The sequence below is a fragment of the Mesorhizobium sp. M0698 genome, assembly GCF_040320455.1.
Lineage (GTDB): Bacteria > Pseudomonadota > Alphaproteobacteria > Rhizobiales > Rhizobiaceae > Mesorhizobium.
In genome coordinates this window covers 57672-146860 of record NZ_JAMYPQ010000016.1, presented here as the reverse complement: position 1 = coordinate 146860, position 89189 = coordinate 57672, and the positions used below count along the sequence as shown (strand labels likewise).

Here is an 89189-nt window from a genome sequence, read left to right as displayed (position 1 = left end):
CGGTTGCCTTGATCTCGACCAGCACCTCGCCATCACGGGGACCTTCGAGGTCGACCTCCATGATCTCCAGCGGCTTTCCGGCGGCAACGGCGACAGCGGCGCGCGTTTTCATCAGGCAGTTCTCCCAAGACGAACCATAGAGTTTCACATTCCGCCATTGCTGCGGATGAGACCGCAACACGCTCATTCATCGCCGTATCCCCGCGAAAAGGAATAGGACTAAAGCAGACACGTAAGTCCACTTGCAGGGCTTTGATAAATCTTGTGGCGTCCGCTAAGCTCATTGTGGGCACCTTGAATTCGCGCTGGTCCGGGAACAATCGGACTTTAGTGCAAGAATGGGCAGTTTTATCGATGACGAGCGCGGTGCCAGGCACTCTCGCGGCCTTTTTGTGCTTTTTTTTCCAGACCGCCAACGTTACAGGCGTGATGGCCCAGGAAGTGACGGGCAAGCAACCGGTCGCAGCCGACAGGCCGGAAAGAAAGATAACCGAAATCAGAATAGGTTATTTGCGGGCCTACGCGCCGCAACTGGCGCTTTCCCTACTGGACCTGCCGCCACGCGACGAAGGTGTCGCCGGCGCCAATGTGGCGATCGGCGACAACAACACGACAGGAAAGTTCCTCAGCCAGAAATTCAGCCTCGACATAGTCGAGGTCAAGCCGGACTCCGACGCGGTTCAGGCGTTCAACGATCTGATTGCCAAAGGTGACCGCTATGTTGTCGCTGACCTCTCGGCCAGGCAATTGCTGTCGATCGCCGACATCGCCCGCGACAAGGGCGTTCTGGTCTTCAATGTCGGTGCCACTGACGACAGCCTGCGCGAGGAAGACTGCCGCATAAATATTTTCCATGTGGCGCCGACACGAAGCATGCTGGCTGACGCGCTGGCGCAGTATCTCGTGGTAAAGAAATGGCCGAATTGGGTGCTGCTCTATGGTTCGCATGAGCGGGATCATCTCTATGCGGCCGCGTTGCGCCGCGCGGCGGCTCGCTTCGGCGGTCAGATCGTCGCCGAGAAGGAGTTCAAAGACACTGGCACGGCGCGCCGCACCGACACCGGCGCCACGCAGATACAGCAGCAGATTTCCGTGTTCACGCAGGATCTGCCGGAGCATGACGTGGTGCTTGTCGCCGATGAGAGCGAGGTGTTCGGAACCTATGTGCCCTACCGCACCTGGACACCGCGGCTGGTCGCTGGCACGGCCGGTCTTGTCGCATCGTCCTGGCATCCCGCGAGCGAGCAATGGGGTGGCATTCAAATGCAAAGCCGTTTCCTGAGGACGACCGGCCGGCGAATGCTGTCCAAGGATATGTCGGCCTGGACGGCGGTGCGGGCGGTGGGCGAAGCCAGCACACGGACCAATGGCGACGATCCGAAGAAGATCAGCGACTACATCCGCTCGGACGATTTCTCGGTCGCCGCCTTCAAAGGACAGAAGCTGACCTTCCGCAAGTGGAACCATCAGCTTCGCCAGCCAATCCTGCTCGGCGACACCAAATCCGTGGTCTCGACATCGCCACAGGAGGGTTATCTTCACCAAATCTCCGAGCTCGATACGCTCGGCGTCGATCAGCCGGAAACGAAATGCGTCCTTAAGTAGAACCAATCGGGAGGAATTTTCGTGCAGAGACGAGCTTGCGCACTCGCCATTCTCGGCTTCATGGCCAATCCGGCGTGGGCTTACACCATTTATGTCTCCAACGAGAAAGACAATACGATAACGGTCGTCGACACGGCGACGATGCAAGTGGTGAAGACCGTCGAAGTCGGCCAGAGGCCGCGCGGTATCACCATCTCGCATGACGGCAAGTTCATCTATTTGTGCGCCAGCGATGACGATACGATCGAAATCATCGATACCGCGACGCTGCAGATCGTTGGCACGCTGCCATCGGGCCCCGATCCCGAACTGTTCGTGCTTTCGCCCGACGGCAAGACGCTCTACGTCGCCAACGAGGACGACAATCTCGTCACCGCGATCAATGTCGAGAGCAAGCAGGTCATGACCGAGATTCCTGTTGGGGTGGAGCCTGAAGGCATGGCCGTCAGTCCCGATGGCAAAACCATGGTCAACACCTCCGAAACCACCAGCATGGCGCATTTCATCGATACCGACAGCCATGAGGTGACCGACAACGTCCTGGTCGACACGCGTCCGCGCTTTGCGCAATTCAAGCCCGACGGATCACAGATCTGGGTCAGTGCCGAAATCGGCGGTACCGTCAGCGTCATCGACAGTCTCAAACGCGAGGTGGTGAAGAAGATCCAGTTCGCGATTGCGGGACTGCGGCCCGAAACCATCCAGCCGGTCGGCATCGCAATCAGCGCGGACGGCAAGAAAGCCTATGTCGCGCTCGGCCCAGCGAACCACGTCGCCGTCATCAACACCGAAACCTACGAGGTGGAAAAATACATCCTGGTCGGCCAGCGCGTCTGGCATCTCGACTTCACCCCCGATCAGAAGACGCTGATCACCACCAACGGCAATTCCAACGACATCACCTTCATCGACACGGCGACGGACGAGCCGGTTCAATCGGTTACGGTGGGCCAGCAGCCTTGGGGCGTGGCCATATCGCCCCACTAGACCGCAGCAATGATCAGGGAGGCCGACGTGATGACTATTTGCCGCGGGGATGTTGCAAGTGCACTAGATAACCAGCGCGCCCCGAAGGAGCCAGCGGCATGCAGCATGTGAGGACAAGCGGAGCTGGAGAGGAGGTGGCAGCGCTCGAGGTTGCCGGCATCAGCCATTCCTATGGTCCGAAGCGAGCGCTCCAGGACGTCTCATTCTCGATCGCGCCGGGAACTTTCACCGTTCTGCTCGGCCTCAATGGGGCCGGCAAGACAACTTTGTTCTCACTGATCAGCCATCTTTACGGCACCCGCCGCGGATCGATCCGCATCTTCGGCCATGACGTCAGCCGCGCTTCGGGCGAAGCGCTCAGGCGTGTCGGCATCGTATTCCAGGCACGCACGCTCGACCTCGACCTCAGCGTCCACCAGAACCTCTCCTACCACGCCTCGCTGCATGGCATTGGCGGACACCAAGCCCGGCAGCGCATTGCCGCGCTGCTCGATACAGTCAACATGCAGGGCCGTCAGCATGACAAGGCACGCAGTCTTTCCGGCGGCCAAATGCGGCGCATCGAGATCGCGCGGGCGCTGCTCCACCGCCCTTCCCTGCTGCTGCTCGACGAGGCGACGGTCGGTCTCGACATCCAGTCGCGTGCGGGCATTTTGGCCACCATTCGCAAACTCGTCGAAACCGAGGGCATCGGTGTGCTGTGGGCGACGCATCTGATCGATGAGGTCGAAGACGGCGACCATGTCGTCGTGCTGCGGCAGGGCGACCTGGTTGCCAAGGGTAAGGTGGCCGATGTCGTTGCGACGAGCGGTGCCAGTTCGATCCGCGACGCCTTTTCCAGGCTCAACCGCAACGAAACAAGCGGCATCGCGGAGATGTCGCCATGAGCGCTCCCGCAATGCCCGCAAAAGTCGCCGCCCTCACGCCGGTGAAGTTCGAACAGTTTGGGCTCCACCACTACCTCGTTTGCCTCAAAGGGATCGTCGTGCGGGAGTGCCTGCGCTTCCTGCATCAGCGCGAGCGCTTTATATCCTCGCTGGTTCGGCCGCTCGTCTGGCTGTTCATTTTTGCCGCCGGATTCCGGCAGGTGCTCGGCGTATCGATCATCCCGCCCTACAAGACCTACGTGCTCTACGAGGTCTACATCACGCCGGGCCTGTGCGGCATGATTCTGCTGTTTTCGGGCATGCAGTCTTCGCTGTCGATGGTCTATGACCGCGAAATGGGCAACATGCGTACCCTGCTGGTCAGCCCCTTCCCGCGTTGGTTCCTGCTGATGTCGAAGATGCTCGCCGGTGTCGCCGTGTCGATCGCGCAGGTTTACGCGTTCCTGATCGTTGCCTGGTTCTGGGGCGTCAAGGCGCCGCCGCTTGGCTATCTCACAGTGCTGCCGGCGCTGTTCCTGTCAGGCATGATGCTGTGCGCGCTAGGCATGCTTCTGTCCTCAATGATCAAGCAGCTCGAAAACTTCGCTGGCATCATGAACTTCGTCATCTTTCCCGGCTATTTCGCTTCTCCGGCACTCTATCCCTTGTGGCGTATCCAGGAGGCTAGCCCCCTGCTCTACAAAATCTGCCTCGCCAATCCATTTACTTACGCCGTCGAACTGATCCGCTTCGCCTTCTACGGCCAGGTTGACTGGCTGTCGCTGGGCGTCGTTGCCGGCTGCACGCTGCTGTTCCTTGCCGCCGCCATCATCGCCTACGACCCTTCGCGCGGCCTGATGACCCGCAAACAGGACACGGGAGGAAATGCCTGATGGCGCGAATGATCCATGTTCGCGGTCTGGCTCTGGTCGCCATGCTCGCGCCGGGCGTCAACGCCATGGCGGCCAACCCCGATCCAGACTGGCCCTGCATGCAGCGCAAGGTGCCGCAACTCTCGCTCGGCCAGATCTGGAGCGGACCGAACCTTCCTTCAGCCGCGAAGGACTGGTCGAAGGACCCCACCATCTCCGCCCTGATCGAGGAAGTGGCAGCTCGCCGGATGCCGATTGCGGAAGCTCAAAAGAAGATCAGGGATTTCGCGGCCTCCTTGCCGGCCGAGCAACTTGCACCCAAAATGGCGATGATGGTGCAAGGCATGTTCGACCACCTGGACGCCGAGCGCTCGCAGGTGATCTCCAGCATTTCCCGCTACGCCCACAAGCAGCTCGAAATGGCCGCCGCGTTGCGCAAGGAAGCGTCCGATGTCGATGCATTGCAGGCAACGCCGGATGAAGATCCCGAAGAGATCGATCGGCGAACCGAACAGCTGAAATTCGCAACGCGAATTTTCGATGAACGCGTCCAATCACTGACCTACGTCTGTGAAGTGCCGACGATAATCGAGCAGCGGCTTTATCAATTGTCCAAGGCCGTCTCGGAAACGCTCGCCGCGAAGAAATAGAACCTCATTCGATCTTCGCGGCGGATATCACAATCCACGGCCGGGCAGCACGCGCCAGCGCTGAACGAAATAACCGGGATGCGTCTCGATCCACTGGGCTACCAGCGATTGCGCCTGCATGAAGGCGGTCCCGGGATTCATCGCCAGGCCATCCACCATCTGTTCGCGTTGTTCACAGGTCTGCGGCACATCCGTCAGGCAGACCATCATAACGAGCGTGTAGAGCATTACCCTTGTCCCCTTCGATTCCCGAACCCCATGCCCGGGAGTTTCCGTGATACCGACCAGTCTGCAGGGATTGCACATACGGATCACTTACGGGTGTGAAAGGAACGTGGCCCCCGCTCTTTCGCGCCGCAACATAACATACCGCTAATCTAACGCCAACGACCGCAGGGCGTTCTCCAGAGCAATCGCGTCAGGTTGCGCCGCGCCAATGTGGTCCCGATGTTTCCAGCGTCGATGATTCCGATCTTCACGGGTGTTCGTCGATGTCATTAAACCGGGAGCCCGAGTTGCTTTCGCAGGCTTTTGTCGAATGCGGATGCGGGGACGAAACGGCGCAGGAAACTGACCTGGCGCGCCATTTTTCCAGCCGCATAGCGCCCCTTCGGAGCGGGATCGGTCGCAGCCACCAAAACAGTCCTGGCCACCACTTCCGGCGCATCGCCTTTTTCCATCGCTTTCCGCACAGCTGCATTCATGCCGGCGCGCGCAGAGTCATAGATGTCAAGCAACTGATCCGGCCTGGCGAGATTTTCTTCAAATGAGGTGCGGGTATAGGCGGGCTCCACCAGCACGACGCGAATTCCGAAAGTACGCAGTTCGTGGTCGAGCGATTCGGAGTAGCCCTCAACGGCATGCTTGGTCGACGAATAAAGCGCGAAATAGGGAGCTGGAATGAACCCCTGCACCGAGCTCAAATTGACGATTCTGCCCTTGCCTTGGCGGCGCATTGTCGGCAACACCGCTTTGGTTACTCGCATAACGCCAAAGACGTTCACGTCAAACAACGACTTGGCCTGGGCCATCGAGGACTCCTCCGCGCCACCAAGCAGGCCAACGCCGGCATTATTGACAAGCAGGTCGATACGCCCGGTCTCGGCCAGCACGTCCTGGACAAGTTTCGCCACGGACGTGTCATCGGTCACGTCACAGGCCAGCATGGTAACGCCATCGGATCGGTCGACGACTGCGCGACGGCTGGTTCCGAACACGCGAAAGCCCGCGTTCTGCAGGGCTTTGGCCGTTGTGTGCCCGATACCGCTGGATGCCCCCGTCACCAGGGCGACGCCTAGATTGGTCTTGTTCATGGAGGTCACTTCTTTCTTAGTTTCGGATTGGCGTGGGAGAAGCACGACAGGTCGCAGCGAAAGGCGTCAATCATGAGCGCCTCCGGTACTCGCGCCGGCCAGATCATCCGTCCAGCGCCGGAACAGCGCGCTGGCATTAACGCCTCCGAAGCCGAAGCCGTTGGCGATTGCATAGCCCATCGCCATCGGCCGGGCCCGGTTTGCGACGAAGTCGATCCCGTCGCCGGCCGGATCGGGAGCGCTCAGATTGAGGGTCGGCGGTGCGATCTGATCCCTGAGCGCCAGGATTGCGAAGATTGCTCCGAGCCCGCCGGCGGCTCCGAGCAGGTGTCCGGTCGCCGATTTCGTTGCACTGACAGCTATCGCGAAATCGCGCCCGAACACGCTCTTGATCGCTTCGATCTCACCCAGGTCGCCCACCGGCGTGGAGGTCGCATGGGCATTGAGATGACGAACCTCGCGGGGCGAAATCCCTGCTTGGGCGATTGCGATCTCCATGGCCCGGCGCGCACCGTCGCCGTCCTCGGGACCGGAGGTGACGTGATGAGCATCCGCCGTCGTGCCGTAGCCGACAAGCTCGGCCAGCGGTCTTGCGCCGCGCGCCAGCGCATGGCTCAATTCCTCGATGACCAGCATGCCGGCTCCTTCGCCCATGACGAAGCCGTCCCGCGACTTGTCGAACGGTCGGGAGGCCTCATCAGGACGGTGATTAAAGGACGTCGAAAGCGAGCGTGCCGCGGCAAACCCACCGAGGCTGACAAGATTCATGCATGCTTCCGTCCCGCCGCACACGGCAATATCGGCCTCGTTGGCGCGGATTAGGCGAGCCGCATCGCCGATCGCCTGAATGCCGGCCGCGCACGCCGTCACGGGTGCACCGAGCGGACCTTTGAAGCCATAGCGGATCGAGACGTGGCCTGCCGCGAGGTTCACCAGGAAGGACGGCACCGTAAAAGGTGATAGACGGCGGACGCCGCGCCGGTCGACCGTGCGCACCGCCTCGGTTATGGCCGGGAACCCGCCGACGCCCGAGGCGATGATCGTGGCGGTGCGCAAGCGATCCGCTTCCGAGACGGGGGCCCATCTTGCTTGGGCGAGCGCCTCTTGTGCCGCGGCCAGCGCAAAGAGAATGAACCGGTCTACCTTGCGCTGATCCTTCGGCGGAAGGATGGTTTCCGGATCGAAACCAGCGTCCGGATCTTCTTCTGTGGAGGGCACCACCCCGCCGACCTTCGCCGGCAGGTCGCACACCACATCATCCGCAAGCCTCCGGATGCCCGAGCGGCCGGCCAGGAGACGCGACCAGGACGTTTCAACATCGGCAGCAAGGGGCGTAACCGCTCCCATGCCCGTAACAACAATCCGTCGCATCTATTTTCCTGTCAGTTTGGGCGCGCCGCAGGCGCCGCGACGCCGTTCAAGTGCCGGCTGATTCACGAACTTGATTGGCCGCCGCATCCAGAAAGGCCTGCGCGAGGTCAGGATCGTTGATGACGCGCGATAACATCAGCGCACCGACCATCGTCGAGAGAATTGCCATGGCCCTGCCGTCGAACTCCCCGTCACTGGTCTCAGCAATGAAACGGCCGAGGATCTCGAGATGCTCCTTGATCCCGGCTTCGAACGGCGCTTTCACGTCCTTGCCCTGTCTGGCGGCATCCGAGCCGAGCGCCACGATCGGGCAGCCGTCCATCTTTTCTCCGCGATGGTCCATACTGAGGTAGAACGCGATCACCGCGCCAAGCGGATCATCAGGGTTTGCCGCAGTCGCGGCCGACCATCGACGGGTGGCGCTCTCCATCGCCCGCCTGGACGCCTGCGCCGCCAGGTCGTCCTTGGATGCGAACTGCTTGTAAAACGCGCCTTGGGTCAGTCCGGCACCCTTCATCAGATCCTTAAGGCCGATACCATCAAAGCCGCGCTCCCGAAAAAGGCGGCTTGCCACGTTGATTACGGTTTCTCGGTTTTCCGCTGCCTGAGTACGACTTACGCGCATTGTTGACCTCTTTTTTAGATTGCGTTCGTAATCTATAGCCTATATAGAGTTCGAACGCAATCTAAAAAGGAGATACGAAATGATCCGCAAAACCTTGAGCGCATCGCTCCTGGCCGCGCTGTTTCTTGCGGCCCCGGCTTTTGCCGGGGAGGCCACCATCGGACGCCCGATCGAGGGCGGCAGCCTGCACGAGGGACACCTTGACATGGTGGTCTACTACGTCCCGGTCGACGGCGACCTCCTGGAGGTCACCGCCACCTTCGCGCTGAAGACCGGGGGCGATCCGCTGCGCGTCGTCATGGGCCTCGCCGACGACGACTCCGTGGCATTTTCCATGCCGGGCCACCAGGACTCGCTCTACGCGTTCTCAAGGTCCGGAGATGAGGTGACGGTCTCGACCGAGACTGACATGCATCTGCGAGCCGACGCGACAATACGCTGAGCCGAAGTTCAGACCGCAGCCGGCGTGCTGCTGGCCGTGGGCTCTCGCGTCCGCTCGGCTCGCCACACGGTGCCTCGATCACGCCATCGAATAAGTTTGGGGAGAGGTCAAATGCTATACAGTTATTTTGTCGAGAAATCGATCCGAGAGAGCTTCGACCACGTCAACAACCATCGCTGGGATGAGGCGGTGAAGGCACTCGCGCTGCATGTCCATCACCGCGTTTCCGGCGCCCACGCGCTTGGTGGTGAGCGCCACGACAAAGAAGCCATGCGCCGCTGGTTTGAGCGCCTCGGCCGCGTCCTGCCCAATCTCCATCTCACGGTCAACCACATCTGGGTGAAGGGCTGGCCGTGGCATACCACCGTGTTTGCCCATTGGGACGGTACCGCAACGCTGCTCAATGGCGACGCGTCGTACGTCAACCGTGGTCTCCACGTGTTCACCCTGCGGTGGGGCAGAGTCTATGCACTTGAGGAATTTTACGATTCACAAGCAGCGGCCCGCGGTCTTGCCGCCCAAGCGGCAGCTGGCCTCGAAGAAGCTGTCGCCGAACCAATTGTAGGCTAGCAGACGCTCAGTCAGAGCCCACCCGTTCCGTACGCGGGGGCGCTACCGCGTGGGCCAGCGCTTGGAGGGCGGTCGCCTCGGCTCCGCAAATGCGTGCCACCAGCGATGCCTCCCTATCCTCGGCTCGTGGACGTCGGTCTGGAGATCACAGCCGATCAGCCGCTGATACACACCATCGTTTATCTGAAGCGTTTATCTGAAGCGTTTGCCTGGACCGCGCGCCCTAACTCGCGCGACCTCTACTGTTCAGTTCCTCGTGCGGATAGAGCTTGCCGAACAGTGGCAGGTACATCGCGCCCTTGCGCATCAGAAAATCGTGGAAGGTCGCCATCGCCGGCGAGATCGCGTGATCGCTGCGCATCACCGAAAACCATTGCCGGCGGATCGGCATGCCGACGACGTCGAGGATGACCAGCCGGCCGGCTTCGGTTTCGGCAGCGATGGTGTGGGCAGAGATGAACGCGATGCCGAGCCCGGCCATCACCGCCTGCTTGATGGTCTCGTTCGAGCCCATCTCGACGCCCAGATCGTCGATGCGGCCAGGCACGTCGCTCAAAAATATTTCCAGCGAGATGCGCGTTCCGGAGCCGGGCTCGCGAATGAGGAAATGCTCCTCGGCGATCCGCTCCTTGGAAATGTCGCGTGCCGACGCCAGCGGGTGGTCGGGCGGTGCGATGATGACCAGCGGGTGATCGCCGAAGACCGAGGCACGCACCGGGACTTCCTTCGCCGGGCGTCCCATCAGCGCGATATCGATGTCGTGGTTCTTCAGATTATCGATCGTCTCGGCGCGGTTGCCGATGGCAAGGCGCATGTCGATATCGGGATGTTCCTTCATGAAGGCGGCCATCAGCCGCGGTGCGAAATATTTGGCCGTGGAAACGACGCCGAGCCGCAAGCTGCCGGCGCGCACGCCCTTGATCGCATCCATCTTGTCTTCGAGCAGACGAAGCCGCTCCTCGATGGCCTGTGCCGTCTCGACGAAGGCCAGACCTGCGGCAGTGGGACGCATGCCGTCCGACGTCCGGTCGAACAAGGCCAGCTGGAACTCTTCCTCAACTTGCCGCAACTGAATCGTCACCGCTGGAGGAGACAGGCCTAACACTTTGGCCGCGCTGACGATTTTTCCGTGGCTAATGATTGCCTGAACGGTCTTGAACTGCTTGAGCGTGAGGTTTCTCATATGGCATACTAAAATTTTTTTACTGCCTGAGTAAAGTTATTGAATTTTACTTATCCAGCGTCGTTTGTTCTCCTTTCCCAATCCGGCCGACCCGAGGAGAGGCGGCTGGATCGGGAGGTTACGATGCCAGCGGCAACGCTCGACGCTTTTCTGAACTCCTATCTTGGCGAGCCGGACGAACTGCGCTCCGCCGTCGTAGCGACCATCCGTCAGCTGACGCAGGCGGCCACCACGATCCGCAACACCATCAATCAAGGGGTGCTCGGCACGGCCTTTGCCGGAACCCGCGGCGCCAATGCTGACGGCGACATCCAGAAGGATCTCGATGTCTTCGCCGATGATATCTTTCTCGACGCCATGCGCCACGCTCCGGTCGCGCTCTACGCTTCCGAGGAACTGGAGCAGCCGGTGCTGCTCGACAGGCAAGCGCCTCTTGCCATCGCCATCGACCCGCTCGACGGCTCATCCAACATCGACACCAACGTGTCGATCGGAACGGTCTTCTCGCTCCTCCCTGCAATTGGCGCGCCGGATGGGAATCCGGCCGCCTCGTTTTTGCAGGCAGGCGTGAACCAGCTGGGTGCCGGTTTCTTCATCTACGGCCCGCAGCTGGCGCTGGTTCTGTCGCTCGGCAGCGGCACCCATGTCTTCGTTCTCTCGACCAGGCTCGGCACCTTCGTCCAGGCCTATGAGAGCCGGGTCATCCCCCAGCGTACCCAGGAGTTCGCCATCAACGCCGCCAACTACCGGCATTGGGACGAGGCGGTGCGGCTCTACATCGACGACTGCCTTGAAGGCACCGAAGGCCCACGTGAGAAGGACTTCAACATGCGCTGGATCGCCTCCCTGGTCGCGGACTGTTACCGCATATTGATGCGCGGCGGCGTGTTCCTGTATCCAGGCGACAAGCGCAAGACTTACCGCCAGGGGCGACTTCGCCTCGTCTATGAGGCAAACCCGATCGCTTATCTCGTCGAACAGGCGGGCGGTGCGGCCACCGATACGATCACCCGCATCCTCGAAATCGAACCCGAGAGCCTGCACCAGCGCGTGCCCATGGTTTTCGGATCGGCGCGGGAAGTCGCGCGCATCACCCGCTACCACACCGAGCCGAGTGCCATCGGCGAGCGCGCGCCGCTGTTCAGCCGCCGCGGCCTTTTCAGGGCCTGAAGACCATGTCGGCAAAGCACCCCATCATTACCATCACCGGGTCGTCGGGCGCAGGCACCACCTCTGTCAAGCGCATCTTCGAACTGATCTTCCGGCGCGAGAACATTGGCGCCGCCTTCATCGAAGGCGATGCTTTCCATCGCTACGACCGCGCCACGATGAAGGCGAAGGTGGCCGAGGAGGAAAAGGCGGGCAATCCGAACTTCACCCACTTCCATGCCGAGGCCAATGAACTGGCAATCCTCGAAGAGGTATTCGAGGAATATGGCCGCCGCGGAACCGGAAAGACCCGCACATACATCCATGATGAGGACGAGGAGAAGCAGTACGGCACGCCGCCGGGACATTTCACCGAATGGCGCGAATTTCCGCCGAGCGACCTGCTCTTCTACGAGGGCCTGCATGGCTGCGTCGTCACCGACAAGATCAACCTGGCCAGGCACGCGGATCTCAAGATCGGCGTGGTGCCGGTCATAAATCTCGAATGGATCCAGAAGATCCATCGCGACCGGGCAACGCGCGGCTATTCCACCGAGGCGGTGATGGACGTGATCCTGCGCCGTATGCCGGACTATGTCCGCTACATCGTCCCGCAGTTTTCGCAGACCGCCATCAACTTCCAGCGCGTGCCGATCGTCGACACGTCCAATCCATTCATCGCGCGCTGGATTCCGACGCCCGACGAATCGATGCTGGTTATCCGCTTCGCCAATCCCCGCGGCATCGATTTCCCGTACCTGCTTTCGATGATCCACGACTCGTTCATGTCGCGGCCGAATTCCATAGTGGTGCCCGGCAACAAGCTCGACCTTGCCATGCAGCTGATCCTGACGCCGCTCATCCTGCAATTGATCGAACGCAAGAACCGTGTGTCGTGAGGAGGACGCCATGAACAGCCAGGCAGCAGCACTGAAGCCCGTCGCCGCCGTCTCGGAGCGCGACATGGCCAACGCCATTCGCGCACTGGCGATGGACAGCGTCCAAAAGGCCAATTCCGGTCATCCGGGCATGCCGATGGGCATGGCCGATGTCGCGACGGTGCTGTTCAGCCGCTTCATCAATATCGATCCGTCGGCGCCCAACTGGCCCGATCGTGACCGCTTCGTGCTCTCAGCCGGGCACGGCTCGATGCTGCAGTATGCGCTGCATTACCTGCTAGGCTTTGAAGACATGCCTATCGAAGAATTGCAGCGGTTTCGCCAGCTGGGCAGCCGAACCGCCGGACATCCGGAATATGGCCATGCGCTTGGCATCGAGACGACGACCGGCCCGCTTGGACAAGGCATTTCGACCGCTGTCGGCATGGCGCTGGCGGAGCGCATGCTTGCGGCCCGCCACGGCGCCGATCTCGTCGACCATTTCACCTACGCGATCGCCGGCGACGGCTGCCTGCAGGAAGGCATCAGCCACGAGGCGATCGATCTTGCCGGTCACCTGAAGCTCTCCCGGCTGATCGTCTTTTGGGACGACAATGCGATCTCGATCGACGGGCCCACTTCTCTGTCGACATCGATGGACCAGCCGGAGCGGTTCAAAGCCGCTGGATGGCATGTCCAGTCGGTGAACGGCCACGACACCGAAAACGTTGCGGCGGCAATCGAAGCGGCGCAGCAATCGGACCAGCCGTCTCTGATCGCCTGCCGCACGGTGATCGGCAAGGGAGCGCCCAATCTGGGTGGTTCGGAAAAGACGCATGGCGCGCCGCTGGGCGATGCGGAGATCGCCGCGACGCGCGAAAACATCGGCTGGGCCTTCGCGCCGTTCGAGGTGCCGGACGATATCCTTTTCGCCTGGCGCGAGATTGCCGGCCGCGGTCAAGCGGCACGCCGCGCCTGGGAGCAGCGGCTTGCCGCCTCACCACGGCGGCAGGCCTTCGAGAGCGCGGTCGCCGGCGCCCTGCCCGAGGCGGTCTTCGAAGCACTCGGCGCTTTCCGCAAAGAGCATGTCGGGAAGGCGACCAAGGTTGCAACGCGAAAAGCCTCGGAAATGGCACTCGCTGCGATCAATGGCGCAACCGAACTGACCGTCGGCGGCTCCGCCGATCTGACGCATTCGAACCTGACGATCACCAAGGGTATGAACCGCATCGCGCCGGGCGACTACGCCGGCCGCTACATCCACTATGGAATCCGCGAGCACGGCATGGCCGCAGCCATGAACGGCATCGCACTGCATGGCGGCTTCGTGCCTTATGGCGGCACGTTCCTGTGCTTCGCCGACTACGCGCGCGGCGCGATGCGGCTCTCGGCGCTCATGGGCCAGCGCGTCATCTATGTGATGACGCATGATTCCATTGGTCTCGGCGAGGACGGCCCGACCCACCAGCCGGTCGAGCACCTGGCGATGCTGCGGGCGACGCCAAACCTCAACGTCTTCCGTCCGGCCGACATCATCGAAACGGCGGAATGCTGGGAACTGGCACTGAGAAGCGAGAAGCGGCCGAGCGTGCTGGTGCTCTCGCGCCAGAACCTGCCGATGCTGCGCCAAGCACCTAGAGGCGAGCCACACAGCGACGAGAACCGGTCGAGCCGGGGCGCCTACATCCTGCGCGAGCCAGCCGGGCACCGCGCGGTGACGCTGATCGCCACCGGCTCGGAGGTCGAAATCGCGGCTGCCGCCGCCCTACGGCTGGAGACCGAGCACGGCGTCGCCGCCGCGGTTGTTTCGATGCCGTGCTGGGAGCTTTTCGAGGAACAGGATGCGGACTTCCGCAAGGCCGTCCTCGGCCTGGCGCCGCGCATCGCCATCGAAGCCGCAGCACGGCTCGGCTGGGACCGCTGGATCGGCGACACCGGCGCTTTCGTCGGCATGGCTGGTTTCGGCGCCAGCGCCCCTGCCCCGGATCTCTACCGGCATTTCGACATCACGCCCGAAGCCGTCGCGGCAGCGGCGCTGAAGCTCACCATTTAGGAGAAACCGACAATGGCCCGCATCACCCTTCGCCAGCTTCTCGACCATGCCGCCGAGCACGGCTACGGAGTGCCGGCATTCAACATCAACAACATGGAACAGGGCCTCGCCATCATGGAGGCCGCCAGGGTCTGCGATGCGCCGGTCATCATCCAGGCCTCGCGCGGCGCCCGTTCCTATGCCAATGACATCATGCTGGCCAAGATGATGGAGGCGTTGACCGAAATCCATCCGGCCATTCCGCTCTGCATCCATCAGGATCACGGCAACAACGAGGCCACCTGCCTGTCGGCGATCCGCCACGGCTTCACCTCGGTGATGATGGACGGGTCATTGATGGCGGACGCCAAGACGCCGGCGAGCTACGATTACAACGTCGCCATCACCGAACGTGTCGCACGCATGGCGCATTGGGTCGGCGCTTCGGTCGAAGGCGAGCTCGGCGTGCTCGGCTCGCTGGAAACCGGCCAGGGCGAGGCCGAGGACGGGCACGGCGCCGAAGGTGCGCTTTCCCATGACCAGCTTTTGACCGATCCCGATCAGGCGGTCGACTTCGTGACCGCCACCCGGGTCGACGCGCTGGCGATCGCCTGCGGTACCTCGCACGGCGCCTATAAATTCAGCCGCAAGCCTGACGGCGGTATCCTGGCCATGCAGGTGATCGAGGCGATTCACGAAAAGCTGCCCAACACGCATCTGGTCATGCACGGGTCTTCCTCCGTGCCGCAGGAACTGCAGGACATCATCAACAACTATGGCGGCGAGATGCCCCAGACCTTTGGCGTCCCGGTCGAGGAAATCGAGCGCGGCATCCGCTACGGCGTGCGCAAGGTCAACATCGACACCGATTGCCGAATGGCCATGGCCGGGCAGTTCCGGCGCGTTGCGACGGAGGACCCGCGCGAATTCGATCCGCGTAAATTCCTGAAACCCGCCATGGACGCCCTGCGCGACCTTTGCCGCGATCGCTTCGAACGCTTCGGCACCGCAGGCCACGCGTCGAGGATCAGGGTGATCGCCATGGATGAGATGGCGAAACGTTACGCCGCAGGAAAGCTCGACCCCCAAATCGCAACCGCGAAAGCCGCCTGAGCGGCAAACAGGAGACCTGCCATGAACAAGATCGACATGCCCTCAGCAGGCACGCTCAAGGAAGGCAAGGAACGCTACAGGTCGGGCGTCATCCCCTACAAGAAGATGGGCTACTGGGAGCCGGACTACCGGCCCAAGGAGACCGACCTGATCGCCATGTTTCGGATCACGCCGCAGCCCGGCGTCGACCACGAGGAGGCGGCCGCCGCCATCGCCGGTGAATCCTCTACCGCGACATGGACCGTGGTGTGGACCGACAGGCTGACCGCCTGCGAGCTCTACCGCGCCAAGGCATTCAAATCCGAGCCGGTGCCGAACACAGGTCCAGGCACCAGGATCGAGCAACAGTACTTCGCCTATATCGCCTACGACCTCGACCTGTTCGAGCCCGGCTCCATCGCCAACCTGACTGCATCGATCATCGGCAACGTGTTCGGCTTCAAGGCCGTCAAGGCCTTGCGGCTCGAGGACATGCGCGTCCCGGTGGCTTACCTCAAGACCTTCCAGGGCCCGGCGACCGGCATCGTGGTGGAACGCGAGCGGCTCGACAAGTTCGGCCGGCCGCTGCTCGGCGCGACGACGAAGCCGAAGCTTGGCCTGTCCGGCCGCAACTACGGCCGCGTCGTCTACGAGGCGCTGAAGGGTGGCCTCGACTTCGTCAAGGACGACGAGAACATCAACTCACAGCCCTTCATGCATTGGCGCGACCGTTTCCTCTACTGCATGGAGGCAGTGAACAAAGCGTCGGCCGCCACCGGCGAAGTCAAGGGCCATTATCTCAACGTCACCGCCGGCACGATGGAGGACATGTACGAGCGCGCCGAATTTGCAAAACAGCTTGGCTCCTGCATCGTCATGATCGACCTCGTCATTGGCTACACGGCGATCCAGTCGATGGCCAAGTGGGCACGTCGCAACGACATGATCCTGCACCTCCACCGGGCCGGCAACTCGACCTATTCGCGCCAGAAGAACCACGGCATGAATTTTCGCGTCATCTGCAAATGGATGCGGATGGCCGGCGTCGATCACATCCATGCCGGCACGGTGGTCGGCAAGCTGGAAGGCGACCCGCTTATGATCAAGGGGTTTTATGACACGCTGCGCGAGGAGCGCACGCCGCAGAACCTCGAAACCGGGCTGTTCTTCGATCAGGACTGGGCCTCGCTCAACAAGGTGATGCCCGTCGCCTCCGGTGGCATCCATGCCGGCCAGATGCACCAGTTGATCCATTATCTCGGCGAGGACGTCATCCTGCAGTTCGGCGGCGGCACGATCGGCCATCCGGACGGCATCCAGGCCGGCGCGACGGCCAATCGCGTCGCGTTGGAGGCGATGATCCTCGCCCGCAACGAGGGCCGCGACTATCTGCGCGAAGGGACCAAAATCCTCGAACAGGCGGCCAGATGGTGCACGCCGCTCAAGGCGGCCCTGGAGACGTGGAAGGACGTCACCTTCAACTACGAATCGACCGACACGGCCGACTTTGTGCCAACCGCAACGCCGAGCTTCTAGACGAAAGGAACCGTCGCCATGATGACCAATCCCGGAAACAAGGTCACGCAGGGACAGTTTTCGTTCTTGCCCGAGCTAACCGATGAGCAGATTTCGGCGCAGATCAAATACGCACTGAAAAACCACTGGGCGGTCAGCGTCGAGTACACGGACGATCCACATCCGCGAAACACCTATTGGGAAATGTACGGCAACCCGATGTTCGACCTGAGGGACCCGGCGGGCATCCTGCTTGAAGTCAACAATTGCCGGAAAGCTATGCCCAACATGTATGTCCGGGTCACCGCCTTCGATTCGACCAAGGGCTGGGAAGCACCGCGCATGTCATTCATCGTCAACCGGCCACCCAATGAACCTGGGTTCCGGCTGCTGCGCCAAGAGCGTGACGGCCGCAGTCAGGGTTATTCGATCGTGCCTTATGCGACCGACAGGCCCGAAGGCGAACGGAGCTAGGCGAACCATGCTGGACGCGATAGCAAAGAGCGCTGCCGCGCAGGGCGAATCGGTTGATCTACAGGCCGAGTTCGAGGCGTCCAACATCGACGAGGTGATGGACAAGCTCGACCGCGAACTCGTCGGCCTGAAGCCCATCAAGAACCGCATCCGCGAGATCGCCGCGCTGCTCCTAGTCGACCGGCTTCGCCGCAAGTTCGGGCTGATCTCTGGCGCACCAACGCTGCACATGAACTTTACGGGAAATCCCGGTACCGGAAAGACCACCGTGGCGCTCAGAATGGCCGAAATCCTGCATCGTCTTGGCTATGTCCGCGAAGGGCACATGGTCACGGTGACGCGCGACGATCTCGTCGGCCAGTATGTGGGCCACACCGCGCCCAAAACCCGCGAAGTGATCAAGCGCGCCATGGGCGGGGTGCTTTTCATCGACGAGGCCTACTATCTCTACAAGCCCGACAACGAACGCGACTACGGCCAGGAATCGATCGAAATCCTGCTGCAATGCATGGAAAACAACCGTGACGATCTGGTTGTGATTCTTGCCGGCTACAAGGACAAGATGGACCGCTTCTTCGACAGCAATCCCGGCATGCGCTCGCGCATCGCCCATCACCTCGATTTTCCGGACTACGGCGTCAGCGAACTCAAATCAATCGCCGAGATCATGCTGGCGGAACAGAATTACCGTCTCAGCGAAGCGGCGGCCAAGGCGCTCGAAGAGTATCTCCCGATCCGCATGCGGCTGCCGCATTTCTCCAACGCCCGCTCCGTTCGCAATAGCCTCGACCGGGCGCGGCTTCGCCAGGCCAGCCGGCTTTTCGCATCGCGCGACCGGGCGTTGACGAAAATCGATCTTATCACCATCGAGGAATCCGATATTCGCGGCAGCCGCGTGTTCGCGGAAGGTAAGCTCGAAGGCGAACCGGAGACGAAGGCGCGCTGACAAGATGACAACGGTTGGTGTGCAGCGACCGGAAAAAACGGACGACAGAATGGGAGCCGACGACCATGGATACCAAAACAATCATCGCGCCCTCGGTGCTTTCCGCGGACTTCTCGCGGCTCGGCGACGAGGTCGAAGCGGTCGTCCGGGCGGGTGCCGATTGGATCCATCTCGATGTGATGGATGGCCATTTCGTGCCCAACATCACCTTCGGTCCGCCGGTGATCAAGGCGATCCGTAATCGAACGGACAAGGTCTTCGACTGCCACCTGATGATCGCGCCGGCCGACGCCTATCTCGGCGCCTTCGCCGATGCCGGCTGCGACATCATTACGGTGCATGCCGAGGCCGGGCCGCATCTCGACCGATCGCTGCAGGCAATCAAGAATCTCGGCAAGAAAGCCGGCGTGTCGCTGAACCCGTCGACGCCGGAAAGCGTCATCGAGTATGTGCTCGACCGGCTCGATCTTGTGCTTCTGATGACGGTCAACCCAGGCTTCGGCGGCCAGGCTTTCATTCCGGCGGTCGTCGACAAGGTCAGGCGGGTCAAGGCGCTGATCGGCAACCGCCCGATCGACATCGAGATCGACGGCGGCGTCACGCCCGAGACCGCTCCGTTGGTCACCGCGGCCGGCGCCAATGTGCTGGTCGCCGGCTCGGCCATCTTTAGGGGTGGCACCGAGGCGGCCTATCGCGCCAATATCGGCGCCATCAGACAGGCGGCCGACGGGGCGATCCGGAAAGCCGCGTAAACCGCTTCATCGGCAAGCATTTTCATCGGAGGAAATCTTGGCGGCAATCCCACCTGTCTGCGACTTCGGCTGGCAAGCCATCGATGCCGTTTTGCCCGGCGTCGACGGCAAATCGCATTCGATCTTCAGCCACGCCGGTCCGAACGGGCTGGTGGTGGCCTTCATCTGCAATCACTGCCCCTATGTGAAGGCGGTGATTTCACGCATCGTGCGCGATGCCAACGACCTCAAGACCGAAGGCATCGGCTTTGTCGCGATCAACTCCAACGATGCCGACGCCTACCCGGATGATTCCTTCGACAACATGAAGCTTTTCGCCAGGACGAACGGCTTCACTTTCCCCTACCTCCACGACGAGCGCCAGACGGTAGCGCGTGCCTATGGAGCCGTTTGCACCCCGGATTTCTTCGGGCTCAACAGCGAGCTGACGCTGCAATACCGCGGCCGGCTGGACGCGTCCCGACGCGACGCCGGGCCGCCCGGACTGAGACGCGACCTGTTCGAGGCGATGAAGCAGGTTGCCCGAACCGGCGACGGACCGCTTGACCAGATCGCTTCGATCGGCTGTTCGATCAAGTGGAAGGATGCTGCATGAACGTCGGCGCAGGCAGGCCGTTTCGCTCGCCCAAGGCGATCCTGTTCGACCTCGACGGCACACTGGTCGATTCGGCACCTGATATAGCGGCCGCCGTCAACGAATTGCTGGCCGGCCACGATCTGCCGCCGCTGCGGCTGGATCAGGTCAAGGCCATGATCGGCGGCGGCATCAGGAAACTGGTCGAACGCGCCTTCGCGGCTCCCGGCACGCCGCTCCTCGGCAGCGCGCTCGATGAGGCCAACCGCGTCATGGCGCCGATCTATCGCAGGCATCTGACCGGCCGCACGAGGCTGATGCCTGGCGTCAGGGAGGTTCTCACGCACTTGCATTTGAGCGGAATAGCCATGGCCGTGGTGACCAACAAGCCGCAGTTGGCGGCGCGCGAAATCCTGCTGCATTTTCGGCTGACGGAATATCTCGGCGCGATCGTCGGCGGAGACGCGGTGACATCATTGAAACCGGCGCCAGACGCGCTGTTGCTGGCGCTCGACCTGCTTCAGGTCGAACCTCGTGACACGCTGATGGTCGGAGACAGCAGCGCCGACGTGGCCGCCGCCCGCGCCGCCGGCATGGCAGTCATTCTGCTGCGTGGCGGATACAGCCAAATTCCCGTTGAAGAGCTTGGCGCCGACCTCGTTTGCGACAGCCTGTTCGATCTGCCGTCCGCGATGCAGAGGCTGCAAGACGCTGCGTGACCCCATGCGCAAAGCCGAGCCAACGCCGAGCGCAGTCCAACGGCCGGCAGTACCGCGTTATTTTGAGAATTGTTTCAGATAAGCAATGACGTTGGCGATGTCCTCGTCTTTCTTGAGGCCGACAAACGCCATCTTGGTTCCTTTGACCATCGCCCTGGGATCGCGAAGGTAGGTCGTCAGCGTGGCCTCATCCCATTTAACGCCGGATTTGCCGGCCTCGGCCATGGCCTTGGAATAGCTGAACCCCGGATGCGTCCCGGCCGTTCGGCCGATGACGCCGTTCAAGGACGGGCCGACCTTGTTCTGGTCCTTGTCTGCGACGTGGCAGACCTTGCATTTGGCGAAGACCTTCTCACCCGCCGCGGCATCCTGTGCCTGAGACTGGGTCGTGACAAAGGTGGCGACGGACACGGCGGCGAAAAAAGCGACTGCGCGCATGGCATTTCCTCATTGATCGTGTGAGTGCCCGGGACACTTTACGCGTGTCGATGCCTTGATCGCCGGCATTCGTTTTAAAGCGGGAGAGCGAACCATTCGTCCTTCCTCCCCGGACTGGCAGCACCTGCACACCTCGAAAAGCTAGACTGCCGATGAGGGAAGTCAATCGTACAAAGGTCCTGTTTCGTTTCCCGACTGCGCGAAGAGAAGTGTGTAGCGACACGCGGTCCACATCATTGACGCCTGTTGGCCGAACGCGTAGCCTCACTCCAACCGGTTTGCTGTTTGGGCACCTTCAGGAATCCGCGCAACTCCAAAGCACGAACTCTGGAGAGTTCGCCGCGCAGGCGATGATAAGTGCCAAATGGACATGGTCGATCTCATATTAACGGTGTGCCTTAGCGCCAATCCGGGCAATTGCCGAGATGAACATCTCTATTTCGAGAGCCGCGGCTCTCTGTTCCAATGCATGTTCCTGGCGCCCGCCGAGATCGCAAAATGGTCTCAGGAACATCCGAGTCTCAAGGTCGTGCGCTGGAAATGTGCCGTTCCGAGCAAGGAACGAGCGATTTGATCGACATTCCTGGTTCGTCGACGACCCTGAAAGAGGAGACGCCATGATGATTTCGCGGCGCACGACGCTGCGCTTGGCGGCTCTGGGGGCCATCCTCGCCTCAAAGCCGGTTGCCGTCTTTGCGGCCGCTAAGGTCCGAATTGGTGTCCTGAAGTTCGGCACCGTGAGCTGGGAACTCGATACGTTGAAACGCCACAAGCTCGACGAGGCCAACAGGATCGATCTGGAAATTGTCTACTTCGCCGGGGAGGATGCGACCAACGTCGCGCTGCTGGCCGGCGCGATCGACATGATCGTGACCGACTGGCTGTGGGTCTCGCGCCAGCGCTCCGAGGGCGGCGACCTTACATTGGCCCCTTATTCGACCGCCGTGGGGGCAATCATGGTGAAGGAGGAATCGCCGATCCGGACGCTCGCCGACCTCAAGGAAAAGAAAATCGGTGTCGCCGGCGGCCCGCTCGACAAGAGTTGGCTACTGGTCCAGGCGCTGGCCAGACGCGATCACGGCCTCGACCTGCCGACAGCCTGTGACGTCGTCTTTGGCGCGCCGCCGCTGATTTCTGAAAAGGCGATGCAAGGCGAACTCGATGCCGTGCTCAATTTCTGGCATTTCTGCGCCCGGCTCGAGGCCAATGGCTTTCGTCGGTTGATCGGTGCGGATGACGCGACGAAAGCGCTTGGTGCCTCGGGCCCCGTGTCGGCACTCGGCTACGTCTTCCACGACCAATGGGCGCGCGACAATCCGGATGCCGCCCGGGGCTTCGTCAAGGCATCCAAGCAGGCCAAGGACTTGCTGGCCAGATCCGATGATGAATGGCTGCGCCTGGCGCCACTCATTCGCGCAGAAGGCAAGGAGCTGGAAAAACTGCGCGACCGCTATCGCCAGGGCATCCCAAGACGGCCGGTCGCCGAAGAAGCGGTCGATGCGGGCAAACTCTATCACGTGCTGGCCGCGATAGGCGGCGAGAAGCTGGTTGGCGGGGCGCCCGAGATGGCGCCCGGCACGTTCTGGCCGGAACTCGCGAAATGACCGCAACGGAAGACAAGTCGGGTCGATCGGAGTTTGCGACGCCGCTGACGCCAGCGCTGACGGTAACGGTTTCCCTGATTGGACTTTGCCTGCTGTGGGGCCTCGCGGCCAATCTGTGGCAAAGCCGTGCTTTCCCCCCACCAGGGCAGGTCTGTCAGGTACTGCTCAGGGAAGCGGCGAGCGGTGATCTTTTTTATCATCTTGGCGCGACGCTCGGACGGGTTGCTGCGGCGTACGTCGTCGCAATGATTATCGGCTCGGTCATCGGCGTCATCCTCGGGAGCTACCGCGGTGCGGACCGGTTCTTCAGTCCGTGGGTGGTCCTGTTTCTCAACATTCCCGCGCTGGTGGTCATCGTGCTCGCCTATATCTGGTTCGGCCTCAACGAGGCGGCGGCGATTGGTGCAGTTGCCGTGAACAAGATCCCGAATGTCGTGGTGACGATGCGCGAAGGCGCCAGGGCGTTTGATCCGCGTTATGCCGAAATGGCCGCCGTCTACCGCTTCGCCCCACTCGAGCGCATCCGCCATGTCCTGCTGCCGCAACTGCAGCCCTATTTTGCCGCGGCCTCGCGGTCCGGCATCGCCCTCATATGGAAGATCGTCCTGGTGGTCGAACTGCTCGGCCGCTCCAATGGCGTCGGTTTCCAGATCTATCTTTATTTCCAGCTCTTCGACGTCGCCGCCATTCTTGCCTACACGTTGGCTTTCGTGGCGGTGATGCTTGTCATCGAACTTCTCCTGGTGCAGCCCATTGAACGACATGCAACCCGTTGGCGCCGCCGTCCCGCTTAGGGTCGACATCGCCGAAAAGACCTTCAGGTCCGCGCAAGGTGTGTCGATCACGGCGCTTCAGGGTCTGTCCTTCGAGGTCCGGCCGGGCGAATTCGCTTGCCTGTTTGGGCCGTCGGGCTGCGGCAAGACCACGACGTTGCGCATCCTGCTTGGACTGGACAAAGACTTTTCCGGCTCTTTCCAACTGCCGCAAGGCGGCTCGAACCGCATCGCCGCCGTGTTCCAGGAGCCTACTTTGCTGCCATGGCGGACGGTGGAGCAGAATGTCAGGCTGGCGCTGCCGAAAAGCCTAAGAGCGAAGAGTCTCGACGAGCTGTTTGACACTCTCGGCCTCGCCGGCATGCGCTCGCTCTATCCGGCGGAGCTTTCGCTCGGCCTTGCGCGCAGGGCAGCGCTTGCCAGGGCCTTCGCCACCGAACCGGCGGTACTTTTCCTGGACGAACCCTTTGCCTCCCTCGACGAACAGACCGCCGAGCGGCTTCGGCAATTGCTTTTGACCATCTGGTCAGCGCGGCCTACAACCGCCTTGATGGTAACGCACAATCTGCGCGAGGCACTAATGCTGTCGGACCGCATCATCGTGCTTGAGCAGCGCCCAGCCCACGTGCTCGGCATGTTCGACGTAAGACTGCCGCGACAACATCGCAATCCACAGGTGATGAGCGACCTTTTGCGGTCATTCCAGCAAAAATTTCCGGGTGTGGCCTGATCGCCTTACGGCTCGAATGCGGATTGCAAGGTATTTCGCAGCCAATGGCCAATAGAAACAGCGAGACTGTGAGGCGCACGGCCACGCGTGCCTGTTCCGCCTGACTAAAAGCAACGTACGTCGGCTTCAGCCTGCGCGCGTTTCAGTTCCGCGCGCGCCGCCTTCGCTGGCGCGCTTTCGCGAAACAACCCTGCGGCCTCCCCTGTCGTCAGCGACATGCTTTTGAAGGTCTCCGCCCTCTCATAGTGATCGTAAGGAAGGATCGAGGCGATAACATCGATCGAGCAGGAACAGCTTTCAAGCGCCTGACGTGTCTGGCCATTTGTTTGCATGCAGCCGAGCACGTAGTCGGCAATCGTTGCCGTCGGGTAGTCTCCCGTGGCGTTGGCCGAGTTCGCAAAGGCCAGCGTGGTCGCAAAGGCCACCGGCAAGGTGAGAGATCCAACAGACCTTATCATGAGGAACCTCCAGTTGGCCTGGACACCATGCATCCAGACGGGATCATCGCTCCAATTGGCGACGTGCCGCAAAGCCAGTCAAGCTCCCATGGCTTGCGTATAGGACCAAAGGAGGAATGCCCTATCGACCGACAAGAGCCCGCTTCATGACCCGCTGCGCACCCTCCTTCATACGTTCATTTCATGCTTCGCTCACTATCGGCAACCAGCGAGACGCCCGCATACTTACTCGTAGGTGCCCCGCAGAATATATCGAAATAAAGTCAAATGTGTATCACCTCAAGAATACGGGAACAATATGTTTGCTATATATATCGCGGCTGGCGGTCATCCTCTTATTAGTTTTTCACGCGGCGCTTATTTTAATTGTTTCTAAATATTGCATCGCAGCATATCGATATTGCAGCGCAGCGACCCATTGTAGGTTTTTGCTTGCCTGGCCTTTTACGATGACATAGCTTTTTCCTGTTTCCGGCTTCAAGAGCGCCACCGTCATCAGGGAGCGGCGGCAGTCTTTCGAAGACCAAGGGGGGCGGGCGGTAACGGTGCCCTCTGCTTCGGGGTAGGTCGTGACAGCTGCCGGAAAATAACTTCCCAACATGAATTGCTTGGGCAAGCCCTTGTGAGGGCTTGACGGTCGATTCTTCACTGCGAACCCGGGAGGATTTTGGATGCGTGTACTTGCGAAAACTACCTACATTCTGACGACCGCGGCGTTTTTATCGCTCGGCGCTGCCTATACGGCTTCGGCCAATGAAGACCTTGCAAAGCTCGCATCGGATGCGAAGAACTGGGCGATGCAGACGGGTGACTACGCCAACACCCGCTATTCCAAACTCAACCAGATCACTGCCGACAATGTGAAGAACCTGCAGGTCAAATGGAGCTTTTCCACCGGCGTGCTGCGCGGTCACGAAGGCGGGCCGCTGGTCATCGGCGACGTGATGTATGTCCACACGCCTTTCCCAAACAACGTCTATGCTCTGGACCTCAAGAATGACGGCAAGATCCTGTGGAAATACGAGCCCAAGCAGGACACGAACGTCATTCCGATCATGTGCTGCGACACGGTCAATCGCGGTGTTGCCTATGGCGACGGCAAGATCATTCTCAACCAGGCCGACACCACCGTCGTCGCGCTCGATGCCAAGACCGGCAAGGTCGTCTGGTCTGTCAAGAACGGAGACCAGACCGACGGCGGAAAGGGCGAATCCGGCACGTCGGCACCCGTAGTCATCAAGGACAAGGTGCTCGTGGGCGTCTCCGGTGCTGAATTCGGTGTTCGCGGCTGGCTGGCCGCCTACAATCTGAAAGACGGCAAGCTCGCCTGGAAAGCCTATTCGGAAGGTCCTGATGCAGACACCCTTCTCGATCCCGAGAAGACGACCCATCTCGGCAAGCCTGTCGGAAAGGATTCCGGCACGAACACCTGGGAAGGCGAACAGTGGAAGACGGGCGGCGGCACGACATGGGGATGGTATTCCTATGATCCCAAGCTGAACCTGGTCTATTACGGCACCGGCAATCCCTCGACCTGGAACCCGGTCCAGCGCCCAGGCGACAATCGCTGGTCCATGACAATCATGGCTCGCGATGCGGATACCGGTGTTGCCAAATGGCTCTACCAAATGACCCCGCATGATGAGTGGGACTATGACGGCATCAACGAGATGATTCTCGTCGATGGCATGGAGGTCAACGGCGCCAAGCACGACGTGCTGGTGCATTTCGACCGCAACGGCTTTGCCTACACAATGGATCGAGCCACCGGCGAACTTCTCGTCGCCAAGAAATACGATCCGGCAGTGAACTGGGCGACGGAAGTCAACATGGATCCCAAGAGCGACCAGTATGGCCGCCCGCAGGTCGTCGCCAAGTATTCGACCCAGCAGAACGGCGAAGACACCAACTCGACCGGTATCTGCCCGGCCGCGCTTGGAACCAAGGACCAGCAGCCGGCTGCCTACTCGCCCAAGACCGGGTTGTTCTACGTGCCGACCAACCATGTCTGCATGGACTATGAGCCTTACAAAGTGAGCTACACCGCCGGTCAGCCCTATGTGGGCGCCACCGTGTCGATGTATGCGGCGCCTGGCGGTGACGGCAACATGGGCAACTTCATTGCCTGGGATGCAGCCAAGGGTGAGATCGTCTGGTCGAAGCCCGAGCAGTTCTCGGTGTGGTCGGGCGCATTGGCGACAGATGGCGACGTCGTCTTCTACGGTACCCTCGAAGGCTACATCAAGGCGGTCGATAAGGACGGCAAGGAACTTTACAAGTTCAAGACCCCGTCCGGCATCATCGGCAACATCACGACCTATGAGCATGACGGCAAGCAGTACGTCGCCGTTCTGTCCGGCGTCGGTGGATGGGCCGGTATCGGTCTGGCAGGTGGCCTGCTTTCGCCCGATAACGCCGCTGCCTGGCATGGCGCCGTCGATCAGGGCCGTGCGCAGGGCGACGAGACCGCGGTCGTTGGAACCGCTGGTCTGGGTGCCGTCGGCGGTTACGCGGCACTTGCCGACTATACGACGCTGGGCGGCCAGCTCACCGTCTTCGGCCTCCCGGACTAATAACCGGGAAGAGCCTTACGGCTAGGTTCGATAACGAGAGCCCGGGTCACCCCGAAGCCGGGAACCGGGCTCTCGATTGCGCCGCGCACCCAACTCCGATCAATGCCGCTGCACGACGGCAGCCAGGGTTTCTGGCAAACGAAGGAAGAGCCTGAATGATCGTTCGCATTGCAGTTTCCGCTCTCGCCCTGGTCCTGCTGCCTCTGGCCAGCTCAAGTCTGGTACGGGCCGAAGACAGCATGGAGAAAGCCAAGGCGGTGAAGCAAGAAGGAGGCAAATATTTAGATGCGGACGGAAATCCGACCTACAAGATCGAAAACGGAACCGTCGATTGGTACACCTTCAGCGGGTACCGCCGGTATCATTCAGATTGCCATGTCTGTCACGGACAGGACGCCACAGGTTCGAGCTATGCGCCTGCCCTGGCTAATAGCCTGAAGAACATGGATTACGCCACGTTCCTGTCGATCGTCGCCGAGGGCCGCAAGAATGTCGGCGGCGGCAAGGAAAACGTCATGCCTGCCTTTGGCGACAACAAGAACGTCTATTGTTACCTGGACGATCTCTATGTCTATCTGCGCGCGCGCGCCGATGGCGCGGCACCCCGCGGCAGGCCGCCCAAGCACGAAAACAAGGCTCAGGCAGCCAAGGATGCCGAAGCATCCTGCATGGGTGGATGATATGACCGGCTGCACTGCATCGAAGCTGCGCGTCGTTCTGCCGATCCTCGGCGCGCTCGCCTTGCTGCCGTCGAATGTTCTGGCGCAAAATGCCGGGCTTGGCGCTGCGGGCGAACTGGTCGATCCCGACATTCTGCGCGTCTGCGCCGATCCCTCGAACATGCCCTTTACCGACAAGAACGGCCAAGGCTTCGAAAACAAGCTGGCTGAACTGGTTGCCAAGAAGACGGGTCGGAAATCAGTCGCTTACACGTGGTTTCCCACTGTCACCGGCTTTGTGCGCAACACGCTGGGGGCCAATCGATGCGACATCATCATGGGCTACGCCCAAGGCGATGAACTGGTGCAGAACACCAACGCCTACTACCGCTCCGCCTATGTGCTCGTATACCCCAAAGGCAACGGCATGGAAGGCATCGAGACGATCGAAGACCCGAAACTTTCCGGCAAGAGAATCGGCGTCGTCGAAAGCACGCCGCCAACCGCCAACATGGCCGCCAACAAGCTTCTGCGGACCGCCAAGATCTACCCGCTGGCGGTGGATACGCGCGTCACCCCTTCCATGGGGGAGGTCATGATCAAGGACATGCTCGCCGGCAAGATCGACGCGGCGGTCCTGTGGGGGCCGATGGCGGGTTACTATGCCAGGGAACTCGGAGCCGACGTCACCATTGTTCCGCTGCTGAAGGAAAAAACCGGCTCGCGCATGTCTTATCGCATCACCATGGGCGTACGTCCGTCCGACCAGGAATGGAAACGGACGCTCAACCGGGTGATCAGGGAAAACCAGGCGGAGATCACCAAGCTTCTGCTGGGTTACAACGTGCCGCTGATCGACGAGCACGACAATCCGATCACGCAATAGTCGGGATGGGTCAGGAGGAGGAAAAACCTACGCGATGAACAATTGAAGAGAAGACTACAGCTACTTTCGATAGTTTTGTTTTTCGGTCTTTCAAAACCTTGCGTTCATTTGTCCATTTTGAGAACGTGATGGACGAGCCATTGCTTCGGTGCCCTGCAATGGTTGGCTAACCACCGGATCGGCCCCTTCGGGCTGGTAGAAGAGGAGAAATGTTATGAAGAAGAGCTGGACTAAACCGACCATGTGTCAGGTTGCTGCGGGCTTTGAAATTTCGCGCTATCTGCCTGCTGAAATTACTCCCAAGAAGTAGGCCGCAGAGGTGCGTGTCCCTGGCAACAGGGGCACGCATCCCCTTGCCGTATGGGATTTTCGTGAAAGAGTTTGAGGCGCGCAAAGTGGGCGGGCCGTTTTTTGCGGCTGCAAATTGGCTGTTGGTCAGAGAAGCCGCGGGGCGGGCGTTTTCATGCGCTTGAAAATCATCGGATCGGCGGCCGGCGGCGGCTTTCCGCAATGGAACTGCAATTATCGTCTGAGCCGTGCGGCTCGCTCCGGGGTAGCTGGTGTGCATTCACGAACCCAATCGAGTGTCGCCGCGTCGGCGGATGGGCTTGGCTGGGTTCTGTTCAACGCCTCGCCCGACATTCGCCAGCAGATCGCGGCAACGCCTGAATTGCAGCCCGCGCACGATGCGCAGCTGCGCTCGACACCTATTCGCGCGGTGGTGCTGACCAATGCCGATGTCGATCATGTCGCCGGCCTGCTCAGCCTGCGTGAGCGGCAGCCTTTCGCTATCTATGCAACGACACAGGTTCTGGCGACGCTGGAGGCGAATTCGATTTTCAATGTCCTCGATCCGGCGCTCGTGCCGCGACGCATCTTGCCGCCGGCGCAAGAACTGTCGATCTGCGACGCGGACGGCCACGACACCGGGGTGGCTGTCGAGAGCTTTCCCGTGCCCGGGAAGATAGCCCTCTATCTCGAAGAAAGAGGCCAGCCGGATGCCAATTTCAGCTCCGATGCCGGCGACACGATCGGCGTCCGTATCGCCGGTGCCGGCAGTCGCGGCTCCGTCTTCTACATCCCCGGCTGCGCCCGCATCGATGCGACCCTGCGCACGCGTCTAGCCGATGCCGCATGCCTTCTGTTCGACGGCACGGTCTTCACCGACGACGAGATGATTGCTGCCGGCGTCGGCCAAAAGACCGGTGCGCGCATGGGGCATCTGGCAATGTCGGGAGACGCGGGGTCGATCGCCGGCTTGGCCGATGTGAGGATCGGCCGCCGTGTTTTCGTCCACATCAACAACACCAATCCTGTTCTGGACGAGAATTCTGCCGAGCATGCAGCAGTCAAAGCGGCTGGCTGGGAAGTGGCCTGCGACGGGATGGAGATGGAACTTTGAGTGATTTCCACGACGCAGCCAGCAACGGCCTGTCCTCCAGAGAGCTCGAAGCCGTGCTGCGGCAGGTCGGTGCCGAGCGCTATCACAACCGCCATCCTTTCCATCACAGGATGACCAGCGGTGCGCTGTCGAGGACCGAGATGCAGGCCTGGGCGCTGAATCGCTATTGCTATCAGGCGGTCATTCCGCGCAAGGATGCCATGATCCTCGCTCATGCCGAGGATCCGGCGTTTCGCGCCGCCTGGCGCAAACGCATCGAGGATCATGACGGCGAGGACGGCTGGAGCGGCGGTATTGCGCGCTGGTTGCACCTGGCGACCTCGCTCGGTCTCGATGCCGACGCGGTGAAGAGCGAGAGGCTGGCCCTGCCGGCGACACGTTTTGCGGTTGGCGCTTACCTCTCCTTTTGCACGAACCGGACCCTGCTGGAGGCGGTCGCGTCGTCGCTGACTGAGATGTTCTCGCCGCTCATCATCGGCGAGCGGGTACCCGCGATGCTGGCCAGATACGATTATATCACCGAGGACACGCTGGCCTATTTCACCCGACGGCCCGAACAGGCCTCGCGCGATGCCGACTTCGCGCTCGCCTATGTGCTCGAACATGCCGACACGACGGAGCGCCAGCAGCAGGCGATCGATGCACTGGTGTTCAAATGCGATATACTCTGGGCCATGCTCGACGCGCTTCAACACGCCTATGGCGAGCCGGGCAATATCCCGCCCGGCGCCTTCCGTCCGGAGGCAGCCCAATGATGGCACTGCGCGAAAGAGCCATGGTGTCGCTGCAGTCGGTTCCATCGCTGCCGAAGCACGTGCGCATACAGTATGACCCCGTGCGCCAGGCGTTCGCCGTGCTGTCGCCCGAAAAGGTGTTCTGGCCAAACGAGATCAGCCTCGACATATTGCGCCGCTGCGATGGGCGGTCCACGGTCGGCCACATCATTGCCGGCCTTGCCGCAGATTATGATGCCGAACAGGAGGCTGTGGCGGCCGATGTCATCGCCTTCCTGCAGGAATGGTCTGACAAGCTGCTGGTGAAGCTATGAGCGAGCCCCCTCTCCCCCCGATCGGCATGCTGGCGGAACTGACGCATCGCTGCCCGTTGCAATGCCCCTATTGCTCCAATCCGCTCGAATTGCTGAAGGCTAATCGCGAACTCGACACGCAGAGCTGGCTCGACCTATTCTCGCAGGCCGCCGATCTTGGCGTTCTCCAGGTGCATCTGTCAGGCGGTGAACCGACGCTGCGTCGCGATCTCGAGCAATTGATCGCCGGGCTTTCGGCGCGCGGCGTCTACACCAACCTGATCACCGCCGGTGTCGGCATTGCGGATGGCCGCATCGAGGCATTTGCCGAAGCCGGGCTCGACCATCTGCAACTGAGCTTTCAAGGTGCACGGCCGGCGACCACCGAGCGCATCGGCAATCACAGGGGCAGCCACGAAAAGAAGCTGGAAACGGCACGCCGCACTCGCGCGGCCGGCTTGCCGCTTACCATCAACGCGCCGATCCATCGCCACAATATCGAGGAGGTACCGGAATTCATCGATCTGGCCCTTTCGCTGGGTGCGGAGCGTCTCGAGATCGCCAACGTGCAGTACGCCGGCTGGGCGCTGACCAATCGCGATCAACTGATGCCCGAGCGTGCTGCCGTCGACCGCCAGGCGGAGATCGTCGCGGCGGCGCGCGAACGGCTCACCGGCATCATGAACATCGATTTCGTCACGCCGGATTATTTCGCCATCTATCCCAAGCCGTGCATGGGCGGCTGGGCGCGCGACGCCTTCATGGTGACGCCAGACGGCACCGTACTGCCATGCCATGCCGCCCAGACCATACCGTCGCTCGGCTTCGAGCGTTTTGGATCACGCAGCCTGGCCGCGATCTGGACCGATTCCCCGGCATTTAATGCCTTTCGAGGCACGGACTGGATGCAGGAGCCCTGCCGCAACTGTGAGCGGCGCGAGATCGACTGGGGCGGCTGTCGCTGCCAGGCGATGGCAATCGCCGGCGATGCCGCCGCGACGGACCCGGCTTGCGCGAAATCGCCGATCCATGCGCGCATGGCAATGCTGATCGACGAGGCCCAGCGCGCTGCGACGGTTCCTTCGAAGGACGAACCATTCGTCTACCGGCGCATCGGCGTCGTCACCGAGCCCGCCTGACTGCCGACCTATTCCTACGGCCTACCCTCGTGAAAGCCGTTCGGCATGCCACGTCATATGGTCATGCATGAATGTCGAAATGAAAAAATAGGAGTGATCGTATTCGTCCTGCATGCGCAATTTCAACGGAATGCCTGCCTTGGAGCAGGCGTCTTCGAGCAGCCAAGGCCTGAGGCCCTCCTGGAGGAAACCGTCTGACGTTCCCTGATCGACCAGGAATTCCGGGAAACGGTGTCCATCCTCGATGAGCGAAGTGGCATCGTAGCGCCGCCACGAGGCCTCATCCAGGCCGAGATATTTTTCGAAAGCCGGCTTCGACCAGCCGGCTGTGCTTGGCTGCACGATCGGCGCAAAGGCCGAGCAACTTCTGAAACGCGCGGGATTGTTCAGTGCGATCGTCAGCGCGCCATGCCCGCCCATCGAATGGCCGAAGATCGACTGGCGCGCCATATCGGCGGGAAATTCGCGCCCGATCACGGCTGGCAGCTCCTCGACGATATAGGAATACATGCGATAGTTCTTGGCATACGGCTCTTGCGTCGCGTCGAGGTAGAAACCGGCGCCGCTGCCGAACTGCCAATTGTCCTTTTCATCCGGAATGTCGGCACCACGCGGGCTGGTGTCGGGACAGACAACGATCAAGCCAAGTTCGGCGGCAATACGTCTGTATTCGCCTTTTTCCATTACATTCGCATGGGTGCAGCTGAGCCCGGAGAGGTACCACACCACGGGGCAACGGCTTTCCCGTGCCTGCGGAGGCACGAAAATGGCAAACGTCATTTCGCACGAGCAGCTCGTCGAAAGATGAGAGTAAACATGCTGGGCGCCGCCATGCGACTTGGCAGTCGAGACGAGTTTCGGGTGCTCTGGCATATATTCTTCTCCACCAATTTTAACCGCCGACCGTAGGCTCTACGACATCAAGGGTGATCGCGGCAACCTTGGTGGGCCGGCTGGCGCGCGGGGCTCTTGATCGAAGCCGGGATGGCCTGCCTTCGCCGACCTTCTTGGCGCAGCAAGGCGCGAGAGGCCACTCGGTGGCGCAGCGTTGCCCAGCAAGCCATACGGGCCAGGCTGGGCGATTGTTGACGATGCTGGCTATAACAGGACGCAGTCACTGCGCAGGCATCGGCGATGCTTCCGGGACGCCGAACTCTGCGCTAATGCACTTGCCCTGGCTTTCAGTGGCGACAGCCGCTTCGACGCGGCTATGGCGGACGAGCACGCACGCGTCATCGCGTGGGCTCGCAGCAAGCGCGCCAGGGTACCGAGCAAGAACTTGTGAGCCGACGGCTATTCCCGACCGTCGAAAGCCACGGACAGGCCCAGGGCCTAGAAATAGCCGAGTATGGATTTTACCTCGAGATACTCCAACATGCCCTCGATCCCATATTCGCGTCCGTTTCCGGACTGCTTGAAACCGCCAAACGGGGCGTGCGGATCCCAGGCCGGGTAGTTGAGATGCACCTGACCGGAGCGGATCCGCGAGGCCACGTCCCTGACGGCGTCCACATCCTGCCCCTGCACATAGGCCCCCAGACCGTAGACCGTGTCGTTGGCGATGGTGACGGCCTCCTCGATTGTGTCGTAGGGGATGATGCAGAGAACTGGCCCGAAGACCTCTTCCTGGGCAATGCGCATGGTCGTGCGCACGTCGGAAAAGATGGTCGGCCTCACATAGAACCCGACGTTCAGATCGTGCGCACGGCCCGGTCCGCCGGTGAGAAGCCTGGCGCCCTCAGAAATGCCGACGCCGATCATGGTTTGGATGCGGTCGAATTGGGCACGGTTTGCGATTGCACCATGAGTTGTGGCTTCGCAAAGCGGATCGCCAATGACGATCTGGGCTGCGGCCCTTTTGGCGATTGCCTCGATCTCGGAGAGCAGCGAGCGTGGCACGATCATGCGCGTCGGGGCGCTGCATGACTGGCCGAGATTGCGGAAGGCGGCGGCTACGCCCAGAGAAACGGCGCGATCGAGATCTGCGTCCGGCAGGATCACGTTCGGCGACTTGCCGCCCAGCTCCTGCGCGACACGCTTGACCGTCGTCGCTGCCGCCTGGGCCACCGCAATGCCCGCGCGGGTGGACCCGGTAATGGAGATCATGTCGACATCCGGATGGGAGGCGAGACCCATACCCACGCCTGGACCATCACCTTGCAGGAGGTTGAAAACCCCGGCAGGGAAGCCGGCTTCCTCGATTGCCTCGGCGAACAGCAGGGCGTCCAAGGGAGAAAGCTCACTCGGCTTCAGCACGACCGTGCAGCCTGCAGCGAGCGCCGGCGAAACCTTGGCGGTGATCTGGTAAAGTGGCCAGTTCCACGGAGTGATCAAGGCGCAGACACCGATCGGTTCGTGGGTGACGGCGGTTTGCCCCCGTTGTTTGACGAAGCGAAAGTCTGTCAGCACATCGCGAGCGACCTTAACATGCGTGATTGCCAGCGGCACCTGGGCGCTGCGCGCATAGCCGATCGCCGCGCCCATTTCGAGGCTCAGGCATTGAGCCAGCAGTTCGCCGCGCGCCTCGAGCAGCGCTTGCAGGCGATCGAGCAGACCCGCGCGGTCTTCTGGCGTGGTCCGACTCCAGGAGGCGAATGCCCTGCGAGCCGCTGCAACGGCCGCGTCAACGTCCTCGCCATTTCCTAGCGGAAACTGGCTCACAACCTCTTCTGTGGCGGGATTGACGACGACGCCCGTCGCGGTGCCGCTCGGCTCAACCCATTGACCGTCGAAGAAGAACTTGTCCAGGTGGCCGTTGCGGGCCAGGTGTTCGAGGGGCGTCATCACCCTACAAGGTCCTTCATGCGGTAATAGGCGCCGAGAATCGGTAGGAACCAGGGGCGCCCGAAATAACCGGGGATCGCTGGCCAGTCGAAATCCTTCCAGGGATTGAGCTCGGGGCGCCCGTCCATGACGTCGGCCATGATGGTGCCCATCAACGTCGACATATGGGTCCCGTGTCCGCTATAGCCCATCGAGTAATAGATGCCATCGCGCTCTCCGGCGCGCGGCAGGCGATCGCGGGTCATATCGACCATGCCGCCCCAGCAGTAGTCGATGCGGGTGCCGGCCAGTTCCGGAAAGACCTCGACCATCGCGGCCTTGAGTATCCGGCCGCTTTTTTCGTCGGATTGAGGGTTGGACACGGCAAAGCGCGCCCTCCCGCCGAACAGAAGGCGATTGTCCGGCGTGAGCCGCCAGTAGACAACGAGATTGCGCGTGTCGACGACCATGCGCCCAGTCGGCATGAGACGCCTAAGGTGGTCGGGCGACAGCGGTTCGGTCACGATCAGAAATGCGCCGACCGGGATCATGCGCCGGCGGATCCAGCCGAGCGGGCCAACCTGGGAAATGCCGCTTGCCAACAGGACCTGCCGCGCGACGATCTTGCCCTTTGGCGTCGTTACCTCATGCCCGCCTGAAACCTTGCGCATCGCAATGACGGGCGAGCGTTCATGGACCTCTGCGCCACGCCGGGCAGCGGCGGTCGCGAGGCCCCGGACAAACCGGCCGACATGCATGCCCGCGCTCTTGGGAAAGAGCAGCCCGCCATGGTAGCGGTTGGTGCCGACTTCGGTTCGCAGGTCCTCGCGCGCGATCATCCTGGTGTCGGGATCGACATTGGCAGCCAGTAGTTCCTGGCTGCGCGCCAGCATGTCGTAGTGCTCGGGCTTGGCGGCAAGCTTGAGCTTGCCGACGCGGGAGAAGCTGCAGTCGATCTTCTCTTCCTGCACCAGCCGCTCGACCATATCGACGCCGGCGTCAAAAGCCTTGTAGAGCGCATTTGCGGCCGGCTTGCCGTGCTTGCCAGCCATGATTGCATAGTTCTGGGCAAAGCCGTTGTTGCACATGCCGCCATTGCGGCCGGACGCGGCATTGCCGATCGTTTCGGCCTCCAAAAGGGCAACCCGGGCGCCCTTTTTGGCAAGGGCCAGCGCGGCGGAGGAGCCGGTCAAGCCGCCGCCCACAATCGCCACGTCGTAGTGGCCTTCGAGCGGTCTGGACGACCCTTCATTGAACGGCTGAGACGTATCCAGCCAGTAAGAGGTAAACTTCATTTTCTTGACCACCAGTGTTGATTTGAGTGGGGCGACATCCGAGCGTAGTCGCGCGCCTACCAGCCGCGCATCCGCTCCCAACGCGCTTCAATCTTGGGGCTGTCCCCGTTGACAACGCTGTAGAAATCATGCTGGGCGGCCATCGCACACGCATGGTTGGGCAGAATGCGGACCCGAGTCCCGAGCGGCAACTCGGGCATGGACTTTCCAGAGCCGGCACGAATGGCGACGATGCCGTGTTCCTGGCTGGCCTGGGCCACGATCACATCTTCAAGCACCCGCCCCTTTTCGTCGCAGACCACGCCGTAACCCTGGTCGATCTGCTGGTTTGCGGTTCCCCGGTCGCGCGAAAGCGCCATCCATCCAGCGTCAACCAGCACCCATCCCTTTTCCGGCTTGGACCCGATCACCGTGGCCAATACGGAAATCGCGATGTCGTCGAGTTCGCACACCCCAACGCCGTGCTGGACCAGGTCGAAGAACATGTAGACCCCGGCGCGCAGCTCCGTGACCCCCTCAAGATTGCTGGCGAAATGCGCTGTCGGCGTTGAGCCGACGCTGACGATCGGGCAGGCATGGCCATGGGCGCGCAGGATTTCAGCGGCGCGCACCGTGGCTGAACGCTCGTTCTCGCCTGCCTTGACCAGCGCATCGGGCGTGTTCAAGCCATAGGATTCGCCTGCATGGGCGAGAACGCCGACGAGTTTGGCACTGGCCGCGACGACACTGCCGGCCACGTCGAGCAACTTCGGGTCCTCTGGCCTCAAGCCACCGCGATGGTCATCGCAGTCCAGTTCGATGAAAACAGATGGGGTCATACCGGTGGCTTCGCGGACGCTGGCCAGGGCATCGGCCTGCCCGACCGAATCGAGCAACAGCTTCACATCAGCGCCGGTGCGGCGACAAAGCTCCATGGCCCGCTTGGCCGAGGCCGGCGAGATGCCGACCGCGTAGGTCATGTCTCGAAAGCCATGGCCCGCGAAATACTCTGCCTCGGCGATGGTCGAGACCGCGATCGGACCGCGTTCGCGATGGAACGCGTATCGGGCGACATCGATGCTCTTGGCCGTCTTCATATGCGGGCGCAGCACCACGCCAAGCTTCCTGGCGCGCTCAGCCAGACCCTTGATGTTGTGCTCGAGCCGGCCACGGTCGAGAAGCAGCGTCGGGGTGACCAAGGCGTCGATCGTCCTAGCCGTCTCGCTCACCGCCAGGCTTGCCGCCATCTTATTCATAGTCTCGTTTCCTAAGTGAACGACTGGTTTGCCAACGCATACATATGGGCTGGCCCCTCGGCGACGGGTCGTTGTCCTTTGACCATGGCGGTCGCACTGCCGGACCGCTGCAGGCCAAGGCTCGCAACCCAGTCGCCCAATCCATCCTCGGCATAGACGTCGATGCGAACGAATTGATTGTGAAGCTTCGAAAGCTGGGCCAGGATCAGAAGCCGCGCGTCGTGGTCGCTCTCGGCTGCACAAGGGCCGACGACATAGCCGCGGCCAAACCTCCTCGCGACAGCGTAGCCTGCAATCCGTCCCCTGCGCTCAATGACCAATGCGTTGCCCACATCGGCGAGCGCAGCCACCATCGGCAGCCGGGGCATGCCCGTGGCCCGTTCGTCGAAGGCCTGGATTGCCGCGAGGTCAGAGGCTGTCGCTTGACGGATGTCGTCGCGGGTACTCCGCGTCACGGCGACAGCCAGCGAGCCCTGGTGCTGAAGCACCGTGCCCCAGGCAGTGAAGCCGCGTCGCTTGTAGAGCGCCAGCCCCTCTTCGGTTGAGTTGAGCAGCAGGTTGCGACCGTGTGTCGCCTCAAGCAATCCATCAAAGAGCCGGGCGCCGTTGCCACCGCCTTGCGCGGAGCCAGTAACTATGATCATCCCGACCGAGGCATAGGACTGTCCGTAATTCCAGGACATGGCCGTGCCAATCACCTGTCCTGCCCGCTCAAGGACCAGGCCATTGCCGACCATCAGGGCAAATTCCCAATCCTGCTGACGGTAGGGCCAGGCCATCTCCTGCGACAGCTTCAGTGCGCCCGGCAAATGGCGGGTTTCCAATTTCGTCAGCTCGATCGGGGCGCTGACGATATCTCTGTCATGCTCAAAGGCCATAAGGTGCAACGCTGTCAGTTGATCCAGAGTCGGATTGAAGTCGGATCTTAGAGTCGCGCCCGGCGGACAGGTTTCGCTGCTGTTTTGCGCCTTCAAATCAGCGGTATTATTCGTTTTATGCAGTTTCTCGGCATGCCAAATCGTGCAAATCGGGCGAGGAATACCTGGCACCTTGAATCGCCGCTTCGTGGTTGCCCGATCGGCGATGCCCAGGAGGAATTTTGGATGATCTACATCAGCGAAGAGGAGGCAGCCGCCCTCGTCACGCATGAACTTGCTTTCGAGGCGGCGCGCGAGGCTCTCGTGGCGGCAGCATCGCGGCAGAGCTGGGTCTTTCCGGCCGTTCTCGGGCGCACACAGGAGGTGACCAATACCTTCTCAATCAAATCCGGTTCGTCGGGCGAGCTGACCGGCGTGAAAATTGGCTCCTTCTGGTCGGGCAACTCGGCACGTGGCCTTCCCCGCCACAACTCGACCATCGTGCTGCTCGATCAGCATACAGGTCGGCTCGGCGCCGTAGTCGAGGCCGGGAAGGTCAACGCCTACAGGACGGCCGCCGCCGACGCGGTTGCGGCCGATCTTCTTGCGCGCAAGCAAGCCAAGGTTCTGGCGATCTTCGGGGCCGGCAACCAGGCGAGCTTCGAAGTGATGGCGCTGGCACGCATCCGCCCAATCGAAACCGTGCTGGTCGTGGCCCGGCCTTCGCAGCGGCGCGACGCCTCTTGTCGATGGGATCGGCGAACAGGGCCTGGAAGCGCGCGCTGCCATGCCGGAAGAAGCCGTGCGCACGGCCGACATCGTGGTGACGGCGACACCCGCATGCGAACCGCTGTTCGATGCCGCTTGGGTGGGACCCGGAACCCATATCGTCAGGCATCGGGTCGGATGCTCCGGGTAAACGCGAATTGCCGAGCGAATTATTTCCCAAGGCACGTCTGTTTTGTGATCTGCTTTCCCAGTCCGTCCAGATCGGCGAGTTCCAATACGTGCGCGACGAGATCGACGTCGGCGTGCTTGTGGTAACGCCAATCGGCGACGTTATTGAAAGGCGTGCGCCCGGACGCCGCTTCGACAATGAGATCACGGTCTTCGACAGTTCCGGCATCTCCCTGCAGGACCTCTACATGGCCGACGCGCTGATCCGCGCAAAGGCGTCCCACCGCTGATCAGTTTCGCACCAGGCCCCAGTCCCGACGGATTTTTCGACACTCTCCGGCAACAGGGTGACCCCGCGCGATCCTGCAGTCATGTCAGCGGCGGGCGCGCCAAAGGGTTGCCCGCATGAACCACGGATCGCCCCGGATGTCGGCGACTAGCGTCTGGCGCGCCAGAAGGCGATACGGTCCTGTATCCGATAGCCCTGGATAATCGCCGGCATGAACCACGGATTGCCACGATAGAGCGGGACGGCCGAAGGCGGTCGAAAGTCGAACGCAGTGCGCGACTGCTCGCCATGCCCCATCAACTTGTGGGCCGCACGCATGCCAATCCATGGCGCCCAGACCACGCCCGAACCGCAGAAGCCAGTTGCATAGACCACGCCGTCCTTCTCGAAGATGCGGGGCAGCATGTCTCGGTTCATCGCCACATTGCCGAACCAGCAATGCGAAAGGCGCACGTTCTGCAACTCCGGGAAAAGGTTCACCAGGCCCTTGCGAAGGAGAAGTTTCGGCGCCGCCGGATCGCCGACGCGGGAACTGTCACGGCCCCCCAGCAGGATACGTTTTCCGTCGGGCGAGGGACGATAATAGAAACCGAGTTGCCGGTTCTCGGTGATCGTCATCAGCTTCGGCATCAGTCGCGCCATGACATCGGGCGCAAGTTCTTCGGTCACGATGATCCGGCTGCGGACCGGAACCAGGCGGCGGCGCAGGAAGGGAGCGGCGCCGTCGGTATAGCCGTTGGTACAGACCAGAACCTGCCGTGCATCCACCGTCCCTGCCGAAGTCGCGACGCGGAACCCCGAACCGTTCCTCTCGATCGACTTGACCACTGTATGCGAATGGACCGTCAACCCGGATGCGAGCGCCACGCGCAGGAGCTCAGCATGGAATTTTGCGGGGTGCAGCCCGCCAATGTCCTTCCGAACGGTTCCGCCGCGGTAGAAGTCGGTGCCGATATAATTTCGCTGCTCGGCATGCGGAACCGCGTAGGACTCGATCCCCAGTTTCTTCGCCAGCGTCTCGGCGCCGCGCGCCATCTTCTCATACTGTTCATATCCGAAAGCGCCTTTGAATTGGCCAACCAGTCGGAAGTCGCAGTCGAGCCCTTCGGTCTTGATGAAGTCGTAGAGGAATTCGCGTGCGACCTTGCCCTCGGCCTCGATCGCCATGGCCTTCTCTTCACCGAAGCGCCGGGTGATCGTGGCATGGTCCGGCCGGATGGTCCCGCTCGTAATCCCGCCGTTGCGCGTGGAAGCACCCTCGCCCGGATTCATCGCATCAAAGGCTGCGACCGAGCGTCCCTCGCGCGCCAGCGCAAGCCCGGCCGAAAGCCCGGCATAACCGGCGCCGACAATTGCCACGTCAAGGTTCTTTGCGACCGGCTGCCGCGGCAGCGGCATGACGGGCGCTGCTTCCCACCAGTAGGGTGTGTTCTTGTCGGCGATATGAGGCTCTTGCACGTGGCTGACTTCTCGCTGCATTGCAGGGTAATCTACGGTCGGTGAAACTTCAGATGTGGTCGTCTCGGACGTCGAGCGCATCACGCAGCCCGTCGCCGATGAAATTGAAACTGGTTACCGCGATGGTGATTGCAGCTCCGGGAATGATTGCCAGCCAAGGTGCGCTGCCCAGATATTGCTGAGCGCCATTGAGCATGTTGCCCCAGCTGGGCAGTGGCGGCTGGATCCCGTAGCCGAGGAAACTGATGTAGGCTTCCATGAGAATGGCGCGCGCGACCGTCAAGGTGGAAGCGACGATAATCGGCCCCATGGCGTTGGGCAGTATCTCGCGGAACATGATGTGGGTGCCGCTCAATCCCAGCATTCGCCCGGCTAGGACGAACTCGCGTTCGCGTAACGAGCGGACTTCCGCTTCGACTATGCGGGCAACCTCCATCCAACTGGTGAGGGCGATAATGACGGTGATCATCACAGGACTGGGCTTCAGTGCGGCAGCCAGCGCCAGCAGCAGAAAGATCGATGGGAATGACAGGAATCCATCGACCGTGCGCATCAGCGTGGCCCCGACCCAGCCGCCGCGATAGCCGGCAATTACGCCGACCAGGGTGCCGATGAGTGTCGACAAAACCATGGCAAAGAAACCCACCAGCAGCGAGATTCGTCCCGCCATCAAAAGCCTTGCCGCCACGTCGCGGCCAAGCGGATCGGTACCTAGAAAGTGGTAGCCCGTCAGCGGAGGGGCAAAGCGGGCCCGCAGATCGATATACAGTGAGTCATAAGGCAGGAGATGGGGGCCGAGGACGCAAGCGAGGCTCAGGAAGATGATCATCGCCAACCCGAGCAGCGCCAAGCGATGACGCATGAAACGACGTGCCGCGCGGTTGTTTCTCCATCGGCTTGGAGCTGCATTTGCGGTGAAAGCGGTCATATCGGCTGTCTCCTGTCGGGGAAGTTGCGCGCTCAAGCCAGACGAATGCGCGGATCGACAATAGCGACGACAATGTCGGCGATCAGGTTTCCAAGCAGAACGAGGATGGCGGAGAACATCAGCAGCCCCATCACAACCGGATAGTCGCTGTAACCAAGGCTATCGAGGAACAACCGTCCCATTCCTGGCCAGGTAAAGACGGTTTCGGTCACGAGCGCGCCAGTGAGGACGCTGGGAAGCTGCATCCCGGCCAAGGTAATCATCGGCAAAAGTGCGTTGCCGACGACATGCTTCATCAGAATCCGGCGTTCACTCAACCCCTTGGCCCGAGCCGTCTTGACGAAGTCCTGGCTAATGGCGTCGAGAGTGGCCGTGCGCATGTAGCGGCTCCAGATCGCGACATGGACCAGCGACAGCACGATACTTGGCAGGATCAGATGGTGGAGGTAGCCCAGGATCGAGGCGTCGCCGATCTCGGACATATTGCCCGCAGGCAGCCAACCCAACTTCAGGGAAAAGACATAGATGCCGACGAGTCCGAACCAGAAGGTGGGGACCGACAACGCAACCATGGCCCCGACAGTTGCAAGATAATCGAACAGCGAGTAGCGGCGCGTGGCGCCTCGGATTCCAATCCAGGCGCCAATGGAGATCGCAATTGCGGTTGAGGACCCCATCAGCAGCAGCGTGGCAAAGAGATGGCTGCCGATCACCTCCAATACCGGCGCTCCGTCGCGGAAGGAGTGACCCCAGTCGCCCCGCACCAGCCGCCATGCCCAGTCCAGATATTGGATCCATATGGGTCGATCGAGGCCCAGCAGCCCCTTGAGACGCTCGATATCCTGCTGGGTCATTCCGGGATCGAGCCCGAATTGCGCCAGCGGGCCGCCGGGAAGGAGGTTCAGAATGCCGAAGCCGATGATCGAAACGATCACAAGCAGCACCAGGCTCTGCGAGAGGCGATTGAGCAGGAAGCCGCGCATTCGAGTCCCTCCATTGTGGGTTGATGATTTTAGTCTGTTGCCGCCGCCGCAGCGGAATCGGCGGGGCGGCGGCAACTGCGCGGATTAGGCCTTCCACTGCCAGGCTGCGGCATCCCACGACGCGGTGCGGGTGTTGGCGTTGGGCTCGAAGCCGTCCAGCCCTTTCTTGCGCCCGAGGACGATTGTGTACGCGAACAGCGGCAGGAAGGGCAGATCATGGCGCACCACCTCCTGCACGCGATTATAGATCCCGCGTCGTTCTTCCGGATCGAAGCTGCGAGCGCCCTTTTCGAGCAGGGCATCGACCTCAGGGTTGGAATATTGCCCGGTGTTCGAACCGTGTCCGCCTTGAGCGGCGATTGCCTTCGTATGGAGCCGGTTTGTGGCGTCGGGGTCGGCGGCAATCAGATAGGTGACGCCCACCATGGCGGTGTCGAATTGCGACTTCAGCCAGAACTCGCCCCACATAACTGCAGCCGGCAAATTCGAGATCGTCATCTCGACGCCGATCTCGGCAAACGTCTGCTGCAGGAACTGCTGCGTCTGCTCGCGGAGGTTGTTGCCAGAAGTTGTCGAGTTGGAGAAGGACAGTCGCACCCCATCCTTGGCGCGGATTCCATCCGGCCCCGGCGCCCAGCCGGCCTCATCAAGGATTTGGCGCGCCCGGTCCAGATTGAACTCCTGAACCGGCAGGTTCGGGTCGTAGTAGTAGGACTCCTTCGGCATGAAGGTCTCGGTGAGAGTGCCCACGCCGTAATAGATCGTGTCGACGATCGCTTTCCTGTCCAAGGCGGCGTAGAGCGCCTGGCGCACTGCCAACTCCTTGAACTGCGGGCGGCCCAAATTGAGGTAGATCGACTCCAGGGATGACCCGGTCTCAAGTGTCACCACGCGGTCTGCTAGTTCGCGGGCTTCAGTATAATGGTCGGCGGTGATGTACGACTGATCGACCAGGTCCACGTCGCCGCTCTTGAATTGCGTGTAGAGCACCGTCATGTCGGGGATGTATTTGAAGATGAGCTGCTCGACATAGGGGCCTTCGCCCGCGTACTCAGGATTGGCGACGAGCTCGATGTGATCACCTGCGACGCGCTGGCTCCATTTGAATGCGCCGGTGCCGACCGGCGCCTGGTTGAAGGCGGCTGTATTCGGATCGGCCTCTTTCCCCAGAATGTGCTTGGGCACGATGAACGTTTCGGCCAAGAACGAAAGATAGGGCGCAAAAGCCTCCTTCATCCGCCATGTGATCTCGGTGGGCGAAACCACTGTGATGTCCTGCACGAGCGAATGGCCGCTCGTGCGCCAAGCGCGAAACTTCGGGTTCGTGATGAGTTCAAGGGTGAATTTCACGTCCTCGGCCGTGAAGGGCTCACCGTCGTGCCAGCGGGCATTGTCACGCAACCGGATGCGCCAGTTGAGACCGTCCTCCGAAATGCCGCCGTTCTTTTGGCTTGGCACCTCGGCTGCGAGGTTTGGATGTAGGCCACCTTGGGGATCCATGCGGACCAGCGCGTCGAAAACCGAGAAATGGACCGCGTCATCGACTTCGATATGCGCCATCAGCGGATTGAACACGGTCGGCTCTTGGGAGAGGCCGACGATGACGCGACCGGCCGGGCCTGCAGGAGGGGTCTTGGCAAAGGCGGGCTTGCCCAACAGATTGGGCGCGATGAGGCCTGCAGCCCCACCTATCGCCATCAGTCGCAGCGCTTCGCGCCTCGAGTAGTTGGACGTAGTCGATGAATTTTTGGTCATGGTAGTTCCTCTCTTGTTATTTCTTATGCGTTTGCTGCTACTGGACGGGCATTGCCCGGCCGCTCTCCTGGAATTGCCGCTACCAGTTGGCGCGTGTAGGTTGCTTGCGGGTTCAGGAATATTTGCGAGGGCGGTCCGCGCTCGACGATCCGGCCCTTCTGCATCACCGCGATTTCGTCGCAGATCTGGCTGGCGACGCGCAGGTCGTGCGTGATGAAGACCATCGACACGCCGGTCTCGCGCTGGATCTGGTCCAGAAGCTGCAGGATCTGCGCCTGGATCGACACGTCGAGTGCGGAGACCGCCTCGTCGGCAATCAACAGCTTCGGCTTGAACATCAGCGCACGAGCGATGCCGATGCGCTGGCGTTGCCCACCCGAGAACTCGTGCGGGTAGCGGCCAAAAGCGCCGGCATCGAGACCGACATGTGCCAGAAGCGCACGCGCTTCATCGCGCGCTTGAGCATAAGGCATCCCGTGCGCCACCGGACCTACCGTCATGATGTGGCCGACCGTCGAGCGTGGATTCAGAGAAGCGAAGGGATCCTGGAAGATCATCTGGATCCGCGGTCGAAGCGGGCGGAACTTCGCTTCGGAAAGCTTGGCTATGTCACAGCCCTCGAACAAGATCCCGCCGCCGTCACTGTCCAGCAGCTTGATCAGGAGCCGGCCCAGCGAGGATTTCCCCGAACCGCTCTCGCCTACGACCCCCAGCGTGCGGCCGGACGCCAGTTCGAACGACACCTCGTTGACCGCTGTCACAACTCGTTGCGCGCCGAACAGCGCGCTGCCGCCGCGATAGGTCTTCACCAGACCCTCAACCTTCAGGATCGGCTCCTTGCTGGCAGCCTCCGGACGAGGGCGATCTTCGCCGGTCAAATGCGGTACGGCTGCAATCAGGCGCTGGGTATAAGGGTGCTTGGGCGACTTCAGCACCCCTTCGGCGCTGCCCTGTTCGACGACATGGCCCTTTTCCATCACCACGACGCTGTCGGCGATCTCGGCCACCACGCCGAAATCGTGGGTGATGAACATCACGCTCATGCCCTTGCGCCGCTGAATGTCACGGATCAGTTGCAGGATCTGAGCCTGGGTGGTGACGTCGAGCGCGGTGGTTGGCTCATCCGCAATCAGCACCGTCGGCTCGAGCGCCAGGGCCATGGCGATCATGACGCGCTGCCGCTGCCCGCCCGAAAGCCGGAAAGGGTACTGGTGATACATGAGTTCGGGATCTGGCAGGCCTACTTCAGTGAGCAGCTCGATAGCGCGGTTTCGACAGATTTGTGGCGTGCCGAAGCCATGCGCGGCCATGACCTCGTCAATCTGCGCGCCCACCGCCATCAGGGGATTGAGCGCCGAGAGCGGGTCCTGAAAGATCATCGACACGACCCGTCCACGCAGGTTGCGCAGCTTGTCGGGCGACATGCCGATGATGTTCATCCCCTCCAGCTGGATTATTCCCGATGAGAGGCGGATCACCTTGGGCAGTAGCCCCATGATCGCGTTCGCCGTGACCGACTTACCCGATCCGGACTCGCCTATGATGCAGAGTATCTGGCCGCGTTTCAGATCGAAGGAAATGTCCTTGACAGCATGAGTCCGTTCCATGCCTTGCGGCAAATTCACCGTGAGGTCGCGCACCGAAAGCGCCACATCGTGGGGGGCTACAGCCTGGATGCTTGCGACCATCGAGATCACCTCCCCTTTCAACCGAGCGCGTCCACCCTATTGCGGACCGCTTCATCGCCCTTTGAGCAGAAGCGTCTCACCGTAGCGGCCGCAGTCTGGCCTTCGACGCTTCGCGCGCTGAGGCTGCGAGAGACGGGTTCTGCTCATCCTGGCGGTTCCCTTATGAAATCCGGTCCGTGTACCGGACTCTGTTCCCTTTTTCTTGGAGAACTCTCCGAAGGGGCAAGCCCTGCCTGTCGGATGTCCTCTGGAGCCTGCCTGCCATAAGGAAGGGTTGCTCCGTTCTTCCAGCCAGTTTGACTGTTCTGTTTCCGCAGAGTCTTCGAAACTTGGCCCTCGGGCGGCAGGAACTTCTGAAAAGAACATCCAGTTCGGCATTTCACTCTGTTCCCGTTTCGGCGCGGAAACCGGGATCAGGCAACCATATCCTTCATCCGGCAATACGCGCCCATGAGGGATAGGACCAAGGCTTTCCGGTGTACATCGGCCCATGTGCAGGCCATGCCGCCGAGCGGATTGGTGACCGTGCGGCCCATCACGATGTCGGCCAAGGCGCTGCCGATCAAGGTCGACGACTGCGCCGTGTGCCGCCCATACCGCAGATAACGCGACTGCATGAAGTTTACTCCCGCTTGCTCCGCGCAGCGAGCTTTTCGCGCAATAATTGCCTGTCCTGGGGGCTGCTAAACGCAGGAAATTTCGTCCAGGCACAAACTCCGCAGCCTGCCTCTGCGGGTGGGAGGTTAGGATGCTTCAAATTACCGGAGTCCCATCCATGTCCGCGCCGCTCATGCACATCGACTGCAGCCCTTCCCTCCCTCGCGAGGCGGACGTCGTCGTCATCGGCGGCGGCGTGGTGGGCGTGTTCAGCGCATACTATCTGGCGCGCCGCGGCCTCAAGGTCGCCCTGGTCGAGAAGGGGCGCATCGCGGCCGAGCAGTCCAGCCGCAACTGGGGCTGGTGCCGCCAGCAGAACCGCGATGCGCGTGAGCTGCCGATGGCGACCAAGAGCCTCGACCTCTGGGAGAAGGTGGCACAGGAGACTGGCGAGGATACTGGATTTCGCCGTTGCGGTCTCCTCTATCTCTCACAGGACGAAAATGAGCTGGCAGGCTGGGCAAAGTGGCGCGATTTTGCGAGAACGGTCGGGGTCACCACGCACATGCTGAGCGCGGAAGAAGCCACCGAACGGGGCAAAGCGACGGGCCGCAAATGGAAAGGTGGCGTGTTCTCGCCAACTGACGGAACGGCGGACCCTTCCAAGGCAGTGCCGGTTGCCGCGCGCGGCATTATGGCGACGGGCGGCACCGTACATCAGCATTGCGCGGCGCGCGGGCTGGAGCTGAGCGCCGGCCGGGTGAGCGCTGTGGTGACCGAAGCCGGCACCATCCAGACAAAGACCGTTGTCATGGCCGGAGGCGCCTGGGCCTCATCCTTCTGCAATCAGCTCGGTGTTCGTTTTCCGCAAGCTGCCGTGCGTTCGTCCATTCTGGCCGTGGCACCCGGTGCAAACAGCCTGCCGGATGCCCTGCATACCACGCGCGTCTCTCTGACGCGGCGCAGCAACGGTGGATACGCGCTGGCGATCAGCGGGCGGGCGCGTGTCGATCCAACGCCGCAGCAGTTCAGGTTCGGCCGCGAGTTTGTACCTATGTTCGCCCGCCGCTGGCGCAATCTCGCCCCGGGCGCCTTAGAGGGCTGGCGTCAAGGCCATGAAAGCCTGCGCAAATGGGCCCTCGACGACATCACGCCAATGGAACGGAACCGCATTCTCGACCCGAAGCCTGACATGGGACAGATTCGGCTGACATATCGAAGAGCCTGCGAATTGATGCCCGAACTCCAACGCGTCGCGATCTCCGATGTATGGGCGGGTTATATCGACAGTACACCCGATGGCATTCCCGCAGTCGGCGAAGTGGAGGGGATTCCGGGCTTCATCCTGGCGGCGGGATTCAGCGGTCACGGCTTCGGGATCGGCCCCGGCGCGGGGCATATGATCGCCGACATCATTACAGGCAGCGAGCCTATCGTCGATCCGCGTCCTTATAGGCCCGAGCGCCTGAAGACTGCTGCGTGGGGCAAGGTCGCTGAATTCTGAGAAGACCGTCTTGCCAACATACAATCGATCGCACACGAGATTGAGGTCACGAGGCGGCCAGCACCAAAAAACAGGGAAGTGACGATGCGCGAATATGAGATTGCCGCCATTCCTGCCGACGGGATCGGCCTGGAGGTGATTGCCGCAGGTCTCCAGGCGCTTGAGGCGCTGCAGCAGCGCTGCGGCGACTTCAAGCTCCGCGTCCAGCACTTCGACTGGGGCTCAGACTATTACAAGGCCCATGGTCGGATGATGCCCGAAGATGGGGTGGCGCAACTAAAGCGCTTCGACGCCATCTTCTTTGGCGCGGTCGGCGCCCCCGATCTGCCTGACGACATCACGCTCTGGGGCCTCCGGCTGCCGATCTGCCAAGGCTTTGATCAGTACGCCAACGTGCGGCCGACCAGGATATTGCCCGGGATTGTTTCGCCGCTGGCGGGCGTTGGCCCTGGCGATCTGGATTGGGTGATCGTGCGGGAGAATTCCGAGGGCGAGTATTCGGGCCACGGCGGCCGCGCCCATCGCGGACTCCCCGAGGAGGTCGGAACCGAGGTCGCGATCTTCACGCGCGTCGGCGTCACCCGCATCATGCGCTATGCATTCCGGCTGGCGCAGTCACGGCCGCGAAAGCTCCTGACAGTGGTTACGAAATCCAACGCGCAGCGTCACGGCATGGTAATGTGGGACGAAATCGCAGCCGAGGTGGCGCTGGAATTCCCGGACGTCGCGTGGGACAAGATGCTAGTCGATGCTATGACAGTGCGTATGACGTTGAAACCTCGGAGCCTCGATACGATCGTCGCCACCAATCTTCACGCCGACATATTGTCGGACCTTGCAGGCGCGCTCGCGGGCAGTCTCGGCCTTGCACCGACCGCCAACATTGATCCCGAGCGGCGCTATCCCTCGATGTTCGAGCCAATTCACGGCTCGGCATTCGACATCGCCGGCAAAGGTATTGCCAACCCGGTCGCCACCTTCTGGACCGCTGCCCAGATGCTCGAACATCTGGGCGAGAGCGCGGCGGCCGTACGGTTGATGAGCGCTGTGGAAGCGGCGACGAGTGAAGGCGTGCTGACGCCGGACGTAGGAGGGACAGCGACCACGCAGGAGGTGACGGACGCCGTCTGTCGGGCGATCCGCGGTTCGAACGTGTGACAGGTTTCCAATGAAGCTCGACAGGATCGACATCAAGATCTTATCCCAACTGCAAAAGAACGGGCGGGTCACGAATGTCGAGCTTGCCGACCTGGTCAACCTTTCGCCGAGCCCTTGCCTGATGCGGGTGAAGAAGCTTCAGGCGGAAGGCTTCATCACCGGCTATTCCGCCCAGATCGATGTGTCCAAGCTCGGACAGACTCTAACGATCTTCACCGAAGTCACGCTCAAGCACCATCAACAGAACGACTTCGCGAGATTTCTCACCGCAATTCAGAAAGTCGATTCTGTCATCGAATGCCATCTGGTTTCAGGCGGCTACGATTATCTTGTGAAGTTTGTCACAGCGGGCATCAGCGAGTACCAGACGATCATGGAGCGCATGATCGAATTGGATATCGGAATCGACAAATATTTCAGCTTCGTCGTGCTGAAGTCACCGATCGTGAAATCCCATTTGCCTCTCGACATCATTTTCGACAAATGAGAAAGCTGCTCCGGCTCGGTCCTCAAGCGGCGGCGCTCGTGCCAAGCTCCATCTTGTTGCGCGCGCGGCATTTGTCGAATGACGGTGTCACGATTCGGCGGAGCCCGTCATTGCCACTCGCCTGAACGGCGCTTAGCCTAAAACTTCGACTGCACCTGGACATTTCCAGCGAACGCCTGTTTTCGCCTGGTCCTCGTCAAATGGCTTGAATATATATCATACAATGATATATAGGCAGGTAGCACGTACAGCTTGTGGAGTTGCGACAATCTCGCCTCGGGTCACAGTTGGACCAAAGGCAACAGGCGAAAAGATGAACAAGATTAACACTTTGATCCACCGAAGAGCTGACGATCGCCGGAAGACCGCGCAAGCCTGTGTATCGCGTATTCTCCGGAACGCCAAAGCCCGCGGCGTCGATATCTCTGTTGTCGGATCCCTCGCGAAAAACCGTTTCCGCGTCCACTCGGACGTAGATCTGCTGGTGCACGGACGCACTGATCCCGCGCGCCGGGCCATGGTAGAGCGCTTGGTCGCAGATCAGCTTCGGGGAACGAACATTGCTTATGACCTGATCTTTGCCTCAGACGTTTCGTCCGAACGAGTGCAGGAACTGCTTAATGACAGCGTTTAAGCATCCGGCATTCGCAAAACTGTCGCCAAAAATCGACCGTGCTGCGAAGGAACTGCAGCAAATCGAGGAATATCTGGCGGCTCATCGGAGTGAGCTGTCACGCGGAGAATGGGGCGCGGTCGCAGCAGTTTCGCTGGGAGTCCACAATGTCTACAACGGCATCGAGGACATCCTGCTCAGCCTCTCCAACGACATAGACGGCCTCGTTCCCCAAGGGCCTACGATGCACCAGGACGTGCTCGATCAGATGTCGGCGGAAATTGCAGGCATCCGGCCGGCTGTGCTCGACCCCGAGCTTTATCAGTCGTTGAGTGAGTTAAAGGGATTCCGTCACCTGGTGAGGCATCGGTACGGTTTTGACCTGAAAACAGACAAGGTGCAGGAAAGCCTCGACAGGGTAAAAGAGGCATTTCCGTCTTTCGTCGAGGCCATTGTTTACTTGGAAAGCACCCTTACTGAGGAAAACACGCACGACAGTGATGGCGGCGGCGACGGCTCAGGCGGCGGGGCATCTGGTGGTCCCTGAACCAATGGCTCAGTCGTGCGCGCCGGAAGAGGTTCTGCGGGCGTTGACCCCTGAGAATTGTCGGCTGGTGGCGCTGATCCATCGGTATCGACCGCAAAGCATCACGGAACTGTGCAGGTTGGCGGCGCGTCCGCAGCCGAACGTATCCCGCTCCTTGGCGGCCCTTGAGCGGGCGGGAATTGTCTCAATGGCGGGCTCCAGGCCGAAGAGACCCGAACTCGCCGTGCAACGAGTCACGATCGACCTCGCTGAGCTTCAGAATGGCCGATGCGAGGTCGACGATTCGTGGAGACAAATCGCCGGACCATCATCTTTGCTGCGCGATGGGTGACAGGGGCAAAAGTCGATCAGTGGGATGCGAAACCGCCGCTGACCAGGTTTGGCAAGTAATGGAGGTGAAGCCTCGGTGACGCCGAGCCGATCGCCAAGCTAGTCCCAAAAGGAGGGCCGGAGGTTTTAGCGGTTTTCATTTGGCCCAGGAAGATATCACGACAGGCGCGTCCTGCCTGTAAGCGGGTTTCGCCGGAAATCTTGGGCCGGGCCACATGGCGTTGAATGTCGTTCTCGGAGCCGTTCGTATAGCGGAGAAAGAAGCGTCTGGGCTGATACTTAGGCCAGGAAACATGCGAAAGACCCGGACGGCGTGAGTTTAGCCCTGGTCGATGCAATGCGCCCGCTGATCAGCCCTTCATCGCTGCCCGCACATCCTTGTCTTCGAGGGTTTGATCCAGCGTCATCCGCGTGCGTTCGAGGATTCCATCAATATCGTCGTCCGTGCAGCAGAGCGGCGGCGCATAGCCGAGAGTGCCGCTGTTGAAGGCACGGATGACAAGGCCGTTCGCCCACGCGCGCTCGAAGATGCGGCGCCCCGGATCGGCCGCCACCGGCAGCGGCGTCTTGCGTGCCTTGTCGGTGACCAACTCGATTGCTGCCAGCATGCCGCGACCGCGAATGTCGCCCACCAGCGGGTGGTCGGCGAGCGAGCGAAGGCCTTCCATCAAGCGCTTGCCCGCCTTCCGCCCATTCTCGAGCAAGCCATCTTCATAAAGACGCAGGCATTCGAGCCCGACCGCCGCGCTCACGGGATGGGCCGAATAAGTATAGCCATGGCCGACAGCCGCTTTGCCGGCTCCGTCCGCGATCGTATTGTACACCTGGGCCGACATAAAAACGGCGCCCATCGGCACGTAGCCCGAGGTCAGTCCCTTCGCCGTGGTCATGAAATCCGGCACGACCTCGTCTTCCTCACACGCGAAGAGCGGGCCGGTACGGCCAAAGGCAGTGATGACTTCGTCGGCAACGAACAGAATGTCGTGTTCCTTGCACACGGCGTGCAGAGCCTTCAGCCAACCTGTCGGTGGAACGAGGACACCGCCCGAACCCTGGATGGGTTCGGCGTAGAAGGCCGCAACGCGGCCCGCGCCGAGTTCCGCGATTTTGGACCGCAGCGCCGCGACCGATGCATCGATGATCGCCTGCGGGTCGGAACCGACCGGATTGCGGTAGGCGTAGTGCGAAGGAATTTTGTGCTGCCAGTCGTATGGCACGCCGAAACCCGCGTGGAAAGCCGGGATCGCGGTCAGACCTGACCCTGCCGTCGAGGATCCATGGTAGCCATACTCGACCGAGATGAACTGGTCCTTTTGCGGCGTACCCTTGGCATGGTGGTAATAGCGAATGAAGCGGATCGTACTGTCGACTGCGTCGGAGCCGCCAAGCGTGAAATAGACATGGTTCAAATCGCCGGGCGCCAGTTCTGCAAGCCTGGCAGCAAGGCGAATGGCAGGCTCGGATCCCAGTCCGAAATATCCGGTCGCATAGGGAAGCTCTCTTAGCTGCTTTGCTGCTGCTTCAACGACGCTTTCCTGGCCGTATCCGATGTTTACACACCATAGACCGGCGAATCCGTCCAGCAGGGTTTTCCCGCTTGCATCGGTCACGGTTGCGCCTTTGGCGGATTTGAGCACCCGCACGCCCGTCTCCTCGTGGCTCCGATAGCATGAAAACGGGTGAACCAGATGTGCGCGATCGAGTTCGATCAGTGAGTTTGCCAGCATTTCTTCCTCCGATTCAGCGCAGTGCCTGACTGACGAGAGCATAAGTCCGGTGTGGTGTGGTTTCGTCCTTCAGCTAGTTTTCCAGCGTGATCTGCTGCGCGGTCATGTTCATTCGGGCCTGAATTCTCTAGGTCCAAGATAGGCTGCCGCGGGCAGCAGTTCCTCCCGACCAGAACCTGAGCGATAGGCGTTTTAACTTTCCTTTGCCGCTGGCACCGCATCTTATGCCACGCACGGCTGAGAGATCGCGCGCCCGCCGAAGCTCGAAACGAACTCAGGCGCAACTCTCTGCCAAAGCTCTCACGCAATACAAAACAATCTGCTTCAGGGCGCATCGAATGCGGCGACTAGTCTTCTCCGGTCCTCATTATGATCCTTGCTGTTAAAGGCACGCAGTGCCGACAGGATTGGAAGGATCGACGCTCATGACCCAGTTCAGACCGAAATACATCACCTTCGACTGCTACGGTACACTGACCAACTTCGACATGGCCGGCGCGGCGAGACACGTATATGGTGCCCAGCTCTCCCCAGCTGGGATGGCGCAGTTCATCAAGGATTTCTCGGCCTATCGCCTCGATGAGGTTCTTGGCGCCTGGAAGCCGTACAGCGAGGTCGTGCACAATTCCGTGGAGCGGACCTGCAAGCGCAACGGCGTCGCATTCCGGCCCGAGGATGCCCAGCGCATCTATGCGGAAGTGCCGACATGGGGCCCGCACCCGGACGTCCCGGTGGGCCTGGCCAAGGTCGCCAAGGAGATTCCGCTGGTGATCCTGTCGAACTCCATGAAGAGCCTGATCATGTCGAACGTGGAGAAACTCGGCGCACCCTTTCACATGGTCATCACGGCGGAGGAGACCGGCGCCTACAAGCCGCAGATGAAGGGCTTCGAATATATGTTCGACAAACTCGGCTGCGGCCCGGAGGACATTACGCACGTGTCGTCCTCATTTCGCTACGATCTCATGACCGCCTATGATCTCGGTATCAAGAGCAAGGTCTGGGTGAACCGCGGCCACGAGCCTGCGAACCCCTTCTACGAATATACCGAAATCAAGGATATCGGCGGTCTGGCCGGCGCCGTCGGACTGGAGCCCGTTCGGGAATTCGCCTGAACGTTTTGTTTGCTGACGCAGTCGCACCAGACTGAGGCGCTCCCAAAACATTAATGCTCACTGATCGCAATAGAGAAAGGGACGGTTTTCACCGCCCCTTCTTTGTTGTTCCAACGCTTTAGGGGCGGCAAGTGTTTCCACCTGCTTGCAAGATAACTAGTGGTTAATATCTAACGATTGGTACCCGATCGTAAGCGCGGCCACATCGCGAGCGCCTCCGTCTTCCTATCGGAAGAAATGTCTGACGCCATCTTCCCGCAAATGTTATCTCTAGCGATCCGTCCTCGATCGAAGAAGGATCGCATCAATGGACGATTGGAGAATCGGGAATATCCGGGTAACCAGAATTCTGGAGATGTGCGACCCTCTGGGGACGCCGTCGGAATGGTTCCCCGACTGCACCGACGAAGCACTCGAACCGCATCTTCATTGGCTCACGCCCCGATTGATATCGCCGGCAACCGGCCGGCTTATTCTTCCCATCCAGAGTTTTCTGGTTCGTACCGGTCACCACACCATTCTGGTCGACAGTTGCGTCGGCAACGACAAGACGTGCGCATACTTCCCGCATTGGCATCGCCGCAATGACGGCACCTTTTTGGCGCGCCTGGCGAATGCAGATGTTGCTCCCGAGCAGATCGACTATGTGCTGTGCACCCATCTTCATATCGACCATTGCGGCTGGAACACACGATTGGTGGACGGGCGTTGGATACCGACATTCCCGAACGCCCGCTACATCATGGCGCGGCGCGAGTTCGAGGCCGCACAGGCCGCCTCCGGCGATGCCGACGAACGGACCTATCAGGACAATGTGCTGCCAATCGTCGAGGCTGGTCGGGCTGTGCTTGTCGATATGGATTATGAACTCGATGGCGAAGTGTGGCTGGAGCCGACGCCGGGCCACACCCCGGGGCACGTAGCCATCGGCCTGAGATCTCGAGGCGTAGGGGCTGTGTTTTCCGGCGATCTCATGCATTGGCCGATGCAATGCATATACCCCGACTGGAGCTTTCGGTACGACACGGACCCTGACCAGGCACGTCGGACGCGGTGGGCATTCCTGGAGGCTTGCTCGGACAATGGACGTATCGTCATGACATCGCATTTTCCCTTGCCGTCGGTGGGAACTATCTCGCGACGCCAGTCATCATTCTGGTTCGAGGATCATCAGCCGCCGTAATCGCCGAGGACGCCGACCACGCGAACCCGAACGGCGGGGGCGATCGCGCTCGGCATGTCCGGCGCGCGGATCGCCGGGAGGGCCGCGCTGGAGGCTTAGCACATGCAAGGCTGGCTCGCGCTCGCCACGATGTGCATCGGCGTCGGACAGGGCGTGACATAAGAGTGGGGTGGGATTCCTTTTCACGAGTGCGCATGCGAGTCTGTTGCATCCGCGCAGGAATATCGTTCACCGTTTCGCCAACCGATCGCCAGCGACTGACGGCGCTCATCCGGGATCGCAATACGCCGCAGAAGCATGTCTGGCGCGCCGAGATCATCCTGCTGAGCGTCAACGGCACCGGCACCGTCGAGATCATGCGGCAAACCGGCAAATCGAAGACCTGCGTGTGGCGCTGGCAGGAGCGCTTCGCCACTGAAGGCTTCGAGGGGCTGTTGCGCGACAAGACGCGGCCCTCTCGCGCATTCCGCCTCTCGGACCCGAGGTGGCCGAGCGCGTGGTGGCGCTGACGCTTGCCAAGCTGCCGGGCGAGACGACGCACTGGACCGCCGACATGATGGCGCAAGCGGCTGGCATCAGCGCAAGCGCTGTGCGTCGCATCTGGAAGGCGCACGGGCTGCAGCCCAACCGCTGGCGCCAGTTCAAGCTCTCCAACGATCCCCAGTTCGTCAACAAGCTGCGCGACGTCGTCGGCCTCTATGTCGATCCGCCGGCTCACGCCATCGTGCTGTCGGTCGACGAGAAGAGCCAGATCCAAGCGCTCGACCGCACCCAGCCCGGCCCTGTGAAGAAGGGAAGGCTCGGCACCATGACCCACGACTACAAGCGGCATGGCACGACCACCCTGTTTGCCGCCTCAACGTGCTCGACGGCACCGTTATCGGCAAGAACATGCAGCGGCATCGCCATCAGGAGTTCATCCGCTTCCTCAACGCCATCGAGGCGCAAATGCCGGCCAGCAAGGCCGTCCACGTCGTCCTCGACAACTACGCCGCCCACAAGCACCCAAGGTGCGCGCTTGGCTCGACCGCCATCAGCGCTTCACCTTCCACTTCACGCCGACGTCGTGCCTGTGGCTCAACGCGGTCGAGGGTTTCTTCGCCAAGTTGTCGAAGCGTCGCCTCAAGCGCGGCGTCTTCCATTCCGTTGTCGACCTCCAAGCGGCAATCAACCGCTTCCTCGCAGAGCACAACCAGCAACCCAAACCCTTCTCTTGGATCGCCGACCCCGACAAGATCATTGCCGCCGTCAAACGCGGGCACCAAGCGTTAGATTCCATCCACTAGTTAAGCCCGCCAACATGAAGCGCCTTGACCTCGAGATATTCCTCGATGCCGAGCTGCGATCCTTCGCGCCCCACTCCGGACTGCTTGACACCGCCGAAAGGCGCAACCTCGGTCGAGATCATGCCTGTGTTGAGCCCGACCATACCGAACTCCAGCGCCTCGGCAACACGCCATGAGCGCTTGAGGTTGTCGGTGTAGAAGTAGGCGGCAAGGCCGAACGGCGTACCGTTCGCAATGGCGATGGCCTCTTCCTCCGTCTCGAAGCGAAAAAGCGGCGCCACCGGACCGAACGTCTCTTCCGATGCCAGGAGCATCCCGGTAGTAGCTTCTCCCAGCACGACGGGCCGTGCATATTGCTTACCCTCCGGCATCGTCTCGCTTTGGGCGATAATCTGCGCACCTTTCGCCCGTGCATCCGCGATGTGACGCTCGATCTTGTCGATCGCGGCCGCGTTGATCATCGGGCCGATCTCAGTGCCCTCGTCGGTCCCTGCGCCAACCTTCATCCGCGTGACGCGCCGGCTCAGCTTTTCGGCGAAAGCGTCGTAAACGCCTTCCTGCACAAGAATCCGGTTCGCGCAGACGCAGGTTTGACCGCCATTGCGGAACTTGGATGCGATCACCCCTTCAACTGCCTTATCCAGATCGGCGTCGTCAAAGACGATAAAGGGTGCGTTGCCGCCAAGCTCCAGGCTCAGCCGCTTGATACTATCGGCCGCACCACGCATGAGCAGCGCACCGACGCGGGTCGAACCGGTGAACGAGATCTTGCGCACCGTCTGATTGGCCATCAGTTCGTTGCCGATTTCGACGGGCATGCCCGTCACAATGTTGATCACGCCGGCAGGGATACCTGCCCGTTCCGCCAGAACGCCGAGCGCCAGCGCCGAGAATGGCGTAAATTCCGACGGCTTGATGACAACCGTACAACCTGCGGCCAGCGCCGGTGCCACTTTGCGTGCGATCATCGCGTTGGGGAAATTCCACGGCGTGATGATGGCGCAGACGCCGACGGGTTCTTTCAGCACCAGAATGCGGCGATCGGCCGTGGGTGACGGAATGGTCGAGCCACCGATCCGGCGCGCCTCCTCCGCAAACCATTTCACAAAAGATGCGCCGTAGCGGATTTCCGCCACCGCCTCGGCAAGCGGCTTGCCTTGTTCCAGCGTCAGCAGGAGCGCGAGATCCTGTTCGTGCTGGCGGATGAGGTCGTGCCAGCGCTCCAGAAGTCCTGCACGCTCGGCATGGGTCCCTTTCCTCCAGCCTTTGAAGGCCTCGGCCGCGGCGCCGATTGCGGCTCTCGTCTCGTTCTCGCCCATTGCGGGAACGGTGCCGAGAACACTTTGGCTGGCAGGGTCAATGACATCGACCACGCCCTTCGTTTCCGCATCCCGCCAGACACCGCCAATCAGCGCCTGCTGGCGGAAAAGGTCGGAGTCGTTGAACATGCCAATCTTCGTCATCGCATTCATGGTCTTTCCTCTGCTCTTTCAGCTCAATCCTGCCAGCACGGCCTGCGTGATTGTTTCAGTCCTGTCCTTGCCTGCGATCGTGCCAATCCCCCGCGCGGTTGCGGACTCGATTGCCGACATCACTTCTGCCGCAGCCTGCCCCTCACCCAGATGCTCGAGCATCATCGCACCGGACCAGATCGCGGCGATCGGATTGGCGACGCCGAGATGCGCGATGTCGGGCGCCGAGCCATGGACCGGCTCGAACATGGAAGGCGCGCTGCGATCGGGATTGATATTGGCGGAGGCGGCGTAACCCAGCCCGCCCTGAATGGCCGCTCCAATATCGGTGAGGATGTCGCCGAAAAGGTTCGATGCGACGATTACGTCGAGGCTTTCAGGCGCCAGGACCATGCGGGCGGCAATGGCGTCGATGTGGTAGTGCGAGACCTCCACATCGGCATAGTCTTTCGCCACCTCGCGCGTGACCTCATCCCAGAAAACCATAGTATGTTTCTGCGCGTTGGATTTGGTGACAGATGCGAGCTTCCTGCGACGCGCCCGCGCCTGTTCGAAACCGAAACGGATGATCCGCTCGACACCCGTACGCGTGAAAATCGCGGTCTCTACCGCGACCTCATCGGCCGTGCCGGAATGAACGCGCCCACCGGCGCCGGAATATTCGCCTTCCGTATTCTCGCGGATGCACAGGATATCGAAACCATCGGAGCGGAGCGGCCCCTGGACGCCCGGCAACAGCCGGTGCGGTCGTATGTTGGCGTACTGCGTGAACCCTTTCCGGATCGGCAGGAGCAGTCCGTGAAGCGATACCGAGTCGGGCACTTCCGCGGACCAGCCCACAGCGCCGAGATAGATCGCATCGAATTTTCGAAGTGTCTCGATGCCGTCTGACGGCATCATTGCACCGGTCTCCAGGTAGTAGGCGCACGACCATGGGAATCTTGTGTCATCAAGGGCGAAACCGCCCCGCTTTGCCGCCGCCTGCAGCACCTGCCATGCCGCCTGCGTCACGTCCTTGCCGATGCCGTCGCCGGGGATGAGCGCTATCTTGTAGGTCTTCATTGATGGAGGTCCTCATTTGCACTAGCGTCATCGGAAGAATAGTCGACCGCCCGCCGCATTTTCCGTCGAGGATGAGCCGCCCGGCGGCGTCGAATCGCGTCAGGCGGAACCTGGAAAGCCGATTGTTCTGGAACCGCCGGGCGCTATTCGGCGGGACTTTGAGCGCTGAACTCAGTCATAAACGCAGACGTAGATCTTGCGCACGGTCTCGATAGTGCGCCAGACGCCGACGAAACCAGGCTTCATCACGAAACTGTCGCCGGCGCGGTAGGTCTTGGTCTCACCGCCCTTCTCCTCGATTTCGACGAGACCCGAAACGATGTGGCAGAACTCGTAGATAGTGCCCTTGATCGAATGCGTCTCGCCGGGCGTCGCCTCCCAGACACCGGTGAGCACCTTTTCGCCCTTCGAGGCATCTTGCGCCCAGGTCTTGAAGGATGGATTGCCGGAAATGAGCCGCTCCGGAGCCGGTAGTGCCTCCTTCGGCGCGAAGTCTGGAACTGTGTCGATCGTAATCAGAAGTGACATGTGATGTTTCCTGGTTAGTAGCCGAGTGTCCGATCGACGAGGCCGATCAGTTCTTCTCCGGCGCGGTGGCGCCGGATGTTGTCAACGACGGATTGCGCCGCCGTGTGCGGTTGCGTCACCGAGGCGATGTGCGGCGTTATCATCACCTTCGGATGCGACCACAGCGGATGGTCTTCCGGGAGCGGTTCTGGATCGGTGACATCAAGCATCGCCGCAGATACGTGACCGGTGTCGAGCGCGTTGATCAGCGCGGCCTGGTCCAGTTGCGGACCCCTGCCGACATGCAGCAGCTGCGCCCTGACGGGCAGTAAGTCGAAGAACTCTGCATCGAGCATGCCGTGCGTTTGTTCCGTGAGCGGAAGCAGGCAGACGAGAATATCCGTTTGCTTCAGAAAGCCCGCGAGTTGGTCCGTGCCGTGAAAACAGGCGACGTCCTCTATCCGCTTTTCGCTGCGGCTCCACCCGGCAAGCGGAAACTGGAAGGGTTTCAAGCGCTCGATAGCCGCCTGGGCCAGCATGCCAAGGCCGAGGAAGCCAACCCGGCGTTCGGCCGCCTGTCGAGCGGCAATCGGTTGCCAGAGGCATCTTTTCTGCTGCTCGAGATAGGCGGGCATCTCGCGGTGGAGCGCCAACACGCCGAGCGCGACGTATTCCTGCATCATGCGTATGATGCCGTCCTCGACCATGCGCACAAGCTTCACATGGCTTGGCACCACGTCCTGCTTGAACTGGTCGACGCCCGCTCCGATGGAAAACAGCACTTCCAGATTGCGGTAGCGCGAGATCTCGTCCGGCACCGTCCAGGTGATGAGATAGCGCACCTTCTCCGGCTCAATCTCGTCGCCGGAATGGACGAATTCCAGATCCGGGAGCTGGCGCGCAAAGATCTCGCGGAAGACCGCAGCACGCGCCGCATCGGAATTGAAAAGAAACGCCATGGTGACCGCCCTTCCTTCAGGCCGCAAGACGCGCGCCGAGCCCCTCGATCATCTTCCGGCAAGCGGCGAGTTCACCAATCTCGATATATTCGTCAGGACGATGGGCGCGGCCGATGTCGCCGGGTCCGCAAACGACCGCATCGATGCCGGCCTGCTGATAAAGTCCGGCCTCCGTCCCGTAACTCACAGCTGCCAGCGGCTCCTGCCCCGTCAGCTCCGTCAGAACGGCCGCTAGCGCGCTCCCGTTGGCGGGCGCAAGGGCGGGATAGGCGCTCAACTCGTGCCACGCCACATCGAAGCCGCTGTCTCGCAGAGCGAAAAGCCGGGCCTTGACCGGCTCAAGCAGGGAGGCTGGAGAAACGCCGGGCACGGCACGCGCCTCGATATCGGCTGTGCAGTGGCCAGCGATGATGTTGACCGCCTGTCCACCGGCGATGACCCCCACCTGCAAGGAAGAATAAGGGGGCTCGAAATTGTCATCGAGCGGCTCGTCGGCGAGGGATTGGCCGTACGCCACGGCGTGCGCGATGACGCCGGCCATGGCGTGCACGGCGTTGAGTCCGAGATCGGGGCGTGAGGAATGGCCGGATCGCCCGATCACCTCGAGCCGCGCGGCGGCCTTCCCCTTGTGCGCGCGCACAGGCTGCATCCGGCTCGGCTCGCCGATAATCGCGCCAAGCGGCCTCTCGCATAAGCTCGGCAACGCGGCTAGGAGATGCGGCACACCACGGCACCCCGCCTCTTCGTCATACGAGAATGCGAGATGAACTGGCTGCCGCAGGTTCATCGCCGCAAGTCCTGGGAGCGCCGCCAATGCGCAGGCGAGGAAGCCCTTCATGTCGGAGGTGCCGCGGCCGTAAAGCCTGCCGCCCTCGCGGCGCAGAACGAACGGGTCCGAGCTCCAGTCCGGCTCGCCGGCCGGGACGACATCCAAATGCCCGGAGATGATGTAGCCCCGACCCTGGCGCGGGCCGATCGTGAGGAAAAGGTTGGACCGGTCGCCCTCGGGACCGGGGAGAACCGTCACCTCGGCTCCGGCTGCCTGACAGTGTTCGCGGATCCAATCGACGATCGCGCCGTTTGGCGTGCCCACAACAGAGGGAAATGCAACCAGGGTCGCGAGGATTTCTTCCACGTTCATGGCGGTCCGCTCTGCTTGCACACTATCACCGGGTGCAACCAGCCTATCCGCAGGCAGCAGTGTTCCCTGCCGAATTGCGTCGTGCTTTGGCCGAAGATTGCGAAAAAGCACCTCGAACCAGCGAAACCTGCTGGCTTTCCCGTATAATGCTGCGGCAAAGAGGTATGTCGCGACATGGCGATCGATGACAGGATCACTGCGTGCCTTGCGCATTCGTTGAAGGAGCGGATCAATTGAGATGCAGAGATCAGTACGCCTGAAATCCTTCGAACTGGTCGCGCGGGACATTGATGATGTCGACGTCAAGCTACTGCACGCGCTGTCGATCTCAGTCCGCTGGCCTCATCGGCCGAAGGATTGGGACTTTCTGCGCCGTGCCGGCCGCGGCATTGTTGCCGTTGATGGTATTGGACGCGTTTTCGGGAGCGCGATGTGGTTTCCCCACGGGGACGACTTTGCCACCATTGGCCTGGTGATCACAACGCCACGCACACAAGCGCAAGGAGGCGGCCGATGGCTCATGGACCTAGTCCTTGAGCAGTGCGGCGATCGCAATTTGGCACTCAACGCGACCCATGCTGCCTACCCCCTCTACGTTTCACTCGGCTTCACGACCGAGGCGATCGTATACCAGCGCCAGGGGGAGGTCCCACAAACACTCCCGACTATGCCGGCCTTGAACGGTGAATTGCAGGCGCTATCGAGCGACAGGCTTAAGGACATCACGCCGCTGGATACGCGCGCGTTAGGGATAAACCGCGAGAGGCTGCTCGCGTTGCTCGCAGCGGATGCCTCAATCTGCACTTTGAGCCGCGGCGGCGAAATCGTCGGCTATTCCATGTGTCGCGAGTTCGGACGTGGCCATGTGATCGGCCCCATGGTCGCGCGCAGCGATCTCGACGCGGTCCACCTCACAGCCGTGCATCTGAAGGAACTGGCAGGACGATTCGCCCGCGTCGACACCCGCGAGAAGGATGGCGTGTTTGCCGCGTTTCTCCAGCAGAGCGGCCTCGGCATTGCCGAGACCGTTACGACCATGTCCAAAGGGCGCCGCTTCCTGAACCGCCAAGACAATGGGCCTTGGGTCTATGGATTGGCCGGCCACGCCTTGAGCTGAATGCAAGCATACTGTCGCCTTCAACCAGCGGTCAGAGAATCAGGTCGATCAGTGCGCGCTTCGATCAACCGGCATAATGCGGTTGCCGTCACGCGGCCGGAACGGCTGCCGCTTCGAATCTGCTCCTAATCCCGGATTCGGCTTCCGCTGCCGACATAATGGCCGTCCGGCGCCCATCCGCCACGCCATCCACGATGACATGGCCGATGCCGCGCGAGCACGGCTCGATGCGCGCGTTGAGGTGATAAATGTCCCGCAGCAGATCGGATGTGATGACGTCCGGCGATGACCCGCATGCGACCAGCCGGCCGTTCGCGATGACCATTGTCTGATCGCTGAAGCGCAGGGCGTGATTGAGGTCGTGCAGGGCGATCAGCACGACCATGCCTCGCGCCTGAGCAAGTTGCCGCATGAGACCGAGCACTTCCACCTGCCGCGATAGATCGAGTGCTGATGTCGGTTCGTCCATCAGCAGGAAATCGGCGATTGTCGGCTCTCACCGCGCCATTCTTGATCTGACATCCGTACCGCAGACAGAATCCGATTGCTCGCAGCGGCCTCTAAAACGCGACAGCACAGGGCGAAAGACCACCGCGGAAAGACTTAGAAAAGAAGCTGTACGGATTGTCCCCGCGCCGAGAGCAGTTTGACGGCCCTCCGGTCAAACGAGACGAAAGTCTCCCCGCCAACCAGCGCAGTCAAAAGCGATCACGCCGTCCGCGAAATCGCCGCCGGCGTCGAGGACTGGCAGCCCTGCCTCAACTGCCGGCCGGCTGACGACAACATTCGCGGTGTTCAGCAACGCCCGGATCGCCGCGGCAATATCTTCGCGCTCTGTCTGGTACTGCCGGGCCAGAACCCAGGCGAACTCGCACAAGGCCTGCAAGCTCACCGCCACGATGTCCGCTTTGGCCAGCAGGTCGACGGCAATGGCCGCCTGCCCCTCATCATCGGCGACAGAGGCGCGCAGCAGCACATTCGTGTCGGCCGTAACCCTCATTCCTCGCCGGACCCGGCCACAGCGCCCGCTTCCGCTATCGCCTCGTTGATCTCCTCGATGCTGAGCACCCGGCCGTTCGTCTTGCCTCTGAGGAAGCCATGGAGGTCCCGGAACGACCCCTTCGACCGTGCAGCCCTCAATTCCGCCCGACCGTCGGGCAGCAGATCAAGCTCGATCTTCTCGCCCGGTTTGATGCCCAGATGTTGCAGCACGTCCTTGCGGAACGTCACCTGTCCCCTTGTCGTCACTGTCAAGGTTGTCATCTTAAACATTTCCTGTTCATCGCGATAAGACAATGCAAATCTGCATTATTATCAATGCAGATGGGTCGGGGCCAAGCTTGGCGTCCATGCGGCGACTGAATCGCGACCAGCGCTCTGCCAGAGTGAAGTCGCCAAACATCACCTCGAGGTCAGCATGCAAGCCAACACCACGGCCGCTATCCGCGTCGATCTTGCCGCAATGTTTGTCTCGTTAGAACTGTCTCGTTCAAAATCGCTCGTCACTTCGCTTCGGCTGGTGTCGGGAATGGCGCGACCGCCGCCGGGAAGCGAGGGAAGGCAGCGTCAAGTTCGAGCCAGAGATTAACCAGAGATTAACAAGAACGAAGCCATCGCCGCATAGGCGTCTGCCTGCGTGGGTATGGACGGACTCACTCGTGCGCAATATGAATTATGAATGGAGATGAGGCCTGCCGTGGCGCTCACGCGTCGCTGAGGCAGGTGACGCTCGTTCAATGACGCTGCGCAGGGCGGGTTGGCCTTCTGGTCTAACGCCGCCCGCAGAAGTGTCGATATCAGGGGATCTGGTCAATGACCGACAACAAGCCAGACGTTACCAAGGATTGGCAAGCTACGCAGGGCCAGAAGTCCTCCGCCACGCGTCTTCGCCTTTTCGCCGCACTCTCGTGGGTCGTCGCCATTGGCGGCGAGATCTACGGAATTATGCTGCTTCGCCAGAACAAGTTCGACCAGGGACACCTGCCGCTGGTCATCGGCCTTCTGGTCGGCATCGCGATTTTCGCAATCGCCGGCAACTTGCTATGGAAGGCGGCCAACAGGCACGATCCGGCTCGTGCATCCGACGCGGCCAGGTTCTTCTTCCAAAACCAGCTCGGCGCAATCATCACACTGATTGCCTTCCTCCCGCTGGTTTTCCTGATCCTCACCGACAAGAACATGGATCCGCGGACCAAGAAGGTTGCTGGCGGCGTCGGCGCTGCGCTGGCCGTGCTCGCGACGGTCATGGGGATCAGTTTCAAACCCCCGTCGGTCGAACAGTACACCCAGGATATGAACGCATGCGCAGCGCAGATCAAGTCGGGGCAGCCCACCACCGCCTGTTCGCCCGATGTCGCCGCTCAGGCGCAGGCGATCGCGACGGACACCGCCGCCGTGGCGGCGGCGACGCGGGACGCGAGCCACCCCGGCGGTCAGGATGTCGTCTACTGGATCGCGCCCGAAAACGGAGCCGCGAAATCCACCGAGCCGCATGTTTTCCACCTCTGCGCAGGTGTGAGCCCGCTGAAGGACAAGACTGTGAATAGTGGCTCCGTGACGGAGGCCTACGCACAGAACGCCGTCCGCATCACGAAGCAGATCGATATGGAACAGAAGCAGTGCGGGTTCACCGCCGCAACCAGCACCAACTGAACCCGTCTGCACTCGATCGGGTCCAGCCGTTGGTCTTGTCGAGAAGGATGGCGCGTAAGCGCAGGCTCAGTATTGACTCGCTGAAGCAACGCCAAATGCCGGGATCGCCCGGCTGGCCAATATTGTCCAACTGCAAACTTATCCGCGGCGGGCAATGACCTGGCGTCTTACGCACGGCAGCTTCCGGCCTGAGCGCTTCGAATGGAGAATGACGTTAATGAAGCGCATTGCCGCCCGGCAGCATTATGGGCGGGAAGCGAACCGGGAACTTCTGGCGCCCAAAAAACGATAGCGGATATTTCACCTGGTGGGCCGCATCGACCAGAAGCGGATTGGGCAAGCGTTCCATGGTATGTAGCGTCGGGTATCGCGCACCTGCTGGCCCCCTGTTGATGACTGACCGATGCCGGCCTGCTGGCTTGGAGTTTGGGGAGTGGGGAGTCTCGGCGCGAACGACTATTTCATTCCGCCGAGGGCATTCGGCAGCGGCATGGCCGGCCTTCAAAGTCCTTTGGCCGGGAAGTTGGTACGGATAGTCGGAATCAGGCAACACCCCTGTTTTCCGAGCTGGATTTTGAAGCCGTGAACGAGCGGCTATGATGAACGCGCCGAGTGCAAGTAAGGTCACGAAGGCCCCTACAATAAGCTTTAGAGGAGACTACGTCGATGACGAACGTGCGCGCCCTTGTCCTTGAACGCCAACACGAACTCAAGCTGCGTGACATCGATCTGCCACAGACCGTCGGCCCGGGCGAAGTTCGCATCAAGATCCATACGGTGGGCATCTGCGGCTCCGACGTGCACTACTACACGCATGGCCGCATCGGCCCGTTCGTGGTCGAAGCGCCGATGGTCTTGGGCCATGAAGCCGCCGGCACCGTCGTCGAAACGGGGGAAGGCGTCGAGCATCTGAAGGTCGGCGACCGCGTCTGCATGGAGCCGGGTATCCCCGATCCCAATTCGCGGGCGAGCCGGCTCGGCCTCTACAACATCGATCCAGCGGTCAAGTTCTGGGCAACGCCGCCAATCCAGGGCGTGCTGACGCCCCATGTCGTCCACCCCGCCAACTACACTTTCAAACTGCCCGACAATGTCAGCTTCGCCGAAGGCGCCATGGTGGAGCCCTTCGCTGTCGGCATGCAGGCGGCTGCCAAAGCAAAGATCGCGCCGGGTGACACGGCGGTGGTGATTGGCGCAGGGCCGATCGGCACGATGGTGGCGATCGCGGCGCTCGCCGGCGGCTGCGCCCGCGCCGTTGTTGCAGATCTCGCCCAACCCAAGCTCGACATCGCCGGCGGCTATCAAGGCGTGATCCCGATCAACGTCCGCGACAAGAACCTGGCGGCGGAGGTAAAGCGGCTGACCGATGGCTGGGGCGCCGACGTGGTGTTTGAATGCTCGGGCTCGTCCAAGGCATGGGAGACCCTACTCGATCTGCCGCGGCCCGGTGGCGCGGTAGTGGTGGTCGGCCTGCCGGTGGCGCCGATCGCATTCGATGTCGCCACCGCCTCGACCAAGGAAGTCCGCATCGAGACTGTGTTCCGATATGCCCACCAATATGAGCGGGCAATCGCGCTAATGGGGTCGGGCCGGGTCGACCTAAAGCCACTCATTTCGGCGACCTTCGCCTTCGAAGATTCCATCACCGCCTTCGACCGCGCGGTCGAAGCCCGGCCGGCGGACGTAAAGCTTCAGATCCGATTGCCGGATTAAGGCGAGTTCCAAAGCCCCCGGGCTGTCCTCCCGATCTCCTCAATGGGTTGCGTAGCTTCCTTGGGCTGCCAAAGTTTGCGGCGGCCCTGAGCGCTTTTGATGCTGACACACGGCATTTGCCGGCGGCGCTCCCTCCAAAAACAACCCCGTACCCGGCGATCACGGCATCCTCTGGGACTACGACCAAAACCCCTGAGCCTGACGGAACCGACACTTGACAAATCGGCGGCCGTCCGACACGTTCTTAACAAAAGGCACAACAAACTTACAAAAGTTCAAGTTGGCACAATCTGGCCGATAGGGAGAAGGCCGATGCGTCTCTGTGACCGAGCGGAGATTTGCGCGTGAGCACGGTGACCGTGACCCGCGAAACGCCCAGATGGGCCCTGCCCCGGTTCATGACGGCCGAGCATCCTTTCCCCTGGCTCGCGCCGATCACGGTGATGCTTCTCGTTTTCGGCATCTATCCCCTCGCCTATTCGGTCTGGCTGTCGTTTCACAAACGCAATGTCGTCTCCCGGCAGCTCGACTTCGCCGGGCTCCACCAATGGACGCGCGCCTTCTCGGATGCGCGTATGTGGCATTCGCTGGAAACCACGCTGATCTATACCTTCGTCGCGCTTGCGGTTCAGCTTGCGCTCGGCATCCTCATCGCGCTTCTGCTTGACACCGATCGCAAAGGTTACGGCGTGCTGCGGGCGCTGATGACACTGCCGCTGGTTGTGCCGCCGGCGGTGACCGGAATGATGTTCCTGCTGATGCAGGACGGTTCTTTCGGTGTCCTGTCGTTCTACCTCTATGCCCTCGACCTGATCTCGCCGGCACAGCCGATCCTGACGCAGCCCGGAACCGCATTGGCGGCGATCCTGCTGGCAGACATATGGCAGTGGACGCCGTTCATGGTGCTCATCATCCTGGCAGGGCTCAGGGCGCTGCCGAAGGAACCTTTCGAGGCCGCGGCGATCGACGGTGCCAACGGCATCCAGACGTTCTTGCGCCTCACATTGCCGATGCTGCGCAAGGTGATAGCGGTCGCGGTGCTGATCCGCGGCGTCGATCTCTTTCGCATCTACGACTACGTCTACATCATCACCGCCGGCGGGCCTGGCACGGCCACCGAGACGCTTTCATTCTACGCTGGTCGAATCTACTTCACCGGAGACTTCCCCTATGCCGCAACCCTGTCGCTGATCGTGCTCGTCGTCTTGATCGTCGTGTCGAACCTCTTCGTCAGGCTGTTCAAGGTGAGGTTCTGATGGAGTCGTCGCGCGCCCAAACGATCGCCCGTGACGTGCTCGCAGTCCTGGTGGTGGCGATCTTTATGTTCCCGATCGCGTGGTGGGCCCTGTCGTCCATCAAACCCTATTCGGCGATCTTCGACCGCAGCGGACCGGTCTACACCGGTTTCACGCCGACGCCGGACAATTACCGTGTGACGTTGCTTGGCGTTTCGCGCGTCGACATCGGCATGGAACAGGGCGGCGAGGCGGCCGGGGTCATCAAGGGTGGCGCCAGTTCCTACGATTCCCGCCAGTCGTTGCTCGATAGCGCCATCATAGCCGTCGGATCGACGGCGCTGACGCTGCTGCTGGCAACTCTGGCCGCCTATTGCCTGTCGCGAATGCAGTTCAGCGGCCAGCAGTCCTTCCTGTTCTGGATTCTCTCGCAGCGCTTCATGCCGCCAATCGCGATCGTCATTCCGATCGTTTTCATGTTCCGCGATCTCGGCTTGCGCGATACTTATACGGGGCTCATCCTCGTTCACAGTCTGATCAACCTGCCGCTGGCGGTTTTGCTTTTGAAGTCGTTCTTCGACGATGTTCCGCGCGAGGTTGATGAGGCGGCGCTGATTGACGGCGCGACGCGCTGGCAGACGTTCCGACGCGTCGTCCTTCCCATGGTCAAGGGCGGCATCGCTGCGACGGCTGTGCTGTGTTTCATCTTTTCGTGGACCGAGTTCCTGCTCTCACTGTTCCTGACAACGTCGATCCGCACTGTGCCGGTGAAGATCTCGACCTTTGTCACATCGACCGCGACCGAGTGGGGCTACATCACGGCGCTCGGCACATCCGCGATCATACCCAGCTTCATCTTTATCCTGCTGGTTCAACGGCATCTGGTCCGCGGCCTCACCCTCGGATCGCTGAAGGAGTGAGGCGCAGACGAGAAGAACGACGACAAAAACGCAATGGAGGAACGATCATGAGCTTCAGTGAACACGACAAGAAGACATTCGTCGCCGATACCTGCAATGACTTTACGGCGCGCCGGATAACCAAACGCGACTTCATGAGGAAGATGGCGCTCGCTGGTGTCGGCTTTTCCGCCTTCGGATCAGCCATGCTAGGTGGCGGCCGCACCAGTCGGGGGATGCTGGGCCTCGGGGTTGAGGAAGCCCGCGCCCAGGACGCCGATATGCTGAAGTGGCTGGCCGACGTCGGCAAACCATATGCCGGCACCAAAATCCGCTACACTTCGGAAGCGACGCCGCCAACGATCGTCGCCAACCAGCTTGTCGCGGGTGAATTCACCAAGGCAACCGGCATTGAGGTGGAAGTCGAGATCGTGCCGCTGGAGCAGGTTCTCGCCAAGGCGACGCAAGACGTACAGGGCCAGCTTGGCACCTACGACGTCTACTATCTCGACCAGTCCTGGATGGCGACATTTGCCCAGGATGTCGTCGATCCGCGCGAGTATTATGACCAGAACAAAGAACTGGCGATGCCCAACTTCGACTGGGACGATTTCTCCAAGCCGCTGGTCGACGGCATCGCCATGTACAACGGCAAACAGTGCGGAATTCCGTTCGATATTCCGATCTTCATCCTGATGTACCGCAAGGATCTTTTCGACAAACACAACATTGCGCTGCCGACAGACCTCGACGCCTACCTCAAGGCCGTGCAGGCGCTCACAGAGGCAGAAAAAAGCAACGGCATCTTCGGCACCGCATGCCAGGCGAAGTCCGGCCACTATTCGCTGGAATGCGACTGGACCTTCGCATTGTGGGGCCATGGCGGTTCGATCTTCAACAAGGACAAGAAGTTTGTCGGCAATGACGAACGCGGCGTGGCCGGGCTGCAATTCTATCAGGAGCTGGTCAAGAACTCGCCGCCGTCGGCGACGACGTGGACCTGGGACGGTCAGGGGCAGGCGTTGACACAGGGTCAGGCCGCCATGGCAATCACCTGGGGCGAGGATTTCCCCGGCTTCGACGCCAACGATTCCAAGGTCAAAGGCCTGTTCGAGGCCCTGCCCGCGCCCAAGGAGGTTCCTGGCCGTCGCGCCGCCGCCGATTGCGGCTTCAACGAAATTCCGGCCGTCGGCCACCAGGGCGGCTCGACGATCTCGCTGTCGCAATATTCCAAGAACAAGGAAGCAGCATGGCTGTTCATGCAGTGGGTCTGCTCGAAGGATGTGATGGCGCGGGTATCGACGCTCGGCGGCGGCGCCTCGCCGATGCGCAATTCCTCTTTTACAGATCCTCGGGTCAAGGCGAAGGCCGTTGTCGGCCCCGGAACGACACGCCATTTCGACGCGATCAAATACACTATCGACAACCAGATGGGATCGGAGCCGGACATGCCGATCTGGGCGGATCTGTCGAACAACGACATTCCGGTTGAGCTCGGCAAGTTGCTTACGGGCCAAGACTATGGCGGCGATGCCAAGGCATGCCTGGATGCCATTGCCGGCATTGTCGACGGCAAAGTCAAGGACGCCGGTCTTTAGCGGCTAGTCGGTGATTTGGGCGAAGGCGGCTTCGGCCGCCCTCGCCGTTTGGTAATGTGGCGGCAATGGTTCCGGATCTCGTCATCGGCATTGATTCCTCGACCTCGGCAACCAAGGCGATCGCCTGGGACCGCAATGGTCTGGCCGTAGCTGAAGGTCGTGCACCGCTTGCAATGTCCAACCCGCGTTCGGGCTATTTCGAGCAGGATCCGGCCGAATGGTGGGCCTCGACGGTCACGGCGCTTCGTGGTGTCGCGGCAACAGTTTCGCCGGCACGCATTGCCGCCCTTGCGATTGCCAACCAACGCGAGAGCTTCGGCCTTTTCGACGAGCAGGGCCAGGCGGTCGGGCCCGCAACGCTCTGGCTCGATGAGCGCGCCCGTGGGAAAGCACGCCGCTTCGGCGAGAGTTTCGGCGCGGCACGCGTCCACGCAATATCCGGCAAGCCACTGGACGTCATTCCTTGCCTTTACCGCATGATCTGGTTCCGCGAGCAAGAGCCCGAGATTTTTGCCCGGGTGGAGCGGATGGCCGAAGTCCACGGCTATCTGGTCTTTCGCTTGAGCGGCCGGTGGGTGACGTCCACCGCATCCGCGGACCCGATGGGCATACTCGATATGCGAGCTATGGACTGGTCGAACGATATACTGGAGGCAGCGGGCGTCGCCCGGCGCATGATGCCGGACCTGGCGCGGCCCGGCACCGTTCTGGGCCAACTGACTTCGGAAGCGGCCATTTCGACGGGCCTGCGCGAGGGCACGCCGATCGTCGCCGGCGGCGGCGATGGTCAATGCGCCGGCACCGGCGCTGGTGTGTTGCAGCCGCGATGCGCTTACATCAACCTCGGCACGGCGGTCGTCTCCGGCAGCTTCGGCACGGACTACGTCCACGACCAGGCCTTCCGCACCGAAACGGCGGTCGCCGATGATGGCTATATCTACGAGACGTGCCTTCGCGCCGGCACTTTTCTCGTCGACTGGATGGCGCGCGAGATGCTTGGCGTCGATCTGCATGGCGCAAATGATGCCCTGGAGACGCTCGAGGCCGAAGCCGCTGCCAGCCCGATCGGCGCAGGCGGCATAATGCTCCTGCCCTACTGGCAGGGCGTCATGGATCCGCACTGGGATAGTGCTGCCCGTGGTGTTATTGCCGGGCTCTCCGGCTCCAGCCGCCGCGGCGACATCTATCGCGCCGTGCTGGAAGGCATAGCGCTGCATCAGGCCGCGACAAGTCAGCGGGCGGCTGCGGCTGCTGCCCAGACCATCGACCAGTTCATAGCGATCGGCGGAGGAGCGAAGTCCGACCTGTGGATGCAGATTCTGGCGGATGCACTCGGCCGTCCCGTAAAACGTTCGACGACGGTGGAAGCCTCCTCGCTTGGCGCGGCGATGGCGGCGGCAAAGGGGGTGGGCTGGTTTTCCACCATCGCCGAAGCGTCGCTCGCAATGGCCAGCGAGCCGGCCAAAACCTTCGAACCGGACACGAAACGGGCCGCGCTCTACGCCGAACTTCTTGCGATCCATGCCGATCTTTGGCCAACGCTTTCAGCCTGGAACCAGCGCCTCGCTGCCTTCATGGAGGCCGATCATGGCTGAAACGACCAACTGGAACGCGTTGATCGAGGACGTTGTCGCGGGACGCTGGACAGATCCCAAGACCGGCGCGGCCGCGGTCCTGCCGTTCCAGACGATCGAACTGCTGGCGACGACGGAAGGCTGCGAGGCGGATCTCGTTGCGCCGCTGAAGCTAGGCAGCCGCATCGCCGTGGTCTCCGATATCAACACCGTCGAAGTGATGGGCAGGCGCGTCGCGAAGGCGCTGCGTGCTATCGCTGACATCGACGAAATCGTGCTGCCTGACGGCCTCGACTGCGATGAGGCAATGATCCAGATGGTCAGGGAGAAAACGCGTCACGCCGACGGGGTCGTGGCCGTCGGGTCGGGCGTCCTCAACGACAGCTGCAAGCATGCAACCTTTCTCGACGAGCGGCCCTATGCCGTCTTCGGCACGGCCGCCTCGATGAACGGCTACGGCGCCTCGACAGCGTCGGTGACCTTGGCCTCCGGGCTCAAGATCTCGCTGCCCTCACACGCGCCCCGGGGCATCTTCCTGGACCTTGGCGTGTCGGCCGCAGCGCCCGCCTGGCTCAGCGCCGCCGGGCTTGGCGACAGCCTCTGCCGCTCCACCGCCCAGATCGACTGGTGGGCTTCGCATCGGCTGTTCGACACTTACTATTCTGAGGTGCCCTACCTGCTGCAGGCGGGCGATGAGGAGCCGATGCTGGCCCATGCGCCTGGCCTTGCCAGGCATGACGTCACCGCTGTCGGGCATCTCCAGCGCGTCCTGACGCTGTGCTCGATGGGCGTGTGCTTTGCCGGCGTTTCCCATCCCGGGTCCATGGGAGAGCACCAGATTTCCCATTGGATCGACATGTTCGCGGGAGAGCGTCATCCCGGCACCACGCACGGCCAGCAGGTTGGGGTTGCCTCGCTGGTCATGGCGCGTCTGCAAGCGCGGCTGCTGGACCTGAAAGAGCCGCCGCAGGTGAAGCCGACCGCCATCGACGAAGCGGCGATGCTGGCCCGCTATGGCGCGCAGCTTGGACCACTTTGCATTGCCGAGACGAAGAAGACGGCACTCGACGCCAGCCAGACGGAAACCTTCAACCGCAGGCTTGCGGAAATCTGGCCGGCGCTGCGCCAGGAGGTTCGGCCCATGGCAATGCCGGTCGCCCGCATGGAGGCAGCACTCAAGGCTGCCGGGGGGCCGGTCACCGGCGCGGAACTAGGCCTGCCGCGCGCGCTTTGGCACGACGCCATTCGCTATTCGCGGGAAATCCGCGGCCGATGGTCCTTCATCAATCTGGCCGCCGATGCGGGACTCTTGGAAGAGTTTCTGGAGAGCGAATGGTGAGAGCGCATCCGATCGCCAATAGCTCGCATGGCGAAAATGCGATCCAACCGGCAAGGGCAATCGAAGGGTAGCAATTTATGGCGTCTGTCACCATCAGCAACATAAAGAAGGACTATGGCGCTCTCTCGATTATCGATGGACTCGATCTCTCGATCGAGGATGGCCAGTTCGTCGTTCTGTTGGGGCCGTCCGGCTGCGGCAAGTCCACGCTGTTACGCATGATAGCCGGTCTCGAGCCCATCACATCCGGTGAGATCGCCATAGGCGACAGGGTCGTCAACACGCTCCATCCCAAAGACCGCAACATCGCGATGGTCTTCCAGAATTACGCGCTTTATGCGCACATGACCGTCTTCGACAACATGGCCTTTTCCATGCAGTTGAAGAAACGCCCAACCGAAGAAATCAAACAGAAGGTCGGATGGGCGGCGGCGATCCTCAATCTGACCCCCTATCTGGAACGGTACCCCCGCCAGCTTTCGGGCGGTCAGCGGCAGCGCGTCGCCATGGGCCGCGCCATCGTGCGGGACCCAACTGTGTTCCTGTTCGACGAACCGCTGTCCAATCTCGATGCCAAGCTGCGGGTGCAGATGCGCACCGAAATCAAGGAACTCCACCAGCGGCTGAAGACCACCACCGTCTATGTCACGCATGACCAGATCGAGGCCATGACCATGGCCGATGTCATCGTCATCATGCGCGACGGCCACATCGAGCAGATCGGGCGCCCGCTCGATGTCTACGATCGCCCGGCAAATCTCTTCGTCGCCTCCTTCATCGGCTCGCCCGCAATGAACATGTTCCATGGCGAGGTGGCTGCCGAGCGCGACGTCTGGGTGGTGCGGACCGACGAGCTATCCCTCCCGCTGCCGCCAGGGGCTGCGGTTCGGCCCGGCCAAAAGGTGATCTACGGCATTCGCCCCGAACATCTTCGACCAGTGGCCGACGGGCGCGGCATTCCGGCGAGGATTACAGTTGTCGAGCCGACTGGCCCCGAAATCCACATCTTTGCCAGCATGGGCAACATCGCGATCTGCTCGGTGCTGCATGACCGCATGGAGCTCGCTCCAGGAGCTGTGATCCATCTGGAGCCGGCGCCTGAGCGAATCCACCTGTTCGACCAAGGTAGCGGCGAGCGGCTGGACAAGGGAAGAAGTTGAATGGCGCGGATCCTCATCCTCGGCGCCGGCGTCATGGGCTCTGCCATGACGCTTCCGGCCGCTCACGCTGGTAACCGCATCACTCTTGTCGGGACCCATCTCGATGAGGAGATCGTCGGCTCGGTGGCCAGCACAAGTCATCACCCACGCCTCAACATCACTCTGCCTGATGTGGTAACCGCCTGTTCCTGGACCGAATTCGGGGCGGCGATGAACGATGGACCCGATCTGCTTGTACTCGGCGTCTCGTCGGCCGGCATTCCTTGGGCGATCGACCGCATTGCAGAAAGCATCAAGTCGCCCGTGCCGATACTGATGATTACGAAAGGACTTGCAGCAAGCGACGAAGGCGTGGAAATCCTGCCACATCTGCTTGCCCGCGAGATCGAGCAACGCACTGGCTTGTCTGTCCCGGTCACGGCCGTCGGCGGACCGTGCATTGCCGGCGAACTGGCGGCACAGCGCGACACCTCTGTGATCCTGGCCGGGCACGATCCCGACCAGGTGGCCGCGGCGTCCCGCATTCTGCGCGCGCCTTTCTATCATGCGCGATCGTCATCCGATCTCGTCGGCGTCGAGATCTGCGCTGCGTTCAAGAATTTCTACACACTCGCCGTTGGGGCTCCCGTTGGGCTGCTCGAGCGCGACGGCAAGGCGCCCAATGGCGCGCTCATGCACAACCTAGCCTCGTCGCTTTTCTCGCAGTCCCTCGCCGAGATGGCGATTCTGGTCGAAGCTCTGGGTGGAAAGGTCGAAACAGTGCTGGGGCTGGCCGGCTCCGGCGATCTTTATGTGACCTGCCAGGCGGGCCGTAACGGTCGCATGGGGCGCCTGCTCGGCCGCGGCCTGCCCTATTCGGTGGCGAAGCGCGAACATATGAGTTCGGACACGGTCGAGGGCGCGCAACTGGCGCTGGACCTTGGTCCGACTTTGAAGAATATGATGGCCCGGGGTGTACTTCCCCACGATCGCCTGCCGCTGACGACTGCCATCATCGACGCAATTTGCCATGATGCTCCGCTGGTTTTGTCCTTCGACCGCTATCATCGAGGGTAGCGGAGCCGGGAAACTCGATTGATGCCTCATATCGATGAGCACATGGCTCCGCCGAGCCGCTCTGGACCCGCTGCCGCGGAGTGGACAGGATGATCTGATGGAGAAACCAGCACGAAAGAAACGCGACGGCCGCCAAACCGTAACGAGTTCCGTCACGTCCGATCGCGAGGAAGGGCTGCTCGTGCGCGCCGCCTGGCTTGCTTATGTCGGTGACCTCACCCAGGCGCAAATCGCCAAGTCTCTTGGCCTGACACGCCTTCGCGTCAACCGGATGCTGGCGCATGCCCGTCAGCGGGGGATCGTTCAGATTCGCATCAATTCCAAGGTGGCCAACTGCATCGAGCTGGAGAACCGGCTGCGGGACGCCTATGGCGTTTCCGACCCAATCGTGGTTCCGACACCGCCCGATCCTACCCTGGTGCCACAGGTCATCGCAGCCGCTGCCGGTGAAGCCCTGTCGCATAGAATCCGTGACGGGATATCGGTGGGCGTGGGATGGGGACGGACGCTCCAGCTTAGTCTGCGGTCAGTGACCGTACGCCCCGTCAGAGGGATGTCGGTCGTTTCCCTGCTCGGCGGGCTCACGCGTGGATCGGCGATCAACATCTATGAAATCGCCTCGCGGCTCGCGGCGCTTTTCGATGCGGAATGCTTCTACATCGCGGCACCGGTGTTCACGGATACGGAGGCCACGCGCGATCTGCTTATGCGCCAGTCCATTCTGGAAGACGCCTTCACCCATGCCCGCGACGTTGACGCCGCTTTCGTTTCGGTGGGCGCGGTGCACAAGGACGCCACCATCTTTCGGATCGGACTGGTAGGCGACGATGATCTCAGATCGCTGCGCGAAGCCGGAGCCGTCGGCGATATTTGCGGCCACTGGATCGGCGCCGACGGACAACTCGTCGATCACCCGCTAAACAGCCGTGTCATCGGCCTCGCCCCCGAACATCTGCGCGACGTCGACACTGTGATCCTGCCCTCCGGCGGCCTCGACAAGGTTCCGGTGCTGCGCGCCGTGTTGCGTCTGGGAGTCGTCGATGTGCTGATCACCGACGAGAAAACCGCTGAGGCGATCCTTGCGGAAGGCGCAGACTGATCTCTACCAGCAGAGCGGCTCGCGAGTGATCGCTTGTTCGCGTCACAGAACCTCGTGGATTTCCTCGATCGAAGTCTCGCCGATCCGCTTGTCGAGAACGATCTCGCCGCGCGCCATGGCCACGACCCGGTCACAGCATTCGAAAACATGATGCATGTTGTGGCTGATGAAGACGCTGGTGATGTTCTGGGCCTTGAGGGCGCGAACGAAGCCGATCACCTTTCGCGTCTCCTTCACCGAGAGATGATTGGTCGGCTCGTCGAGGATCATGACTTTCGACTTGAAGTGCATGGCCCGGGCGATCGCCACACCTTGGCGCTGGCCGCCCGACAGTTCGCCGACCAGCGCGTCGGGCGACCTCAGATGCAGATCGACGTCGGCGATCGCCTTGACGCTTTCGTCACGCATGCGCTTCTGGTCCAGGATGCCGATGCCGAAAACCGAGCCCTTCACCGGCTCGCGTCCGATGAAAACGTTGCGGGCGATGGTCATGGTCGGGACCATCGAATTGTACTGGTAGATCGTCTCGATGCCGCGATCCATGGCGTCGCGCGGGTTCGAGAAGCGGACCGGTTCACCTTCGATCCTGATCTCGCCGCCATCGGGCTTTTGGGTGCCTGACAGGATGTTGATCAGCGTCGATTTGCCGGCGCCGTTGTCGCCGACGAGGCCCAGCGCCTCGTCTGGGTAGATGTCCAGAGTGACGTTCTTCAAGGCGTGGACGCCGGAATACCATTTCTGGAGTCCCTTGATCGCGATGATGGGTGCCGCCATGATCAGGTCTCCACCTTCATTGCCCTGCCCCGCTTTCGAAGCCAGGCGTTCACGACGACCGCGAAGATAGTCAGGAAGCCGATTGCCATCTTGAACCAGTTGGCGTCAACCTGGCTCAGCACCAGTCCGTTGTCGATGACGCGGATCAGGGCAGCCCCGATGATGCCGCCGAAGATGGTGCCGATGCCGCCAGCCAGCGAGGCGCCACCGATGACGGCAGCCGACACAGCTTGCAACTCCAGCCCCTCGCCGATCGAGGGCAGCGGCGCGCCGAGCCGCATCACCTGAATGGTGCCGGCAAAGCCGGCGAGCACCGAACAGATCATGAAGCAGGCGACCTTCACCCGGGCCGTCGGGATGCCCATCGATTGCGCGGCGGGCAGAAAGCCGCCGGTGGCGCGCACCCAGTTGCCGAAATTCGTGCGCGACAGAAGCACCGTCGCCAGGATTGCCACGACGAGAAACCAGAAGAACGACATGCGAAAGAGGTCGCCCGGCCCCACATAGATCGTAAACAGCCATTTGGGCAGAGCGTTGGCCGGGATGACAGGAGGGAAGCCACCGGAGATTACCACCGTCAGCGAACGCGCGATGAACAGCATGCCAAGCGTGGTGATGAAGCTTGGTATCGCGAAACGAATCGTTATGAACCCGTTGAAGAAGCCAATCAGGGCGGCAATGGCGAGCCCGGCGGCAAAGGCCGGCGCGAACGGCACGCCTGCCGCCAGGATCACCGCCATGGTCATCGGGGTCAGCGCAAATACCGAGCCTACGGAAAGATCAAACTCGCCGCATATCATCAGCAGGGTCACGCCGATCGCGACCAGCCCCATTTCAGGCAGCAGCCCAAGCATTCCGCGCACGTTCTGTGTGTTCAGAAATACGCCGTTCGAGCGAATCTGAAAGACGAGGAGGAGGAGGAGCAGGAACACGACCGCCGCAAGCTCCGGCTTCTCCAGATAAATCTTCATCAAGCGCTTCATCATTCGCTCCGGCTTGGGATTGTTTGCGCTGGCTTGTCGCATCGGCAAGGGGATGGCGGCAGTCTGTCTTCTACCGCCCTCGACAAGGGAGATGCCGTTGGAGGATGGGACGGAGCCGACGCCCGAGGCCTTGCTCCCTGGCCCTGGCCCTCGCCCTCGCCCTCTCCGCGTAAAGAACGAGGAGAGGACGCCGGCTTCGCGCCTACCGCACGCCTTGTGCGGCCAGTTCCTTGAGCTTTGGCACGTCTTCCTTGACGATGATGCCCTTGCCGGTGTCGATGTCTGCCGGCAGCAGACCGACGTTCTTGGCGAGATAGGCTTCCATCACGGGCATGAAGCCCTGCATGTAGGGCTGCTGGTCGACCTGGACCTGGATGTAACCCGCTTCCATCTGTTGCAGGACTTCCGAGACGATGTCGAAGCCGCCCATCAGCACCTTGCCCGGCTCGATGCCGCGATCGATCAGGACCTGGGCCACGTAGGCATGCCAAAGGCCGGTGTCGAAATACACCGTGGTGTCCGGGTGGGCAGACAGATAGGCGCCGACACGATCGGCGACAACGGCGCCATCTGTGCCGGTGTCGAGCCGTTCAATGACCACTTCGCGTCCGGCATTCGCGGCCTTGTATTCCTCAAGGAACTTCATGACGCCGGCAGCGCGCTGTTCCGACCAGTTCTGACCGGGCGCGGAGACGCCGACGGCGCCCTGATCTTGCCTTCCTTGGGGAAGAACTCGGACATCTTCTTGCCGAGTTCGTAGCCGGCGGGAATGAAGCCCTGGCCGATGAAAGCCTGGCGGGCATTGCCGGCTGCACCCTCGGTGTCGTCGACGTTGGACGCGATGACCGTGACGCCGGCAGCGCGCGCGTCGGCGATGATCTGGTCAAAGGCATTGTTGTCGACGATCGAGGTGATCAGCGCGTCCGGTTTTGCCGCGAGTGCCGCCTGCATGTTGGCCGATTGTTGCTCGATCGAGCCTTCGGTCTGCGTGAAGACCATCTGGCAATTGGCCTGGATCTTGGCGCAGGCGTCGTCAAACCCCTTCTTCACCGCCTGCCAGAACGGGTTCGACGCCGACGAATGATGCGTGAAGACGATGTTCATCGGCTCCTGTGCGCGTGAGCCGATTGCCGAGCCTCCAGCCAGTACTGCTGCCAAGGCTGCCGAGATAAGTAGCTTCTTCATGGTTCTCCTCCTCCGTAGAAAGCTGCTTCAGGTTCATTTTCAGAGAGTAGATGCGTCGCTCACCCGTCGAAGCGCCGTGAAGGCGCGATCGATCTCCGGGTTCAGTTCCATGCCGAGGCCCGGTCCGGGAGGCACGGTGATCATGCCGTTCTTCACCTGCGGCAAAGCGGTCACAAGGTCGCGGTACCAGGTCTTGTAAAAGGCCCTGACACTCTCCTGGACAAGCGCGTTCGGCGCATTCAGCGACAGGTGGGTCGATGCGCCGAGCACCACTGGACCGGTGCAGTCGTGTGGCGCGACCGGCAGATGCCACGCTTCAGCCATGGCAGCGATCTTGCGCGCCTCCGAGAGCCCGCCGCACCAACTGATATCAAGCATGATGACACCGGCCGCTCCGGTTTCGAGAAGGTCGCGGAAGGCCCACCGGGAACCGAGCGTTTCCGAAGCCGATATCGGCGCCAGCGAAGCCTCGGCATAGCGTTTCAGGCTGGACAGGCTGTCCATCCTGATCGGATCTTCGTGCCAGAAGGTCTTGTAGGGGGCAAGCTCGCGAGCGATCTGCATGGCCGGCAGCAGCTGCCACATTGAATGGAATTCAACCATGATGTCCATCTTGTCGCCGACCGCATTGCGGATTTTCTCGAATGGCGCCAGCGCGGAATTCAAGTCGGGCTGCGATATATACTGGCCGCGCGTTTTCTCGGCGGCCATGTCGAAGGGCCAGATCTTCATGGCCGTGATGCCTTCCTCCAATAACGAATGCGCCAGTTCGTCGGCGCGGTGAAGGAAGCCGTTCAGATCATCATAGGCGTCGCCGGGCTTATCGAGCCCGTAGTTGGCCGTCGTCTGCCCGGTGGCCTTCTTGATGTATTCGGTTCCGGCACAGGTGTTGTAGGTCCTGATCTCGTGCCTGGTGAACCCGCCGAGGAGTTGTGCGATCGGCTGACCCGTCGCCTTTCCGAACAGATCCCAAAGCGCGATATCGAAAGCGGAATTGCCCCTGACTTCCGCGCCCGTCGATCGGAAACCCAGATACCCGACGAGGTCGGCGGCAAGCAGGTCGATCTGCAAGGGGTCGCGCCCGATCACGCTCGGCGCGACATATTCGTGCAGATAGGTCTCGACGGTTTCAGCCATGAAGAAGGTCTCGCCCAGTCCGACGAGGCCTTCGTCCGTGTGAACCAGGACCCAGAGAAGGTTCGGCCGCTCCTTGAGCCGCAGCGTTTCCAGTTTCGTGATCTTCATTGCGCCCCTGCTCCTCAGGCGATGCCGGCCGCCAGCAGGGCCTTGACGCTCTCGTCAAAATGCCTCGCCATCAGGTCACGCGCCGACTGGGGATCACCGGTCTCGATTGCCTCGGCGAGGTCGATATGGATCTGGATCATCTGCAACTGCTCGGCATCCGAAGGGCGGGTCCGCCAGCCGATCGGCCAGGTCTGGCGCGATACGCGCTCGAACGCGCCGACGATGAGGCTGAAAACCGGATTCTTCGCAGCCTTGGCGATTTGGAGGTGAAAGGCGAGATCGTGCTCCATGACCTGTTCCGGCCGTTTGAAATTCTCGCGCATGGCGAGCGCGTGCGTCCTGATCATTTCCACTTCGTCGGCGGTTCTGCGCAAGGCCGCCAGCATGGCGGTGCGGGTCTCAATCGTGCGGCGCACGTCGTAGATTTGCTGCACCGTGATCTGCTCGGTGTGGACGCCATGCTCGATCACCAGTGACATGGCGCTATAATCCAGCTCGGCGACCGTAGCCCGTCTGCCCGCCCTCAGGTCGATAAGCCGCATGGCGGCGAGCGAGCTGAAGGCCTCGCGAACCACGGTACGCGAGACGCTCAATTGTCTCGAAAGCGCGGCCTCGCTGGGCAGCTGGTCGCCGGGCCCGAGCTCATGCGCGCGGATATGGCGCGTGATCTCGCCGATCGTATTGCTGACCAGGCTCGCTGCGTCGGAATGTTTTGCGGATACGGCCGTGCTCACGCAATCTCCAGTTCAGGAGGGGCAAACCTGTATGGCAGATTTTCCAGATATGTTGATAGTACATAGGAAAGCTGTATGTCAATCGAGTCTTCGCCGGGAGACCCTCGGCATCATCACCGGGGACATCGATGACCAGAGGCTTGCATGACCGATGCTGTTGACGCGACCGATTCCGGTCGGCCGGGTGCGGGAGCCTGCGTGGTCGAACAGCGATCATCGCGCTTGGGTAGGGCAGACATTCTCGTCGTGAACCGGCGGGCGGCCGACCATGCCGCCCGAAAATATCTCGCCGGACAGTTCACTGATATTTCGATCGACGCACCCCATATGAGCGGAAAGAGTGTTACTTGAGGACTTGCCTATGCTGATTTCGCGTTGGGGACGGTTTGCAGTTTTGTTTGCGGGGTTGTTCCTGGCATTTTCCATGGTCGCTGTGGATCACGCCGATGCGCGCCGTGGCGGCAGCTTCGGCAGTCGCGGCATGCGCACTTTCCAGCCGGTCCCGCCGACCAGAGTTGCGCCGCAACCGGCCGCACCGGTCGAGCGCTCGATGACGCCCAATGCGGCCACGAACAATGCGGCCCGTCAGCCGCAGGCATTCCAGCGCCCGGGCTTCTTCAACGGCCTCGGCGGATCGATGATGCGTGGGCTGCTTCTCGGCGGTTTGATCGGCGTTCTTCTGGGCCATGGGTTCGGCGGCTTGGCCGGCATGTTGGGTCTTTTGCTCCAAGTACTGCTGTTCGGCGGCGCGATCATGCTGGCGATCCGCTTTTTCCGCTCGCAGGCGGCGCAAAACCCGGCACCCGCTATGGCCGGTGCCTCGCGAGGCACCGGGACCTTTGGGCGAAGCGCTGCAGCCCGGCCTGACCCGAGCAACACCACAGCGTTCCCCATTCCAGGCATTGGGTCAGGATATGGCGGAACGAACCAAGACAATGCTTCCGATGAGATCACTCTCACCCAAACCGATCTGGACACGTTCCAGCACCGGCTGACGGAAGTTCAGGAAGCATTCGGGCGCGAGGACCATGCTGCATTGCGCCGGTTGGTGACACCCGAGATGGTGTCCTATCTGTCCGAGGAACTTGCCGACAATGCCAAAAAGGGCGTCAGGAACGACGTGTCGGACGTCAGCCTGCTGGAGGCCGATATTGCGGAAAGTTGGCGGGAGGGTGATCGCGACTACGCGACGGCTGCTTTGCGCTATGAGTCTCGCGACGTGACCCGCGACCGCATCAGTGGCAAGATCGTTGAGGGCCAGGCCGATCAGCCGACGGAGACGGCCGAACTGTGGACCTTTACGCGGCAGAACGGCGGTGACTGGAAGCTTGCCGCAATACAGCAGCCTGGCTGATGTGCTTGCCTTCATTGAGATGTCTGCGCAGAGGCTGTTCAGGTTTCGCGCTACCACTCGAAGGCCAGCGCCCTTTTCGCGCGTTTGATCAATCCGTCACGGACTGATGCGGTAGCTCACCAGCGCGCGCCGGCGTCGCCTTGAGCCCGATGGACTTGGCCAGTGCCGAGCGACAAACGGCATATGCAAGATCATTTGCCGCAATTTCTGCGGTGAATAGACCAGCTAAACACCGCATGGTCACGGTTTATTATTCCCCATTATCAGCTTCTTCTCTCAAAGATATGCCATTTTGACGCTATATCTCGTCAGGTTATGAGGCATTTTGTGATTAGGCAGTGAGAATGGCACTGGTCCAGTACTCCGACATTGGCTTCTTCGCTCCGCGCACGATTGCGGACGTCTTTCGCACGACGAGCGACGAAGTCGGCCGACCTGCCGGGCAAGGGCAAGGACGCCGTCCAGCACAAGCTGCGGGTCCGGTCGGACAAGACCCATGGCCGATGTGGTCCACAAGATCGAGCCGTGCTTCGGTTCAACCCTTCGCAAGATCGCCCGCCTTGCCGCTACGAATTGAGAGCTGTGGCTCGGCCATATCGGATTCCTTCGCCAGTCGCTTCGCCCCCAGCCAAGCTCATGCAGCCGCAGCATCGCTGCCACCTCTTCAGGCTCAAGCATCTCCTCTCCCTGCATCGTTCTCGACAATGCAGGAATCGCCGAAATCCCAATCGTCATCCATGCCTCCTCTCATAACCGAGGGAGGTCAGTTCTTCATTTCGTCAGGGGGTCAGTTTCTCAATTCGGCCGACACTCCCTTTGCCGCCATGATGCAAGCATCAACATCTGAGCCTTCCATGCTCAAATCGCCAAGGGTTGTTGAGAACTTCGGATGACCCGTATCGCAACCTTTAACGTCAACGGCGTGAACGGTCGCCTGCCCTTGCTCATCAAGTGGCTAGGTCAGACCGACAATGACATCGTGTGCCTTCAAGAATTGAAGACTTCGGATGAGAAATTTCCCGCGGAAGCCGTCAGGAACGCCGGTTATGGCGCGATCTGGCACGGGCAAAAGTCCTACAACGGTGTAGCTATACTCGCACGGGGAAAGGAGCCCCTGGAGCGTCGACGCGGCCTGCCGGGTGACCCTGACGATACTCACAGCCGGTATATCGAGGCAGAGGTGGATGGGATCGTCGTGGGGTGCATCTACCTGCCCAACGGCAATCCAGCGCCCGGCCCGAAATTCGACTATAAGCTCCACTGGTTCGACCGTCTGATCAGCTACGGCCAGCTACTGCTTAAGGAGGGGATCACAAGCGTTCTGTGCGGCGACTACAACGTCGTGCCAACGCCGATCGATGCCGTGGTGCCGAGACGTTGGACGGGCGATGCAGTCTACTTTCCGGAGAGCAGGCAGGCCTACGCCGAAATGCTAGACAATGGCTGGATGGATGCCGTCCGCTGCATTCATCCGGAGAAAGGCATCTACACGTACTGGAACTTCTCCTACCGAGGCGGTTATGATCGGAGTTCCGGCCTCCGGATGGACCACCTCCTCGTCAGCCCATCACTTTCGAACACGTTACGTGACGCGGGCGTGGACGCGGACCTGCGAGGCTGGGAAAAGCCGAGTGATCATGTGCCCGCCTGGATAGAGATCGACCCGTCGGGCTAGTAGTTGACATGATCGAATGTTCGGCGGAATCGCTGGGCATCTTCGCCCACTGCTAATAGAATGCGCTGCGAGATTGCTCACGCTGCTTTTCTGGCAGCCGCCCTAAACGGACGGTCAATGGTGAACGCATCTGGACGGATGGCTGCCTCGACCTGGCTCCAGGTCACGAGACGGGCGATTGGGAAGCCGGGGCGCGCTCGTGGGGAGAAGGCGCCGACCGCCGTGTTGCCGCGCCCATTGCGAAGGTAGTCGATGAAGATGCGGCCCTTTCGGGCTGCCGGCGCGGCGGAGAGCAGATACCGATCAGGATGGGCTTCAGCGAGGCGCTTGGCGAACGATCGGGCAAGGAGCCGGGCATTGTCGTGCGTGATCTTCGTCTCAAGTGGGGCCATCAGGTGAATTCCCTTGCCGCCCGTCACCTTCGGCCAGCTCTGCAGACCTTCCGCTTCCATGATGTCGCGGAGCGTTAGCGCGGTCTCGATCACTTTGTCCCACTCGACCCCCTCGCCCGGATCAAGGTCCAGAACAACCCGGTCGGCATGTTCGATGTCGTCAACAGTAGCGTTCCAGGGATGCAGCTCTACCGCATCCATCTCGACCAGCCCCAGCAAGCCGGCAAGGTCGTCCACCCACACGCGCACACCTTCGCCACCCTCGCGCTTTTGAACGCGCAACTGATGCACTGCTGCGGGGATCTTCGGCAGCGCGCCCTTGTGGTAGAAGGTTGCCCTGAGAGCATGGCGGACCAGCTTCAGCGGTCGGTGGCCGAGATGGACGAGTGCGTAATCGGCAACCCTCTGCCAGTAGCGCGCAAGCTCCTCCTTGGAGGGCGAGACCGCGTCGGGCAGCAATTGCAGGATGTTCTCCCTGGGAATGCCATGTTCCTGGGCTGGCCCACGTCGCTTTGATGGCGCCGGAGGCTTGGCCGGGATCGCCACGAGGTCTTCTCGCAGACCCTTGAATACTGCCTCGCGCAACACGCCGCGATCAGTGACGCCGCTGAACTGTACCTCGGCCAGCACCTCTGGTCTGACCCACGTCGCCTTCGGCTTCACGATGGGCTCTGACAGAGGCGACTTGCTGATGATCAGCGGGTCGAGCCGCTCTCGAACCAATTGAGCAACGCTCAAGGTATAGCCGCTGCGGGCCTTCCCGGCATAGAGCAGTCGGTCGCCCTCGCGGCGACCGATGTAGAGGGATGCGATGCGGCGCGGGTGAGCGCCCAGCTTCTCGACAAATGCCACGATGGGGAAAGTGTCGCTCTTGATGCACTTCACCTTGAGCCAACTCGTCTGGACCCCTGAGCGGTAGGTGGCATCGGTGCGCTTGGAGACGATGCCCTCCAACCCCATACGGCAGGCATGTTCAAACACGTCCGTGCCGCCCAACTCCAGATGTTCGGCGTAGGTCAGTGTCGGGGCTGAGTTCTTCAGCAGCTTCTCTAGGGCTGCCTTGCGCCTTACCAGCGGCTGCTGCCGCAGATCGCGCCCGTTGAGGTGCAGCAGGTCGAATGCGTAGAAGATGAGCCTCGGCGAGTCTGGGTTGCTCAACTCCCGTTCCAACGCTTGGTAGTCCGGCAGGCCAGTGTCGCCGAGAACGACAGCCTCCCCGTCGATGATCGCCGCCTTCACCGGCAAGCCCGCCGCCGCTTGAACAATTCGTCGGTATCGGTGCGACCAGTTGTAGCCACGGCGCGTGAAGGCTCTCGCTTTGCCGCCCTCAATGATCAGTTCGGTGCGGTAGCCGTCGTACTTGATCTCATGAAGCCATTCGCCGCCCTCGGGCGCATTCTCGACCAGCGTCGGCGACTGGAACTCAATGAAAGAAAGCCCGTCTGTGGCGTTACGCATGCACCCTCCGACGGCGAGTCAAGACGCAGAGCAGCAATAGGTTCCGGGGCATTTTAGCGAAATTGTATGTTGGGGCAGTTTATGGTTCCGTTGGAATTAGCATCAATTATCAAGTCGCGCACATAGCAAGGACTGGCGCGAGCTGGAGGCGGACTTGCTATGGCTCGATCCGCCGCCAGCCAAAATGCAATGACAATAGCCAACGGCTTGGGAGGCTTGCGTGGCGCGGATCGTAGTCGCACCGCAATTGCACCGCCGTGGAGTCGTAGTCGAGGTGTCGGGGTCCGCCGAGCCTCCCTGCACCATCCTGATCTGATGTGCGTCCTGACATGGACTCTCCTTCCATGGCTGCATCGGGGCAAGCGGCAATTTCTGTCCTCACCAAAGGTCCGCTTTGTGAATAGCCGTTCATTGCGGCTGCCATGGATGAGCAACGGTTGGGTGGAAGCCTCACATTGCTGCGATCGATTTGAACCGGAACGAGCCGCCATGAGCAGAAGTTGAGAAACACCTTCCGAAGTGGACATTCGGGTGATGCGCTAGGCACGGAAGCAAGGAGGCTCGTGCATTCGGCGCGCGCCCTCTTTAAAGCCGTCACGGGGCTTGCAATTCGGTGGCGCATTGCGACACTCGCTGCATGAGCACGTCCGCACAACCTGTGCGTCTGGCCCGCCCCGAAAAGAAGCGGCGTCGCATCCCTATTGCGGTCATCATGGCGTTGAGTTTTGGCAGCCTTGTATTCCTGTCGGTCGGGGGCGTGCTCGCGTTGTCGGTCGGCGCCAATTTTCGCAACACGTTCGACTTGCTCGGCGCCCAGTCGACACTCCTGATCGATGCGATGGAGGACTCGCTGCGCGCAGAGATGGGGGACGCCGAGAACGCGGTCGACGGCATCGCGCAGCTGTATGCCCAGGGCGAGTTCCAGATCGACGACGAGGCGATGTCTGCAGCCGTTGCCGGCGCTCTGGCTACCGCCTCGGGGGTCGAGGCGATGCTGATCTGCACCCCCGACCTGGTCTGCCGCGGCGCCGCGCGCTCCGTCGAAAACAACGTTGCAACGGGCGCGATCGAGCATTTTCCGGCCAAGCCCGAGAAGTCGCCCCAAGTCCGCGCCGCCCTCGAACAACGCAGACGGATCGGCGGCAGGCAATGGGGGGCATTCGTAGCCAACGAGTTCGGCCTGTACGCGCATGTCTCAGTGCCGCTGGCACGTGATGGCGTGACGCAGGCCTGGGTGATCGCGGCGGTCGAATTGCAGAAACTGTCCGATATCACGCGGGAGCTATCATCGCGATTTGGCACGCATGCCTTCATTCTCGATGGCGAAGACCGCGTGCTCGCCGACCAAAGGCTGGCCGATCCCGACGCTCTGAAGAACGGCGTTCTGCCGCTGACGCCGCTGGCCACGTATGGCGATCCGGTATTGGCCGCCTATAGCGCGCGGAAGGTAGAGCGGGATTTCGACACGCGCCGCGCCCGCGACATAGAAATCGCCGAGATCGACCGCAGCGTGGACAATGCGTCCGAGTGGAGCGGCGACGCCACCTACATCGCCATCACCCGCAAGATCGCAGGCTATGGCGACGAGCCCTGGACGCTCGGCGCGTATTTCGAGACCAGTCAGATCAGCAAGGAGATCGAGCGCGTGATGGGATCGGCCCTGCTCGGTCTTGGGGCGATGGCCGTGGCGGTCATCGTCGCGATCCTGCTTGGGAGGCGCCTGTCGCGACCGATCCAGGCGATCGCCGGCCAGGCCATGCGCGTTGCCGATTTCGATCTCGACGGCGTGACTCCGCTGCCGCACAGC

General features: G+C 61.4%; 87 protein-coding genes and 5 pseudogenes (1 of these 92 only partly in view). 55 read left to right on the top strand and 37 right to left on the bottom strand.

Features of this window, described 5'->3' with window-relative positions; all coding sequences use genetic code 11:
• A pseudogene (locus tag NKI16_RS25970) lies at positions 1 to 112 on the bottom strand (S-(hydroxymethyl)glutathione dehydrogenase); the annotation flags it as partial.
• 242 nt (positions 113 to 354) lie between these two features.
• On the opposite strand from NKI16_RS25970, the gene NKI16_RS25965 reads away from it, so the two are divergent.
• The 5 genes from NKI16_RS25965 to NKI16_RS25945 all read left to right on the top strand — a co-directional run bounded on the left by NKI16_RS25965 (position 355) and on the right by NKI16_RS25945 (position 4980).
• Complete coding sequence (locus NKI16_RS25965; protein ID WP_352757007.1) at positions 355 to 1605, top strand: lanthanide ABC transporter ABC transporter substrate-binding protein PedA1; 1251 nt, start codon at positions 355 to 357, stop codon at positions 1603 to 1605.
• Positions 1606 to 1626: 21 nt separating this feature from the next.
• A complete protein-coding gene (locus NKI16_RS25960; protein ID WP_352757006.1) occupies positions 1627 to 2592 on the top strand; it encodes a YVTN family beta-propeller repeat protein in 966 nt (321 codons plus the stop codon).
• Between the two features lie 98 nt (positions 2593 to 2690).
• Positions 2691 to 3479, top strand: coding sequence for a lanthanide ABC transporter ATP-binding protein PedB/LutE (locus NKI16_RS25955; protein WP_352923867.1), 789 nt, complete (start codon positions 2691 to 2693; stop codon positions 3477 to 3479).
• 11 nt (positions 3480 to 3490) lie between these two features.
• Positions 3491 to 4351 (top strand): lanthanide ABC transporter permease protein PedC, encoded by an 861-nt coding sequence (locus NKI16_RS25950; protein WP_352622146.1) that lies wholly within the window; start codon positions 3491 to 3493, stop codon positions 4349 to 4351.
• Entirely contained in the window at positions 4351 to 4980 is a 630-nt protein-coding gene (locus NKI16_RS25945) for a hypothetical protein (protein ID WP_352757003.1), read from the top strand. Before NKI16_RS25950 ends, NKI16_RS25945 begins: the two co-directional genes overlap by 1 nt.
• Positions 4981 to 5007: 27 nt before the next feature.
• Here NKI16_RS25945 and NKI16_RS25940 read toward each other — a convergent pair whose 3' ends face one another.
• From NKI16_RS25940 to NKI16_RS25925, 4 genes are all read right to left on the bottom strand, one after another.
• On the bottom strand, positions 5008 to 5208 hold the full coding sequence (locus NKI16_RS25940) for a hypothetical protein (RefSeq protein ID WP_352757001.1): 201 nt from the start codon (positions 5206 to 5208) through the stop codon (positions 5008 to 5010).
• A 269-nt stretch (positions 5209 to 5477) separates the two neighbouring features.
• Positions 5478 to 6293, bottom strand: a complete 816-nt coding sequence (locus NKI16_RS25935) for an oxidoreductase (protein ID WP_352757000.1) — start codon at positions 6291 to 6293, stop codon at positions 5478 to 5480.
• Positions 6294 to 6359: 66 nt separating this feature from the next.
• Positions 6360 to 7664, bottom strand: a complete 1305-nt coding sequence (fabF, locus tag NKI16_RS25930; protein WP_352756998.1) for a beta-ketoacyl-ACP synthase II — start codon at positions 7662 to 7664, stop codon at positions 6360 to 6362.
• A 46-nt stretch (positions 7665 to 7710) separates the two neighbouring features.
• A complete protein-coding gene (locus NKI16_RS25925) occupies positions 7711 to 8289 on the bottom strand; it encodes a TetR/AcrR family transcriptional regulator (protein WP_352646177.1) in 579 nt (192 codons plus the stop codon).
• A gap of 79 nt (positions 8290 to 8368) precedes the next feature.
• Between NKI16_RS25925 and NKI16_RS25920 the strand changes: the two genes are divergently transcribed.
• Complete coding sequence (locus tag NKI16_RS25920; RefSeq protein ID WP_352692472.1) at positions 8369 to 8731, top strand: hypothetical protein; 363 nt, start codon at positions 8369 to 8371, stop codon at positions 8729 to 8731.
• Positions 8732 to 8842: 111 nt separating this feature from the next.
• Positions 8843 to 9301 carry a nuclear transport factor 2 family protein gene (locus NKI16_RS25915; RefSeq protein WP_352692471.1) on the top strand — a complete coding sequence of 153 codons (459 nt, stop codon included), beginning with the start codon at positions 8843 to 8845 and terminating at the stop codon, positions 9299 to 9301.
• A gap of 223 nt (positions 9302 to 9524) precedes the next feature.
• Here the strand turns inward: NKI16_RS25915 and NKI16_RS25910 are convergent, their stop codons facing one another.
• The gene (locus NKI16_RS25910) at positions 9525 to 10484 is read right to left on the bottom strand and encodes a LysR family transcriptional regulator (protein ID WP_352692470.1); all 960 of its coding nucleotides are present in this window, start codon (positions 10482 to 10484) and stop codon (positions 9525 to 9527) included.
• Between the two features lie 123 nt (positions 10485 to 10607).
• On the opposite strand from NKI16_RS25910, the gene NKI16_RS25905 reads away from it, so the two are divergent.
• The 10 genes from NKI16_RS25905 (at position 10608) to gph (ending at position 20615) form a co-directional block, all read left to right on the top strand.
• The gene (locus NKI16_RS25905; protein ID WP_352756996.1) at positions 10608 to 11654 is read left to right on the top strand and encodes a class 1 fructose-bisphosphatase; all 1047 of its coding nucleotides are present in this window, start codon (positions 10608 to 10610) and stop codon (positions 11652 to 11654) included.
• Positions 11655 to 11659: 5 nt separating this feature from the next.
• Positions 11660 to 12532 (top strand): phosphoribulokinase, encoded by an 873-nt coding sequence (locus tag NKI16_RS25900; RefSeq protein WP_023678839.1) that lies wholly within the window; start codon positions 11660 to 11662, stop codon positions 12530 to 12532.
• Positions 12533 to 12542: 10 nt separating this feature from the next.
• Positions 12543 to 14564 (top strand): transketolase, encoded by a 2022-nt coding sequence (tkt, locus tag NKI16_RS25895; RefSeq protein ID WP_352756994.1) that lies wholly within the window; start codon positions 12543 to 12545, stop codon positions 14562 to 14564.
• Positions 14565 to 14576: 12 nt separating this feature from the next.
• Positions 14577 to 15656 (top strand): class II fructose-bisphosphate aldolase, encoded by a 1080-nt coding sequence (gene fba, locus NKI16_RS25890; protein WP_352756992.1) that lies wholly within the window; start codon positions 14577 to 14579, stop codon positions 15654 to 15656.
• A gap of 21 nt (positions 15657 to 15677) precedes the next feature.
• The gene (locus NKI16_RS25885; RefSeq protein WP_502897624.1) at positions 15678 to 17171 is read left to right on the top strand and encodes a ribulose-bisphosphate carboxylase large subunit; all 1494 of its coding nucleotides are present in this window, start codon (positions 15678 to 15680) and stop codon (positions 17169 to 17171) included.
• 18 nt (positions 17172 to 17189) lie between these two features.
• Positions 17190 to 17624, top strand: coding sequence for a ribulose bisphosphate carboxylase small subunit (locus NKI16_RS25880; protein WP_023678835.1), 435 nt, complete (start codon positions 17190 to 17192; stop codon positions 17622 to 17624).
• Positions 17625 to 17631: 7 nt separating this feature from the next.
• A complete protein-coding gene (cbbX, locus tag NKI16_RS25875; protein ID WP_352756990.1) occupies positions 17632 to 18570 on the top strand; it encodes a CbbX protein in 939 nt (312 codons plus the stop codon).
• Between the two features lie 65 nt (positions 18571 to 18635).
• A complete protein-coding gene (rpe, locus tag NKI16_RS25870; RefSeq protein WP_352756988.1) occupies positions 18636 to 19322 on the top strand; it encodes a ribulose-phosphate 3-epimerase in 687 nt (228 codons plus the stop codon).
• A 37-nt stretch (positions 19323 to 19359) separates the two neighbouring features.
• Positions 19360 to 19917 (top strand): thioredoxin family protein, encoded by a 558-nt coding sequence (locus NKI16_RS25865; RefSeq protein WP_352756986.1) that lies wholly within the window; start codon positions 19360 to 19362, stop codon positions 19915 to 19917.
• Positions 19914 to 20615, top strand: coding sequence for a phosphoglycolate phosphatase (gph, locus tag NKI16_RS25860; RefSeq protein WP_352756984.1), 702 nt, complete (start codon positions 19914 to 19916; stop codon positions 20613 to 20615). Before NKI16_RS25865 ends, gph begins: the two co-directional genes overlap by 4 nt.
• Positions 20616 to 20672: 57 nt before the next feature.
• Here the strand turns inward: gph and NKI16_RS25855 are convergent, their stop codons facing one another.
• Entirely contained in the window at positions 20673 to 21053 is a 381-nt protein-coding gene (locus NKI16_RS25855) for a c-type cytochrome (protein WP_352756982.1), read from the bottom strand.
• Between the two features lie 364 nt (positions 21054 to 21417).
• Here NKI16_RS25855 and NKI16_RS25850 point away from each other — a divergent pair, with 364 nt between their 5' ends.
• The 4 genes from NKI16_RS25850 to NKI16_RS25835 are packed head-to-tail and all read left to right on the top strand — an operon-like array spanning position 21418 to position 24160.
• The gene (locus NKI16_RS25850) at positions 21418 to 21627 is read left to right on the top strand and encodes a hypothetical protein (protein ID WP_023678830.1); all 210 of its coding nucleotides are present in this window, start codon (positions 21418 to 21420) and stop codon (positions 21625 to 21627) included.
• Positions 21628 to 21670: 43 nt separating this feature from the next.
• Complete coding sequence (locus NKI16_RS25845; RefSeq protein ID WP_352923860.1) at positions 21671 to 22657, top strand: ABC transporter substrate-binding protein; 987 nt, start codon at positions 21671 to 21673, stop codon at positions 22655 to 22657.
• The gene (locus NKI16_RS25840) at positions 22654 to 23451 is read left to right on the top strand and encodes an ABC transporter permease (RefSeq protein ID WP_352756978.1); all 798 of its coding nucleotides are present in this window, start codon (positions 22654 to 22656) and stop codon (positions 23449 to 23451) included. Before NKI16_RS25845 ends, NKI16_RS25840 begins: the two co-directional genes overlap by 4 nt.
• Positions 23420 to 24160 (top strand): ABC transporter ATP-binding protein, encoded by a 741-nt coding sequence (locus NKI16_RS25835; RefSeq protein ID WP_352757009.1) that lies wholly within the window; start codon positions 23420 to 23422, stop codon positions 24158 to 24160. The genes NKI16_RS25840 and NKI16_RS25835 overlap by 32 nt, the downstream gene beginning before the upstream one ends.
• Before the next feature lie 104 nt (positions 24161 to 24264).
• Here the strand turns inward: NKI16_RS25835 and NKI16_RS25830 are convergent, their stop codons facing one another.
• Complete coding sequence (locus tag NKI16_RS25830; RefSeq protein WP_502897625.1) at positions 24265 to 24618, bottom strand: hypothetical protein; 354 nt, start codon at positions 24616 to 24618, stop codon at positions 24265 to 24267.
• A gap of 346 nt (positions 24619 to 24964) precedes the next feature.
• Positions 24965 to 25234, bottom strand: coding sequence for a hypothetical protein (locus tag NKI16_RS25825; protein ID WP_352756975.1), 270 nt, complete (start codon positions 25232 to 25234; stop codon positions 24965 to 24967).
• A 181-nt stretch (positions 25235 to 25415) separates the two neighbouring features.
• Between NKI16_RS25825 and NKI16_RS25820 the strand changes: the two genes are divergently transcribed.
• The 8 genes from NKI16_RS25820 (at position 25416) to pqqE (ending at position 32304) form a co-directional block, all read left to right on the top strand.
• Complete coding sequence (locus tag NKI16_RS25820) at positions 25416 to 27191, top strand: methanol/ethanol family PQQ-dependent dehydrogenase (RefSeq protein WP_502894471.1); 1776 nt, start codon at positions 25416 to 25418, stop codon at positions 27189 to 27191.
• A 155-nt stretch (positions 27192 to 27346) separates the two neighbouring features.
• On the top strand, positions 27347 to 27871 hold the full coding sequence (locus tag NKI16_RS25815; protein WP_023678824.1) for a c-type cytochrome, methanol metabolism-related: 525 nt from the start codon (positions 27347 to 27349) through the stop codon (positions 27869 to 27871).
• 1 nt (position 27872) lies between these two features.
• On the top strand, positions 27873 to 28736 hold the full coding sequence (locus tag NKI16_RS25810; protein ID WP_352450664.1) for a substrate-binding domain-containing protein: 864 nt from the start codon (positions 27873 to 27875) through the stop codon (positions 28734 to 28736).
• 214 nt (positions 28737 to 28950) lie between these two features.
• Positions 28951 to 29046, top strand: a complete 96-nt coding sequence (locus NKI16_RS25805) for a pyrroloquinoline quinone precursor peptide PqqA (protein ID WP_101918690.1) — start codon at positions 28951 to 28953, stop codon at positions 29044 to 29046.
• Positions 29047 to 29199: 153 nt separating this feature from the next.
• Positions 29200 to 30138, top strand: a complete 939-nt coding sequence (gene pqqB / locus NKI16_RS25800) for a pyrroloquinoline quinone biosynthesis protein PqqB (protein WP_352756974.1) — start codon at positions 29200 to 29202, stop codon at positions 30136 to 30138.
• Positions 30135 to 30893, top strand: coding sequence for a pyrroloquinoline-quinone synthase PqqC (gene pqqC / locus NKI16_RS25795; protein ID WP_352756973.1), 759 nt, complete (start codon positions 30135 to 30137; stop codon positions 30891 to 30893). Before pqqB ends, pqqC begins: the two co-directional genes overlap by 4 nt.
• Positions 30890 to 31186, top strand: a complete 297-nt coding sequence (gene pqqD, locus NKI16_RS25790) for a pyrroloquinoline quinone biosynthesis peptide chaperone PqqD (RefSeq protein ID WP_023678820.1) — start codon at positions 30890 to 30892, stop codon at positions 31184 to 31186. Before pqqC ends, pqqD begins: the two co-directional genes overlap by 4 nt.
• Positions 31183 to 32304, top strand: coding sequence for a pyrroloquinoline quinone biosynthesis protein PqqE (pqqE, locus tag NKI16_RS25785; RefSeq protein WP_352620316.1), 1122 nt, complete (start codon positions 31183 to 31185; stop codon positions 32302 to 32304). Before pqqD ends, pqqE begins: the two co-directional genes overlap by 4 nt.
• Positions 32305 to 32325: 21 nt before the next feature.
• On the opposite strand, the gene fghA is transcribed toward pqqE, so the two are convergent.
• From fghA to NKI16_RS25760, 5 genes are all read right to left on the bottom strand, one after another.
• Positions 32326 to 33177, bottom strand: coding sequence for an S-formylglutathione hydrolase (gene fghA / locus NKI16_RS25780; protein ID WP_352450659.1), 852 nt, complete (start codon positions 33175 to 33177; stop codon positions 32326 to 32328).
• A 459-nt stretch (positions 33178 to 33636) separates the two neighbouring features.
• The gene (locus NKI16_RS25775) at positions 33637 to 35091 is read right to left on the bottom strand and encodes an aldehyde dehydrogenase family protein (protein ID WP_352756972.1); all 1455 of its coding nucleotides are present in this window, start codon (positions 35089 to 35091) and stop codon (positions 33637 to 33639) included.
• Positions 35088 to 36362, bottom strand: a complete 1275-nt coding sequence (locus NKI16_RS25770; RefSeq protein WP_352756970.1) for an NAD(P)/FAD-dependent oxidoreductase — start codon at positions 36360 to 36362, stop codon at positions 35088 to 35090. The genes NKI16_RS25775 and NKI16_RS25770 overlap by 4 nt, the downstream gene beginning before the upstream one ends.
• A gap of 56 nt (positions 36363 to 36418) precedes the next feature.
• A complete protein-coding gene (locus tag NKI16_RS25765) occupies positions 36419 to 37597 on the bottom strand; it encodes an alanine racemase (RefSeq protein WP_352756969.1) in 1179 nt (392 codons plus the stop codon).
• Positions 37598 to 37608: 11 nt separating this feature from the next.
• Entirely contained in the window at positions 37609 to 38745 is a 1137-nt protein-coding gene (locus NKI16_RS25760; protein WP_352756968.1) for a GNAT family N-acetyltransferase, read from the bottom strand.
• Between NKI16_RS25760 and NKI16_RS34125 the strand changes: the two genes are divergently transcribed.
• Both NKI16_RS34125 and NKI16_RS25745 read left to right on the top strand, forming a co-directional pair.
• Positions 38701 to 39498, top strand: coding sequence for a hypothetical protein (locus NKI16_RS34125; protein ID WP_502897623.1), 798 nt, complete (start codon positions 38701 to 38703; stop codon positions 39496 to 39498). The genes NKI16_RS25760 and NKI16_RS34125 overlap by 45 nt on opposite strands.
• Entirely contained in the window at positions 39381 to 39641 is a 261-nt protein-coding gene (locus NKI16_RS25745) for a hypothetical protein (protein WP_502897622.1), read from the top strand. The genes NKI16_RS34125 and NKI16_RS25745 overlap by 118 nt, the downstream gene beginning before the upstream one ends.
• Before the next feature lie 146 nt (positions 39642 to 39787).
• Here the strand turns inward: NKI16_RS25745 and NKI16_RS25740 are convergent, their stop codons facing one another.
• From NKI16_RS25740 to NKI16_RS25715, 6 genes are all read right to left on the bottom strand, one after another.
• Positions 39788 to 41119, bottom strand: coding sequence for an NAD(P)/FAD-dependent oxidoreductase (locus tag NKI16_RS25740; RefSeq protein ID WP_502897621.1), 1332 nt, complete (start codon positions 41117 to 41119; stop codon positions 39788 to 39790).
• A 28-nt stretch (positions 41120 to 41147) separates the two neighbouring features.
• Positions 41148 to 42026 (bottom strand): ABC transporter permease, encoded by an 879-nt coding sequence (locus NKI16_RS25735; RefSeq protein WP_023678809.1) that lies wholly within the window; start codon positions 42024 to 42026, stop codon positions 41148 to 41150.
• Between the two features lie 32 nt (positions 42027 to 42058).
• A complete protein-coding gene (locus NKI16_RS25730; RefSeq protein WP_023678808.1) occupies positions 42059 to 43009 on the bottom strand; it encodes an ABC transporter permease in 951 nt (316 codons plus the stop codon).
• An 84-nt stretch (positions 43010 to 43093) separates the two neighbouring features.
• Positions 43094 to 44764, bottom strand: coding sequence for a peptide ABC transporter substrate-binding protein (locus NKI16_RS25725; protein WP_352756963.1), 1671 nt, complete (start codon positions 44762 to 44764; stop codon positions 43094 to 43096).
• A 23-nt stretch (positions 44765 to 44787) separates the two neighbouring features.
• Entirely contained in the window at positions 44788 to 46452 is a 1665-nt protein-coding gene (locus NKI16_RS25720) for an ABC transporter ATP-binding protein (protein WP_352923853.1), read from the bottom strand.
• Between the two features lie 413 nt (positions 46453 to 46865).
• Positions 46866 to 47069 carry a hypothetical protein gene (locus tag NKI16_RS25715; RefSeq protein ID WP_352756959.1) on the bottom strand — a complete coding sequence of 68 codons (204 nt, stop codon included), beginning with the start codon at positions 47067 to 47069 and terminating at the stop codon, positions 46866 to 46868.
• A 158-nt stretch (positions 47070 to 47227) separates the two neighbouring features.
• Between NKI16_RS25715 and NKI16_RS25710 the strand changes: the two genes are divergently transcribed.
• The 6 genes from NKI16_RS25710 (at position 47228) to NKI16_RS25685 (ending at position 51689) form a co-directional block, all read left to right on the top strand.
• On the top strand, positions 47228 to 48553 hold the full coding sequence (locus NKI16_RS25710; protein WP_352756957.1) for an NAD(P)/FAD-dependent oxidoreductase: 1326 nt from the start codon (positions 47228 to 47230) through the stop codon (positions 48551 to 48553).
• A gap of 84 nt (positions 48554 to 48637) precedes the next feature.
• Positions 48638 to 49711 (top strand): tartrate dehydrogenase, encoded by a 1074-nt coding sequence (locus NKI16_RS25705; protein WP_352756955.1) that lies wholly within the window; start codon positions 48638 to 48640, stop codon positions 49709 to 49711.
• A 10-nt stretch (positions 49712 to 49721) separates the two neighbouring features.
• Positions 49722 to 50198, top strand: coding sequence for an Lrp/AsnC family transcriptional regulator (locus NKI16_RS25700; protein ID WP_023678802.1), 477 nt, complete (start codon positions 49722 to 49724; stop codon positions 50196 to 50198).
• A 313-nt stretch (positions 50199 to 50511) separates the two neighbouring features.
• Positions 50512 to 50832 carry a nucleotidyltransferase domain-containing protein gene (locus NKI16_RS25695; RefSeq protein ID WP_023678801.1) on the top strand — a complete coding sequence of 107 codons (321 nt, stop codon included), beginning with the start codon at positions 50512 to 50514 and terminating at the stop codon, positions 50830 to 50832.
• Entirely contained in the window at positions 50819 to 51358 is a 540-nt protein-coding gene (locus tag NKI16_RS25690) for a ribonuclease toxin HepT-like protein (protein WP_352578046.1), read from the top strand. The genes NKI16_RS25695 and NKI16_RS25690 overlap by 14 nt, the downstream gene beginning before the upstream one ends.
• Positions 51312 to 51689: an HVO_A0114 family putative DNA-binding protein gene (locus tag NKI16_RS25685; RefSeq protein WP_352450644.1), complete on the top strand. Its 378-nt coding sequence runs from the start codon at positions 51312 to 51314 to the stop codon at positions 51687 to 51689. Before NKI16_RS25690 ends, NKI16_RS25685 begins: the two co-directional genes overlap by 47 nt.
• A gap of 349 nt (positions 51690 to 52038) precedes the next feature.
• On the opposite strand, the gene NKI16_RS25680 is transcribed toward NKI16_RS25685, so the two are convergent.
• Positions 52039 to 53415 carry an aspartate aminotransferase family protein gene (locus NKI16_RS25680; RefSeq protein WP_352923850.1) on the bottom strand — a complete coding sequence of 459 codons (1377 nt, stop codon included), beginning with the start codon at positions 53413 to 53415 and terminating at the stop codon, positions 52039 to 52041.
• Between the two features lie 425 nt (positions 53416 to 53840).
• Here NKI16_RS25680 and NKI16_RS25675 point away from each other — a divergent pair, with 425 nt between their 5' ends.
• The 3 genes and pseudogenes from NKI16_RS25675 to NKI16_RS25665 all read left to right on the top strand — a co-directional run bounded on the left by NKI16_RS25675 (position 53841) and on the right by NKI16_RS25665 (position 56999).
• The gene (locus tag NKI16_RS25675; RefSeq protein WP_352756951.1) at positions 53841 to 54530 is read left to right on the top strand and encodes a haloacid dehalogenase type II; all 690 of its coding nucleotides are present in this window, start codon (positions 53841 to 53843) and stop codon (positions 54528 to 54530) included.
• 307 nt (positions 54531 to 54837) lie between these two features.
• Complete coding sequence (locus tag NKI16_RS25670; protein ID WP_352923847.1) at positions 54838 to 55713, top strand: MBL fold metallo-hydrolase; 876 nt, start codon at positions 54838 to 54840, stop codon at positions 55711 to 55713.
• Positions 55714 to 55922: 209 nt separating this feature from the next.
• Positions 55923 to 56999 (top strand): annotated as a pseudogene (locus NKI16_RS25665) (IS630 family transposase).
• Here the strand turns inward: NKI16_RS25665 and NKI16_RS25660 are convergent.
• The 5 genes from NKI16_RS25660 to argE form a co-directional block, all read right to left on the bottom strand.
• A complete protein-coding gene (locus NKI16_RS25660) occupies positions 56996 to 58471 on the bottom strand; it encodes an NAD-dependent succinate-semialdehyde dehydrogenase (protein ID WP_352757198.1) in 1476 nt (491 codons plus the stop codon). The pseudogene NKI16_RS25665 and the gene NKI16_RS25660 sit on opposite strands and share 4 nt — an antisense overlap.
• An 18-nt stretch (positions 58472 to 58489) precedes the next feature.
• Positions 58490 to 59533: a tartrate dehydrogenase gene (locus NKI16_RS25655; RefSeq protein WP_352757196.1), complete on the bottom strand. Its 1044-nt coding sequence runs from the start codon at positions 59531 to 59533 to the stop codon at positions 58490 to 58492.
• A gap of 171 nt (positions 59534 to 59704) precedes the next feature.
• Entirely contained in the window at positions 59705 to 60061 is a 357-nt protein-coding gene (locus NKI16_RS25650) for a cupin domain-containing protein (protein WP_023678793.1), read from the bottom strand.
• A gap of 14 nt (positions 60062 to 60075) precedes the next feature.
• Complete coding sequence (locus NKI16_RS25645; protein ID WP_352757194.1) at positions 60076 to 60999, bottom strand: 2-hydroxyacid dehydrogenase; 924 nt, start codon at positions 60997 to 60999, stop codon at positions 60076 to 60078.
• Between the two features lie 16 nt (positions 61000 to 61015).
• On the bottom strand, positions 61016 to 62140 hold the full coding sequence (gene argE / locus NKI16_RS25640; RefSeq protein WP_352923844.1) for an acetylornithine deacetylase: 1125 nt from the start codon (positions 62138 to 62140) through the stop codon (positions 61016 to 61018).
• A 238-nt stretch (positions 62141 to 62378) separates the two neighbouring features.
• Between argE and NKI16_RS25635 the strand changes: the two genes are divergently transcribed.
• Entirely contained in the window at positions 62379 to 63257 is an 879-nt protein-coding gene (locus NKI16_RS25635; protein WP_352757191.1) for a GNAT family N-acetyltransferase, read from the top strand.
• 88 nt (positions 63258 to 63345) lie between these two features.
• Here NKI16_RS25635 and NKI16_RS25630 read toward each other — a convergent pair.
• The 3 genes and pseudogenes from NKI16_RS25630 to NKI16_RS25620 form a co-directional block, all read right to left on the bottom strand.
• Positions 63346 to 63738 (bottom strand): annotated as a pseudogene (locus NKI16_RS25630) (ATP-binding cassette domain-containing protein); the annotation flags it as partial.
• A 122-nt stretch (positions 63739 to 63860) separates the two neighbouring features.
• A pseudogene (locus NKI16_RS25625) lies at positions 63861 to 64257 on the bottom strand (type II toxin-antitoxin system VapC family toxin).
• Positions 64254 to 64520 (bottom strand): AbrB/MazE/SpoVT family DNA-binding domain-containing protein, encoded by a 267-nt coding sequence (locus NKI16_RS25620; protein ID WP_352744636.1) that lies wholly within the window; start codon positions 64518 to 64520, stop codon positions 64254 to 64256. Before NKI16_RS25620 ends, NKI16_RS25625 begins: the two are co-directional and overlap by 4 nt.
• A 549-nt stretch (positions 64521 to 65069) precedes the next feature.
• Between NKI16_RS25620 and NKI16_RS25615 the strand changes: the two genes are divergently transcribed.
• The 10 genes from NKI16_RS25615 (at position 65070) to NKI16_RS25570 (ending at position 77582) form a co-directional block, all read left to right on the top strand.
• Positions 65070 to 65909 carry a succinate dehydrogenase/fumarate reductase transmembrane subunit gene (locus tag NKI16_RS25615; RefSeq protein WP_352757188.1) on the top strand — a complete coding sequence of 280 codons (840 nt, stop codon included), beginning with the start codon at positions 65070 to 65072 and terminating at the stop codon, positions 65907 to 65909.
• A gap of 666 nt (positions 65910 to 66575) precedes the next feature.
• The gene (locus NKI16_RS25610; protein WP_352757186.1) at positions 66576 to 67622 is read left to right on the top strand and encodes an NAD(P)-dependent alcohol dehydrogenase; all 1047 of its coding nucleotides are present in this window, start codon (positions 66576 to 66578) and stop codon (positions 67620 to 67622) included.
• Between the two features lie 344 nt (positions 67623 to 67966).
• Positions 67967 to 68878 carry a carbohydrate ABC transporter permease gene (locus NKI16_RS25605; protein ID WP_023678780.1) on the top strand — a complete coding sequence of 304 codons (912 nt, stop codon included), beginning with the start codon at positions 67967 to 67969 and terminating at the stop codon, positions 68876 to 68878.
• On the top strand, positions 68878 to 69777 hold the full coding sequence (locus NKI16_RS25600) for a carbohydrate ABC transporter permease (RefSeq protein ID WP_031212286.1): 900 nt from the start codon (positions 68878 to 68880) through the stop codon (positions 69775 to 69777). Before NKI16_RS25605 ends, NKI16_RS25600 begins: the two co-directional genes overlap by 1 nt.
• 47 nt (positions 69778 to 69824) lie before the next feature.
• Complete coding sequence (locus NKI16_RS25595) at positions 69825 to 71354, top strand: ABC transporter substrate-binding protein (protein ID WP_352692430.1); 1530 nt, start codon at positions 69825 to 69827, stop codon at positions 71352 to 71354.
• Between the two features lie 65 nt (positions 71355 to 71419).
• A complete protein-coding gene (locus NKI16_RS25590; RefSeq protein ID WP_352757185.1) occupies positions 71420 to 72949 on the top strand; it encodes a xylulokinase in 1530 nt (509 codons plus the stop codon).
• Positions 72942 to 74267: an iron-containing alcohol dehydrogenase gene (locus NKI16_RS25585; protein ID WP_352757183.1), complete on the top strand. Its 1326-nt coding sequence runs from the start codon at positions 72942 to 72944 to the stop codon at positions 74265 to 74267. The genes NKI16_RS25590 and NKI16_RS25585 overlap by 8 nt, the downstream gene beginning before the upstream one ends.
• 77 nt (positions 74268 to 74344) lie before the next feature.
• The gene (locus tag NKI16_RS25580; protein ID WP_352579043.1) at positions 74345 to 75427 is read left to right on the top strand and encodes an ABC transporter ATP-binding protein; all 1083 of its coding nucleotides are present in this window, start codon (positions 74345 to 74347) and stop codon (positions 75425 to 75427) included.
• On the top strand, positions 75428 to 76483 hold the full coding sequence (locus tag NKI16_RS25575) for a hypothetical protein (protein ID WP_352757181.1): 1056 nt from the start codon (positions 75428 to 75430) through the stop codon (positions 76481 to 76483).
• Positions 76484 to 76580: 97 nt separating this feature from the next.
• Entirely contained in the window at positions 76581 to 77582 is a 1002-nt protein-coding gene (locus tag NKI16_RS25570; RefSeq protein WP_352757179.1) for a sugar-binding transcriptional regulator, read from the top strand.
• Positions 77583 to 77624: 42 nt separating this feature from the next.
• On the opposite strand, the gene NKI16_RS25565 is transcribed toward NKI16_RS25570, so the two are convergent.
• The 6 genes from NKI16_RS25565 to NKI16_RS25545 form a co-directional block, all read right to left on the bottom strand.
• Positions 77625 to 78356, bottom strand: coding sequence for an ATP-binding cassette domain-containing protein (locus NKI16_RS25565; RefSeq protein WP_254819755.1), 732 nt, complete (start codon positions 78354 to 78356; stop codon positions 77625 to 77627).
• Positions 78357 to 78358: 2 nt separating this feature from the next.
• Positions 78359 to 79339, bottom strand: a complete 981-nt coding sequence (locus NKI16_RS25560; protein WP_352757177.1) for an ABC transporter permease — start codon at positions 79337 to 79339, stop codon at positions 78359 to 78361.
• A gap of 202 nt (positions 79340 to 79541) precedes the next feature.
• Complete coding sequence (locus tag NKI16_RS34120; protein ID WP_502897620.1) at positions 79542 to 79985, bottom strand: substrate-binding domain-containing protein; 444 nt, start codon at positions 79983 to 79985, stop codon at positions 79542 to 79544.
• Complete coding sequence (locus tag NKI16_RS34115) at positions 79982 to 80524, bottom strand: substrate-binding domain-containing protein (protein ID WP_502897619.1); 543 nt, start codon at positions 80522 to 80524, stop codon at positions 79982 to 79984. The genes NKI16_RS34120 and NKI16_RS34115 overlap by 4 nt, the downstream gene beginning before the upstream one ends.
• Before the next feature lie 39 nt (positions 80525 to 80563).
• Positions 80564 to 81769 (bottom strand): mandelate racemase/muconate lactonizing enzyme family protein, encoded by a 1206-nt coding sequence (locus NKI16_RS25550; protein ID WP_352450623.1) that lies wholly within the window; start codon positions 81767 to 81769, stop codon positions 80564 to 80566.
• A 14-nt stretch (positions 81770 to 81783) separates the two neighbouring features.
• Entirely contained in the window at positions 81784 to 82503 is a 720-nt protein-coding gene (locus NKI16_RS25545; protein ID WP_352757175.1) for a FadR/GntR family transcriptional regulator, read from the bottom strand.
• A 144-nt stretch (positions 82504 to 82647) separates the two neighbouring features.
• Here NKI16_RS25545 and NKI16_RS25540 point away from each other — a divergent pair, with 144 nt between their 5' ends.
• Together NKI16_RS25540 and NKI16_RS25535 are read left to right on the top strand one after the other, a co-directional pair.
• Positions 82648 to 82854, top strand: coding sequence for a hypothetical protein (locus NKI16_RS25540; protein WP_352744602.1), 207 nt, complete (start codon positions 82648 to 82650; stop codon positions 82852 to 82854).
• A 13-nt stretch (positions 82855 to 82867) separates the two neighbouring features.
• Positions 82868 to 83857, top strand: a complete 990-nt coding sequence (locus NKI16_RS25535; protein WP_352684054.1) for a Tim44 domain-containing protein — start codon at positions 82868 to 82870, stop codon at positions 83855 to 83857.
• A gap of 601 nt (positions 83858 to 84458) precedes the next feature.
• Here NKI16_RS25535 and NKI16_RS34110 read toward each other — a convergent pair.
• A pseudogene (locus tag NKI16_RS34110) lies at positions 84459 to 84592 on the bottom strand (IS21 family transposase); the annotation flags it as partial.
• A gap of 154 nt (positions 84593 to 84746) precedes the next feature.
• Between NKI16_RS34110 and xth the strand changes: the two are divergent.
• Positions 84747 to 85532, top strand: coding sequence for an exodeoxyribonuclease III (gene xth / locus NKI16_RS25530; RefSeq protein ID WP_352923838.1), 786 nt, complete (start codon positions 84747 to 84749; stop codon positions 85530 to 85532).
• Positions 85533 to 85609: 77 nt separating this feature from the next.
• Here xth and ligD read toward each other — a convergent pair whose 3' ends face one another.
• Positions 85610 to 87382, bottom strand: a complete 1773-nt coding sequence (ligD, locus tag NKI16_RS25525) for a DNA ligase D (RefSeq protein ID WP_352923836.1) — start codon at positions 87380 to 87382, stop codon at positions 85610 to 85612.
• 637 nt (positions 87383 to 88019) lie between these two features.
• Between ligD and NKI16_RS25520 the strand changes: the two genes are divergently transcribed.
• A protein-coding gene (locus tag NKI16_RS25520; protein WP_352923834.1) for an adenylate/guanylate cyclase domain-containing protein crosses the window boundary here: on the top strand, positions 88020 to 89189 show its 5' portion. It continues 759 nt past the right edge of the window; only the first 1170 of its 1929 coding nucleotides appear in the window; the start codon lies at positions 88020 to 88022; its stop codon lies off the right edge, out of view.

What these genes read in the sequence shown, in the direction of transcription:
- pqqE (WP_352620316.1), top strand. Translation starts at nt 31,183, where the DNA reads ATGAGCGAGCCCCCTCTCCCCCCGATCGGCATGCTGGCGGAACTGACG.
- NKI16_RS25575 (WP_352757181.1), top strand. Translation starts at nt 75,428, where the DNA reads ATGGCGCGGATCCTCATCCTCGGCGCCGGCGTCATGGGCTCTGCCATG.
- NKI16_RS25920 (WP_352692472.1), top strand. Translation starts at nt 8,369, where the DNA reads ATGATCCGCAAAACCTTGAGCGCATCGCTCCTGGCCGCGCTGTTTCTT.
- NKI16_RS25705 (WP_352756955.1), top strand. Translation starts at nt 48,638, where the DNA reads ATGCGCGAATATGAGATTGCCGCCATTCCTGCCGACGGGATCGGCCTG.
- rpe (WP_352756988.1), top strand. Translation starts at nt 18,636, where the DNA reads ATGGATACCAAAACAATCATCGCGCCCTCGGTGCTTTCCGCGGACTTC.
- NKI16_RS25760 (WP_352756968.1), bottom strand. Translation starts at nt 38,745, where the DNA reads ATGCGTGACGAGGGCGGCTGCCTCCTCTTCGCTGATGTAGATCATCCA.
- NKI16_RS25850 (WP_023678830.1), top strand. Translation starts at nt 21,418, where the DNA reads ATGGACATGGTCGATCTCATATTAACGGTGTGCCTTAGCGCCAATCCG.
- NKI16_RS25880 (WP_023678835.1), top strand. Translation starts at nt 17,190, where the DNA reads ATGATGACCAATCCCGGAAACAAGGTCACGCAGGGACAGTTTTCGTTC.
- NKI16_RS34120 (WP_502897620.1), bottom strand. Translation starts at nt 79,985, where the DNA reads ATGAAGTTCCTTGAGGAATACAAGGCCGCGAATGCCGGACGCGAAGTG.
- NKI16_RS25720 (WP_352923853.1), bottom strand. Translation starts at nt 46,452, where the DNA reads ATGGTCGCAAGCATCCAGGCTGTAGCCCCCCACGATGTGGCGCTTTCG.
- xth (WP_352923838.1), top strand. Translation starts at nt 84,747, where the DNA reads ATGACCCGTATCGCAACCTTTAACGTCAACGGCGTGAACGGTCGCCTG.
- NKI16_RS25900 (WP_023678839.1), top strand. Translation starts at nt 11,660, where the DNA reads ATGTCGGCAAAGCACCCCATCATTACCATCACCGGGTCGTCGGGCGCA.
- NKI16_RS25915 (WP_352692471.1), top strand. Translation starts at nt 8,843, where the DNA reads ATGCTATACAGTTATTTTGTCGAGAAATCGATCCGAGAGAGCTTCGAC.
- NKI16_RS25650 (WP_023678793.1), bottom strand. Translation starts at nt 60,061, where the DNA reads ATGTCACTTCTGATTACGATCGACACAGTTCCAGACTTCGCGCCGAAG.
- NKI16_RS25590 (WP_352757185.1), top strand. Translation starts at nt 71,420, where the DNA reads ATGGTTCCGGATCTCGTCATCGGCATTGATTCCTCGACCTCGGCAACC.
- NKI16_RS25620 (WP_352744636.1), bottom strand. Translation starts at nt 64,520, where the DNA reads ATGACAACCTTGACAGTGACGACAAGGGGACAGGTGACGTTCCGCAAG.
- fba (WP_352756992.1), top strand. Translation starts at nt 14,577, where the DNA reads ATGGCCCGCATCACCCTTCGCCAGCTTCTCGACCATGCCGCCGAGCAC.
- NKI16_RS25730 (WP_023678808.1), bottom strand. Translation starts at nt 43,009, where the DNA reads ATGCGCGGCTTCCTGCTCAATCGCCTCTCGCAGAGCCTGGTGCTGCTT.
- NKI16_RS25940 (WP_352757001.1), bottom strand. Translation starts at nt 5,208, where the DNA reads ATGCTCTACACGCTCGTTATGATGGTCTGCCTGACGGATGTGCCGCAG.
- NKI16_RS25735 (WP_023678809.1), bottom strand. Translation starts at nt 42,026, where the DNA reads ATGACCGCTTTCACCGCAAATGCAGCTCCAAGCCGATGGAGAAACAAC.
- NKI16_RS25540 (WP_352744602.1), top strand. Translation starts at nt 82,648, where the DNA reads ATGACCGATGCTGTTGACGCGACCGATTCCGGTCGGCCGGGTGCGGGA.
- NKI16_RS25635 (WP_352757191.1), top strand. Translation starts at nt 62,379, where the DNA reads ATGCAGAGATCAGTACGCCTGAAATCCTTCGAACTGGTCGCGCGGGAC.
- NKI16_RS25690 (WP_352578046.1), top strand. Translation starts at nt 50,819, where the DNA reads ATGACAGCGTTTAAGCATCCGGCATTCGCAAAACTGTCGCCAAAAATC.
- cbbX (WP_352756990.1), top strand. Translation starts at nt 17,632, where the DNA reads ATGCTGGACGCGATAGCAAAGAGCGCTGCCGCGCAGGGCGAATCGGTT.
- NKI16_RS25655 (WP_352757196.1), bottom strand. Translation starts at nt 59,533, where the DNA reads ATGAAGACCTACAAGATAGCGCTCATCCCCGGCGACGGCATCGGCAAG.
- NKI16_RS34115 (WP_502897619.1), bottom strand. Translation starts at nt 80,524, where the DNA reads ATGAAGAAGCTACTTATCTCGGCAGCCTTGGCAGCAGTACTGGCTGGA.
- NKI16_RS25580 (WP_352579043.1), top strand. Translation starts at nt 74,345, where the DNA reads ATGGCGTCTGTCACCATCAGCAACATAAAGAAGGACTATGGCGCTCTC.
- NKI16_RS25675 (WP_352756951.1), top strand. Translation starts at nt 53,841, where the DNA reads ATGACCCAGTTCAGACCGAAATACATCACCTTCGACTGCTACGGTACA.
- NKI16_RS25835 (WP_352757009.1), top strand. Translation starts at nt 23,420, where the DNA reads ATGCAACCCGTTGGCGCCGCCGTCCCGCTTAGGGTCGACATCGCCGAA.
- NKI16_RS25965 (WP_352757007.1), top strand. Translation starts at nt 355, where the DNA reads ATGACGAGCGCGGTGCCAGGCACTCTCGCGGCCTTTTTGTGCTTTTTT.
- NKI16_RS25660 (WP_352757198.1), bottom strand. Translation starts at nt 58,471, where the DNA reads ATGAATGCGATGACGAAGATTGGCATGTTCAACGACTCCGACCTTTTC.
- NKI16_RS25820 (WP_502894471.1), top strand. Translation starts at nt 25,416, where the DNA reads ATGCAGACGGGTGACTACGCCAACACCCGCTATTCCAAACTCAACCAG.
- NKI16_RS25770 (WP_352756970.1), bottom strand. Translation starts at nt 36,362, where the DNA reads ATGAAGTTTACCTCTTACTGGCTGGATACGTCTCAGCCGTTCAATGAA.
- NKI16_RS34125 (WP_502897623.1), top strand. Translation starts at nt 38,701, where the DNA reads ATGATCTACATCAGCGAAGAGGAGGCAGCCGCCCTCGTCACGCATGAA.
- NKI16_RS25810 (WP_352450664.1), top strand. Translation starts at nt 27,873, where the DNA reads ATGACCGGCTGCACTGCATCGAAGCTGCGCGTCGTTCTGCCGATCCTC.
- pqqD (WP_023678820.1), top strand. Translation starts at nt 30,890, where the DNA reads ATGATGGCACTGCGCGAAAGAGCCATGGTGTCGCTGCAGTCGGTTCCA.
- NKI16_RS25595 (WP_352692430.1), top strand. Translation starts at nt 69,825, where the DNA reads ATGAGCTTCAGTGAACACGACAAGAAGACATTCGTCGCCGATACCTGC.
- NKI16_RS25685 (WP_352450644.1), top strand. Translation starts at nt 51,312, where the DNA reads ATGGCGGCGGCGACGGCTCAGGCGGCGGGGCATCTGGTGGTCCCTGAA.
- NKI16_RS25715 (WP_352756959.1), bottom strand. Translation starts at nt 47,069, where the DNA reads ATGCAGTCGCGTTATCTGCGGTATGGGCGGCACACGGCGCAGTCGTCG.
- NKI16_RS25805 (WP_101918690.1), top strand. Translation starts at nt 28,951, where the DNA reads ATGAAGAAGAGCTGGACTAAACCGACCATGTGTCAGGTTGCTGCGGGC.
- NKI16_RS25550 (WP_352450623.1), bottom strand. Translation starts at nt 81,769, where the DNA reads ATGAAGATCACGAAACTGGAAACGCTGCGGCTCAAGGAGCGGCCGAAC.
- NKI16_RS25680 (WP_352923850.1), bottom strand. Translation starts at nt 53,415, where the DNA reads ATGCTGGCAAACTCACTGATCGAACTCGATCGCGCACATCTGGTTCAC.
- NKI16_RS25600 (WP_031212286.1), top strand. Translation starts at nt 68,878, where the DNA reads ATGGAGTCGTCGCGCGCCCAAACGATCGCCCGTGACGTGCTCGCAGTC.
- NKI16_RS25565 (WP_254819755.1), bottom strand. Translation starts at nt 78,356, where the DNA reads ATGGCGGCACCCATCATCGCGATCAAGGGACTCCAGAAATGGTATTCC.
- NKI16_RS25570 (WP_352757179.1), top strand. Translation starts at nt 76,581, where the DNA reads ATGGAGAAACCAGCACGAAAGAAACGCGACGGCCGCCAAACCGTAACG.
- argE (WP_352923844.1), bottom strand. Translation starts at nt 62,140, where the DNA reads ATGAACGTGGAAGAAATCCTCGCGACCCTGGTTGCATTTCCCTCTGTT.
- NKI16_RS25845 (WP_352923860.1), top strand. Translation starts at nt 21,671, where the DNA reads ATGATGATTTCGCGGCGCACGACGCTGCGCTTGGCGGCTCTGGGGGCC.
- NKI16_RS25615 (WP_352757188.1), top strand. Translation starts at nt 65,070, where the DNA reads ATGACCGACAACAAGCCAGACGTTACCAAGGATTGGCAAGCTACGCAG.
- NKI16_RS25830 (WP_502897625.1), bottom strand. Translation starts at nt 24,618, where the DNA reads ATGATAAGGTCTGTTGGATCTCTCACCTTGCCGGTGGCCTTTGCGACC.
- NKI16_RS25610 (WP_352757186.1), top strand. Translation starts at nt 66,576, where the DNA reads ATGACGAACGTGCGCGCCCTTGTCCTTGAACGCCAACACGAACTCAAG.
- NKI16_RS25910 (WP_352692470.1), bottom strand. Translation starts at nt 10,484, where the DNA reads ATGAGAAACCTCACGCTCAAGCAGTTCAAGACCGTTCAGGCAATCATT.
- ligD (WP_352923836.1), bottom strand. Translation starts at nt 87,382, where the DNA reads ATGCGTAACGCCACAGACGGGCTTTCTTTCATTGAGTTCCAGTCGCCG.
- NKI16_RS25765 (WP_352756969.1), bottom strand. Translation starts at nt 37,597, where the DNA reads ATGAATAAGATGGCGGCAAGCCTGGCGGTGAGCGAGACGGCTAGGACG.
- NKI16_RS25885 (WP_502897624.1), top strand. Translation starts at nt 15,678, where the DNA reads ATGAACAAGATCGACATGCCCTCAGCAGGCACGCTCAAGGAAGGCAAG.
- NKI16_RS25840 (WP_352756978.1), top strand. Translation starts at nt 22,654, where the DNA reads ATGACCGCAACGGAAGACAAGTCGGGTCGATCGGAGTTTGCGACGCCG.
- NKI16_RS25815 (WP_023678824.1), top strand. Translation starts at nt 27,347, where the DNA reads ATGATCGTTCGCATTGCAGTTTCCGCTCTCGCCCTGGTCCTGCTGCCT.
- gph (WP_352756984.1), top strand. Translation starts at nt 19,914, where the DNA reads ATGAACGTCGGCGCAGGCAGGCCGTTTCGCTCGCCCAAGGCGATCCTG.
- NKI16_RS25740 (WP_502897621.1), bottom strand. Translation starts at nt 41,119, where the DNA reads ATGCAGCGAGAAGTCAGCCACGTGCAAGAGCCTCATATCGCCGACAAG.
- fabF (WP_352756998.1), bottom strand. Translation starts at nt 7,664, where the DNA reads ATGCGACGGATTGTTGTTACGGGCATGGGAGCGGTTACGCCCCTTGCT.
- NKI16_RS25645 (WP_352757194.1), bottom strand. Translation starts at nt 60,999, where the DNA reads ATGGCGTTTCTTTTCAATTCCGATGCGGCGCGTGCTGCGGTCTTCCGC.
- pqqB (WP_352756974.1), top strand. Translation starts at nt 29,200, where the DNA reads ATGCGCTTGAAAATCATCGGATCGGCGGCCGGCGGCGGCTTTCCGCAA.
- NKI16_RS25670 (WP_352923847.1), top strand. Translation starts at nt 54,838, where the DNA reads ATGGACGATTGGAGAATCGGGAATATCCGGGTAACCAGAATTCTGGAG.
- NKI16_RS25725 (WP_352756963.1), bottom strand. Translation starts at nt 44,764, where the DNA reads ATGACCAAAAATTCATCGACTACGTCCAACTACTCGAGGCGCGAAGCG.
- NKI16_RS25955 (WP_352923867.1), top strand. Translation starts at nt 2,691, where the DNA reads ATGCAGCATGTGAGGACAAGCGGAGCTGGAGAGGAGGTGGCAGCGCTC.
- NKI16_RS25695 (WP_023678801.1), top strand. Translation starts at nt 50,512, where the DNA reads ATGAACAAGATTAACACTTTGATCCACCGAAGAGCTGACGATCGCCGG.
- fghA (WP_352450659.1), bottom strand. Translation starts at nt 33,177, where the DNA reads ATGCCAGAGCACCCGAAACTCGTCTCGACTGCCAAGTCGCATGGCGGC.
- NKI16_RS25560 (WP_352757177.1), bottom strand. Translation starts at nt 79,339, where the DNA reads ATGAAGCGCTTGATGAAGATTTATCTGGAGAAGCCGGAGCTTGCGGCG.
- NKI16_RS25925 (WP_352646177.1), bottom strand. Translation starts at nt 8,289, where the DNA reads ATGCGCGTAAGTCGTACTCAGGCAGCGGAAAACCGAGAAACCGTAATC.
- NKI16_RS25935 (WP_352757000.1), bottom strand. Translation starts at nt 6,293, where the DNA reads ATGAACAAGACCAATCTAGGCGTCGCCCTGGTGACGGGGGCATCCAGC.
- NKI16_RS25950 (WP_352622146.1), top strand. Translation starts at nt 3,491, where the DNA reads ATGCCCGCAAAAGTCGCCGCCCTCACGCCGGTGAAGTTCGAACAGTTT.
- tkt (WP_352756994.1), top strand. Translation starts at nt 12,543, where the DNA reads ATGAACAGCCAGGCAGCAGCACTGAAGCCCGTCGCCGCCGTCTCGGAG.
- NKI16_RS25710 (WP_352756957.1), top strand. Translation starts at nt 47,228, where the DNA reads ATGTCCGCGCCGCTCATGCACATCGACTGCAGCCCTTCCCTCCCTCGC.
- NKI16_RS25585 (WP_352757183.1), top strand. Translation starts at nt 72,942, where the DNA reads ATGGCTGAAACGACCAACTGGAACGCGTTGATCGAGGACGTTGTCGCG.
- NKI16_RS25905 (WP_352756996.1), top strand. Translation starts at nt 10,608, where the DNA reads ATGCCAGCGGCAACGCTCGACGCTTTTCTGAACTCCTATCTTGGCGAG.
- NKI16_RS25700 (WP_023678802.1), top strand. Translation starts at nt 49,722, where the DNA reads ATGAAGCTCGACAGGATCGACATCAAGATCTTATCCCAACTGCAAAAG.
- NKI16_RS25945 (WP_352757003.1), top strand. Translation starts at nt 4,351, where the DNA reads ATGGCGCGAATGATCCATGTTCGCGGTCTGGCTCTGGTCGCCATGCTC.
- NKI16_RS25855 (WP_352756982.1), bottom strand. Translation starts at nt 21,053, where the DNA reads ATGCGCGCAGTCGCTTTTTTCGCCGCCGTGTCCGTCGCCACCTTTGTC.